Origin of the sequence: Bordetella sp. 02P26C-1 (assembly GCF_009763255.1) — a bacterium.
In the GTDB taxonomy this organism is placed as follows: Bacteria; Pseudomonadota; Gammaproteobacteria; order Burkholderiales; family Burkholderiaceae_B; genus Bordetella_A.
This window is the reverse complement of sequence record NZ_WSJB01000001.1, coordinates 1-115,343: the sequence shown is the minus strand read 5'-3', so window position 1 is coordinate 115,343 and position 115,343 is coordinate 1. Positions and strand designations below refer to the sequence as shown.

The 115,343-nt window shown below is 61.5% G+C and carries 104 protein-coding genes (1 of these 104 running past the window's edge); 54 read left to right on the top strand and 50 right to left on the bottom strand.

The genetic code is table 11. From position 1 onward, the window contains the following. On the bottom strand, positions 1 to 347 hold the 5' portion of the coding sequence (locus tag GOQ28_RS00520) for a tRNA threonylcarbamoyladenosine dehydratase (RefSeq protein ID WP_160355009.1). Its footprint begins 502 nt before the window's first position; 347 of the gene's 849 nt are visible here — the first part of the coding sequence; the start codon lies at positions 345 to 347; its stop codon lies beyond the left edge, outside the window. 236 nt (positions 348 to 583) lie between these two features. On the opposite strand from GOQ28_RS00520, the gene GOQ28_RS00515 reads away from it, so the two are divergent. The 6 genes from GOQ28_RS00515 (at position 584) to purU (ending at position 5,713) form a co-directional block, all read left to right on the top strand. Next, positions 584 to 1,798, top strand: coding sequence for an MFS transporter (locus tag GOQ28_RS00515; protein ID WP_336603712.1), 1,215 nt, complete (start codon positions 584 to 586; stop codon positions 1,796 to 1,798). Next, positions 1,795 to 2,448 (top strand): gamma-glutamylcyclotransferase, encoded by a 654-nt coding sequence (locus tag GOQ28_RS00510; RefSeq protein ID WP_336603711.1) that lies wholly within the window; start codon positions 1,795 to 1,797, stop codon positions 2,446 to 2,448. Before GOQ28_RS00515 ends, GOQ28_RS00510 begins: the two co-directional genes overlap by 4 nt. 64 nt (positions 2,449 to 2,512) lie before the next feature. Further along, the gene (pdxH, locus tag GOQ28_RS00505; protein ID WP_160348566.1) at positions 2,513 to 3,145 is read left to right on the top strand and encodes a pyridoxamine 5'-phosphate oxidase; all 633 of its coding nucleotides are present in this window, start codon (positions 2,513 to 2,515) and stop codon (positions 3,143 to 3,145) included. A gap of 59 nt (positions 3,146 to 3,204) precedes the next feature. Then, positions 3,205 to 3,717, top strand: a complete 513-nt coding sequence (locus GOQ28_RS00500; RefSeq protein ID WP_160355008.1) for a flavin reductase family protein — start codon at positions 3,205 to 3,207, stop codon at positions 3,715 to 3,717. A gap of 13 nt (positions 3,718 to 3,730) precedes the next feature. Next, a complete protein-coding gene (locus GOQ28_RS00495; protein ID WP_160355007.1) occupies positions 3,731 to 4,840 on the top strand; it encodes an NAD(P)/FAD-dependent oxidoreductase in 1,110 nt (369 codons plus the stop codon). Between the two features lie 18 nt (positions 4,841 to 4,858). Next, positions 4,859 to 5,713, top strand: a complete 855-nt coding sequence (gene purU, locus GOQ28_RS00490) for a formyltetrahydrofolate deformylase (protein WP_160355006.1) — start codon at positions 4,859 to 4,861, stop codon at positions 5,711 to 5,713. Here the strand turns inward: purU and GOQ28_RS00485 are convergent. The 9 genes from GOQ28_RS00485 to GOQ28_RS00445 all read right to left on the bottom strand — a co-directional run bounded on the left by GOQ28_RS00485 (position 5,710) and on the right by GOQ28_RS00445 (position 14,650). Beyond that, positions 5,710 to 6,648, bottom strand: coding sequence for a sugar kinase (locus GOQ28_RS00485; RefSeq protein ID WP_160355005.1), 939 nt, complete (start codon positions 6,646 to 6,648; stop codon positions 5,710 to 5,712). The two genes, purU and GOQ28_RS00485, sit on opposite strands and share 4 nt — an antisense overlap. Next, the gene (locus GOQ28_RS00480) at positions 6,632 to 7,273 is read right to left on the bottom strand and encodes a bifunctional 4-hydroxy-2-oxoglutarate aldolase/2-dehydro-3-deoxy-phosphogluconate aldolase (protein ID WP_236844165.1); all 642 of its coding nucleotides are present in this window, start codon (positions 7,271 to 7,273) and stop codon (positions 6,632 to 6,634) included. Before GOQ28_RS00480 ends, GOQ28_RS00485 begins: the two co-directional genes overlap by 17 nt. Positions 7,274 to 7,361: 88 nt before the next feature. Beyond that, positions 7,362 to 8,141, bottom strand: coding sequence for an SDR family oxidoreductase (locus GOQ28_RS00475; protein ID WP_160355003.1), 780 nt, complete (start codon positions 8,139 to 8,141; stop codon positions 7,362 to 7,364). A gap of 16 nt (positions 8,142 to 8,157) precedes the next feature. Continuing rightward, complete coding sequence (locus tag GOQ28_RS00470) at positions 8,158 to 9,180, bottom strand: TRAP transporter substrate-binding protein (RefSeq protein WP_160355002.1); 1,023 nt, start codon at positions 9,178 to 9,180, stop codon at positions 8,158 to 8,160. Between the two features lie 135 nt (positions 9,181 to 9,315). Further along, a complete protein-coding gene (locus GOQ28_RS00465) occupies positions 9,316 to 10,593 on the bottom strand; it encodes a TRAP transporter large permease subunit (protein WP_160355001.1) in 1,278 nt (425 codons plus the stop codon). Then, positions 10,593 to 11,117: a TRAP transporter small permease gene (locus tag GOQ28_RS00460; protein WP_160355000.1), complete on the bottom strand. Its 525-nt coding sequence runs from the start codon at positions 11,115 to 11,117 to the stop codon at positions 10,593 to 10,595. The genes GOQ28_RS00465 and GOQ28_RS00460 overlap by 1 nt, the downstream gene beginning before the upstream one ends. 102 nt (positions 11,118 to 11,219) lie before the next feature. Next, on the bottom strand, positions 11,220 to 12,437 hold the full coding sequence (locus tag GOQ28_RS00455; protein ID WP_236844164.1) for a fumarylacetoacetate hydrolase family protein: 1,218 nt from the start codon (positions 12,435 to 12,437) through the stop codon (positions 11,220 to 11,222). Between the two features lie 2 nt (positions 12,438 to 12,439). Then, entirely contained in the window at positions 12,440 to 13,165 is a 726-nt protein-coding gene (locus GOQ28_RS00450; protein WP_160354999.1) for a FadR/GntR family transcriptional regulator, read from the bottom strand. A gap of 12 nt (positions 13,166 to 13,177) precedes the next feature. Next, positions 13,178 to 14,650, bottom strand: a complete 1,473-nt coding sequence (locus tag GOQ28_RS00445) for an FAD-binding oxidoreductase (RefSeq protein WP_160354998.1) — start codon at positions 14,648 to 14,650, stop codon at positions 13,178 to 13,180. Between the two features lie 171 nt (positions 14,651 to 14,821). On the opposite strand from GOQ28_RS00445, the gene denD (GOQ28_RS00440) reads away from it, so the two are divergent. Then, positions 14,822 to 15,820, top strand: coding sequence for a D-erythronate dehydrogenase (gene denD, locus GOQ28_RS00440; protein ID WP_160354997.1), 999 nt, complete (start codon positions 14,822 to 14,824; stop codon positions 15,818 to 15,820). An 11-nt stretch (positions 15,821 to 15,831) separates the two neighbouring features. Next, positions 15,832 to 17,610 carry an IlvD/Edd family dehydratase gene (locus GOQ28_RS00435; RefSeq protein WP_236844163.1) on the top strand — a complete coding sequence of 593 codons (1,779 nt, stop codon included), beginning with the start codon at positions 15,832 to 15,834 and terminating at the stop codon, positions 17,608 to 17,610. A gap of 29 nt (positions 17,611 to 17,639) precedes the next feature. Here GOQ28_RS00435 and ggt read toward each other — a convergent pair whose 3' ends face one another. Further along, positions 17,640 to 19,430, bottom strand: coding sequence for a gamma-glutamyltransferase (ggt, locus tag GOQ28_RS00430; RefSeq protein ID WP_160354996.1), 1,791 nt, complete (start codon positions 19,428 to 19,430; stop codon positions 17,640 to 17,642). 71 nt (positions 19,431 to 19,501) lie between these two features. Here ggt and GOQ28_RS00425 point away from each other — a divergent pair, with 71 nt between their 5' ends. Both GOQ28_RS00425 and GOQ28_RS00420 read left to right on the top strand, forming a co-directional pair. Next, positions 19,502 to 20,395: a LysR family transcriptional regulator gene (locus GOQ28_RS00425; RefSeq protein WP_160354995.1), complete on the top strand. Its 894-nt coding sequence runs from the start codon at positions 19,502 to 19,504 to the stop codon at positions 20,393 to 20,395. A gap of 228 nt (positions 20,396 to 20,623) precedes the next feature. Then, positions 20,624 to 21,097, top strand: coding sequence for a hypothetical protein (locus tag GOQ28_RS00420; protein ID WP_160354994.1), 474 nt, complete (start codon positions 20,624 to 20,626; stop codon positions 21,095 to 21,097). 63 nt (positions 21,098 to 21,160) lie between these two features. Here GOQ28_RS00420 and GOQ28_RS00415 read toward each other — a convergent pair whose 3' ends face one another. Then, entirely contained in the window at positions 21,161 to 21,376 is a 216-nt protein-coding gene (locus GOQ28_RS00415) for a hypothetical protein (RefSeq protein ID WP_160354993.1), read from the bottom strand. 322 nt (positions 21,377 to 21,698) lie between these two features. Continuing rightward, positions 21,699 to 22,694, bottom strand: a complete 996-nt coding sequence (locus GOQ28_RS00410) for a tripartite tricarboxylate transporter substrate binding protein BugE (protein WP_160354992.1) — start codon at positions 22,692 to 22,694, stop codon at positions 21,699 to 21,701. 215 nt (positions 22,695 to 22,909) lie between these two features. Between GOQ28_RS00410 and GOQ28_RS00405 the strand changes: the two genes are divergently transcribed. Further along, positions 22,910 to 23,806, top strand: coding sequence for an AEC family transporter (locus tag GOQ28_RS00405; protein ID WP_160354991.1), 897 nt, complete (start codon positions 22,910 to 22,912; stop codon positions 23,804 to 23,806). Between the two features lie 69 nt (positions 23,807 to 23,875). Here the strand turns inward: GOQ28_RS00405 and fumC are convergent, their stop codons facing one another. Next, positions 23,876 to 25,267, bottom strand: a complete 1,392-nt coding sequence (fumC, locus tag GOQ28_RS00400) for a class II fumarate hydratase (protein ID WP_160354990.1) — start codon at positions 25,265 to 25,267, stop codon at positions 23,876 to 23,878. 143 nt (positions 25,268 to 25,410) lie between these two features. Between fumC and tsaE the strand changes: the two genes are divergently transcribed. From tsaE to miaA, 4 genes are all read left to right on the top strand, one after another. Then, the gene (gene tsaE / locus GOQ28_RS00395; RefSeq protein ID WP_160354989.1) at positions 25,411 to 25,947 is read left to right on the top strand and encodes a tRNA (adenosine(37)-N6)-threonylcarbamoyltransferase complex ATPase subunit type 1 TsaE; all 537 of its coding nucleotides are present in this window, start codon (positions 25,411 to 25,413) and stop codon (positions 25,945 to 25,947) included. Then, a complete protein-coding gene (locus GOQ28_RS00390) occupies positions 25,878 to 27,290 on the top strand; it encodes an N-acetylmuramoyl-L-alanine amidase (protein WP_160354988.1) in 1,413 nt (470 codons plus the stop codon). The genes tsaE and GOQ28_RS00390 overlap by 70 nt, the downstream gene beginning before the upstream one ends. Positions 27,291 to 27,357: 67 nt before the next feature. After that, entirely contained in the window at positions 27,358 to 29,604 is a 2,247-nt protein-coding gene (gene mutL / locus GOQ28_RS00385; protein ID WP_160354987.1) for a DNA mismatch repair endonuclease MutL, read from the top strand. Between the two features lie 40 nt (positions 29,605 to 29,644). Then, on the top strand, positions 29,645 to 30,610 hold the full coding sequence (gene miaA, locus GOQ28_RS00380) for a tRNA (adenosine(37)-N6)-dimethylallyltransferase MiaA (RefSeq protein WP_160354986.1): 966 nt from the start codon (positions 29,645 to 29,647) through the stop codon (positions 30,608 to 30,610). A gap of 491 nt (positions 30,611 to 31,101) precedes the next feature. On the opposite strand, the gene purM is transcribed toward miaA, so the two are convergent. After that, positions 31,102 to 32,151, bottom strand: a complete 1,050-nt coding sequence (purM, locus tag GOQ28_RS00375) for a phosphoribosylformylglycinamidine cyclo-ligase (protein WP_160354985.1) — start codon at positions 32,149 to 32,151, stop codon at positions 31,102 to 31,104. Positions 32,152 to 32,290: 139 nt separating this feature from the next. On the opposite strand from purM, the gene hda reads away from it, so the two are divergent. From hda to GOQ28_RS00355, 4 genes are read left to right on the top strand one after another with little or no spacing between them, the layout of a single operon-like run. Further along, on the top strand, positions 32,291 to 32,992 hold the full coding sequence (gene hda, locus GOQ28_RS00370; protein ID WP_160348595.1) for a DnaA regulatory inactivator Hda: 702 nt from the start codon (positions 32,291 to 32,293) through the stop codon (positions 32,990 to 32,992). After that, complete coding sequence (locus tag GOQ28_RS00365; RefSeq protein WP_160354984.1) at positions 32,989 to 33,687, top strand: HAD family hydrolase; 699 nt, start codon at positions 32,989 to 32,991, stop codon at positions 33,685 to 33,687. The genes hda and GOQ28_RS00365 overlap by 4 nt, the downstream gene beginning before the upstream one ends. Continuing rightward, entirely contained in the window at positions 33,687 to 35,042 is a 1,356-nt protein-coding gene (pcnB, locus tag GOQ28_RS00360) for a polynucleotide adenylyltransferase PcnB (protein ID WP_160354983.1), read from the top strand. The genes GOQ28_RS00365 and pcnB overlap by 1 nt, the downstream gene beginning before the upstream one ends. Next, the gene (locus GOQ28_RS00355; protein ID WP_160354982.1) at positions 35,039 to 35,521 is read left to right on the top strand and encodes a 2-amino-4-hydroxy-6-hydroxymethyldihydropteridine diphosphokinase; all 483 of its coding nucleotides are present in this window, start codon (positions 35,039 to 35,041) and stop codon (positions 35,519 to 35,521) included. The genes pcnB and GOQ28_RS00355 overlap by 4 nt, the downstream gene beginning before the upstream one ends. Before the next feature lie 24 nt (positions 35,522 to 35,545). Here the strand turns inward: GOQ28_RS00355 and GOQ28_RS00350 are convergent, their stop codons facing one another. The 4 genes from GOQ28_RS00350 to GOQ28_RS00335 all read right to left on the bottom strand — a co-directional run bounded on the left by GOQ28_RS00350 (position 35,546) and on the right by GOQ28_RS00335 (position 40,284). Next, the gene (locus GOQ28_RS00350) at positions 35,546 to 36,745 is read right to left on the bottom strand and encodes a CaiB/BaiF CoA transferase family protein (protein ID WP_160354981.1); all 1,200 of its coding nucleotides are present in this window, start codon (positions 36,743 to 36,745) and stop codon (positions 35,546 to 35,548) included. Further along, positions 36,742 to 37,572 carry an FAS1-like dehydratase domain-containing protein gene (locus GOQ28_RS00345; protein WP_160354980.1) on the bottom strand — a complete coding sequence of 277 codons (831 nt, stop codon included), beginning with the start codon at positions 37,570 to 37,572 and terminating at the stop codon, positions 36,742 to 36,744. Before GOQ28_RS00345 ends, GOQ28_RS00350 begins: the two co-directional genes overlap by 4 nt. 326 nt (positions 37,573 to 37,898) lie before the next feature. After that, positions 37,899 to 39,422: a fumarate hydratase gene (locus tag GOQ28_RS00340; protein WP_160348613.1), complete on the bottom strand. Its 1,524-nt coding sequence runs from the start codon at positions 39,420 to 39,422 to the stop codon at positions 37,899 to 37,901. Positions 39,423 to 39,516: 94 nt separating this feature from the next. Next, the gene (locus GOQ28_RS00335; protein WP_160348614.1) at positions 39,517 to 40,284 is read right to left on the bottom strand and encodes a crotonase/enoyl-CoA hydratase family protein; all 768 of its coding nucleotides are present in this window, start codon (positions 40,282 to 40,284) and stop codon (positions 39,517 to 39,519) included. A 283-nt stretch (positions 40,285 to 40,567) separates the two neighbouring features. Here GOQ28_RS00335 and glyQ point away from each other — a divergent pair, with 283 nt between their 5' ends. The 10 genes from glyQ to def all read left to right on the top strand — a co-directional run bounded on the left by glyQ (position 40,568) and on the right by def (position 50,491). Next, positions 40,568 to 41,476, top strand: a complete 909-nt coding sequence (gene glyQ / locus GOQ28_RS00330; RefSeq protein ID WP_160348787.1) for a glycine--tRNA ligase subunit alpha — start codon at positions 40,568 to 40,570, stop codon at positions 41,474 to 41,476. After that, positions 41,477 to 43,615, top strand: a complete 2,139-nt coding sequence (gene glyS, locus GOQ28_RS00325) for a glycine--tRNA ligase subunit beta (RefSeq protein WP_160354979.1) — start codon at positions 41,477 to 41,479, stop codon at positions 43,613 to 43,615. It begins immediately after the preceding gene. Further along, positions 43,612 to 44,148, top strand: coding sequence for a D-glycero-beta-D-manno-heptose 1,7-bisphosphate 7-phosphatase (gene gmhB / locus GOQ28_RS00320; protein ID WP_160348616.1), 537 nt, complete (start codon positions 43,612 to 43,614; stop codon positions 44,146 to 44,148). Before glyS ends, gmhB begins: the two co-directional genes overlap by 4 nt. A 2-nt stretch (positions 44,149 to 44,150) precedes the next feature. Beyond that, positions 44,151 to 44,888 carry a lysophospholipid acyltransferase family protein gene (locus tag GOQ28_RS00315; protein WP_160348617.1) on the top strand — a complete coding sequence of 246 codons (738 nt, stop codon included), beginning with the start codon at positions 44,151 to 44,153 and terminating at the stop codon, positions 44,886 to 44,888. After that, positions 44,866 to 45,747: a M48 family metallopeptidase gene (locus tag GOQ28_RS00310; protein WP_160354978.1), complete on the top strand. Its 882-nt coding sequence runs from the start codon at positions 44,866 to 44,868 to the stop codon at positions 45,745 to 45,747. The genes GOQ28_RS00315 and GOQ28_RS00310 overlap by 23 nt, the downstream gene beginning before the upstream one ends. Before the next feature lie 8 nt (positions 45,748 to 45,755). Next, positions 45,756 to 46,682 (top strand): LysR family transcriptional regulator, encoded by a 927-nt coding sequence (locus GOQ28_RS00305; protein WP_160354977.1) that lies wholly within the window; start codon positions 45,756 to 45,758, stop codon positions 46,680 to 46,682. Positions 46,683 to 46,761: 79 nt separating this feature from the next. Continuing rightward, a complete protein-coding gene (tcuA, locus tag GOQ28_RS00300; protein WP_160348620.1) occupies positions 46,762 to 48,177 on the top strand; it encodes an FAD-dependent tricarballylate dehydrogenase TcuA in 1,416 nt (471 codons plus the stop codon). Then, a complete protein-coding gene (tcuB, locus tag GOQ28_RS00295; protein WP_336603708.1) occupies positions 48,164 to 49,402 on the top strand; it encodes a tricarballylate utilization 4Fe-4S protein TcuB in 1,239 nt (412 codons plus the stop codon). The genes tcuA and tcuB overlap by 14 nt, the downstream gene beginning before the upstream one ends. A gap of 141 nt (positions 49,403 to 49,543) precedes the next feature. Further along, positions 49,544 to 49,939, top strand: a complete 396-nt coding sequence (gene gloA / locus GOQ28_RS00290) for a lactoylglutathione lyase (protein WP_160348621.1) — start codon at positions 49,544 to 49,546, stop codon at positions 49,937 to 49,939. 18 nt (positions 49,940 to 49,957) lie between these two features. Next, a complete protein-coding gene (def, locus tag GOQ28_RS00285) occupies positions 49,958 to 50,491 on the top strand; it encodes a peptide deformylase (protein WP_160354976.1) in 534 nt (177 codons plus the stop codon). 95 nt (positions 50,492 to 50,586) lie between these two features. On the opposite strand, the gene GOQ28_RS00280 is transcribed toward def, so the two are convergent. The 4 genes from GOQ28_RS00280 to GOQ28_RS00265 all read right to left on the bottom strand — a co-directional run bounded on the left by GOQ28_RS00280 (position 50,587) and on the right by GOQ28_RS00265 (position 56,705). After that, on the bottom strand, positions 50,587 to 51,903 hold the full coding sequence (locus GOQ28_RS00280) for an MFS transporter (RefSeq protein WP_160348623.1): 1,317 nt from the start codon (positions 51,901 to 51,903) through the stop codon (positions 50,587 to 50,589). Positions 51,904 to 51,990: 87 nt separating this feature from the next. Further along, positions 51,991 to 54,981, bottom strand: coding sequence for a c-type cytochrome (locus GOQ28_RS00275; RefSeq protein ID WP_336603706.1), 2,991 nt, complete (start codon positions 54,979 to 54,981; stop codon positions 51,991 to 51,993). After that, on the bottom strand, positions 54,978 to 55,520 hold the full coding sequence (locus GOQ28_RS00270) for a (2Fe-2S)-binding protein (protein ID WP_160354975.1): 543 nt from the start codon (positions 55,518 to 55,520) through the stop codon (positions 54,978 to 54,980). Before GOQ28_RS00270 ends, GOQ28_RS00275 begins: the two co-directional genes overlap by 4 nt. Positions 55,521 to 55,550: 30 nt before the next feature. Beyond that, positions 55,551 to 56,705, bottom strand: a complete 1,155-nt coding sequence (locus GOQ28_RS00265; protein WP_160348625.1) for an FAD-dependent monooxygenase — start codon at positions 56,703 to 56,705, stop codon at positions 55,551 to 55,553. 308 nt (positions 56,706 to 57,013) lie between these two features. On the opposite strand from GOQ28_RS00265, the gene GOQ28_RS00260 reads away from it, so the two are divergent. From GOQ28_RS00260 to GOQ28_RS00240, 5 genes are all read left to right on the top strand, one after another. Next, complete coding sequence (locus tag GOQ28_RS00260) at positions 57,014 to 57,868, top strand: alpha/beta fold hydrolase (RefSeq protein ID WP_160354974.1); 855 nt, start codon at positions 57,014 to 57,016, stop codon at positions 57,866 to 57,868. A gap of 61 nt (positions 57,869 to 57,929) precedes the next feature. Further along, a complete protein-coding gene (locus GOQ28_RS00255; RefSeq protein ID WP_160348627.1) occupies positions 57,930 to 59,015 on the top strand; it encodes a 2,5-dihydroxypyridine 5,6-dioxygenase in 1,086 nt (361 codons plus the stop codon). After that, positions 59,012 to 59,680 (top strand): isochorismatase family protein, encoded by a 669-nt coding sequence (locus GOQ28_RS00250; protein WP_160348628.1) that lies wholly within the window; start codon positions 59,012 to 59,014, stop codon positions 59,678 to 59,680. Before GOQ28_RS00255 ends, GOQ28_RS00250 begins: the two co-directional genes overlap by 4 nt. 14 nt (positions 59,681 to 59,694) lie before the next feature. Next, positions 59,695 to 62,004: a xanthine dehydrogenase family protein molybdopterin-binding subunit gene (locus tag GOQ28_RS00245; protein ID WP_160354973.1), complete on the top strand. Its 2,310-nt coding sequence runs from the start codon at positions 59,695 to 59,697 to the stop codon at positions 62,002 to 62,004. A gap of 162 nt (positions 62,005 to 62,166) precedes the next feature. Next, positions 62,167 to 62,661, top strand: coding sequence for a MarR family winged helix-turn-helix transcriptional regulator (locus GOQ28_RS00240; protein ID WP_336603705.1), 495 nt, complete (start codon positions 62,167 to 62,169; stop codon positions 62,659 to 62,661). A gap of 50 nt (positions 62,662 to 62,711) precedes the next feature. Here the strand turns inward: GOQ28_RS00240 and GOQ28_RS00235 are convergent, their stop codons facing one another. From GOQ28_RS00235 to GOQ28_RS00205, 7 genes are all read right to left on the bottom strand, one after another. Further along, positions 62,712 to 63,677 carry an SMP-30/gluconolactonase/LRE family protein gene (locus tag GOQ28_RS00235; protein WP_160354971.1) on the bottom strand — a complete coding sequence of 322 codons (966 nt, stop codon included), beginning with the start codon at positions 63,675 to 63,677 and terminating at the stop codon, positions 62,712 to 62,714. Next, entirely contained in the window at positions 63,674 to 64,411 is a 738-nt protein-coding gene (locus GOQ28_RS00230; RefSeq protein WP_160354970.1) for an ATP-binding cassette domain-containing protein, read from the bottom strand. The genes GOQ28_RS00235 and GOQ28_RS00230 overlap by 4 nt, the downstream gene beginning before the upstream one ends. Further along, the gene (locus GOQ28_RS00225; protein WP_160354969.1) at positions 64,392 to 66,209 is read right to left on the bottom strand and encodes a branched-chain amino acid ABC transporter ATP-binding protein/permease; all 1,818 of its coding nucleotides are present in this window, start codon (positions 66,207 to 66,209) and stop codon (positions 64,392 to 64,394) included. The genes GOQ28_RS00230 and GOQ28_RS00225 overlap by 20 nt, the downstream gene beginning before the upstream one ends. Then, the gene (locus GOQ28_RS00220; RefSeq protein WP_160354968.1) at positions 66,209 to 67,066 is read right to left on the bottom strand and encodes a branched-chain amino acid ABC transporter permease; all 858 of its coding nucleotides are present in this window, start codon (positions 67,064 to 67,066) and stop codon (positions 66,209 to 66,211) included. The genes GOQ28_RS00225 and GOQ28_RS00220 overlap by 1 nt, the downstream gene beginning before the upstream one ends. Before the next feature lie 18 nt (positions 67,067 to 67,084). Further along, on the bottom strand, positions 67,085 to 68,278 hold the full coding sequence (locus GOQ28_RS00215; RefSeq protein ID WP_160354967.1) for an ABC transporter substrate-binding protein: 1,194 nt from the start codon (positions 68,276 to 68,278) through the stop codon (positions 67,085 to 67,087). Positions 68,279 to 68,360: 82 nt separating this feature from the next. Next, the gene (locus tag GOQ28_RS00210; protein ID WP_160354966.1) at positions 68,361 to 69,452 is read right to left on the bottom strand and encodes a mandelate racemase/muconate lactonizing enzyme family protein; all 1,092 of its coding nucleotides are present in this window, start codon (positions 69,450 to 69,452) and stop codon (positions 68,361 to 68,363) included. Next, positions 69,449 to 70,579 (bottom strand): mandelate racemase/muconate lactonizing enzyme family protein, encoded by a 1,131-nt coding sequence (locus tag GOQ28_RS00205; protein ID WP_160354965.1) that lies wholly within the window; start codon positions 70,577 to 70,579, stop codon positions 69,449 to 69,451. The genes GOQ28_RS00210 and GOQ28_RS00205 overlap by 4 nt, the downstream gene beginning before the upstream one ends. 257 nt (positions 70,580 to 70,836) lie before the next feature. On the opposite strand from GOQ28_RS00205, the gene GOQ28_RS00200 reads away from it, so the two are divergent. Then, on the top strand, positions 70,837 to 71,790 hold the full coding sequence (locus GOQ28_RS00200; protein WP_160354964.1) for a LysR substrate-binding domain-containing protein: 954 nt from the start codon (positions 70,837 to 70,839) through the stop codon (positions 71,788 to 71,790). 23 nt (positions 71,791 to 71,813) lie between these two features. Here the strand turns inward: GOQ28_RS00200 and GOQ28_RS00195 are convergent, their stop codons facing one another. Next, complete coding sequence (locus GOQ28_RS00195; RefSeq protein ID WP_160355066.1) at positions 71,814 to 74,027, bottom strand: acyl-CoA dehydrogenase; 2,214 nt, start codon at positions 74,025 to 74,027, stop codon at positions 71,814 to 71,816. Positions 74,028 to 74,249: 222 nt separating this feature from the next. On the opposite strand from GOQ28_RS00195, the gene GOQ28_RS00190 reads away from it, so the two are divergent. After that, a complete protein-coding gene (locus GOQ28_RS00190) occupies positions 74,250 to 75,479 on the top strand; it encodes a nucleoside recognition domain-containing protein (protein ID WP_160354963.1) in 1,230 nt (409 codons plus the stop codon). Here the strand turns inward: GOQ28_RS00190 and GOQ28_RS00185 are convergent. The 3 genes from GOQ28_RS00185 to pyk all read right to left on the bottom strand — a co-directional run bounded on the left by GOQ28_RS00185 (position 75,461) and on the right by pyk (position 77,875). Then, the gene (locus GOQ28_RS00185) at positions 75,461 to 75,796 is read right to left on the bottom strand and encodes a hypothetical protein (protein WP_160348632.1); all 336 of its coding nucleotides are present in this window, start codon (positions 75,794 to 75,796) and stop codon (positions 75,461 to 75,463) included. The two genes, GOQ28_RS00190 and GOQ28_RS00185, sit on opposite strands and share 19 nt — an antisense overlap. Before the next feature lie 61 nt (positions 75,797 to 75,857). Beyond that, positions 75,858 to 76,163, bottom strand: a complete 306-nt coding sequence (locus tag GOQ28_RS00180; RefSeq protein WP_160348633.1) for a hypothetical protein — start codon at positions 76,161 to 76,163, stop codon at positions 75,858 to 75,860. Between the two features lie 269 nt (positions 76,164 to 76,432). Continuing rightward, positions 76,433 to 77,875 carry a pyruvate kinase gene (gene pyk / locus GOQ28_RS00175; protein ID WP_160354962.1) on the bottom strand — a complete coding sequence of 481 codons (1,443 nt, stop codon included), beginning with the start codon at positions 77,873 to 77,875 and terminating at the stop codon, positions 76,433 to 76,435. Between the two features lie 163 nt (positions 77,876 to 78,038). On the opposite strand from pyk, the gene GOQ28_RS00170 reads away from it, so the two are divergent. Beyond that, positions 78,039 to 79,181 (top strand): glycerate kinase, encoded by a 1,143-nt coding sequence (locus GOQ28_RS00170; RefSeq protein ID WP_160354961.1) that lies wholly within the window; start codon positions 78,039 to 78,041, stop codon positions 79,179 to 79,181. 110 nt (positions 79,182 to 79,291) lie between these two features. Here GOQ28_RS00170 and rsmA read toward each other — a convergent pair whose 3' ends face one another. Genes rsmA through GOQ28_RS00155 form a run of 3 tightly spaced genes read right to left on the bottom strand, consistent with a single transcriptional unit; the run spans position 79,292 to position 84,002 of the window. Next, a complete protein-coding gene (gene rsmA, locus GOQ28_RS00165) occupies positions 79,292 to 80,080 on the bottom strand; it encodes a 16S rRNA (adenine(1518)-N(6)/adenine(1519)-N(6))-dimethyltransferase RsmA (protein ID WP_160348636.1) in 789 nt (262 codons plus the stop codon). 17 nt (positions 80,081 to 80,097) lie between these two features. Next, positions 80,098 to 81,636, bottom strand: coding sequence for a peptidylprolyl isomerase (locus GOQ28_RS00160; RefSeq protein WP_160355065.1), 1,539 nt, complete (start codon positions 81,634 to 81,636; stop codon positions 80,098 to 80,100). Then, positions 81,633 to 84,002, bottom strand: a complete 2,370-nt coding sequence (locus GOQ28_RS00155) for an LPS-assembly protein LptD (protein WP_336603713.1) — start codon at positions 84,000 to 84,002, stop codon at positions 81,633 to 81,635. Before GOQ28_RS00155 ends, GOQ28_RS00160 begins: the two co-directional genes overlap by 4 nt. 199 nt (positions 84,003 to 84,201) lie before the next feature. Here GOQ28_RS00155 and GOQ28_RS00150 point away from each other — a divergent pair, with 199 nt between their 5' ends. The 3 genes from GOQ28_RS00150 (at position 84,202) to GOQ28_RS00140 (ending at position 86,786) form a co-directional block, all read left to right on the top strand. Then, a complete protein-coding gene (locus GOQ28_RS00150) occupies positions 84,202 to 85,242 on the top strand; it encodes an aminoglycoside phosphotransferase family protein (protein ID WP_160348638.1) in 1,041 nt (346 codons plus the stop codon). Then, entirely contained in the window at positions 85,242 to 85,976 is a 735-nt protein-coding gene (murU, locus tag GOQ28_RS00145; RefSeq protein WP_160348639.1) for an N-acetylmuramate alpha-1-phosphate uridylyltransferase MurU, read from the top strand. The genes GOQ28_RS00150 and murU overlap by 1 nt, the downstream gene beginning before the upstream one ends. A 114-nt stretch (positions 85,977 to 86,090) precedes the next feature. Then, positions 86,091 to 86,786, top strand: coding sequence for a DUF6776 family protein (locus GOQ28_RS00140; protein WP_160354959.1), 696 nt, complete (start codon positions 86,091 to 86,093; stop codon positions 86,784 to 86,786). Positions 86,787 to 86,890: 104 nt separating this feature from the next. Here the strand turns inward: GOQ28_RS00140 and GOQ28_RS00135 are convergent, their stop codons facing one another. Then, complete coding sequence (locus GOQ28_RS00135; RefSeq protein WP_160348641.1) at positions 86,891 to 87,535, bottom strand: OmpA family protein; 645 nt, start codon at positions 87,533 to 87,535, stop codon at positions 86,891 to 86,893. 290 nt (positions 87,536 to 87,825) lie between these two features. Further along, the gene (locus GOQ28_RS00130) at positions 87,826 to 88,059 is read right to left on the bottom strand and encodes a hypothetical protein (RefSeq protein ID WP_160354958.1); all 234 of its coding nucleotides are present in this window, start codon (positions 88,057 to 88,059) and stop codon (positions 87,826 to 87,828) included. 456 nt (positions 88,060 to 88,515) lie between these two features. On the opposite strand from GOQ28_RS00130, the gene GOQ28_RS00125 reads away from it, so the two are divergent. The 11 genes from GOQ28_RS00125 to GOQ28_RS00075 all read left to right on the top strand — a co-directional run bounded on the left by GOQ28_RS00125 (position 88,516) and on the right by GOQ28_RS00075 (position 98,935). Further along, complete coding sequence (locus GOQ28_RS00125; protein WP_160354957.1) at positions 88,516 to 89,256, top strand: GntR family transcriptional regulator; 741 nt, start codon at positions 88,516 to 88,518, stop codon at positions 89,254 to 89,256. Further along, positions 89,253 to 90,047, top strand: a complete 795-nt coding sequence (locus GOQ28_RS00120; RefSeq protein WP_160354956.1) for an ABC transporter ATP-binding protein — start codon at positions 89,253 to 89,255, stop codon at positions 90,045 to 90,047. The genes GOQ28_RS00125 and GOQ28_RS00120 overlap by 4 nt, the downstream gene beginning before the upstream one ends. After that, complete coding sequence (locus GOQ28_RS00115; protein ID WP_160348645.1) at positions 90,044 to 90,814, top strand: ABC transporter permease; 771 nt, start codon at positions 90,044 to 90,046, stop codon at positions 90,812 to 90,814. The genes GOQ28_RS00120 and GOQ28_RS00115 overlap by 4 nt, the downstream gene beginning before the upstream one ends. Before the next feature lie 15 nt (positions 90,815 to 90,829). Beyond that, on the top strand, positions 90,830 to 91,816 hold the full coding sequence (locus GOQ28_RS00110; protein ID WP_160348646.1) for an ABC transporter substrate-binding protein: 987 nt from the start codon (positions 90,830 to 90,832) through the stop codon (positions 91,814 to 91,816). Positions 91,817 to 91,851: 35 nt separating this feature from the next. Further along, the gene (locus GOQ28_RS00105) at positions 91,852 to 92,856 is read left to right on the top strand and encodes a zinc-binding dehydrogenase (protein ID WP_202109289.1); all 1,005 of its coding nucleotides are present in this window, start codon (positions 91,852 to 91,854) and stop codon (positions 92,854 to 92,856) included. Positions 92,857 to 92,901: 45 nt separating this feature from the next. Next, a complete protein-coding gene (locus GOQ28_RS00100; RefSeq protein WP_160354955.1) occupies positions 92,902 to 93,324 on the top strand; it encodes a PaaI family thioesterase in 423 nt (140 codons plus the stop codon). A gap of 85 nt (positions 93,325 to 93,409) precedes the next feature. Further along, positions 93,410 to 94,936, top strand: coding sequence for a class I adenylate-forming enzyme family protein (locus tag GOQ28_RS00095; RefSeq protein ID WP_160354954.1), 1,527 nt, complete (start codon positions 93,410 to 93,412; stop codon positions 94,934 to 94,936). A 67-nt stretch (positions 94,937 to 95,003) separates the two neighbouring features. Then, the gene (locus GOQ28_RS00090) at positions 95,004 to 96,080 is read left to right on the top strand and encodes an ABC transporter substrate-binding protein (RefSeq protein WP_160354953.1); all 1,077 of its coding nucleotides are present in this window, start codon (positions 95,004 to 95,006) and stop codon (positions 96,078 to 96,080) included. Further along, on the top strand, positions 96,077 to 97,402 hold the full coding sequence (locus GOQ28_RS00085) for an acyl-CoA thioesterase/bile acid-CoA:amino acid N-acyltransferase family protein (RefSeq protein WP_160354952.1): 1,326 nt from the start codon (positions 96,077 to 96,079) through the stop codon (positions 97,400 to 97,402). The genes GOQ28_RS00090 and GOQ28_RS00085 overlap by 4 nt, the downstream gene beginning before the upstream one ends. Continuing rightward, on the top strand, positions 97,402 to 98,160 hold the full coding sequence (locus GOQ28_RS00080; protein WP_160354951.1) for an ABC transporter ATP-binding protein: 759 nt from the start codon (positions 97,402 to 97,404) through the stop codon (positions 98,158 to 98,160). The genes GOQ28_RS00085 and GOQ28_RS00080 overlap by 1 nt, the downstream gene beginning before the upstream one ends. After that, the gene (locus tag GOQ28_RS00075; RefSeq protein WP_160348653.1) at positions 98,153 to 98,935 is read left to right on the top strand and encodes an ABC transporter permease; all 783 of its coding nucleotides are present in this window, start codon (positions 98,153 to 98,155) and stop codon (positions 98,933 to 98,935) included. Before GOQ28_RS00080 ends, GOQ28_RS00075 begins: the two co-directional genes overlap by 8 nt. A gap of 67 nt (positions 98,936 to 99,002) precedes the next feature. Here GOQ28_RS00075 and GOQ28_RS00070 read toward each other — a convergent pair whose 3' ends face one another. The 10 genes from GOQ28_RS00070 to fmdA form a co-directional block, all read right to left on the bottom strand. Then, positions 99,003 to 99,737, bottom strand: coding sequence for a FadR/GntR family transcriptional regulator (locus GOQ28_RS00070; protein ID WP_160348654.1), 735 nt, complete (start codon positions 99,735 to 99,737; stop codon positions 99,003 to 99,005). A 19-nt stretch (positions 99,738 to 99,756) separates the two neighbouring features. Then, entirely contained in the window at positions 99,757 to 101,037 is a 1,281-nt protein-coding gene (locus tag GOQ28_RS00065; protein ID WP_160354950.1) for a TRAP transporter large permease, read from the bottom strand. Beyond that, on the bottom strand, positions 101,034 to 101,597 hold the full coding sequence (locus GOQ28_RS00060; protein WP_160348656.1) for a TRAP transporter small permease: 564 nt from the start codon (positions 101,595 to 101,597) through the stop codon (positions 101,034 to 101,036). Before GOQ28_RS00060 ends, GOQ28_RS00065 begins: the two co-directional genes overlap by 4 nt. 10 nt (positions 101,598 to 101,607) lie before the next feature. Then, positions 101,608 to 102,588, bottom strand: a complete 981-nt coding sequence (gene denD / locus GOQ28_RS00055) for a D-erythronate dehydrogenase (protein ID WP_160354949.1) — start codon at positions 102,586 to 102,588, stop codon at positions 101,608 to 101,610. A gap of 19 nt (positions 102,589 to 102,607) precedes the next feature. Further along, complete coding sequence (locus tag GOQ28_RS00050) at positions 102,608 to 103,636, bottom strand: TRAP transporter substrate-binding protein (RefSeq protein WP_160354948.1); 1,029 nt, start codon at positions 103,634 to 103,636, stop codon at positions 102,608 to 102,610. Between the two features lie 81 nt (positions 103,637 to 103,717). Then, entirely contained in the window at positions 103,718 to 104,506 is a 789-nt protein-coding gene (locus tag GOQ28_RS00045) for a hydroxypyruvate isomerase family protein (protein WP_160354947.1), read from the bottom strand. A 41-nt stretch (positions 104,507 to 104,547) separates the two neighbouring features. Then, positions 104,548 to 105,201 carry a class II aldolase/adducin family protein gene (locus GOQ28_RS00040; protein ID WP_160348660.1) on the bottom strand — a complete coding sequence of 218 codons (654 nt, stop codon included), beginning with the start codon at positions 105,199 to 105,201 and terminating at the stop codon, positions 104,548 to 104,550. Then, the gene (otnK, locus tag GOQ28_RS00035) at positions 105,198 to 106,481 is read right to left on the bottom strand and encodes a 3-oxo-tetronate kinase (protein WP_160354946.1); all 1,284 of its coding nucleotides are present in this window, start codon (positions 106,479 to 106,481) and stop codon (positions 105,198 to 105,200) included. Before otnK ends, GOQ28_RS00040 begins: the two co-directional genes overlap by 4 nt. 270 nt (positions 106,482 to 106,751) lie before the next feature. Further along, a complete protein-coding gene (locus GOQ28_RS00030) occupies positions 106,752 to 107,084 on the bottom strand; it encodes an FmdB family zinc ribbon protein (protein WP_160354945.1) in 333 nt (110 codons plus the stop codon). A 9-nt stretch (positions 107,085 to 107,093) separates the two neighbouring features. After that, positions 107,094 to 108,323: a formamidase gene (gene fmdA / locus GOQ28_RS00025; protein WP_160348663.1), complete on the bottom strand. Its 1,230-nt coding sequence runs from the start codon at positions 108,321 to 108,323 to the stop codon at positions 107,094 to 107,096. 467 nt (positions 108,324 to 108,790) lie between these two features. Between fmdA and GOQ28_RS00020 the strand changes: the two genes are divergently transcribed. Both GOQ28_RS00020 and GOQ28_RS00015 read left to right on the top strand, forming a co-directional pair. Next, positions 108,791 to 110,881, top strand: a complete 2,091-nt coding sequence (locus tag GOQ28_RS00020; RefSeq protein ID WP_160354944.1) for an ankyrin repeat domain-containing protein — start codon at positions 108,791 to 108,793, stop codon at positions 110,879 to 110,881. 220 nt (positions 110,882 to 111,101) lie between these two features. Then, on the top strand, positions 111,102 to 113,603 hold the full coding sequence (locus GOQ28_RS00015; protein WP_160354943.1) for an ankyrin repeat domain-containing protein: 2,502 nt from the start codon (positions 111,102 to 111,104) through the stop codon (positions 113,601 to 113,603). Positions 113,604 to 113,676: 73 nt separating this feature from the next. Here GOQ28_RS00015 and GOQ28_RS00010 read toward each other — a convergent pair whose 3' ends face one another. After that, on the bottom strand, positions 113,677 to 113,997 hold the full coding sequence (locus tag GOQ28_RS00010; RefSeq protein WP_160354942.1) for a DUF1330 domain-containing protein: 321 nt from the start codon (positions 113,995 to 113,997) through the stop codon (positions 113,677 to 113,679). A 322-nt stretch (positions 113,998 to 114,319) separates the two neighbouring features. Here GOQ28_RS00010 and GOQ28_RS00005 point away from each other — a divergent pair, with 322 nt between their 5' ends. After that, complete coding sequence (locus GOQ28_RS00005; protein ID WP_160354941.1) at positions 114,320 to 115,174, top strand: helix-turn-helix domain-containing protein; 855 nt, start codon at positions 114,320 to 114,322, stop codon at positions 115,172 to 115,174. Positions 115,175 to 115,343: the final 169 nt, after the last annotated feature.

Genomic DNA, 115,343 nt, shown 5'->3' with positions numbered 1-115,343 from the left:
TTGCCAGGCTCGACAAAATCCTCCACCCGGGTCACGGCGCAGGTCGGATTGATCTCGCGGATTCGCGCGGCCAGGGCGTCGACCTTGGCTTGCCCGATGGTCGAACTTAATGCGTGTATCTGCCGGTTGATGTTGGACTCGGCGATATTGTCCAGATCGATCAGCGTCAAGGCCCCCACGCCACAGCGCGCCAGGGCCTCGGCCGCCCAGGACCCGACACCACCCAGCCCCGCCACGGCGACATGCGCCTGTTGCAGGCGCGTGGGCGCCTCGGGACCATATAGCCGCGCGAGACCGCCAAAACGCCGTTCGAGATCCGCGACGTCGAATGAAGTTGAAGATTCCATGCCGGTATTTTCCCACGGCGTTGCAATTAATACACAGCGCACGACACGAGCGTCATCGCGCATATCACTGGTGAACCCTCTAACTTCTGTGATCTATCAACGATCTGTGCCTAGCTACGTCGATCCCGCGCGTTACAACCTACGTTATTACACGGATGGTGCAGGACATAAACGCGGCAGGTGGCTCGACATTAACCGTACATATGGTCAGAATGACAGAAGTTAACGCCGTATCAGTGTCTACCAACGCCCCTTCCCCCTCCTCTACCGCGCCCGCGACGGAATTTACCGGAGCGGGGATGTTGTGCCTGGTCGCTATGTTGAACCATGTCGCACTGACGGGCGGGCGCATAACGGTGTCGCTGACGGCGCTACAACTGGGCCTATCGACATTTATCGTCGGGGGGCTGGTGGCGTTATTTGCCGTTATCCCCATGCTAATGTCGGTGCGCGCCGGCCAATGGATCGATCGGATTGGCGTGCGCCGCCCGCTCAATCTTGGCAACGCCCTCGTGGTGATCGGCACTGTGATCCCGTTCCTCGTGCATGACGAGCTGGCGCTGTTATTTGCGGCTTTTGGCATCGGTATTGGCTTCATGCTGCACCAAGTGGCGACGCAGGACGTGCTCGGTCATGCCGAGCCCACGCGTCGGTTACGCAATTTCTCGTGGCTATCGCTGACTCTGGCCGCCTCTGGCTTTAGCGGACCCCTGATTGCGGGTCTGGCCATCGATCACGTGGGTTCGCGGATGGCCTTTGGCATATTGACCTTGGGGCCGCTACTGGCACTGGCAGGTCTGCGTCGGCTGCAGCCTGCCCTGCGGGCCGTCGATACCGCCATGGAACCGGCCGCCCGTCAGGTGATGCGTCCACGCGCTACCGAGCTGTTGAAGCTGCCGCCCTTGCGGCGCGTGCTGATGGTGAACACCATTCTGTCGGGCGCCTGGGATACGCACCTGTTTGTAGTGCCGCTGTACGGTGTGGCCATCGGCCTGTCCGCCACCACGATCGGGACCATTCTGGCGACTTTTGCGCTGGGGACTTTTTTGATACGGCTGGCATTGCCGGTTATCCAAAAACGGGTGACGTCCTGGACGCTGGTGCGGGTCTCTACGGTGATCGCCGTATTGGTGTTCTTGCTTTACCCCTGGTTCAGCAGCCTGACTGTCCTGATGCCGCTCTCTTTTGTGCTGGGGCTCGCGCTGGGATCGTGCCAACCGAGTATGCTGTCGCTCTTGCACCAACACACGCCGCATGGCCGCGCCGCCGAGGCTGTCGGATTACGGCTCGCGCTGATCAATGCTTCTCAGGTCTCGCTGCCGCTGGCTTTTGGCGCGTTGGGTGCAATCGTGGGCATTGCGCCCCTGTTTTGGGCCTACGCCACCGCGCTGAGCGTGGGAGGCTGGGCAAACCGTAATCCTCCGCAAGACGCTGAACCTCCTTCGCCGTGAATTCGTCGACTTCGACCCCCGCCTTGAACGCCCACTCGATTCCGTTCCGCCTTTGGACTCCCGAGGAACGCCGCGCCTCACTTGAAGAGGCGCTGCGTCACTGGCGCGAAGGCGAAGACGTCTGGGTGTATGCGTATGGGTCGCTGATCTGGCGGCCCGATTTCGAATACCAGGAACGGCGACTGGCGACCCTGCATGGACATCACCGCGCGTTGTGCCTGTGGTCGCGGGTGAACCGCGGCACGCCGGAATGTCCGGGGCTGGTATTCGGTCTGGATCGTGGAGGCTCGTGCCGCGGCATGGTGTACCGGCTGTCGGGCCAGGCGGTACCCGACTATTTCCCGGCATTATGGGATCGGGAAATGTCCACGGGCGCTTATCTGCCGCGCTGGGTCAATTGCGCGACCGATCAGGGGACAGTGCGCGCGCTCGTTTTCATCATGAACCGCGACAACCCCGCCTACATCCGGGCGCTGCCGGAACCGGAGCTGCTGGCGATCATCCGCCGCGCCACGGGCTCGCGTGGCCCTTGCACGGAGTATGTCATTCAAACCGCGCAGGCCCTGCGGGCGGCAGGTATCCGCGACGCCCGCCTGGAACATATCGCCCGCCGCCTGCAAGAGCCGGTGGATCCCTTGCCCGAGAACTGAATCGGATCGGGGGAAGGCGGTAAACTCGGGGTTATCCGATTTTTGTTGCGCCAGGATGTCCCCCATGTCTGTTTCTGATCTGCGCCAAAGTTACGAAAAAAATGTGCTGCTCGAAGAGACCGCCTCGGCGTCTCCGCTTGCGCAGTTCACCCAGTGGTTCGAGGAAGCGCTCACGGCCAAGGTGCCTGAACCCAACGCGATGACACTGGCCACGGTGGATGCCAACGGCCAGCCGTCGGCGCGCACGGTGCTGATCAAGGGCTTTGACGAAAAGGGCTTCACGTTTTTCACGAACTACGACTCGCGTAAGGGTCAGGATCTGAAAAGCAATCCTCGCGCGGCGTTGCTGTTTTTCTGGCAGGCGCTGGAGCGTCAAGTGCGCATCGAAGGCGTGATCGAAAAAGTGTCGCCGGAGGAATCCGACGCCTATTTCCACAGCCGGCCGTTGGGATCGCGTCTGGGCGCCTGGGCATCCGAGCAAAGCAAGCCCATCACGCGCGCCGAACTCGAGGCACGCGAGCTGGCGTTTCGCGAGCGGTATGGCAACGAACCGCCGAGACCGCCACACTGGGGCGGCTATCGCCTGGTGCCGCACGCCTTTGAATTCTGGCAAGGCCGCCCGTCGCGCCTGCATGACCGCCTGCGCTATCTGCCCGACGGGCAAGGCGGCTGGGTCCGCGACCGACTTTCGCCGTAAGCGCGCCTAACCTTTAATCCTACGCCCTGAGTGACGTCGCCACGCCACTCAACCGCTGCATGCCCGATATTGACTCCCCTTTCGACGCGCGCTTTTTCCGCACCGCACTCGGCCGGTTTGCCACCGGCGTCACCGTTTTGACGACCACCGCCGCCGACGGTACACCCATCGGCATGACGGTCAGCTCGTTCAATTCCGTGTCGCTGCAACCGCCGCTGGTGCTGTGGAGTTTGTCGCTCACCTCCAGCTCGCGCGAGGTATTCGAGCAGTGCGAACGCTATGTGGTCAACGTGTTGTCGGCCGAACAAATCGCGCTGGCCCGGCATTTCGCCACGGGCAATTCGCGCGAACGATTCGCCACCGTGCCGCATCGCGCGGCTCCCGGCGGCACGCCCATGCTCGACGAGCAGTGCGCCGCGTGGTTCGAGTGTCGCAACCACAGCCGTTATGTCGAGGGCGATCACATCATCATGGTGGGCGAGGTCGAGCGTTGCGGCCACTCGGCCGAGGCGCCCTTAGTTTTCCATGCCGGCGGCTTCGATCTGACGCCGGCCTCCAAGCATTCTTCCTGATTTCGAGCCGAATATGAGTACTGATATCGACTGCATCGTGGTCGGCGCGGGCGTGGTAGGCCTGGCCGTGGCGCGCGCGTTGGCCCTGCAAGGCCGTGAAGTCTTGGTCGCGGAAGCCACCGAGGGCATCGGCACCGGCACCAGCTCGCGCAATTCAGAGGTCATCCATGCCGGGATTTATTATCCGGCTGGCAGCCTGAAGGCGCAGCTGTGCGTGCGTGGCAAGCACATGCTGTATGACTATTGCGAAGCGCGCGGGGTGCCGTACCAGCGAATGGGCAAGCTGATCGTCGCGACCACCGAGGATGAAGCGCGCTTGCTCGATGGTATCGCCGAGCGCGCGCGCGCGAACGGCGTGGACGATATGCGCAAGCTCTCGGCCGAGGAAGCCATGGCGATGGAGCCTGCACTGCGTTGCACGGCCGCGCTGCTGTCGCCATCGACGGGCATCGTCGATAGCCATGGGCTGATGCTGGCGTATCAAGGCGATGCCGAAAATGCCGGCGCGCAGTGCGTATTCTTTACCCCGATGCTCTCGGCGCGTGTGCGGCCCGAGGGCGGATTCGAGGTGGAGTTCGGCGGTGACGAGGCGATGAGCCTGTCGTGCAATGTGTTGATCAATGCGTCGGGCATTCACGCGCCCACGTTAGCGCGCCGTATTGCCGGTCTGCCGGAGTCCAGCATTCCGAACGAATATCTGTGCAAGGGCAGCTATTTCACGCTGAGCGGTAGAGCCCCGTTCTCGCATCTGATTTATCCCGTGCCGAACCATGCGGGCCTGGGCGTGCATCTGACGCTGGATCTGGGCGGGCAGGCGAAATTCGGACCCGATACCGAGTGGATCCCCGAGGAAGACTACACGCTGGAGCCCAGCCGCGCGGACGTGTTCTACGACGCGGTGCGTACCTACTGGCCCGCGCTGCCCGATGGCGCGCTGGCCCCTGGCTATACTGGCATCCGTCCCAAAATCTCCGGCCCCAATGAACCGGCGGCCGATTTCGTCATCGCCGGCCCCGCCGTGCATGGCGTCGCTGGCCTGGTCAATCTGTTCGGCATCGAATCGCCCGGACTGACCGCCAGCCTGGCGATTGCCGACGAAACGCTGGCTCGCCTGACGCCTTAAGCTATTTTTTATTCGATCATGCCGCAAAACGATCATATTCTGACCCTGTCCTGCCCCGACCGTACGGGCATCGTGTACCGCGTAAGCGGCCTGCTGTTCGAGCTGGGCTGCAACATCCTGGATTCGCAGCAATTCGGCGACGATGAAACCGGTCGGTTCTTCCTACGCGTGCACTTCAATTTGCCGGAGGCGATCAGCGCGGACGAACTGCGTACGCGCTTTACGGCGATGGCCGAGGGCTATGGCATGGACTGGCAGATCCATGATGCGCGCCGTAAACCGCGGTTGTTGATCATGGTCAGCAAGCAAGGCCATTGTCTGAACGACCTGCTGTTCCGCGTGAGCAGCGGACAGTTGCACGCCGAGATCGCGGCGATTGTGTCCAACCATAATGATTTCGCGGGGCTGGCGGCGTCGTATGGCATCCCGTTCCACCATCTGCCCGTGACGCCGGAAACCAAGGCGGAACAGGAACAACAAATCCTGCGTCTGGTTGCGTCCGAGAAGATCGATCTTGTGGTGCTGGCGCGTTATATGCAGATCCTGTCGGCGCAAATGTGCGAGGCGCTAAACGGCCGCGCGATCAATATTCACCACAGTTTCTTGCCGAGCTTCAAGGGCGCGCGCCCCTATCATCAGGCGCACGCGCGGGGCGTGAAGATCATTGGCGCCACGGCGCACTATGTCACCTCGGATCTGGATGAAGGCCCGATCATTGAGCAGGACATCGAGCGCGTGGATCACACGATGACGGCTCAGGATCTGACGCAAGTGGGCAGCGATGTGGAATCGCTGGTGCTGGCGCGCGCGGTGCGCAGCCATGTCGAACACCGTATCTTGCTCAATCGCAACAAGACGGTGGTGTTCCGCTAGACGCCTTGCAGCAACGCCCTGACCGCGTCAGGGCGCGGCAGCGGCGCGACGGCGCCGTAGCCTGTGGTCGACAGTGCGGCCGCGGCGTTGGCATAGCGGCACGCACTCAACCAGTCCTCGCCCGCGCAAAGCCGGGCGAGCAGATTTCCGGCGAAGCAATCGCCTGCGCCAGTCGCATCCACCGCTTGTACCCGGCACGGCGGCACGTGCGTACGCGAAACCTTATCGTCCACGATCACGCCTTTGCTGCCCGCCTTCAGTACAACGATGGCGTCGGGGTTGAGTGCCCTCACCCAGTCGAGAATCGCTTGCGGATCGTCCAACCCCGTCAGCGAACGCATATCATCGACGCCGGGCAAAAACAGATCGCACTGCGAAATGGCCTCGCGCAAGATCGCGCGAGCGCGCGAGACAGGCCATAGCCGCAGGCGCAGATTGGCATCCAGACAGACCTGCGTCCCCGCCGCACGCGCGCGAGTCATGGCGGCGAATACGGTATCGCAGGCCGTCGTGCTGATGGCCAGGCTGATGCCCGACACATGTAGATAACGTGATCGCTCAACGATGCCATGGTCCAGGTCCGCGGGCTGCATGCGTGCAGCGGCGGAATGGCTACGCACATAACTGAACTGATGACCGGACGGCGTGTGCTGCACAAAATACAGGCCGTTATTCGCCTCGTCGTCGCGCAGCACACCGGATACATCGACGCCTTCCGCGCGCCATAGACCGAGTAGTAGCTCGCCGAATTCATCCAACCCGCCATAACGGCTAAGGTACGCCGTACGCGCCCCGGCCCGGGCCGCCGCGATGATGGCGTTAGAGGTATCGCCGCCTATGCCCTGCCGATAAACCGGCGCGGCCGGGTCAGTCTGGTTGAATTCGATTAGCGCCTCGCCCAACCCGACCACATCGAAGTCACGCCGGCTTGCCATGCGCGGCCTCCAGCGTATGGCGGGCAGCTGCGAGCAGGCGATCGGTATCGCGCGCGGCAAAGGCCTGTTTATCAAAGAGCGAAGAACCTATGCCCACCACGTTTGCCCCCGCGCGGAAGTAATCGTGCATATTCTGTGCGGATACGCCACCCGTCGGACAAAATAGCGTGGACGAAAATACGGCGCGTAACGCCGCGAGATGCGTGGGGCCACCAGTATCGGCGGGGAAGACCTTGACGATGTCGGCACGAGCCTGAATAGCGGCCATCACTTCGCTAGGGGTGAAAGCACCGAGCAAGCAAAGCTTTCCCGCTTCATGCGCGGGAGCCACCAAATCGGTGGCGAGTCCTGGAGACACGAGAAAATCCGCGCCCGCATCCAACGCGCGCTGTGCCTGATCCTCCTCCATCAATGTGCCCACCCCCAGCAGCACAGAGGCGCCATGTTGCTGACGCAGATTACGCAACACGTCCAGGACGTTGGGTATCGTCCAGGTCAGTTCGATGCACTCAAAGCCCGCGCGAATAGCAATGTCGGCCGCGTACAAGGCGCTCTCGGCATCGCCGTAGCGCAGCACTGGCACGACGCGCGTCTGGATCAATCGGGTTTGCAAGGAATCGCTCATGAAGAACTCTGCATAAAGCGTCATCCAAGAGGAATGACGTAACACCGTACCGGCAGCGCCAAGATGCTGTGGGCGCTGCCCCGAACCCTCACACGCTGGCCGTCATCCCGCCATCGACATATAGCGTATGCCCATTCACGAATGACGACGCTTCGCTCGCCAAAAACACCGCTGCGCCCACCAGCTCGCGCGGCTCACCCCAGCGGCCGGCCGGTGTGCGCGCAGCGAGCCACTGAGTGAACGCACTGTCTTGTACCAGCGCGCGTGTCAGCTCCGTATTGAAATAGCCGGGCGCGATGGCATTCACCTGCAAGCCATAACGCGCCCAGTCCGTTGCCATCCCGCGCGTGAGATTGCGCACAGCGCCCTTGGTCGCGGTATACGGCGCGATGCCGGGCCGGGCGAGTTCGCTTTGCACCGACGCGATGTTGATGATCTTGCCACGACCTCGCGCGATCATGTGCGCCGCCACCGGCTTGCCGACATAGAACAAACTGCTGACGTTGGTGCGCATCAACGCATCCCACTGCTCTACGGGAAACTGCTCCAGCGGCCCGCGATGCTGCATACCGGCGTTATTAACCAATATGTCTATCGCACCGAACTCGGATTCCGCCCTGGCGACCCCCGCTTCTGCCGCCGCGGCATCCGTCACGTCGAAAGGCAGCGCATGCGCGGATAAGCCTTCCTCTCGCAGAGAGCTTACCGCTGCATGCAAACGCTGCGCATCGCGGGCGTTCATGAGCACCGTGGCGCCGTGCTCCGCCAAGCCGCGCGCCAGCGCGTATCCCAGACCGCGACTGGCGCCCGTAATCAGCGCCAAGCGGCCGGTCAGATCGAAAAGCGCCGATGCGGACTTGACAGGCATGGTCATCGGCGCACGATCACGAGTTGCCTTTGGCGCGCAGATCCGCGAGCTCTTTCTGCACGCGTTCCACCACGTCCGCTCCGATGGTCGCTTTGTGCTTCTCGTACACGGGCTGCACTTTTTCCCGCATGCGTTGCTGCTCCTCGGCGCTGACCTCGTTGACCTGTAGACCGGCCTGCTTGATCTTGGCCAGTGATTCGCCATTCATGGCGCGGATGACGCGACGCTCTTCCTGACCGCCCTTGATGGCGCATTCGCGCAATGCGGCTTTCTCGTCATCGGAATAGCGGTTCCAGATCGGCTTGGAAAATAACACCAGGAACGGCGTATACGCGTGATTCGTGACCGAGATGAATTTCTGCACCTCGAAGAACTTCGACGTATCGATGGTCACGAACGGGTTTTCCTGACCGTCGATGGCGCGCGTCTCGAGGGCGGAAAAGATTTCGCCGAACGCCATCGGCGTGGCATTCGCGCCCATCGTGCGGAACGTATCCAAAAAGATATTGTTCTGCATGACACGCAGCTTCAGATCGCCGAAGTCTTCCCATTTGGAAACGGGATGCTTGGAATTACTCAAGTTGCGAAAGCCATTCTCCCAGTACGCGAGATTGATGACCCCTGCCGCGTCGAGTTTTTCGTTGATGAACTTACCGAACTCGCCGTCCATGACGGCGTCGGCTTCTTTCTCGTTGCTAAACAGGAATGGCAGATCGAATACGCCGAGCGCGGGCACCAGGCCGACCAGTGGCGATGATGAGGTGATAACGGCTTCTTGCGTGCCCGAACGCAGCGCTTGCGTGGCTTGCAAGTCATCGCCCAGCGAGCTGCTCCAGTACGCCGTGATCTTCATCTTGCCGCCGGATTTATCCTGCAGGCATTGGTTGAAGACTTTCACGCCCGCGCCCACCGGGTGATCCTGCGCCAGCCCGTTTGATAGACGAATGTTGCGTGCCTTGAAATCGCCTGCGGCGGATGCGGATAGCGCGGTGCTCAGTCCCAGTGCGGCCGCGATAGCGGCGAGTGCAAACTTTTTCATACTTCTCTCCTCATGATTCGGCAGATGGTGTTTATGTACAGCCTCCCACATACGTGGGACTGGATGAATAGGCGAGTCTCATGCTCGCTAGCGTTCGCCGCCGGTCCCAGTCCGGCGTGCGATGCAACACCGATGCTACGAAAGCCAACGCATCGGCACCGTGATCAACTCAGGGAAGATCACAAACAACAACATCAAGGTGATGTAGGAGAACAAGAACGGCAGCACGCCCGTGACGACACGTCCTAATGGCACGCGCGCCACGCCGCTCACCACATTCAATACCACGCCCACAGGTGGCGTCAGCAAGCCAATACAAGCGTTCATGATGAACATGACACCGAAGTACACCGGATCGATGCCGGCGAGCTGCACCACCGGCATGAGAACAGGCGTCATGATCAAGATGGTGGGCGTCAAATCCAGCGCGGTCCCCACCACCATCAACAACATCATGATGACCAACATCAACAGCTTCGGATCGTCGATCAGGGGTTCGATCAGATTCGTGACCTCGCCAGGGATGTCGGCAGCGGTGATCAGCCACGCGGAGACCATGGCCGCCGCGACCAGGAACATGACAACAGAGGTCGTTTTCGCGGCTCGCAAGAACACGGGGTATATGTCAGCGGGCTTTAGTTCGCGATAAACAAACATACCGACGAACCATGCATAGACCGCAGCCACCACGGCGGCCTCCGTGGGGGTCACCACACCCATGCGGATTCCGCCAAGGATAATAACGGGCATACCCAGCGCCCACACGCCACGACCGGTTGCGCGCAAGCGCTGCGCGGCGCTTTGTTTGGGCAGCGGCTTGACGTCTGACTTACGCACCAACACGAGCCACACGAGTATCAGCGTCAGGCCCATCATCAGGCCCGGTGCAATTCCCGCCATGAACAGTTTGGAAATGGAAACGTTCGCCGCCACACCAAACACGATGAAGGCCATTGACGGGGGGATGACCGGCGCAATCACGCCTCCGGCAGCCATCAATCCCGCCGAGCGCGGGACGTTATAACCCGCCTCGCGCATCATGGGAATCAGAATCGAAGCCAGCGCCGCGGTATCTGCGGCTGCCGATCCAGACAGACTGGCCATAATGACGGCGGCCAAAATGGCCACAATCCCCAACCCCCCCTTGATATGCCCCACGCAAGCCAGCGCGAAATCGATAATACGGCGCGACAAGCCGCCCGCATTCATCAACTCTCCGGCCAGCAAGAAAAACGGAATCGCCAGCAACGTAAACGCATCCGCGCCGGTGACCATGTTCTGTGCGACGATCTGCGCGTTGAACATATCCATGTTCCACATCATCGCGATGCCGCAAAACACCAGCGCGAATGCAATCGGTACACCGACCGCCATGGCGCCTAGCAAAGAAGAGATAAAAATGAGCAGGATCATCAGACGACCTCCGCGACAGGGCCGTCTTCGCCCGCGAACCGGGCGATCTCTTCATCGCTTACTGTACCGGTCAAAACCTGAATCAACCGTATTGCAGCGATAATGAAGCACGCCGCGCCGGTAAATAGCCCGATGCCATACACCCATGCCAATGACAAGCCGGTGACCGGCGCGAACATGGTCGCGTTGATATCGAACTGGGTGACCGCTCCCCAGAAAAAAACGCCAGAGCAGCCCATGATGATGATGTTGCTCACCGCCATGCAGAGCATGCGCCCGCGTCGGCCGAACCGCTGCACCAGGCTTTCGATGCCCATGTGCGAGTGTTCATGAAAGGTCAGCACCGCGCCGACAAAAGTTAGCCAGACAAAGCAATACCGCGACAATTCCTCGGACACCAACAGCCCGGAATTGAATCCATAGCGCAGCACCACATTGCTAAATACCATGGCTACCATGGCTGCCAAAAGCAGCACCATGATTACGCCTAAGAACTTATAGAACAGCTCAATGACTTTCTGCATTCTGTCTCCTCGATGATCGCCCGACACCCGGTGGAGCATGAGCGATGCATTATTCGTTTCAAGCCCGGACATGCGCGCGTCGGCGCACGTTGGCTGCTCGCGTTACGCGCGCGCTCCCAGCATGCTGCGCCGGGCGAGGTTCTCCATCAATGCGCGCACGCCAAACGTCCAGGGTTGGCAAGCATCCGAGGTATCAACCCAATTGATCAGAGCCCCCAATTCAGGCGCAGCTATCCGCACGCGATCACCGACCGCATGCGTGAATCCTTGCCCCGGACCATATCTGTCTTGCGTCGGCGCGAACATGGTGCCCAGGAACAGCACCGCGCCATCCGGGTATTGATGACAAGAGTTCAACAACTGATCGGTCAAATCACGCGGCGACCTGCTGATGGCAGACATCGCACTCATGCCATCCATATGAAATCCGTCCTGCCCGCGCACATCGAGCGAGACTTCGAGATTGCCGACTGCATCGAGCGTGAAGTGGTCATCCAAGAGGCGAATAAAAGGCCCGATCGCGCACGAGGCATTGTTGTCCTTGGCCTTGCTCAACAACAGCGCGGAGCGACCTTCGAAATCGCGTAGATTGACATCATTGCCCAGCGTCGCGCCCACGATGCGACCGTCCGACGCAATCGCCAACACGACCTCGGGCTCCGGGTTATTCCAATGCGATTTGGGATGCAAACCGATCGTCGCCGCGCAGCCCACCGATGACATCGGCTGGGCTTTGGTGAAGATCTCGGCATCGGGACCGATACCGACTTCCAGATACTGCGACCAGCACTGCATGTCCTGCAGCAAAGCTTTGACCTTTGCTGCCTGTTCGGATCCCGCCACAATGCCGCGCAAGTTGTCACCCAGGATCGGCGCGAGCCGCTCGCGGATGGCTTGCGCCTGGGCGGCGTCGCCACGGGCTTGCTCCTCGATCACGCGCTCCAGCATACTGTCGGCAAAGGTCACGCCGGCGGCTTTCACGGCCTGCAGGTCAATGGGAGCCAGCAACTCGCCAGAGGACCCGTCCAGAAAGTCTTGTACGGTGCCCAGCACCGGCAGCTCAGTGCATCGATCGAACTGGGCGATAAGGTCATCACGCTCCAGCAATTCCGAAACGGTGGCGGCGATACGGCTCGCGTCATGCAGCTTGTCTTGGTGGAGAAACACCGGGCATGGTCCGTCCGCGGCGTTCAACCAAACGCGACCCACCAGACGGGCCTGTTTGACAGAGGTGGGCAGAATATCGGTCGCGCGCAACTGCGCCCGTTCTGCTTTAGCGGCAGCGCGTTGGCGGGTAACGTCTGACGTAGTGGCACTCATGCTTAGCTCCTTAATGGCATATCCAATTGCAGATCCAGACGCGATGCCGCGCCCATGATGTGCGCGTGCATGGCCGCTCGCGCGCCCAGCACATCACGCGCGGCGACGGCATCGCGCACGGCGGTATGCTCGGCCAAGGTGATCTGCACGATTTGTTCGAGTTCGGCGCGCGCACGCGCGACCGCGATGGTGTTGGTGATTTTGTCGCCGATAAAACCCACAAACATCGAGTAGTAGGCGTTCTGCGTCCCATCGGCTAATGCGCAGTGAAACTCCAGATCGGCCTCCACGCCCTCGGCCGTCCACCGCGTTTCCATTCCACGCATGATTTCCAATGCTTGGTCCAGTCGTTCCAAATCCTCGGCGGTGTGGTGCAAAGCGGCGAGGCCCGCGGCTTCGACCTCCAAAGGCACACGCAGTTGAAACAGACTGCGGAAACTTTCGCGATTGGCCAACTCATTGCTGTCGATGCGTATCACGTGACGGCGTTGCAGGTCCAACACGAACGCGCCCACGCCCTGACGCGTGTCGATTAGGCCTTCATTGCGCAATTGCGCGATCGCTTCTCGCACGACGGAGCGGCTGACGCCGAAGGTTCGCGCGAGCGCATGCTCGGTAGGCAACTTGTCGCCGGCTTTCAAGCGTCCAGCCGCGATCTCTTGTTCAATCGCGGCGGCGATTTTGGCCGGCAGATGTTCGAGCCGTTGAATTTGAGCGAAGTTGACCATCTTATTTTGGCGTCAGGACGTGGACATCGCGGCACGCGCGGCCTGTCCAGCTTCCTGATCTAGCTGACAATTCGGATTAAGCAGACCATCGGGATCGATAGCCCTTTTGATCGCGCTCAGCAATTGGCGGCGTGGCATGCTGATGCGGGCCTCGAATTCCGCGCGCTTTAAGCGACCTATGCCGTGCTCGGCACTGATGCTGCCCTGGAACGCATCGACCACGGCGTTGATGCAGTCTTTCGCCTCGTGGATCACCTGGCTGCGCGATGCCACGTCCATGCCGGCCGGTGGCAGCACGTTGATATGCACATTGCCATCGCCTACATGGCCATACGTCACGGTCATGCAGTCAGGGAATGCGGATCGCAATGCCGATTCGGCCCGCTCCACGAAGGTCGCAAGCTGCGACAACGACACCGATACATCGGTACGAAGATGCAGCCCGCGCAAGGCTTGGCCCTCGATCATCACCTCTCGAAACTTCCAGATATGGTCGGCCTGCGCACGCGAGGCGGCGACCACCCCGTCGCGCACGAGGCCATCCACCATGACCCCTTCCAGAAATCGATCCAACAGATCGCGAATATCGACCAGCCCCGATCCCGAGAGCTCCACCAACACATAGCCAGGATGATCCATCGCAATCGGCGAGGTCAGGCTAGGCATGGCCTCGCGCGCCAAGGTGAATGCGGCAGGCGGCATGAATTCGAACGCGGTCATCAGATCGCAGCAATCCCGACGCGCACGCCGGTACAGTTCAATGGCGGCTTGCAACGAGTCCACGCCTACTAGCGCCGTTTCCACTTGGGTCGGGCGCGGATAGAGCTTCAACGCGACACCGGTCACCACGCCCAAGATGCCCTCGGCGCCGATGAACAGTTGTTTAACGTCCAGGCCGCGATTGTCCTTGCGCAAGGTACCCAGCGCATCCAGCACGCTACCGTCGGGCAACACGACCTCCAGACCCAGCACCTGATCGCGCGCCATGCCATAGCGCAGCACGTTGATGCCCCCGGCGTTTGTGCTGATATTGCCGCCTATCTGACAGCTGCCCTTGGCACCCAACGACAGTCCGAGGAACATGTCCGCCGCGTCGGCGGCTTCGTGCAGATGCTGCAACACGCACCCCGCGTCCACCATCATGGAAAAATCATCCGCATCGATGCGGCGAACACGATTCATCCGAGACAGGCTTAATACGACCTGCCCGTGCGCATCATCGGGAATCGCGCCCAGCACCAGGCCGGTATTGCCACCCTGCGGCACAATGGCCAAGCCGAGCCGGGCACAGGTTTGCACTGCGCGCGAGACCGCTTCGGTGCAATCCGGCCGCAGGATCGCCACCGCGTCCATGGTGACATCGCCATGCCAATCGCGGCAGTAGTTAGCACGCTCCGCCGCATCGGTAATCACCGAATTGGGGCCAAGCGCGCGCACTAACGCGGATTGCAATTCCGATAGACGTGCCGCATCCGGCGAGGTCATGTTTTGTCTCCGTTATCTGGGTCGGGTGCAGGTTTTCACCAGTAGTCAGCCTGTCAGACAACCCTATAATTGGACAACAGATTACTCAAAAGCGCGCCGCGTGCCTACTAGAGAACAACCCTAGGATGCCGACGGTGGACAAGAACGGCCCACGGGACCGAAGGAGACAAAATGCATATCGCCATCATTGGCGCGGCAGGCATGGTCGGACGTAAATTCACCGAATCGCTGGCGCGTCACCCCCAATTGGGAGATCACACTGTCGATCGCTTGACGCTGTGGGACGTCATCGCCCCGCAACCGCCAGCGGGTTTTGGTGGGCAGGTAGATTCTCGCGCGGCGGATCTGTCGCAGCCCGACGTGGCCGCACAGGTCGTTTCCAGCAGACCCGATCTCATCGTGCATCTGGCCGCCATCGTCTCGGGCGAGGCGGAGCTGGATTTCGACAAGGGCTATCGGATCAACCTGGACGGCACGCGCTATCTGTTTGATGCGATCCGGGCTGCATCGCTGGCAGATGGATGGCGGCCGCGCGTGGTGTTCGCCTCGTCTATCGCCGTGTATGGCGCACCGCTGCCCTACCCGATCCCCGATGATTTCCACCAAACGCCGTTGACCAGCTATGGCACGCAGAAAGCAATCTGCGAGCTGCTGCTGTCGGACTACACACGACGCGGCTTTTTCGACGGGATAGGCATCAGGCTGCCCACGCTATGCGTGCGCCCTGGCAAACCGAATAAGGCGGCATCGGGATTTTTCTCCAGCATTCTGCGCGAGCCGCTCATTGGTCAGGAGGCCGTACTGCCCGTCCCCGAAGATGTGCGCCATTGGCATGCCTCGCCACGATCCGCCGTGGGCTTTTTGCGTCATGCCGCCACCTTGGATCTGCAGCGCCTGGGACCTCGCCGCAATCTGAACATGCCCGGCGTGAGCGCCACCGTAGGCGAACAAATCGCTGCTCTGCAACGCGTAGCGGGCGATCGCGCCGTCGCACTTATTCGTCGCGAGCCCGATGCCGCCATTACGCAAATGGTGCAAGGCTGGGCGCCCGGCTTTACCGCGACACGCGCGCGCGAGTTGGGATTTACCGCGGAGAGCTCTTTCGACGAGATCCTGCAAGCCCACATCGAAGATGAACTCGGCGGCACGCTGCCCCACTGGAGCCACTGATGAGCCAAAACATGAAGAAACCCGTCAAACGCCTTCGTTCGCTAGATTGGTTCGACAACCCCGATCACATCGACATGACGGCGTTATATCTGGAACGCTTCATGAATTACGGCGTCACCCCGGAGGAGTTGCGATCGGGCAAGCCCATCATAGGCATTGCGCAAAGCGGCAGTGATCTGGTGCCGTGCAATCGCGTTCACCTGGAATTGGCGAAACGCGTGCGTGATGGCATTCGCGATGCGGGCGGTATCCCCATCGAATTTCCCACCCATCCGCTCTTTGAAAACTGCAAGCGGCCGACGGCGGCGCTCGATCGCAATCTGGCCTATTTAGGATTGGTCGAGATTCTGTACGGCTATCCCATCGATGGCGTGGTGCTGACCACAGGCTGTGACAAGACGACGCCTTCCGCATTGATGGCTGCCGCCACCGTGGATATCCCCGCGATTGTGCTGTCCGGAGGGCCCATGCTCGATGGCTGGCACGATAACGAGCTGGTCGGATCCGGCACGGTGATCTGGCGATCGCGGCGCAAGCTGGCCGCCGGGCAGATCAATGCGGAAGAGTTCATGCAGGCCGCATTGGATTCCGCGCCATCGGTGGGTCATTGCAACACCATGGGGACCGCCTCCACCATGAACGCGATGGCCGAAGCACTGGGGATGTCGCTGACGGGCTGCGCCGCGATTCCCGCTGCCTACCGCGAACGCGGCCAGATGGCCTACCGTACCGGCCGCCGCGCGGTCGAACTGGTGCTCGAAGACATCAAGCCCTCAGACATTCTGACGCGCGAAGCGTTTATCAACGCGATCAAAGTCAACACGGCGATCGGCGGCTCCACCAACGCACAGCCACACTTGATGGCCATGGCACGGCATGCCGGCGTCGAACTGCCGCTGGAAGACTGGCAGCGCGAAGGCTACGACTTGCCGCTGTTGGCTAACGTGCAGCCTGCGGGCAAATATCTGTGTGAGCGGTTCCATCGCGCGGGCGGCGTGCCTGCCGTGATGTGGGAATTGCTGCAGCAAGGACAGCTCCACGCGGACTGCCCCACAGTCACCGGCAAGACCATCGGCGAAAATCTACAAGGCCGCGAGAGCACGGACCGCGAAGTCATTTATGCCTATGATGCCCCGTTGAAAGAGCGCGCCGGATTCATGGTGCTCCAAGGGAATCTGTTCGACTTCGCCATCATGAAAACGAGCGTGATCTCCGAGGAGTTTCGCCAGCGCTATCTCAGCGAACCGGGTCGCGAAGGCGTGTTCGAATGCCGTGCGATTGTGTTTGATGGATCCGAAGACTATCACCGCCGCATCAATGATCCTGCCTTGAACATCGATGATCGTTGCATGCTCGTCATACGCGGGGCCGGGCCTGTGGGTTGGCCTGGCTCGGCGGAAGTCGTCAACATGCAGCCGCCCGACGCGCTGCTGCGCGCGGGGGTGACCAGTTTGCCCACGCTGGGTGATGGCCGGCAATCGGGCACGGCGGATAGCCCGTCGATCTTGAATGCTTCGCCCGAAAGCGCCGCGGGTGGCGGGTTATCTTGGCTGCGCACGGATGACATCATCCGTGTGGACCTCAATACGGGTCGCTGTGATGCGCTGGTCGATGATGCCGAGATCGCGCGGCGTCGTTCGCAAGACGGCTTGCCGCCAGTGCCGCCGGATGCCACACCGTGGCAGATGATTTATCGCCGAGGCGTTGGGGCATTGTCAGAAGGCGCGGTACTGGAAGACACACTGACGTTCCAAAGAATCGCGCAGCGTATGCCGCGACACAATCACTAAGCTTTCGCGACGAGCGCCGCGCCTGCCTTTCAGGGCGCGGCGGCCGCAACGGGCGGTTCACGAGGCGCCGCCGGCGGTGCGAGCACCAGTCCCTCGCGTCGCGGATCCGCGCCTCCGGTCAGCACACCATCTTCCATCACGATGCCCTGGATACCGCTAGGGAAATCGATGAACTTCACCTCGTGGCCGAGTCCTTGCAGCAGGCGCCCGAGCTCGGTTAGCGCGCTGCCCTTCTCTACCTCCGTGGCTTGATTACGACTGCCGATATTCGGCAGCGCGATGGCCTGCTGAATGTCCAGATCCCAATCCAACACGCCCACCAGCGTTTTCGCGACATAGTTAATGATCGCGCTGCCGCCGGGCGAACCCACCGCCAGATAAGGACGCCCATCGCGAAATACGATGATCGGCGCCATCGAGCTACGTGGCCGTTTGCCAGGCTCCACGCGATTGGCGACCAGTCGCCCTTGCGAATCCTCAGGCGATAACGAGAAATCGGTGAGCTCATTGTTCAACAAAAAGCCGCGCACGAATATTTTGCTGCCAAATGCCGACTCGATCGAGTTGGTCATGGAGAGCACGTTGCCTCGCGCATCGGCCACGACAACATGGGTCGTCGATGGCACCTCCAACGCATCCCCGGCCGCGCGTTTCGATATCAGCTTGCCAGGATCGCCGGGCCGCGCGGTGCCCATGCTGCGGCCCAGCTGAATCAACGAAGCGCGTTGAGCCAGATAGGCCGGGGCTAGCATCTCACTCATCGGCACGTCGACAAAAGCGGGATCGGCAACGTACAAGCCCCGGTCGGCGAAGGCCAAACGCCCCGCCTCCGTGAAATAGTGCCAGGCCTGCGCACTGCGCGGACCCAGCTGCCCCATCGGATAGTGCTCAAGAATTCCCAGCATTTGTAATATGGCAAGTGGCCCGCTGCTAGGCGGCGGCGCACCGCAGATACGATAGGCGCGATAGTCGCCGCACACGGCATCGCGCACCTGCGCGCGATAGGTGGCGAGATCCTCCACGCTCAAGTCACCAGGGCTGGGATGTGCGCGCACGGCAGCGACGATATCGCGCGCGATGTCGCCCGTGTAGAACGCATCGGCCCCTTGGTCCGCTACCCGCGTTAACACCACGGCGTAATCTGGGTTCTTGAGCACGTGGCCCACCGGCCAAGGCTGCCCGTTCTCATCGAGAAAATACCGCGCCGCGGCCGGCTGCGCGGCAAGCGCCTCGCGCGATTGAACGATCTGCGCGTGCAAACGCGGCGAAACCTCGAAGCCCGCCTTTGCCAATTCGATCGCCGGTTGAAACAGCGATCGCCACGGCAGCACGCCATGTTGGCGATGCGCCAGTTCCAGCCCGCGCAACAAGCCGGGCGTGCCGACCGACAATCCGTTATCGACTGCCTGCTCGAAGGGCAAGGGCCGGCCGTCGCGCAAAAACCGGTCAGATCGCGCGGCGGCCGGCGCCGTTTCGCGACTGTCGTACACGCGCAGTTGCCCGTTATCAGCGGCGTAATGAACCAGAAAGCCGCCTCCGCCCACGCCCGAGGACTGCGGTTCGGTCAAACCGAGCACCAGCTGCGCGGCAATGGCCGCATCGACCGCGCTGCCGCCCGCTTGCAGCACCTCGAATCCCGCCTGAGTGGCGAGTGGGTTAGCGGTGGCCACCATATACCCCTGGCCTGTCACGGCCTGCCGGGTGGTAAAGCCCGAGGCAATTTCTGGATTGAGGTTTTCATGCGCAGGCGCCGCAACGCCTGGGGTTGAAACACCGAGCAGTAACGCCATCATCGCGGCGACGCGGGACTTTACCGGCATGAACGCCTCCTTTAATCCGTGGGCCCTAGCTTAACGCAATAGAATGGCTTGTTTTCCCCTTGAATGCCGCCATGCGCCTGCGACACATCGAAATCTTCGAAGCCATACGCCGCACCGGGTCTCTGACCGAAGCGGCCGCCGCGTTGCATATCTCCCAACCCGCCGCCAGCAAGCTGCTCGCGCATGCGGAGGCGCAGCTGGGCTTCAAGCTGTTTGAGCGGGTCAAAGGCCGTCTGGTGGCGACGCGCGAAGCTGAGATTCTCGCGCCCGAGGTCACGCGTTTGAATCAGGACCTCAACAGCGTGCGGCGCCTGGCCGCGAGTTTGCGCGAACATCCTCATGGACATATCCGCCTGGGCTGCGCCCCCGCGCTGGGCCTGGGTCTGCTGCCGCAAGTCGTGCGTGCCAGCCGGGAGGCTCAGCCCGGCATTACCTTCGATATTCATACGCATCACAGCGCGGAATTGGTGCAGGGTCTGTTGAATCGTGAGCTCGACCTGGCGGTCACTTTTGACCGACAGGACTATCCCGGCCTGACGCGTACCCCGCTAGGCGATACCGAACTCGTGCATCTGGGGCGCAAGCCGGGCAGCCAGACCACGACACGCCTGGCGGACCTGATGAATGACACGTTGATCGTGCTGGATTCGCGCGATGCGTCGGGCGCCTTGCTGCAGATGGCGATGGATGCCCAAGGGCTGAATCCCGAGGTGCCGATCCAAGTGCAGACTCACTATGTGGCCTGCGCCCTGGCCGAAGCTGGTTGCGGCGAAGCCATCGTGGATGCCATCACGGCCCGGGCCATGCTGCGCCCTGGGATGGTGGCTCGTCGCCTGGATCCGCCACTGAAGGTGCCGCTAAGCATCTTGACCCGCTCGCATGACCCGCTATCGAACCTGCAGCGCGAGTTCATGGAACGCCTGCGCCTGGCCTGCGATGCGTTAGGGCGAGGCCTGCCCGTTTAGGATAAGTCGGCTCTCCGGGTCGTGAAAGCCTCGGCCGCCGAGTCATGTCTGCGATTTGCGGGAACAGGCGATACGCATCGTTTGAAGCCGTCCGATTTCGTGCGACGCGCCGTCAGAATATGGGACATCTACCGGTCGCATGTTACTCAACGGTCTCGCTGGATGCGCTTCTGGCATCTGGCTTCCATGGAGACATATCGGATGATTCAAGATACACCCCTATACCCTATGAGCAGCATCCTTTCCAGCGAGTTCGTCGCTGCCCGCGAGCAGGCACAATCGGGTAGATCCCCTGCCGCCACGGGCTCCAGCGAAACGTCAGATGCCGGCCTGACTCCATCAAAAGTCAACGACTCCGCGCTGGCAACGACGACACCCCATAGCAAGCTGCAGACCCGCGTTCTATTAGCCGACAACGCCGCCAGGCGCGCCGCGGCGAGTTTTCGCCGCCTGCTCACGGACTCGATGCAAATCGCCATGACGGACTCCCTGATGGAAGCGGAACGGCGCAATCGGGTAAAGAGAGCCGAAGAGCGCCGGACGGAAGTCGCCCGCAAAAATGGTCAGCACGGCGACGCCAAGATCACGCCCGACACGACTCTGAGGATGGCCAACGAAGAGATAGGCGCGCAGAGGCTAGCGACCGACTCATCGAATGGCGAGCCTACAGCAGCTCCGCTGATGGCAGCCGGCGGGTGCTAGCAGCGGTTATCGCGCCTGGCTGAATACCTTGATGCAAGCGCGCGTCACAGATGTCCGCAGCCTTCAGCAGATTCCTGACCTGAGTAGCTTGAACTGCACCACGTTGTTCTGAAACCGCGCCGGTGCGACTGGGCGCGGGGCGATCTTTGCACTCAACAGGCGGATGCCCAGGGTATCCGCCAAATCGGTCAATGCGCTTTCGTAGGAGCCTGCCGTCACCACCAGGCGTTGACCGGCTTTAGTCCGAAAGGTGTAGGTATTCGCATTCGGTGGGCTCATATTATTTCTCCGTGTGGAACGGGTGTCGCGCTGTGCTCAACGTGTGCCGCTGACTGGCTTCATGCGCGACGCTGTACGACGGATACGCAATTTCGGTGCCCAAGCATGCAATCCAGGATTGCTAAGCCTTTACGCCAAGCAGCACGGCATAGGCGCGGATGCCGGTCCGTTCGCTTCAACGGAGGGATGAGGAAAGACGTGCCCTCGAAAGCGCAAAAACAAAACCCTCCGACAATGCGGAGGGTTTTGCGATGCAAGACCTGTCTTGGCGTCCCTGGCGGCCTGTTGTCACACGAGGCCAGAGACACCTTATCAGGGTCGCTTACTGGAGCTTGATATTGCTCTTTTGCACGACGTCCTTGGCCCAGTCGTACTGTTCCTTGATTTCCTTGGCGAACTCTTCCGGGGTGTTGCCCGACGGCGCCGAACCCTGCTGTTCGAGGACTTCGATGACTTTGGGATCCTTCAGAGCCACCACGGCGGCGTCACGCAATTTGTTGACGATCTCCATGGGCGTGCCGGCCGGGGCGAGCAAACCGTACCAGACAGGTTGGTTCACTTGCGGGAAGCCCGCTTCCTTGAACGTCGGCACGTCAGGCAGCGACTTGAGGCGCTCCGGCCAGGCCACGGCCATGGGACGCAGACCGCCGGCTTGGATTTGGCCCATCGAGGAAGGCAGGTTGTCGAAGATCAGTTCGATCTGCCCGCCCACGGCGTCAGCCACGGCGGGGCCCGAACCCTTGTAAGGCACGTGGACGATGTCGGTGCCGGTCGAGTTCTTGAACGACTCGCCCATCAAGTGCAGCACGCCGCAGGTGCCCGAGCTACCGTAGGAATATTTGCCCGGATTCTTCTTCAGTTCTTCCAGGAAGCCGGCGAAATCCTTGGCCGGGAACTTCGGGTTGACCGACACCACGTTAGCCGTGTTGGCGAAGTTCGTGACCGGCTGGAAATCCTTCAACGGGTCGTAGGGCAGATCGTCCGGACGGCAGGCGGAGTTCACCGCCATGGTGGACACGGTGGCAATCGACAAGACATAGCCGTCCGGCTTGGCGCGGGCCGCTTCGGCCGCGCCGATAGCGCCGCCCGCACCGCCCTTGTTCTCGACGACCATGGGCTTGCCCAGTTCCTGAGCCATACGCTGGGTGACCAGACGCGCGATGATGTCGGTCGATCCGCCCGGGGCAAAGGGCACGATGACTCGGATGGGTTTATCCGGATAATTGTCTGCGGCATCGGCTGCCGTCGCGGCCGAGGTGGCCACCATTCCCGTGGCCATGGCAATGGCCGTTACGAGCGTACGAGTTGTGATCTTCATTCTTGTGCTCCCTCCATGTGCGCGCCCCTCCTGTACTGAGGGCCGCTAGTGCAGGCGTCAGTGCGGGCCGGTAGGCCAGCGCTGCAAATCAAAATAGAACGACTTATCTGTAATACAACTTTGCGCGGACAGGTCGATTGGGCGGAGAATAGCAGCAAATCGGCATGTCCGAGTACCTTGAGATTACAACAATTACCAAACTTTCCCGGAAGGTCATGTCGACTGCGCTGTTGGTTTTGCCGGATTTTTTGCTAGTCGCACTCGGATGGGTGCTGCGTCATAAGCTTGGGTTTACGCGTGAATTCTTTGCCGGTACGGAACGCATTGTTTATTTCGTGTTGTTTCCGGCACTGTTGTTTCAGTCCATTCTGCGCACGCCTATCAGCGCGGGCAGCGCGCTCGAATTGCTGCAAGCCACCGTCTGTGTGCTGCTATCGGGGGTGGCGCTTGCGTGGGTGGGTGGCTGGTTGCTGCGCGCGCCCGCAATCGCCTTGGCTTCCGCGGCGCAGTGCGGGTATCGGTTCAACACTTATATCGGGCTGGCATTAGCGGCGAGCCTGGGTGGCGCGCAAGGACAGACCGCGATGGCGCTCATCATCGGGTTCGCCGTGCCCATTGCGAATGTCGCGGCCGTCACGGGGCTGGCGCGTCACGGCAATCAAGGGCTAATCCGTGAACTCGCGCGCAACCCCCTGCTGGTGGCGACGGTATTGGGTCTGATCGGCAATCTGGCTGGCCTGCATCTACCCGGCCCGGTCGATACGGTATTGGGGCGTCTCGGAAACGCGTCGCTCGCACTGGGAATTTTGTGTGTGGGCGCGAGTCTGTCGTGGCAAGGCGGTCGCGGTCACGGTCCGCTGGTGGCGTGGATGGTGGTGGTGAAGCTGCTGTTATTGCCGTTGGCGGCGATGGGCGCGGCGCGCCTGGCGGGTTTGACCGACGTCGATGCGCGCATGCTGCTGCTTTTCGCCGCCTTGCCGACGGCATCGGCGGCCTATGTGCTGGCCATGCGGATGGGCGGCGACGGGCGCCTGGTGGCGCTGATCATTTCGCTGGGCACGCTGTTCTCCGTCGTCACGCTGCCCATGTGGTTGATGATCGCGGGAGGCTAGCCGGACGCGCGGCCAAATCGCCGACGACGGCGCGAGCAAGATTTCGCGCCGTCGTCCGCGCGTGCGCTATCAACGCTTGGCGTTGGTCATCGCGGCGGGCACGACCCATTCCGAAAACTGCGCTTCGGTGACATACCCCAAGGCCAGCGCCGCGTCTTTCAACGACAGGTTTTCCTTGTGGGCCTTCTTGGCAATTTGCGCGGCTTTGTCGTAGCCGATATGCGGGTTCAACGCCGTCACCAGCATCAGCGATCGGTCGACCAGTTCGGCGATACGCTCGCGGTTGGGCTCGATGCCCGAGGCGCAATGCTTGTCGAAACTTGCCATGCCGTCGGCCAACAGACGCACCGATTGCAGGAAGTTGTGAATCACCAGCGGTTTGTAGACGTTGAGTTCGAAATTTCCGCTCGCGCCGCCGATGTTGATGGCCACATCGTTACCCATCACCTGCGCGGCCAGCATGGTCAGCGCCTCGCATTGCGTCGGGTTGACCTTGCCGGGCATGATGGAGCTGCCGGGCTCGTTCTCGGGGATGCTGATTTCGCCCAGACCCGATCGCGGGCCGCTGGACAGCCAGCGCACATCGTTGGCAATTTTCATCAGGCCGGCGGCGAGCGCCTTGAGCGCGCCGTGGGCAAACAGCAAGGCTTCGTGCGAGGCGAGCGCCTGGAACTTGTTGGGGGCCGACACGAACGACAAACCGGTGTCGTGCGCCAGCGCGGCGCTGACCTTCGCGCTGAATTGTGGATGGGCGTTCAAGCCCGTGCCGACCGCCGTGCCGCCGATGGCCAACTGATGCAGACCGGGCAAGGTCGCGCGGATCTGCTGTTCGGCCAGATCCAGCTGTGCCACGTGGCCCGATAGTTCCTGGCCCAGCGTCAGTGGCGTGGCGTCTTGCAAATGCGTGCGGCCGATTTTGACGATGTCGTAGAACGCGGCGCTTTTCTCCGCCAGGGTCGCGCGCAGCGATTTCAACGCGGGTAATAGATGCGTTTCCACCTGCACGGCCGCAGCCACGTGCATGGCGGTCGGGAACGTGTCGTTGGACGATTGGCCGCGATTGACGTGGTCGTTCGGGTGCACCAGACGCGCTTCGCCGCGTTCCCCGCCCAGAATTTCCGAGGCGCGGTTGGCCAGCACCTCGTTCATGTTCATGTTGCTCTGCGTGCCCGAGCCGGTCTGCCAGACGGACAGGGGGAATTCATTGGGCCATTTCTCCGCGATGACCTCGTCGGCCGCCTGCACGATAGCCTCGGCGATCTTGGGGTCCAGCTCGCCTAGTTCGGCATTGACGCGGGCGGCGGCGCGCTTCAGACGCGCCATGGCTGCCACCAGTTGATGCGGCATCTTCTCGGTGGAAATCGAAAAAAAGTGCAGCGACCGCTGCGTCTGCGCGCCCCAAAGGTGATCAGCGGGGACCTCGATAGGGCCGAAAGTATCTTTCTCGATGCGAGTCGTCATGGTGTCAACTTTCCTGGCGAGGCATGGCCGACGGCGGCGCATGCAGAGTCTAAATAAGAATAAAACTCAATTCGATCATAGCAGACCGCTAGCTTTCTATAATTCGTCCACATTCAACCTGTTTTACCACCCGAGCGCCCGCCATGTCCGCCCCCTTGTGCAGCTTGACTTTAAATCTGCCTGACGAAACCGCCACTGATGCACTGGCGCGCCAATTCGCGCCGCTGGTGACTGGAGCGACAGGGCTTGCTCCGGGTGGTCGCATCCACTTGTGTGGCGATTTGGGTGCGGGAAAAACCGCATTTACAAGAGCACTGTTGCGCGAAAGCGGCATAAAAGGCCGGATCAAAAGCCCCAGCTATGCCTTGCTTGAATCCTATAAAGTTTCTAACTTATACTTCTATCACTTTGATTTTTATAGATTTAGCGATTCGCGCGAATGGTTGGATGCGGGATTTCGAGATTTGCTACGTGACGACGCGGTCGTCCTGATCGAATGGCCCGAGCGTGCAGAGGGCCTGCTCCCCCCTCCCGACCTGCAGATTGACCTGGCCTATGCAGACCCAGGCCGTGACGTCACGCTGACCGCCTTTACCGCCCGAGGACAAACATGGTTGAACGCGATTGCTCCTCTATCCCAGAAGCCCTGTCCAACACCGGGGCCCGTCGCCGGCGCCTGATTGCCGCGGCGACTACGCTGCTCGCCTTGCCGGTGATTCCCTCATTGGCGCGGGCCGCTACGATCCTGGCGGTGCGGACCTGGCCGGCCGATGAATACACACGGGTGACGCTGGAGCTCGACCGCGAGCTGAAAGCCGAACACTTCACACTGGACAATCCTCATCGGCTGGTGGTCGATCTGGAGGGTCTGCAGGCCGACGCGGCGCTAAATCAACTCATTTCCAAGGTTCGTCCCGACGATCCTTATATTCGCAGTCTGCGTGTCGCCCAGAACCGCCCTAACGTGGTGCGGCTGGTGTTCGACCTGAAGCAGCCCATCGCGCCGCAGGTCTTTACGCTGAAACCCGTGGCGGATTATCAGTACCGACTGGTGCTCGACCTGTACCCCAAGATCGCGCAAGATCCGCTGATGGCGATGCTGAACAAGCAATCGACCAACCCGGACGTAGACGATCCGCTGGCACGCATTCTCGAAGACATCTCGCGCAACTCGCCGGCCACGACGACCGCATCGCCGGCCCCTGCCCCGGCACCGCAAGCGCCCGGGCAGCAGCCGCCGGCACGCATCGCGTTGCCGCAGCCCGCGCCCGCTCCAGCCACGCCCATGCCTTCCACGCCTTCGCGCCGTAAGCGCATGGTGACCATCGCCCTGGACCCAGGTCATGGCGGGGAGGACCCTGGCGCGATTGGCAAATCGGGCTTACGCGAGAAAGATGTCGTGTTACGGATCGCGCGTCAGCTTAAAACCCTGATCGATAATCAGCCGAACATGCGCGCCTATCTGACGCGCGATGACGATTTTTTTGTTCCGCTGCATGTGCGCGTGCAGAAAGCGCGCCGCGTGCGAGCTGACTTGTTTATCTCGATCCATGCGGACGCCTGGGTCAAACCCACCGCCAACGGTTCGTCCGTCTTTGCGCTGTCCGAGCGAGGCGCTTCCAGCACGCAGGCGCGTTGGCTGGCCGACAAGGAAAACGCGGCGGATTTGATCGGTGGCGTCAACCTGGGTAGTCACGACAAGCACGTGGCCAAAGTGCTGCTGGATTTGTCCACCACCGCCCAGATCAACGATTCGCTCAGGCTCGGCAGCGCCTTTCTGGACGAGATCAAAAAGATCAACCGGTTGCACAAACCACGGGTGGAACAAGCTGGCTTTGCCGTGCTGAAGGCGCCGGACATCCCCTCGATCCTCGTGGAAACCGCGTTCATCAGTAATCCGCGCGAAGAAGAGCTGCTGCGATCCCCAAGCCACCAGCAGAAACTCGCGCAGGCGATGCTGGCGGGAATCCAGCAATATTTTGTCGCCAATCCACCGCTGGCGCATATCGCGGACGCGAGCTGAGATCGAAGTGCGAGCGGCGGTGCCCCCGCCGTCGCGGCTATCGTGCCGCGGAGGCTAAAATCGGCTCATGCCTGAAATCACCGCTACGCCTCCATCCCGCGCTACGTCCGAACGCCGCAGCATTGCCGCGCTGCCAGATCTGCTCATCAGCCAGATCGCCGCCGGCGAAGTGATCGAACGCCCGGCCTCCGTTTTGAAAGAGGTGCTGGAAAACGCTATCGACGCGGGCGCGCGGGCAATCGAAGTGCGGCTGGAAGGCGGTGGCATACGGCGGATTGCCGTCAGCGACGACGGCGTTGGTATCCCGCCCGAGGAACTGCCACTGGCGTTGGCGCGGCATGCGACCAGCAAGATCCGCTCGCTTAGCGAACTGGAATCCGTCGCCTCGATGGGATTTCGGGGCGAGGCGCTGGCATCGATCGCCTCTGTGGCGCAAGTGACCATTATTTCGCGTACGCGCGACGGCGACCACGCGTGGCAGATCGAGGGCGGCAGCCTGCAGGTGACGCCAGCCTCCGGCCCGCCTGGCACCACCATCAATGTCCGTCAGCTGTTTGATTCGGTGCCGGCGCGCCGCAAATTCCTGCGTTCCGAGGCCACCGAGTTTGGCCACTGCGTCGATGCGATGGAACGGATCGCGCTGGCGCATCCGAATATCGCGTTTCGCCTGTTTCACAATGACCGTGCGCAGCGGCAATGGCTGCCCGCCGTCCCAGGTCAGCGAATTCGTGATGTGTTGGGCGCGGAGTTCGCCTCGCATGCGTTACCGGTCGATGTGTCGATGGGCGCGATCAGCTTGTCTGGGATGGTCACCCGACCCACCGCGGCGCGCGCCCGCGCGGATCGGCAATATCTCTACGTCAACGGCCGATTCGTGCGTGATCGCACGGTGAGCCATGCGCTGAAAGCCGCCTATGCGGATGTTCTGCATGGCGATCGTCAGCCTGCCTATGTGCTGTATCTGGATATCGACCCGACCGCCGTGGATGTCAATGTGCACCCGGCGAAAAACGAAGTGCGCTTTCGCGATAGCGGCGCGGTACACCGGTTTGTCAATCAGGTCGTAAGCCAGGCGCTGGCGCAAACGGGCGGCTCCTCGGCGGTGGTGGTGACGCCGGACGGCGAGGTGATCCCGGCTGCCGGTGGGACGGCTCGCACGTCTGAAGACATGCCGAGGACGGCAAATGTCGATGGAGCAGGCGCTGGCGCAGGCATGCCCTCCACGCCCAAGCAAGCGTGGAACGCCGCTGACGATACGATCTCGATTCGGACCGCGCCAGCCTACGCGCCCGGCTATATATCGGATCGTCAGCCGCCCGATGCCGCGACGGGTGCGCCTGCGCTTCCGGGACGACAGATGAACGCGGAGCGCCAGCACAGCAGGGACGCCGCAGCGGCAAACCTGTCAGGCAACGCCGCTGCCCCGGGCCGAGACGCGTTGCCCGGCTCCGCGCGTTTGACGGGATCATGGGCACAGACCGAGTCGTCATCGGCCCATGCTGAACGCCCTTTCCACGCGGCAGGACAGAGTCAGGCAACGCCCCCGCGCCAGCCCATGCGGCCGCACACGCAAATGCCTTTTCGACTGCAAAGCGGCTCGGAAGGCAACCGCGTCTCTGACTGGCAGACGCTTTACCGGCCACTGCCGGAGCAAAGCGCCGCCGACGGCTCATCCTCTGTCGGTGCATCCGCTGCCACCGCCGCGAGTACCACTTTGCCGCAGGACGAAGACCATCCGCTAGGCATGGCACTAGGGCAATTGCACGGCATCTATATCCTCGCGCAGAACCGTCACGGCCTGGTGTTGGTGGACATGCACGCGGCCCATGAGCGCGTGGTCTATGAACAGCTCAAACGCGCGCTCGATGCGCGCGAACTGCCCCGCCAGGAACTACTGGTGCCCGTCGTGTTTCACGCGCAAGAGAAAGACGTGGCGTTAGTGGAAGAGCATCAGGAGCAGTTGGCCGAGCTATGTTTCGATCTGCGCCCTGCTGGCCCCACGTCGATCGCGGTGCGCGCCGTGCCGGCGATTCTAGCGCGCGGCGATATCGAGACCATGGCACGCGCGATTTTGCGCGATCTGGGTGCCGTGGGCGTCTCGCGTCTGTTGACCGAGCAGCGTAACGCCCTGCTCTCGACCATGGCTTGCCATGGCTCGGTGCGCGCCAACCGCCGTCTCACGATAGAAGAAATGAACGCGTTGCTGCGCCAGATGGAAGTCACCGAACGCGCGGATCAGTGCAACCACGGTCGCCCGACATGGGTACAGTGGTCGATGTCCGACCTGGATAAACTCTTTCTGCGCGGACAATAAGCATGTCGTTGATATTGCATAGCGCGATGGATGCCCGGCGATGAACGTGGCCCCTATCATCTGCCTTGCTGGCCCCACGGCTGCCGGCAAAAGCGCCTCTACGTTGGCCGTGGCCGAACGTTGGCCGGTCGAGATCATCAACGTGGACTCGGCCACCATTTATCGCGGCATGGATATTGGCACGGCCAAGCCCTCGCCCAGCGAGCAAGCGCGCGTGCCGCAACACCTGTTGGACATTCGCGACCCCGCGCAATCGTATTCGGCTGCGGAATTTCGCGCCGATACACTGCGTTTGATCGACGAGATACGCGCACGCGGCCGGATGCCCCTGCTGGCGGGCGGCACCATGATGTACTACAAGACGCTGCGCGATGGGCTGGATGATCTGCCCAAGGCAGACCCAGCGTTGCGTGCCGAGCTCGAAGCGCGCGCCGCGGAACTGGGATGGCCCGCGCTGCATGCGGAGCTCGCCGAGCGCGATCCGATCACGGCAGCGCGCCTTGCTCCGAACGATAGTCAGCGTATTCAGCGTGCGCTTGAGATATGCATCTTGAGCGGGCAGTCGATGTCGTCGCTATTGCAACGTGCATCGGAAGCGAAAGCCGAATCCGTATCGCAGAATGCCACGGCATCCTCGCATCGCTACTTGACCATCAGCCTCGAACCCTCGGACCGCGCCGCGCTGCATGCGCGCATCGCGCAGCGTTTCGATGCGATGCTGGATGCCGGTCTATTGGACGAGGTCCGTACGCTGCACGCGCGCGACGATCTGCATGTCGGTTTGCCATCCGTGAGGTGTGTCGGTTACCGGCAGATGTGGAGCCATCTGGATGGCGAGATCGACCTCGACACGGCACGCGAACAAGCCATCGCCGCCACGCGGCAATTAGCCAAACGCCAGCTCACTTGGCTGCGCGCGCAGCCGGAGCGGGTTATCGTGGACTGTCTCGCCGGGGACGCCGTCGGGCGGGTGATCGATGCGGTGGCTGAAGCGGTTGGTGGTTGAAGATTATTGTTGGCGTCCGGATTGGCTCTGGAGCCGGCATGGGCGTTCTATAGCCGTCGGCGTCAGGACTGCGGGATTCCGATGCTCGGTCGGTGCCCTGCGCTTCGGATCCCTCCGCCCTGCCACCGACTCGCAGCATCTGCTCACGGATCAGTCGCAAAACCCTCTGCCGCCGTCGCTCTGTTGTTGGGTTCGTCCTTCAGCACTAGGAGCCGACGCGTGTTGCCAAGTGCGGTGTAATGTCCGAGGCATTAGGCTGACGTGAGCCGAGGACCCCGGAGTCATCCGAAGCGCAGGGCACCGACCGAGCATCGGAATGACGCAGGGCAGCCTCGGCGGCTTAAGAACCAGCAACGCTGCACCTCTCAAACGAACCGGCAAAGCTGCAGATCAAAACCGAATCAGCAACGCTGCAGATCGAAAACGAACCAGCAGCGCCCCACATCACACGCCTCGACAACGCTTCACTACGCAGCCGACCCAGCACCGCCTCACACGACAAACGTCTGCGCCATGCCCTCAGTCTGCTCGACGATCTCGCCCAGCTTGCTGACCGTTTCACCCTGCTCGCGCAGCGTTTCGGCGATGGCGTCGGCCTGGGCCGCATCGACCACGAGCACCATGCCGATGCCGCAGTTGAACACGCGGTACATCTCGGTGTCTTCGACTTGGCCTTGCTCTTGCAGCCATTGGAACAGCTTGGGCATTTCCCAGTTGTCGCGATGCAGCTTGGCCGACAAGCCGGGCTGCAGGATGCGCGGCACGTTGTCCAGCAGGCCGCCGCCGGTGATGTGGGCCAGACCCTTGATGGAAGTGCCGTGCTTGGCCAGGGCGGCCAGGACCTGCTTCACATAGAGGCGCGTGGGGGCCATCACCACGTCAACTAGGGGCTGACCATAGAAATCGTCGGTCGGCTTGGCGCCGGCGCGTTCGATGATCTTGCGGATCAGCGAAAAACCGTTGGAATGCGCGCCGCTGGAGGCCAGGCCCAGCACCACATCGCCCGGTTTGATGGATTTGCCGTCGATGATGTCGGCCTTTTCAACCGCGCCGACCGCGAAACCGGCCAGATCGTATTCGCCATCGGGGTACATGCCGGGCATTTCGGCCGTTTCGCCACCGATGAGGGCGCAGCCGGACAGCTCACATCCCTTGGCGATACCGCCGACCACGGCGGCGGCGGTGTCCACCGAGAGTTTGCCGCAGGCGAAATAATCCAGGAAAAACAAGGGCTCTGCGCCCTGAACCAGGATATCGTTGACGCTCATGGCCACCAGGTCGATACCCACGGTGTCATGCCGATTCCATTCGAAGGCCAGGCGCAGTTTGGTGCCCACGCCGTCGGTGCCGGAGACCAGCACGGGCTCACGGTATTTCCCGGGCACCTGGAACAACGCGCCAAATCCGCCGATACCGGCCAACACGCCGGGACGCATCGTACGGGCCGCCAAGGGCTTGATGCGGTCGACCAGGGCGTCTCCCGCATCGATATCGACACCAGCGTCGCGGTACGTCAGAGGGGCAGAAGGTTGAGTCGTCATGAGAAAAACCGTGGGGTATGTGACAATTGCGGGGTTTACGGGGTGCTGCACCCGCCATTTTACGATGTCGGGGGAAAAGCATCGCGCAAACCGGATTTTGACAATTTGCGCGCCCCTTGCCTTGTCTAGATTGTTACCCATGAATCGCCAGCTGCTGCTCGACGTTCTACCCGCACCTGCTCCTACGCTGCAGAACTTTATCGCCGGTCGTAACGGCGAGGCGTTGGCGGCTGCGCGGGCGCTGGCGCCTGGACGCGCCCTGTATCTATGGGGCGCGGCGGGTTGCGGGCGCAGCCATCTGCTCAAGGGACTGGCGAATACGCCGGACGCGGTTTACATCGATAAGGGGCAGACTGCCCGCGCCCTGCGCCAGCTGGCTAACGCCGACTCGGCGGCGGCCATGCCGCGCGTGATCGCGGTCGATGATGTGCACGAATTAGATGAGCCACGACAGGCGGGACTTTTTGCCCTGTACAATCGCTGGCGCGAGTGCGCGGCCACCAGCCGGGCGTTCGCCTTGGCCGTGGCAGGCGATCGCGCCCCGTTGTCCATGCCGTTGCGCGAGGATTTGCGCACGCGGCTCGGGTGGGATCTGGTCTTTCGGCTCGAGCCTTTGTCCGATGGTGACAAGCTAGCCGCGTTGTCGGCGCAGGCCACCGAACGTGGTTTGCAGCTCGCGCCCGAAGTCATCCAATGGATGCTGACGCATTGCGAACGCGATATCCGTAAATTGACTGTGTTGCTCGATGCGCTGGATCGCTATTCGCTGGCTACCGGCCGCCCCATCACTATTGCCCTGCTGCGCGCTATGCTGGCAGACCCCGATACTCATACAAGATGATGCCCCAAAGACTCGCGCTGTTCGATCTGGATCACACGCTCCTACCGCTGGACAGCGATTACCAATGGGCCGACTTCCTGGCACGCACTGGCCGCGCCGGTGATCCGGACGAGGCGCGTCGCCGCAACGACGACCTGATGAACCGCTATAACCGCGGTGAACTGACGGCTGAACAGGCCGCAGAATTCATGCTGGGCCTGCTGGCCGCGCATCGCCCCTATGAACTGGCGGCGTGGCATGAGGAGTTCATGGCCGAGGTGGTGCGCCCTGCCATCACGGATCGCGCCATTGAATTGGTTGACCAGCACCTGGCCGCCGGCGATCTGTGCGCCCTGGTCACGGCCACCAACGCGTTTGTCACGGCGCCGATTGCGCGCGCGTTCGGCATTTCGCATCTGATCGCCACCGACCCCGAATACCGCAATGGCCGTTACACGGGCCGTATTTCCGGCACGCCCAGCTTCAAGGAAGGCAAGGTCGTGCGGGTGCGCGACTGGTTGGCCGGAATGAATCTGACACTTGCCGATTTCTCCGAATCGGTTTTTTATAGCGATTCGATCAACGACGTGCCCTTGCTTGAGGTCGTCACGCATCCCGTAGCCGCCAATCCCAGCCCGGCGCTGCGCGAGATCGCCCACGCACGCGGCTGGAAAGTGCTCGACTTGTTCGACCACCTGGAAGACGCCAAGTCCTGATGATCACCGACACAATCAAGAAATTCGTCAGCCGTCTGTTTTCTCCGGCGGCCCGTGGGCCCCAGCGGATCGGGCCTGATAAACACGGTATCGATCGCCGCAACGTTTCGCGGCATGCCATCAAGGTCTGTGAAGTCCTGCGCCAGCATGGATACGAGGCCTATATCGTCGGTGGCGCGGTTCGTGACCTGATCGTGGGTCTGGAACCCAAGGATTTCGATGTGGCGACCAACGCCACGCCGGAACAGATTCGCCCCTTGTTCCGCCGCGCGCGCATCATTGGGCGCCGTTTTCAGCTGGTGCATGTGGTGTTCGGGCAGGAGATCATCGAGACGTCGACCTTCCGTGCCCCGGCGTCCGAGAATCAAGAAACCGACGAGCATGGCCGAATTCTGCGCGACAACGTATTTGGGACGCACGAGCAGGATGCGGCGCGGCGCGATTTCACGATGAACGCGCTCTACTACGATCCGCATAACGAAGAGGTGATCGATTTTCACCAAGGCGTCGCGGATTTGAAAAAGCGCCGGGTGCGCATGATCGGCGACCCAGCGGTGCGTTATCGCGAAGATCCGGTCCGCATGCTGCGCGCGGTGCGTTTCGCGGCCAAGCTCAATGGCACGATCGACCCCGCCACGCGCGCGCCGATCGGCACGATGGCATCGCTGATCGAGAACGTGCCGGCATCGCGTCTGTTTGATGAGATGCTCAAGCTCTTGACCTGTGGTCATGCCATGGATTGCCTGCGCCAGCTGCGCGCCGAGGGCCTGGCGCGCGGGCTACTACCTATGCTGGATGTGGTGTTGGAGCAGCCTGGCGGCGAACGCTTTGTCGAGTTGGCGCTGGAACGCACCGATGCACGTGTACGTGCAGGAAAAAGCATCAGCCCGAGTTTCCTGTTCTCGGCGTTGCTATGGCAACAAGTGGATTCGCGCTGGAAGCAATTGCGCGCGCAGGGCGAGCACAACATCCCCGCGCTGGTCCAAGCCGCCGATTCGGTGCTGGACGAGCAAACGGAGAAACTCGCCATCCAGCGGCGATTCACCTCCGACATGCGTGAGATCTGGTTCATGCAGCCGCGTTTCGAGCGACGCCTGGGCAAGACGATTTATCGCATGATCGAACAACCGCGTTTTCGCGCCGCTTGCGATTTCCTGCAGCTGCGCGCGGCCGCTGGCGAGTTCGACAGTGTGCTGGCGCAATGGTGGATGGATCTGGCCAATGGCAATGACGCCATCCGGGCCGAGATGATCGACGAGTTGTCGCGCCAGCCGCAGACGGCCTCCGAGGCCAGCGGGCCGCGCAAGCGCCGCCGAAAAACTCGCCGTCCCAGCGCACCGCGCGCCGAAGCATGAGCCGCGTCGAACGCGCCTATATCGGCCTGGGCGCCAACCTGGGCGACGCGGTCACCACGCTGCATACCGTGTTGAAAGAACTGCGTGGCAGCCCGGGGGTGTTGTATTGCGAGCCCTCGCGCTTTTATCGCACGGCACCGGTGGAGGCCACCGGGCCGGACTATATCAATGCGGTCGCCGCGTTGGATACCAGCCTCGCGCCGCTGGAGCTGCTGGACCTTTTACAAGCGCTGGAGACGCGGCACGGACGACAACGCCCTTATCCCAATGCGCCACGCACGCTGGATCTGGATCTGCTGCTGCATGGCGATACGCAGATGGATTCTCCGCGCCTGATTCTGCCGCATCCGCGCATGCATGAGCGCGCCTTCGTATTGGCGCCCTTGCATGAACTCGCCCCCGATCTGGTGCTGCGCCAAGGCCCCGTATCGCAATTGCTCGCGGGGCTGTCGGATCAGTGGGTGCAGCAGCTGGACTGAATCCAGCGCTGCCGGCACCCGCCTTCACACGACTTGATTTTCTTTGAAATGCGCCACCTCTTCGGGGGTGAAGCCCAGCGACGCCAGGACGGCGTCGGTGTGTTCGCCCACGGCTGGCACCGGGTCCATGCGCGGCGTAAAGGCGTTGCTGGTGGCGGGTGGCACCAGCGCTGGCAAGGTGCCCGCGGGGCTGCCGACTTCGCGCCAGCGATCGCGCGCCTGTAGCTGCGGGTGTGCCCAGACGCCTTTCATCTCGTTCACGCGGGCATTGGCGATCTGGGCGTCTTCCAACCGCTGCGTGACCTCATCGATCGTCATGGCGGCAAAGGCTTGCACGATGAGGGCTCGCAAGGGTTCGCGATTCGCGGTGCGACGCGAGTTGGAAGAAAACCGCTCGTCATCGGCCAGCTCGGGTTGACCCAGCACGCGCTCGCAGAACACGCGCCATTCGCGCTCGTTCTGCAGGCCCAGCATGATGGTGGCGCCATCGCCGACGGGGAATGGACCATAGGGATAGATGGTCGCATGGGCGGCGCCCGCGCGCGGCGGAGGGGTCGCGCCTTCGTAAGCGTAGTAAAGCGGATAGCCCATCCATTCGACCATGCTTTCCAGCATCGATACGTCCAGGCGGCTGCCCTTGCCTGTACGCTGGCGCAGCAATAGCGCGTTCAGGATCGAGGTATACGCATACATGCCGGCGGCGATGTCGGAGATCGAACAACCAGCCTTGGCGGGCGCATCGGGCGAGCCCGTCACGGACACAAAGCCGCTTTCGCTCTGGATCAGCAAGTCGTAGGCCTTTTTGGTCTCGTAGGGACCGCCCTCGCCATAGCCCGAAATATCGCACACGATGAGGCGCGGGTATTTTTCGTGCAGCTGATCGAACGACAGTCCCAAGCGCTCGGCCGCACCGGGTGCGAGGTTTTGCACGAGTACGTCGGCCGATTCGAGCAGACGCTGCATGACGTCGCCCGCCTCGGGATGTTTGAGGTTAAGCGTGAGGCTTTCCTTGGATCGGTTGGTCCAGACGAAATGCGAGGACAGGCCACGCACGCGTTCATCGTAGCCACGGGCGAAATCGCCCACACCGGGCCGCTCGATCTTGATGACGCGCGCACCCATATCGGCCAGCTGGCGCGAGCAGAACGGCGCGGCGATGGCGTGTTCCAGGCTGATGACGGTGATGCCATCGAGGGGACGCGGGTTACTGCCGATATTGCTCATGCGGAAAACCTCAGTTGTGCCTGATGGGCCAGCGTGCCGTCGCATTCGGCCCAGAGTTCTGCCTGACCCGGCTCGACGACGCGGCCGGCCACTTCGAACGGCGTGGGCGCGATCAGCGGACGCAGACCACGGTAGGACAAATGATCCAAGCGCGCGTCGGGATTCGCTTGACGAAAAGCCGCCACCATAAATGTCGCGATCAGCGGCCCGTGCACGACCAGGCCCGGATAGCCCTCGGTTTCAGTGACATAGGGATGATCGTAGTGAATGCGATGACCGTTGAAGGTGACCGCGGAATAGCGAAACAGCAGCAAGGGCGAAGGCTCAATGGTCTCGCACCATTGCGAAGCTGGCGCGGGCTCCGTGCCTGTGAGCTTGGGCGGCGACGGCTGCCGGTAGACGATGTCCTGCTCCTCCTCGATCGTCAGTGCGCCCTCCTGAAGGTAATGATGCCGCACCGTCACGAACAGCAAGGCACCCGTGCGGCCGACTTTTTCGCGTACATCGATCACTGTGGAGTTGCGCTCGGCGGCAACGCCCACGCGCAACGGCGAGTGAAAGGTCACCCGACCGCCTGCCCACATGCGATTGCGATCGTCGGCGGGCGGTAAAAAGCCGCCACGCGCGGGGTGTCCATCTACGCCGATGCCGTCTGCTTGCACCGGCTTGATAAAAAACGCCCATTGCCACAAGGCCGGCAACGCATCACCGACGGCGGGGGCCGGTTGGCCGAGCGTCGCAGCGATACGCGCGGCATGGCCCACGTCGAGGTTATCGGCGACTGACTCGCTGCTGCCAATCCAATCGGCGGGGGTTGTAGACGTCATGTAGTGCTTCCTAGGCTAGGTACGGAGTGGCCCATAGCATGCGCGGGCGTTCGGGTATTGTGAATTCGTATTTATACAAGACCGTGTTCAATGGCCTGGAATTCACTCCAAGGCGATGTTGACTGACGGGTATGGGAGGTTTGACGAGCCGTTTCCCGTAAAGAAGCGCCGGAGCAACATAACGATTACGCGCGATCTGTCGGGGGGAGCACGAGCCAAAAAACGGCCGCACAATCTGTGCGGCCTTGGGCGCGAAGGGAAATCGTGTGGCTAGGGCGACGAGCGTAAGCTCGCCCGCTACGCCCGCCCCACGCTTGAGACGCGGCTTACGCCACAGCGACCGGGATCTTGCCGATACGCGCTTGCCATTCCTTCGGCCCGGTGTTGTGCACCGACGTGCCTTCGGAATCGACCGCCACGGTGACCGGCATGTCCTTGACATCAAACTCGTAGATGGCTTCCATACCCAGGTCTTCAAAGGCCAACACGCGCGCCTCGCGAATCGCCTTGGACACCAGGTAAGCCGCGCCACCCACGGCCATCAAGTAGGCCGACTTGTGCTTGCGGATCGCTTCAATCGCGACCGGGCCGCGCTCGGACTTGCCGATCATCGCGATCAAGCCGGTCTGCGCCAGCATCATCTCGGTGAACTTGTCCATGCGGGTCGCGGTCGTGGGGCCTGCGGGACCGACGACTTCGTCGCGCACGGGGTCCACGGGACCGACGTAGTAGATCACGCGATTCTTGAAGTCCACCGGCAGCGGCTCGCCCTTGGCCAGCATGTCTTGAATGCGCTTGTGCGCGGCATCACGGCCGGTCAACATCTTGCCCGACAACAGCAGCGTCTGGCCGGGCTTCCAGCTGGCGACCTCTTCCGGGGTCAGGGCATCCAGATTGACTTGCTTGGACTTGTTGTAGTCCGGCGCCCAGCGCACTTCGGGCCATTCCGACAGCGCGGGCGGTTCCAGGCGAGCGGGACCGGAGCCATCGAGCTCGAAATGCGCGTGACGGGTAGCCGCGCAGTTGGGGATCATGGCCACGGGCTTGGACGCCGCGTGCGTGGGGAAAGTGTTGATCTTCACGTCCAGCACGGTCGTCAGACCACCCAGGCCCTGCGCGCCAATACCGAGCGCGTTGACCTTTTCGTAAAGCTCGATACGCAGTTCCTCGAGCTTGTTCTGCGGGCCGCGGGCCAGCAGCTCGTACATGTCGATGTCTTCCATCAACGATTGCTTGGCCATCAGCATGGCTTTCTCGGCCGTGCCGCCAACGCCGATCCCCAGCATGCCCGGCGGGCACCAGCCAGCGCCCATCGTGGGCACAGTCTTGAGCACCCAGTCCACCAGCGAATCGCTGGGGTTGAGCATCACGAACTTCGACTTGTTCTCGGAACCGCCGCCCTTGGAAGCAATTTGCACATCGACCTTGTCGCCCGGGACGAGTTCGACATGCAGGATACAGGGCGTGTTGTCGCGCGTGTTCTTGCGCGCGAAGATCGGATCGTCCAGCACGGAAGCGCGCAAGGGGTTGTCCGGGTTCGTGTAGCCACGGCGCACGCCTTCGTCGCACAGCTCTTGCAGCGTGCGGTTCGTCTCGAATCGCACGTTCATGCCCACTTTCAGGAACACGTTGACGATGCCGGTGTCCTGGCACAGCGGACGCTTGCCCTCGGCACACATGCGCGAGTTGGTCAGGATCTGCGCCATCGCGTCGCGCGCGGCCGGGCTTTCCTCGCGCTCATAGGCGCGGGCCAGGTGGCGGATGTAGTCAACGGGATGGTAGTAGCTGATGAACTGAATGCCGTCAGCGATAGACTGTATGAAGTCTTCTTCTTTGATCAGGGTAGACATGAGTGCTTGAGCGAAAACAACGAAAGGGGAACAGGCGGCCACGGTAGCCAGCCGCCCGGATCAATCAGGTATTTTAGGTCCAGCGTTGCCGGCCTTATTTGCCCTGCCAGACGGGCTTGCGTTTTTCGGCGAAGGCGGTGGCGCCTTCCTTGGCGTCGGCCGAGGTAAAGATATGGGAAATCAGCGGGCGCTGGCGATCGAACATGCCTTCCTGGTCCCAATCGACGGCTTGCGCCACCACGCTCTTGGCCGTTTGCACTGCCAACGGACCGTTTTCGACAATGATGCGCGCCAGGGCGAGCGCGCCCTCGAGCGCCTGGCCGGGCTCGGTCAGACGATTGACCAGACCGAAGGCATGGGCACGTTCGGCGGTGAACATATCGCCCGTCAGGATGATTTCCATGGCGATGTGATAGGGCAGGCGGCGCGGCAGACGCAGCAGACCGCCAGCGCCGGCAACCAGCCCACGTTTCACTTCAGGCAGCCCGAACTTCGCGTTGTTGGCCGCGACAATCAGATCCGCCGACAAGGCCATTTCGCAGCCACCGGCCAAAGCGAAACCCTCGATCGCCGCGATCAGAGGCTTGCGCGGCGGACGCTCGGTGATGCCGGCAAATCCACGGCCCGGAATATTCGGACGCTCGCCTTTCTGTGCAAAGGCCTTCAGATCCATGCCAGCGGAAAACACGCCGCCCGCGCCGGTCAGAATACCGATGCGCGCTTCGTCACGGTTATCAAGGTCGTCCAGCGCGGCGGCCAGCGCCTGCGCGGTTTCCAGATTGATGGCGTTTTTCGCCTCTGGACGATTGATGGTCATGACCTGGATACCGTCAATGAGCTCGACCTTGACTAACTCAGACATGCTAGATCCTCTGCTGATGGGCGCGGCGCCCGGAATAGATGGGGAACGACTCCGAATCATACGATTATCCCAGCCTCCGCGAATTTACAAATAGTAATGCTCTTGCACGCGTCTTGCGCGACCAAAGATTCCGGGTATGCTGCGGCCTGCCATCGTCCACTGCGGACGGCTTGCACAGCGCCTTGCCGGCGGGCCAGTTAAAATGGCCGCCTTTCCCGCCAACATGGGGCCTACACTGCCACGGCAGGCCGGGCTGCCCGGCGACCCGAATTCCAAGAATCTTATGCTCACCTTTCAGCAAATCATTCTCACGCTCCAGGATTACTGGGACAAGCAGGGCTGCGCGCTCTTGCAACCGTATGACATGGAGGTCGGCGCGGGCACTTCGCACACGGCGACGTTCCTGCGCGCCATCGGCCCGGAGCCCTGGCGCGCCGCCTACGTGCAGCCCTCGCGCCGTCCTAAGGACGGCCGCTATGGCGAGAACCCCAACCGCCTGCAGCACTACTATCAATATCAGGTGGTGCTGAAACCCGCGCCGCCGGAAATCCTCGACTTGTATATCGGTTCGCTCAAGGCACTGGGCATCGACCCGACCGAGCACGATATCCGTTTCGTCGAAGACGACTGGGAAAACCCCACGCTGGGCGCCTGGGGCCTGGGCTGGGAAGTCTGGCTCAACGGCATGGAAGTGACGCAGTTCACCTATTTCCAGCAGGTCGGCGGCCTGGATTGCAACCCCACGACCGGCGAGATCACGTATGGCCTGGAGCGTCTGGCGATGTATCTGCAGGACGTGCAAAGCGTGTACGACCTGGTCTGGACCGAGGGCGCCAATGGCCGCCGCGTGCTCTATCGCGACGTGTTCCATCAAAACGAAGTGGAGCAGTCCACTTATAACTTCGAGCATTCGTCGGCCGACATGCTGTTCGCGCATTTCAACGACTACGAAGCCGAAGCAAAGCGCCTGATGGACGTGCCGCTCGCCCTGCCCGCCTACGAGGCAGCGCTCAAGGCCGCGCATACGTTCAACATGCTGGATGCGCGCGGCGCCATCAGCGTGACCGAACGCGCCGCCTATATCGGCCGCATCCGCAACCTGTCGCGCGCCGTCGCGCAGGCCTATTACGATTCCCGTGAACGATTGGGCTTTCCGATGCTGGCGAATCGCCGCAACGAGGAGGCTGCCTGAATGACAACGTCTACCCGCCCCCTGCTGGTCGAACTGCTGACCGAAGAACTCCCGCCCAAGGCCCTGCACAAACTGGGCCAGGCTTTTGCCGAAGGCCTGCGCGCCACCTTGGCCAAGCATGCGCTGCTCGATGACGCGAACACCGTCACCGCCTTCGCCACGCCGCGCCGCCTGGCCGTGCGCCTGTCGCATGTGCGTGAACAAGCGCCGGATCAGGCCTACGCCGAAAAGCTGATGCCCGTGAAAGTCGGCCTGGATGCCGAGGGCAAGCCCACGCCCGCGCTGACCAAAAAGCTCGCCGCCAAAGGCCTCGAAAATATCGATCCGGCTACCCTCGCCCGCGAATCCGACGGCAAGCAGGAATACCTGATCGCCCGCGGCACCGCGCCCGGTGCCAAGCTCGCAGTGGGTTTGCAGGAAGGCCTGCAAGCCGCCATTGACGGCCTGCCGATCCCCAAGGTCATGCAATACCAGTTGGCCGATGGCGTGACCACGGTGAAATTCGTGCGCCCTGCGCATCGCCTGATCGCACTGCATGGCGCGGACATCGTGCCGGTCGCCGCGCTGGGCTTGACGGCAGGCCGCAGCACCCAAGGCCATCGCTTTATGTCCAGCGGCGTCATCGATATCGCCGATGCCACCGCCTATGAAACCACGCTGGCCAAACAAGGCCGCGTCGTGGCGTCGTTCGAAGCGCGCCGCGACGATATCCGTGCGCAGCTGCAATCGCACGCGGACAAGCTCGGCGCGACGCTGGGCGATGACCCGGAAGTCCTCGCGCTGCTGGACGAAGTCACCGCGCTGGTGGAACATCCCACGGTTTACGTGGGCCAGTTCGAAGAACAGTTCCTGCAAGTGCCGCAGGAATGCCTGATTCTGACCATGCGTCTGAATCAGAAATACTTCCCGCTATTCGATCCGGCCACGGGCAAGCTGACCCACCGTTTCCTGATCGTCAGCAACATGCAGACGGACAACCCCGTCCACATTGTCGAGGGCAATCAGCGCGTGGTGCGCCCGCGTCTGGCCGATGCGCAGTTCTTCTTCGAGACCGATCGCAAGACGCCGCTGGCCGCGCGGGTCGAACAGCTGGGCAGCATCGTCTATCACAACAAGCTCGGCACCCAGCTCGAACGCGTCGAACGCGTGCGCGCGATTGCGCGTGGCGTGGCCGAGCAACTGGGCAGCGATGTTGCCGCCGCTGATCGTGCCGCCCTGCTGGCCAAGGCCGATCTGGGCACCAACATGGTGGGCGAATTCCCCGAGCTGCAAGGCGTCATGGGCGCTTACTACGCGGCCGGTGACGGCGAATCCCCCACCGTGGTGCAAGCTCTACGCGACCAATACCGTATCCGTCTGGATGCGCCGGTCAATGCCGAGTCGCTGACCGCCGCGATCCTCTTTATCGCCGAACGCGCCGAGACGCTGATCGGTATCTGGGGCATTGGACTGGCGCCTACCGGCGAACGCGATCCCTTTGGCCTGCGCCGCGCCGCGCTCGGTTTGATCAGTGCTTTCGAGCAACTGGCCGCCGGTGGCTGGCTGGCCGCGAGCGCGAACGGCCCCCTCTCGCTGGACGGGCTCCTGACGCTGGCAACGGAAACGTTCCCCGCCGGCAAGATCCCAGCCGACACCCTGGCCGAAGTACGTACCTTCATCTTTGAACGGTATCGCAATCAGCTCGCGAGCGACTTCGACCGTAACGCGGTCGATGCCGTCATCGCGCTGGCGCCGCCGCTGCATCAAGTCGCCGCGCGCGTGCGTGCCGTCACGGCATTCGGACAGTTGCCCGAAGCCGCGAGCCTGGCCGCTGCCAACAAGCGTATCGGCAATCTGTTGAAGAAGGCCGAAGGCGAGATCGGCTCGGTGGACGCCTCGCGTCTGACCGAACCGGCCGAACAGGCCCTGGCCAGCGCCGTGGCGACCCTGCGTCCGCAGGCCGAAGCGCAGCTGCAAGCGGGCGATTTCGCGGGCAGCCTGAGCACGCTGGCCCAGGCGCGCGAGCCGGTCGACGCGTTCTTTGCCGATGTCATGGTCATGGCCGAAGACCCTGCTGTGCGCGCCAACCGGCTCGCATTGCTGGGTCAACTGCATGGTCTGATGAACCAGGTGGCCGATATTTCGAGGCTGGCCCAGTGAAGCTCATCATCCTCGATCGCGACGGCGTCATCAATCAGGACAGCGACGAATTTGTCAAAAGTCCCGAGGAATGGATCCCCCTGCCGGGCAGCATGGCGGCGATCGCCCGGCTGTCGCAGGCGGGCTATACCGTGGCCATCGCCACCAATCAGTCGGGGCTGGCGCGTGGCCTGTTCGATACGGCCACGCTCAACAATATCCACGCCAAGCTGCACGCCGAGGTCGCCCAGGCCGGTGGCATCGTCGATGCCATTTTCATGTGCCCGCATGGCCCGCAGGATGGCTGCGACTGCCGCAAGCCGCTGCCCGGCATGTATCGTGACATCGCGCGCCGCTATGACATCGATCTGACGGGCGTGCCCGCCGTGGGCGACTCGTTGCGCGATCTGCAGGCCGCGGCCGCCGCGGGCTGCCAGCCTTGGCTGGTGTTGACCGGCAATGGCCGGAAAACACAACAAGGCGAGTTGCCGCCGGGCACGCGGGTCGCAGCGGATCTGTCGGCCGTGGTCGATGCGCTGTTGCAGGAAGCTTGAGCATGGCCTGGCTGCGTTCAGCGTTATACATGGCGTTCTTGATCATCACGGTGATTCCGTACGCCTTTGCCTGCCTGCTGTGGTCGCCTGCGCCTTTGCACTGGCGGTATAAGCTCACGATGGGCTGGCCGCGCATGGCCATCTGGGGCGCCCGGTTCTTCTGCGGCATCCGCTGGCGCGTCAAGGGCGCGGAGAATCTGCCAGACGGACCGGCGGTGTTGTTGTCCAAGCATCAATCCGCGTGGGAAACCTTGTTTTTCCCGGCTCACATGCCACGCGAAGTCTGCTTTGTGTACAAGAAAGAATTGCACAAAGTACCCTTTTTCGGCTGGGGTCTGGCGCTGCTGCGCATGATCCCGATCGATCGGGCCAAGGGGCGCGATGCGTTCGAGCAAGTCATCAAACTTGGTCAGCTGCGCATGAACGAAGGCCGCTGGCCACTGCTCTTTCCGGAAGGCACGCGCGTTGCCCCCGGCAAGACGGCGCGGTTCAAGGCCGGTGGCGCGATACTGGCCTCGCGCACGGGCGCGGTGGTGATCCCCATCGCGCATAACGCGGGCGAGTGCTGGCGGCGCAATGCCTTTATCAAGCGCCCCGGTCTGATCACCGTGTCAATCGGCCCCGCCATCGCCTCGCAAGGCCTCAGCCCCGATGAGTTGAACGCGAAAGTGCAAGCGTGGATCGAAGGGGAAATGCGGCAGCTCAATCCCGAAAGGTATGCCTCAGAACGGTCAGCTTGAATTGTTGTTCTCGCCTCCCGCACCTGTGACGCCTGCCGCGCCAGACGTCACAGCGGGACCGGCCGCCGGCACCACCGCCATCATCGTCACGCCTTGCCCTGCCACGCTGCCTGCCGGCGCGCGCTGGCGTGAAGTCAAAACCGAGCAACAAACGATCGGATTCGTGCTGCTGCGTTCGCGCCGCCGCAGCATCGGCTTTGTCATTACCGACGACGGCTTGCGCGTGACCGCGCCCAATTGGGTGACCTTGACCCAGATCGACGAAGCCGTCCGGGAAAAGGCGCGCTGGATACTGTCCAAGCTGCGCGATTGGCATGCGCGCCGCGAACGGCTGGCGATGGCGCAAACGCGCTGGCAGGCCGGCGGCGAATTGCCCTATCTGGGCAAACGCATCGTGCTCGATCTCAGTCCGCAAACACGTCAGGCTCGTTTCTCAGGCGATGTGGAGTCGCCGCAGGATGGCGATGCCTTGATCCTGCCCTTGCCGATGGACGCCGAGGATGCGCGTATTCGTGACACGGCGCAGGCCTGGCTGCAGCAGCGCGCGGGCACCTTGTTCGGCTCGCGCCTTGCGCATTTTCTGCAGATCACCGGTCTGAAAATTCGCCGCTGGCGGCTGTCTTCGGCCGCCACCCGCTGGGGCTCGTGCACCAGCGATGGCAACATCATGCTTAACTGGCGCCTGATTCATTTCGCTCCGTCCATCATCGACTACGTGATCGCCCACGAACTGGCGCATCTGCGCGAGATGAACCATAGTCCGGACTTTTGGGCCGAGGTCGGCCAGATCCTGCCCGGTTTCGAGGAAGCCAAGCGCGTGCTGCGCCAGCATGATCCCGCGACCCTGCCTCAGTTTTAGAGACCGCCATGGAACTGCGCCAGCTACGTTACTTCGTCAAAGTGGCCGAATACGGCAGCATGGGACGCGCGGCCGCTGATCTGGGCGTTGTGACCTCGGCGCTAAGCCAGCAGATCAGCCGGCTGGAAAGCGAGCTATCGACGCGCTTGCTGATTCGCACTTCTAGTGGCGTGGTCCCTACTGATGCGGGGCTCGCTTTTCTGCGGCAAGCCCAGCTCGCGCTGCGGCACGCCGATGGCGCGGCCCGGGCCGCCAAGGCATCGCGACTCAGCGGTGAAGTCAACGTTGGCTTGCCTGCGACGACTGCCTCGGTGCTCGCCGTGCCATTCATGCAGGCCATGCGCGATCGCTACCCCGAGGTACGTGTCCATCTGATCGAAAGTCTGTCGGGGTATCTGACCGCGATGCTCAATTCGCGCCAGCTTGATCTCGCGGTGGTGTTTCGCACCGAGACCGCGCGCCGCTGGAGCACGCTGCCCTTGATCGAGGAACGGCTGTTTCTCATCGCCCCGCAGGACATGCCCGGCTTGCCGCCGGAAGGGCCGGTTCGTTTAAAGGACATTGCCAAACTGCCCTTGCTCATGCCCAGCGCCAGCCATGGCTTGCGGCTGCAGTTCGAGGCCTCGTGCGCCCGGCTGCGTATCGAGCCGAATCTCGCGGCGGAAATCGATGGGTTGGACGTCTTGATGGACCTCGTGCGCAGCGGCTTTGGCGCCACGATTCAACCGGGTGCCGCGACCGTGCGCCTGCGTGGCGAGGCCCTGGCGGTGCGACAGATCACCGACCGGCATCTGCGGCGCTCCAATCTGCTGGCCAGCGTCTCCGATGACGAGCTCTCGCCCGCGGCGCTGGCGGCCCGCGTGCTGCTTGCCCAAACCGTCGAAACTCTGGTGCGCGACGGGGCCTGGCCCGGGGCGACCCTTCACAAATCGTGAACGCCCATTGAGGGAATGGGTCTGGCGTCAGACCCTGCCTGGCCCTATAGTGCGAGCCTGACTTTACAGGCTCATACTCATGATAGACGTACTGGTGATAGGCGGTGGCAATGCCGCACTATGCGCAGCCCTGATGGCGCGCGAGGCGGGAGCCAGTGTCCTGATGCTCGAAGCCGCGCCCAAAGAATGGCGTGGCGGTAACTCCCAACACACGCGCAACCTGCGCTGCATGCACGATGCGCCCCAAGACGTGCTGGTCGATGCCTATCCCGAAGAGGAATACTGGCAAGACTTGCTCAAGGTCACGGGCGGCATTACTAATGAACACCTCGCTCGCCTGGTGATTCGCGCCTCGTCCACCTGTCGGGATTGGATGCGCAAACATGGCGTGAATTTCCAGCCGCCATTGTCCGGCGCGCTGCACGTGGCGCGTACCAACGCGTTCTTCATGGGCGGCGGCAAAGCGCTGGTCAATGCCTACTATCGCAGCGCCGAAGCGCTGGGCGTACAGATTCGCTACGAGTCGCCGGTCGATTCGCTGGAACTGGACAACGGCCGCTTCGTGGCCGCGCGCGTGGGCAACGAACGCATCACGGCGCGCGCCTGTGTGCTGGCCGCGGGCGGATTCGAATCCAACCGCGAGTGGCTGCGCGAGGCATGGGGACAGAACGAGCGCGGCGAATGGCCGGCCGATAACTTCCTCATCCGTGGAACCCGTTTCAACCAAGGCGTGCTGCTGAAGTTCATGATGAATGCGGGTGCTGACATCATCGGCGATCCGTCGCAATCGCACTGCGTGGCGATCGATGCGCGCGCGCCCTTGTATGACGGTGGCATCTGCACGCGTATCGACTGCGTGTCGCTGGGCGTGGTGGTCAATCGCGAAGCCAAGCGCTTTTATGACGAGGGCGAGGACTTCTGGCCCAAGCGTTACGCCATCTGGGGCCGGCTGACCGCGATGCAGCCGGGGCAGATCGCCTACTCGATCATCGATTCCAAGGCCATCGGTCGATTCATGCCGCCCGTCTTCCCGGGGGTGAAGGCAGATACGCTGCCCGAACTCGCGAGCAAGCTCGGTCTGGACGAAGCGCAGTTCATGCAAACCATGAACGAGTACAACGCATCCTGCCGCGTGGGCACGTTCGATCACACCTCGCTGGATGATTGTCACACCGAAGGCGTCACGCCCGCCAAGACGCACTGGGCCCGTCCGATCGACACTGGTCCGTTCTACGGCTACGCGCTGCGCCCGGGCATTACCTTTACCTATCTGGGCCTGAAGGTCGACGAGACCGCCGCGGTTCGATTCAACGACAAACCCAGCGACAACCTGTTTGTCGCCGGTGAAATGATGGCCGGCAACGTGCTGGGCAAAGGCTATACGGCTGGCGTCGGCATGTCGATCGGCACGGCATTTGGCCGCATCGCCGGCACGCGCGCCGCCCAAGCGGCGCTGGCGCAACGCGCCGTAGGAGCACAACGTGAAGCAGCTTGAAGCCCTGACCCAACAGGCCCGTGACGCCGCCGCACCGGCAATGATGCCGCGTTCGGCCAGCGCCGCCGTGACGGAACAACCCGTCCATTTTCACGCCAAGGGTGCGTCCATCACGCCCGCCACGCTGACCGACGACGAGACCGAAGTCGCACGCGTGATGCAGATCTGTAACGCATGCCGGTATTGCGAAGGGTTCTGCGCGGTGTTCCCGGCCATGACGCGCCGGCTGGAATTCGGCAAGGCCGACATCAACTATCTGGCCAACCTGTGCCATAACTGCGGCGCCTGTCTGCACGCGTGCCAATACGCGCCCCCGCATGAATTTGGCGTGAACGTGCCCCAGGCCATGGCCAAGGTTCGCGTTCAGACCTATAGCGACTATGCCTGGCCAGCTGCGCTGGGCAAGCTGTACAAGCGCAATGGTCTGACGGTGTCGATGGCCGCGGCTGCCGCGCTGGCGCTGTTCCTGGTGCTGACCGTCATGATCAATGGCAGCCTGCTGCATGCGCCGTTGGCGGGAAATTTCTATGCGATCTTCCCGCACAACACATTGGCGCTGATGTTTGGCGTGGTGTTTGTGTTCGCGATCATCGCGCTCGGTATCGGGGTAACGCGTTTCTGGCGCGAGGTATCCCCAGGCAGCGCCTCAGGGGCGGCGGTCGCGGAAGCCACGCACAATGTCCTGCGCTTGAAGTATCTGGATGGCGGCCATGGCAAGGGGTGCAACAACGCCGATGACGCGTTCACGCTGCTGCGCCGGCGTTTCCATCACCTGACCTTCTACGGCTTCATGCTGTGCTTTGCCGCCACCTCGGTCGCCACGCTCTACCACTATGCCTTTGGCTGGGAAGCCCCGTACCCGTACTTCAGCCTGCCCGTGATTCTGGGCACGCTGGGCGGCATCGGCCTGCTCATCGGGCCGGCGGGTTTGCTGTGGCTGAACGTGAAGCGCCATCCGCTGCAAGGCGACACCGCGCAACGTCCCATGGATCGCGGATTCATCGCGCTGCTGTTCTTGATCAGCCTGACCGGCCTGCTGCTGCTCGCCCTGCGCGATACGCAGTTCATGGGCCTGCTGCTGGCGATCCACCTGGGCGTGGTGATGGCGCTGTTCCTCACGCTGCCCTACGGCAAGTTCGCTCACGGCATCTATCGCAGCGCATCGCTGTTGAAATGGTCGATCGAAAAACGGCAGCCGGACCCGCTGAAACTGGGTTCTGACTGATCCGTCCCTGACGGCTGCCCCTCGGGGCAGCGCCAGACATCGCGCGGCGTTTTCTGCATTCGCAGGGAACGCCGCGTTTGTTTTGCTACGATGTCGATGTGGGCCACGAGCCTTGTTTTCAATTAGAAAAAGGAATTCCTCATGCGTCTCTTGCATACCATGCTGCGAGTCGGCAATCTGGACAAGTCGATCGACTTCTACACCAACGTACTGGGCATGCGCCTGTTGCGCCGCAAAGACTACCCGGAAGGCAAATTCACCCTGGCTTTTGTCGGGTACCAGGACGAGAGCGAAGCGGCCGCGATCGAGCTGACCTACAACTGGGACACCGATCACTACGATCTGGGCACGGGCTATGGTCATATCGCCATCGAGGTCGATGACGCCTACGACGCCTGTGAAAAGGTCAAGCAACGCGGTGGCAAGGTCACGCGCGAAGCCGGCCCGATGAAGCACAGCACCACCGTCATCGCCTTCGTCGAGGACCCGGACGGTTACAAAATCGAATTCATCCAGAATAAAAACCGCGTCGACTAAGACCCGGCACAGCCCGCCATGATTCATCCCATCCTGAAAATGGGCGATCCGCGCCTGTTGCGCATCGCTCAGCCCGTGCAGGCCTTTGACACGCCGGAACTCGACGCCCTGATCGCGGACATGTTCGAGACAATGGAACACGCGCGCGGGGTCGGCCTGGCCGCGCCGCAGATCGGCGTGGACCTGCAGGTAGCGATCTTCGGGTTCGAGCGCAACGAGCGCTACCCCGATGCGCCGGCGGTACCGCAGACCGTGTTGTGTAACCCGGTCATCACACCGTTATCGGACGAACGTGAAGACGGCTGGGAAGGCTGCTTGTCCGTGCCTGGCATGCGCGGAATGGTGTCGCGTTACCGGCATATCCGATACAGCGGCTACGATCCCAAGGGCGAGCGTATCGAGCGCGAGGCCGAGGGTTTTCATGCGCGCGTGGTGCAGCACGAATGCGACCATTTGATCGGGCGCTTGTATCCGTCGCGCATCGAGGACTTTTCGAAGTTCGGTTTCACCGAAATTCTGTTCCCCGGGATGGATCCAAATCAGGACGACTGAGGCGGCGGTTCAGGCACCGCCATCCGTCATAGCGGCAGAAACGACAAGGGGGCAGACATCCAGCGATGTCTGCCCCCTTGCTCGTCAGGCTCTGGTTAATCCAGCGCGCGGTTGCGCGATTCCACGTCGACCAGCTTGATCGCGATCGCGCCCACCACCAACATGCCCGACAGCACGAACAGCGACAGCGTGAACTGTGTGGCCATGATCGGGGCAATCAGCGCCGGGGCGAACAAGCCGCCCAGACGCGCCATCGCGCCAGCCATGCCCATGCCGCTTGCGCGCAGATCCGTCGGGTAGACCTCGGGCGTGAACGCATAGAGCGCGCCCCACGTACCCAGCAGCGAGAAGCTCATCAACAGCGTCGAACCCACCACCAGCGGTACCGAGGTGCCCAGGCTATACAGCAAGCAACCCACCGCGCTGAGCAACAGGAAACCGATCAAGGTCGGCTTGCGTCCGAAACGCTCGACCGCATAGGCCGACAGCGCAAAGCCCGGCAACTGTGCCAACGCCAGCACGATCAGGAATTCCTGACCACGCATGAAACCCAGCCCTTGGGCCGAGAGTTTGACCGGCAGGTACACGAACACACCGTAGTAGGCGATGGATATCAGCATCCATGCGGCAAGCAACGCAATCGAGCGGCGCGCCAGACCCGGGCTGAACAGCGCGAGCACGGACTTGCGCTCCATGCTTTGCGGCTCCAGCGCGGAGATCGTGACGGGCTTGCCGTTCGTGGCAGCCACGCGCTCAAGCACGCGAGCGGCCTCCGCGCCCTTGCCGGTTTTGTTCAGGTACAGCGGCGACTCAGGCACGTAGAAACGCAACACCACACCCACGATCGCCGGGATGCCGGTGACAAAGAAGATCACGCGCCACGCATCGTCACCATAGGACGCGGCGAACAACGCGAGGATCGCCAGCAGGATGGTGCCCACGGCCCAGAACGACTCCAGCCACACCAACCAACGGCCACGACGTTGCGCCGGCAGGAATTCCGCCATCATCGTGTAGTCCACAGGCAGCGTGCCACCCACCCCGATACCGGTGATAAAGCGCAAGACCAGCAGCCAGGTGAAATCCGGCGCGAATGCCGACGCCACACCCGCGCAGGCATCGATAATGACAGCGAGCATCAGCACGGGACGCCGGCCGATACGGTCAGCCAGCCGCCCGAAGACGAATGCCCCGATCAGCATGCCAACAAAAAACATCGTGCCGGTTTGCAGCGCTTGAGGAATGGTCAGACCGAAGGTCTTGGCAATCGATGGCGCACTGAATCCGATCGACAACACCTGCATCGCGTCGGCCATCCAGACCAACCCGAAAATCACAAACAGCCGGTACTGGAATTTCCCGACCCCTACGCTATTCAACCCTTGTTCAATCGTTATTGTTGATCCTGCCATGGCTACTCCTACGCGGTTTGGCCGTTGCTCGTCTCGCGCTTTCGCGCAGTTAAATAATCAGGCTCAGTAATGCAGTGGCATGCCGCATCAATGGGCTTGATCCCGTATTCGACCGATCAACGCGCGGCTATCGGTCCACTCAGGTTCTTGCGGCGCAAAACGCGCCCTTAAATAACTCAACAGATCCTGCACTTGATCATCGTCCAGACTATCCTTGAATCCAGGCATGTAGCCCAGCTCGTCATTGGCCGGATTTTGAATTCCATGCAGAATCACCTGCACAAGATTGTCTGGTGTTGCAGCGTACAGGTTCGTGTTCGTCGACAACAAAGGCTTGACGCCGAAGAGCGTGGGCCCGGAAGAGGCCTCATGGCAGACCGCGCAAGCGTTTTGATAAATACGTTCGCCATTGGCCCGGCCCGCGAACACGCGCGCGCTCGCGTCGGCGGTCAGCGTCTCAGAGGCTGCGGCAGGCTTGGGGCTGCCAGGCAGATTCAGCAAATACGTCGCGATGGCGCGCACGTCCGATTCGGGCATTTCGGCCAACCCATGTATCACCGGTGCCATCGGCCCCGCGGCCACGCCATGGTTGGCGGAATAACCGGTGCGCAGGTATTGCACCAGCGAATCTTCGGTCCAAGGGCGCGCGCCCGTGGCCAGACGATTCAATGCCGGGGCCTCCCAGCCCTCGGCCTCACCGCCGGCCAGATAATTCTCTATTCCGGTCTTCTCGGCCCCCAACGCGTTGCGCGGCGAGTGGCAAGCCGCGCAGTGACCCGCACCCTGCACAAGATAAGCGCCACGATTCCAGGCGAGCGACTGCGTGGGGTCCGGCTGATACACACCCGAGTCATGGAAAAGCACATTCCATCCCGCCAGCAGCCCGCGCATGTTGTACGGGAACGCCAGCTCGGTCTTGGGCGGTTCGCTGCGCACGGGCGGCTGCACCATCAGATAGGCGTACAAGGCCTGCATATCGGCATCCGTCATTTTGGCGAATGCCGTGTAGGGAAAGGCGGGGTAAAGCTGCCGCCCGTCGCGGTGCACGCCCTCGCGCATGGCGCGTTCGAACGCGCGATACGACCACTGTCCGATGCCGGTCTCGTTATCCGGCGTGATGTTGGTGGTGTAGATGGTGCCAAACGGCGTGTCCAGCGCCAGACCGCCAGCATTCTGCTTCCCGTTGGGCGCGGTATGGCAGACCACGCAGTCGCCGGCGGCGGCCACCAGCCTGCCGCGCTCGATCGCTGCGGCGGAATATAAAGAGACATCGGGGCCTGCGGTAGGGGCGATAGCCGGCTTGAGCGGCCACGCCATGGTCACCAACCCCGCCACGGCGCTTGCCCCGGCGGCGAGCCATACGCCACCGCGCCGTAGCCAGCCGAGTGACGCTGCATCCTTTGCGAGCGGCGAGGTGCCAGCGAGCTCGTCGCGCAGTTTCGCCGCATTGAACGGCACTTCGCGCAGGCGCACACCCGTGGCGTTGAAAATCGCATTGCCAATCGCGGCAGCGGCGGGCAAGGTCATCACGCCATCGAGCGCGAGTTGACCGCTATCGATAGGCCTATCTATCGCCGTCTCGCCTGCCACCTGCAGCGAGGACGACGCCACATCAAAATCTGTTTGTGCGAAACTCGCGCCCGCGCCGGCTGCGCCCCAATCATCAAAGGACGCGGGAGCCTGCAACAAGCGCCGCGCGGCGTTTAATAGCAGCGGGTCCTGTTCGCGAACCGTTGCTTGCTGGGCAGTTTGCAGGGACTGGCTGTCGTGGCCAACCACCAGGCGCGTCACATCGACGCGTCCCGTTTTGGGTTCGACTTCCACTTCGACGACCCAAGCTGCCCAGGTCTCACTGCCGTTCTCGGTCGTTTCAGCGTCACGTACATGCGCGGCGGCAAAGCCTCGTCCGCGCAGTACTGACGTGGCGCCATCGTCATGCCTACGGACCGTCAATGCCGAATCGGCTGCCCCGGCCTCCGGCTTACTGGTTTCTTCATGCGGCAGCCGTGACGCCTCGCGCGGCGCGCCCAACGCAGCCCAGTTCGCTTGCTCGGCCACACGCTGCGTGAGGGTCCGGGCGGGCCCGGGCGGTAACTGCGCCAGCCGATACGCCACCGGATCCGCTTTGGATTGTGCCGCCTGCTCATCCAACCAGGTTTCTTGCGCGAACACCTGCAAGGCCTCAAGCTCGGCGAGCGAGGCGTGCGTTAGGGGTCCGCCCGAATCCAAGCCAGCCGGCGCCTGCACCGGCGAATCCATGACTTGCGGCCAGGCCACGGGATCGGCATGCATGGGCTGGCTGAGCAGACGCGCGAGACTTGGGCGTAGCGCCCAGGGCGTTTCAGATATCCATGCGGCGTCCGTGGCGGACACCGACGGCGAGGTTGCTCCACCGGTGGTATCCGCATGTTGGCGAGATGGCGCCGTCGCCCTACGATGCAATCGGATTTCGGCGCCCTGGCCCACGCTGCGTACCGGCAAGCGTACCGGCCGACCGACCGCGCGCGACAGCAGGCTCGCATCGGCCGCAGCATCCAGTACATCCAGCGGATGCGAGCGGTGTGCCACACCCGACTCAACCAGCGTGATGCGTTCAGGCGCCAGCCCTAAAAGCGCGCCGAGTTCAGCGCGCACGATTTCTTGATATGACGGGGGGCAGGATAGCCACACCGTTGCATGGCTGGACGAAGACCACGCCGTTACCGACGGGTTATCTTGCCCAGCTTGCGGCATTGTGTGCCAGGTATAGGCGGGTGCATCGCCAGCGGTCGCTTCAACCGAAGCGCGATTGGCCGCGATGTCGCGCGATTGCCAGTGCACCCGCAAGGCTTCGGCGGCCTGGCGGGCCTGGACGGCCGAGACGGCCACCACCCCCACGTAGTTCGCCAAGCGCACCACCTGCACGACGCCGGATTGCGACGATCCCGCGTCGATATCGATATCAATGAGCTGCGTGCCCAGATAACGCTGGCCATCCCAGCGCATTTTGGCCGGACGCACCAGCGCGCCATGCAGAACGCCCTCAGGCACAGCTACCGGCTGCGCCTTGCTGACGTCGATGAGATCGGCGCCGCTCACAGCTCTTTATCCTTGGAAGGAGACGCGATAGAAGCTTGCGCACGCAGCACGGCGGCTTCACGCGCGGCCTCCAGAATTTCCAGATGCGTGCCACAACGGCACAGGTTATGACGCAGCTCTTGCCGGATCATCGTTTCGGAGGGATTGGGATGACGCCGCAACAAGGCCTCAACCGTCATGATCATGCCATTGAGACAATAGCCGCACTGCGCAGCCTGACAAGAGATGAAGGCTTGTTGCGTCGGTCCGGGGCAACGGCTGTCGCCCAGCCCCTCCAAGGTCGTGACCTCGCGGCCTACAGCGCCCTTGACCGGGATGACACATGATCGCGCGGCTACGCCATCGATCAGCACGGTGCACGCCCCGCATTCCCCGAGACCGCAGCCGTACTTCGGACCGTTCAGGCCCAAGTCGTTGCGTAGCACCAGCAATAGCGGCGTGGCCGCGTCCGCCACAACCGCACACGCCTGACCGTTGACCGATAACGAAATCGTGTCCGGGTGATCTGCAGCGCTTGAAGCGACGGCGTGGCGGTTCATGACGAGGGCCCTGGATAAAAAGGTGAGAGCTTACGCCGCCTTGGACTTCGGGTCGACGAGCGGCACACTGAACACGTCGTAACCGAAGCACCACGAAGGATCTTCGTTCGTGCGCAGCCAGGTGTTGTCATGCGAGATACGCTGCACCTTGCTGGCGCGCTCGGCACGGTTGGCTTCGTACAAGTCGAAGGCGAGTTCGTAGTTGTTCACGCCCACTTCCTTGAAGCAACGCGCCAGCATGGCGGCGTCTTCGATCGCCATTGCGGCGCCTTGCGCCATGTGCGGCTTCATCGGATGGCATGCGTCACCCAACAGCACCAGACGGCCACGGCTCCACAACGGCAGCGGATCGCGCTCGAGAAGCGACCATTTGGTGACCTCCACCGTGGCCTCGATCAGCGCTTGCACGGTGGGGTGCCAGCCTTGGAAGGCCTCGCGCATTTCGTCCTTGCTGCTGGGCAACCAACGATCTTTCAGGTCCCACTCTTCGACCGGCACGCCGGTCACGTAATAGAGCTCGTCCTGCTTGCCAGTGACGAAGTAGGTCATCATGTGGCGATCGTCGCTCCACCACTTCACGCACGGGTCGAAAGGCAGCATGCCGTCTTTGACTTGCGGGGTCGGGAACACGGCGCGGTGTGCCAGATAGCCGGCGTACTTTGGAGGCTCGGGTCCGAGCAGTTCCTCGCGGATACGCGAGTTCACGCCATCGGCGCCGACGACGAGGTCAGCCTCGGCCATGGAGCCATCGGCAAAGTGCAGATGCACCACATCGCCCTTGTCCTCGACTTTGACCAGATGCTTGTCAAAGCTGATCATGCCATCAGGCAGCGCGTCGATCAGCAAGGCATGGAAATCGCCGCGATGCACGGTGAGGTAGCTCGCGCCATATTCCTTGACCGCATAGTCGCCCAGCGGGATCTGCGCGAGCACGTCGCCCGTCTGCCAGTGACGGCTATACCAGAATTCCGGATGCGAACCCTGCTCGTTCAGCGCGTCCTCGATACCGATACGGCGCAGAATCTTCATCACGTTGGGGCCGACGTGGATGCCGGCGCCCTGACGCGAGAACGACGGCGCCTGCTCATAAACGTGAACGTTATACCCTTGCTGGGCCAGCAGCGAAGCAGCGGCCGCGCCTCCCAGGCCAGCGCCGATGACGGCGATTCGAGGTTGTGCGGACATACAGAAAACTCCTAGCAGTCAAAAATTCGCGCCGACGACCGCAATGTCAGGGGTCGGTTTGAGGATTATCAATACAGCGTATACGCTCTTTTTTTAAAATTTACCGGCACCCAGAATGAAACACAAGAATTCAATGCACAATCTATCTAGGTGTTTTCCCTAGAGTTTTCTGGCCGCTACAGCGCATTGCGGCGCGCTGGCAATTTCTATATATTGAGCGTCTACGCTGTATTTTTTGAATACGCCCACATGGATGCCGCCCGGAGACCGGGACGCTCCGTGCCGACCTCTTTCCTCTGGAGACTCAAGTGCCCACGACGCAAGCGTCCCCCTCCACCTTTCTCTACGGCGCCAACGTGCATGCCAATGGCATCCGTCAACACTACCTGCGCTACGGCGGCCAAGACGGCGCGCGCGCGAATCGTCCCGCCATCGTGCTGATCCCAGGGATCACCAGCCCGGCTGTCACCTGGGGCTTTGTCGCCGAACGGCTGGGTCAGCATTTCGATACCTATGTGCTGGACGTGCGCGGCCGCGGTCTGTCGTCGTCGGGTCCTGGTCTGGACTATGGCCTGGATGCGCAAGCCGCTGACGTACTCGCCCTGACCGAGGCGCTGGGTCTGACGCGCTACGCCTACGTGGGCCACTCAATGGGCGCGCGTATCGCGGTACGTGCTGCGCGCACGCAACCGGCCGGCCTGACGCACCTGGTGGCCGTCGATCCTCCGGTATCCGGCCCCGGCCGTCGCCCCTACCCGGCCAAGTTGCCCTGGTATGTAGATTCGATCCGCCAGGCCACGCACGGCATGGATGCCGAGGCGATGCGCGCGTTCTGCCCGACCTGGACCGAGGCGCAGCTGCGTCTGCGGGCACAATGGTTGCACACCTGCTATGAACCGGCCATCGTGCAGAGTTTCGAGGATTTTGGCCGCGACGATATTCATGCGGATCTGCCGAAAATCCAGACGCCCATGCTGCTCATGACCGCTGAACGCGGCGATGTCGTGCGCGACGAGGACGTGGCGGAATGGCAGAAGCTCGCCGGCCAGACTCAGCATGTGCGCGTGCCGGATGCCGGGCATATGATTCCGTGGGATAACGAGGAAGGTTTCTACGCCGCGTTCGGTGATTTTCTGGGTCAGCGCCTGGACGCTGTACGTTAACGCATCGCCTCACGTTGCTTGCGGGGGCCAGCCCCCCCTCTCTCGCTATTTGGAGCCCGCCATGTCCGTCAGCGATATCGATCTGATCCACGCCTGGAAACAGGTACTTAAACTGTCCAAACTGGAAGCCGGTCAAACCGTCACCGTGCTCACCGGCGCCGATACGCATCCTCAGACCTTGCGCTGCGCAATCGCCGCGGCCAGCGACATGGGCGCGCGCGTCAATCGCCTGGATTTGCCCCCCGTCAATGCCGAGAAGTCGCTGTCTCGTGATTCATTGGCCTATCTGGGCACCACGCCACTGACCGGCAATCCCGCCGCCATCGCCGCGCTGAAGGCCAGCGATCTGGTGCTGGACCTGATGACGCTGTTGTTCTCGCCCGAACAACACGACATCCTGAGCAGCGGCACCAAGATCCTGCTGGCCGTCGAGCCGCCCGAGGTCCTGTGCCGGCTCGTGCCCACCGAGGCCGATCGCGCACGCGTCATCGCCGCGTCCGAGCACATCAAAGCCGCCAAGGAAATGCACATCACGTCCGAGGCTGGCACGGATCTGCGCTGCCAGCTCGGCGAATTCCCCGCCATCTGCGAATATGGCTTTGTGGATGAGCCAGGACGCTGGGACCACTGGCCCAGCGGCTTTGTGCTGACCTGGCCTAACGAAGGCCAAAGCCAGGGTGTCGTCGTGCTGGATCGTGGCGACATCCTGCTGCCGCTCAAGGAATACGTCAACGACCCGATCAAGCTCACGATCCGCGACGGCTATGTCCGCGCGATCGAGGGCGGCTTGCAAGCCGAGATTCTGCGCGAATACATGGCTTCGTACGAGGACCCTGAAGCCTACGCGGTGTCGCACGTGGGCTGGGGCCTGCAGCCGCGCGCGCATTGGTCGATGCTGGCTCACTACGATAAAGAATCGCATATCGGCATGGATGCCCGCGCGTTCGAAGGCAACTTCCTGTGGTCCATGGGTCCCAATAACGAAGCCGGCGGCAATCGCACTACCGCTTGCCACATCGATATCCCGATGCGTAACTGCTCGGTTCGCCTCGACGGCCAGGCTACCGTGATCGATGGCGTGGTTCAGGATAAAGAAGGCCTCGCGCGCGCCGAGCGCCGCAAACAACTCGTTGGAATCGTGCAATGAACACCGTCTCGACTCAAACCATTCCCACCGACGGCGTCAAGGGCGACGTCTCCGCCTATGCCCGCCAGGGCTTTGGCACCCCGCTGCCTTTGAAAGCGCCCTTTGGCCTGTTGATCATCGACTTCGTCAATGGATTCGCCGATCCGGCGGTGTTTGGTGGCGGCAATATCCCCGAAGCCATGGCGCAGACCGAACACCTGCTCGCGCATGCACGCGCGCAGGGCTGGCCAGTGGCGCATAGCCGTATCGTGTTCGCCGACGACGATGCGGACACGAACATCTTCTGCCTGAAAGTGCCCGGCATGCTGACCTTGAAAGAAGACAGCCCCGCGAGCCAAATCGTCCCGCAGCTCGCGCCCGCGCCGGGCGAATACGTGGTACGCAAGAGCACGCCTTCGGCGTTCTTTGGCACCATGCTTGCCCCCTGGCTGGCACAACGCGGCGTGCAGACCTTGCTGGTTGCCGGTTGTGTGACCAGCGGGTGCGTGCGCGCCAGTGTGGTCGACGCCATGCAATCCGGTTTCCGCCCCTTAGTGGTGTCCGATTGCGTGGGCGACCGAGCCATTGGCCCGCACGACGCCAACTTGTTCGACATGGCGCAGAAATACGCCGCGGTCATGCCGCTGGCGCAGGCCATCGCGGACACGCAGGCTGTCTCGCGTTAAGCAATCGCGTTGCCATGAGTCTGCCCTCGCCCAAATCCCTGCACGATGGGTTGTTGAATCAACAGGGCGTCCTGTTGATTGTCCGTGACCCAGTTGCCCCACCCAAGCCCGCGCCCGGGCAACCCGGGGCGCCCACGGATTATGTGCCGAAAACGCCGGAGATATTCATCGCAGTGCTCGATGCACCCGAAGCGCCTGGTGGTTGGCGGGTGCAAGCCTTTAACGGGCATGTGGATCTGGGCACGGGCATACGCACTTCCCTCGCGCAGATTGCGGCCGAGGAAATCGAGGTCCCGTTCGAGCGGCTGGACATGGTGCTCGGCCATACCGAGGCCGCGCCAAACCAAGGCCCCACGATAGCCAGCGCCACAATACAGATCTCGGCAGTACCACTGAGGCGCGCGGCCGCGCAAGCGCGCGAGCATTTGATAAAGCTCGCGGCCGAACATTGGCAGGTGCCTGTGCATGCGTTACAAGCGCGCGCGGGGGCCATCGTATTCAAGGATGCGTCGGACACACGCAGCTTGCACTACGGAAAATTGGTACGCGGCCGGCATGACCGACTGACGCTTGCCGAAGATGTGCCTCTCAAGCCTGCGTCATCCTACGAGATCGTGGGCAAGGCGGCCAACCGCGTCGACATCCCGGCCAAGGCGACCGGGGAACTCACCTTTGTTCATGACGTGCGCGTGCCCGGCATGCGGCATGGCCGTGTCATTCGCCCCCCTTATCCGGGACGCGATGGCGGGGACTTCATCGGGCATAGCTTGATCGCTGTCGATGAGTCGTCTGTCGCGCATCTGCCGGGCAATGTACAGGTCGTGGTCAAAGGCGACTTCGTCGGTGTGGTGGCGGACCGCGAGGAACAAGCCATCGCCGCCATGCGGGCTCTGAAGATCCAGTGGAAACCTGTACCACCCGCACCAGATTTGAGTGATCTGGAGACCGCGCTACGCGCGAACCCCTCCGAGCCGCGCCCGCTCCATCGACAAGGCCAGCCCGATGAAGTGCTAGGCGCGACGCCGCCTGCGCACGCGCGCCACGTCGTGCGCCGCAGCTACGTCTGGCCCTATCACATGCATGGCTCGATCGGCCCGTCATGCGCGGTGGCCGACTATCGAGATGACCGTTTGATCATATGGTCCGGTACGCAGAATCCGCATATGCTGCGCACCGATCTGGACCGGTTGCTGCAGCTGGGCGAAGGCAATATCGAGATCATCCGGTACGAGGCGTCTGGCTGTTATGGCCGCAATTGCGCCGACGATGTGTGTGGCGATGCCGCGCTGCTCGCCATGGCCGTGGGCGCGCCCGTGCGCGTGCAACTGACGCGCGAACAGGAACATCAATGGGAGCCTAAAGGCACCGCCCAGCTGATCGACTTGCAAGCCGCCACAGACGCAGACGGCAATCTGCTCGCCTATGACCTCGGCGTACGATATCCGTCGAACGATGCGCCCCTGCTCGCGCTATTGTTGACCGGCACGATCTCCAATCAGCCGCGCACCTTGCAAATGGGTGATCGCACCGCGATGCCGCCCTATCGTTACCCTAATATGAACATCGTTTGCCATGACACGCCGCCGTTGGTGCGCGCATCATGGCTGCGCGGCGTGTCGGCACTGCCTAATGTGTTCGCGCACGAAAGCATGATCGACGAACTGGCGCATCTGAGCGGCGCCGATCCGCTTGAATATCGGTTGCGGCATCTGGACGACACGCGCGCGCGTGACCTGATTGCCGCCGTCGGCGAACGCGCGCAATGGCGCCCACATACACACGGTAGTCGGGGCGTTGCCGGCGTGGATGGCTTGTTGCGCGGACGCGGCCTGGCCTATGCGCGCTATATCCATAGCAAATTCCCCGGCTTTGGCGCGGCATGGGCCGCCTGGGTGGTGGACATCAACATCGACCCGCTCACCGGTCGTCTACGCGTGGACCGTATCACCGTGGCCCAGGATGCCGGCATGATGGTCAATCCCGCGGGCGTGCGCCATCAAGTGCATGGCAACATCATCCAGGCCTTGAGCCGCACTCTGCTCGAGCAGGTCACCTTCGGCCCGCAAGGTGTCACCAGCCGCGAATGGGGCGCCTACCCGATTATCAACTTCACCGACATACCCGAGGTCGATGTATTGCTGATGCCACGACAGGATGAACCGCCGCTCGGTGTGGGTGAATCGGCATCATTGCCTTGCGCGCCTGCTATCGCGAATGCCATTTTCGATGCAACCGGACTGAGGCTGTGCGCCCCTCCCTATACGGCTGAAAAACTCCGCCAGGCTTTGCAAGCATTGCACAGAGAACCTCATCCGGTCACGTAGCCTGCGTCGTCATAACGCGGCGCCGTTCGGTGAATAATCCTGCTTTAATATCGATCGTTGCTGTAACAACCTAACCCACTGACTGATCCGACTTATCACGCGCCTATGCCGACCACCCCGCCTCGATCGAATGAACCTACGGCAAGCCGCTCGGACAGCAACGTGGCGTCATATCGGTTTTCTTCTCAGGTCGGCCACTTGTTGCGCAGGGCTTATCAGCGGCACACCGCGCTGTTCCAGCAGTTCATCCCAGACTCCAAGTTGACCGTCGCGCAGTTCGTGGTCATGTGCGCGCTGCAAGACGATGGTCCAGCCTCGATCGCCAGTCTCGTTAAATCGACCGTCATTGATCAGGCCACCATCCGCGGGGTGGTGGACCGACTCAAGAACCGGGATCTCATCAGCCTGCAGGCGGATCCCGCCGACCGGCGCAAGGTGATGGTGACCTTGACAGACGCGGGGGTTCAGCTCGTCACCGAAATGCGGCCGTTCGCTCAAGCGATCACTGAAGAAACCTTCGGCCCGCTGAACGAGGCCGAACGCGTGGCTTTGCTGTATCTGCTGAGAAAAATGATTGACGCGGACGGCAACGAGAAGCAGCCGGCGTCCATCGCCTCCGGTGCGGACCTCGTGGCGCCCACAACGCATCACGGCTGAAACAGCACCGACACCAGGCCGCGCAATCCGCAGGACAAGACCACGCTCGATCAGCAACCTCGCGTATTCACATACAAGCTATAGAGTCCTTTCCCGGCCGCCATGAACAACCGATTGCCTTTGGCGCCGCCAAAGCATAAATTCGCACAGCGCTCGGGCAAGTGAATATGGCCGATAGGGGTCCCGTCGGGCGAGAATACCCGTACGCCATCCAGCGATTCATCTCCCATCCCCCACCCGCACCATAGATTGCCGTCAACATCGCAGCGCATGCCGTCGGCGGTACCAGGGCCGCAGTCGATCAGATCATGCCCATCGGATAAGGTGTCGCCCGTCACTCGATACACTCTGATGGTGCGATTCGGTACCGCCCGGGAAGCCACTACATACAACAGGCTTTCGTCCGGGCTGAAACACAATCCGTTGGGGCCGGCGATATCATCGGCCACCATACGGACGGCTCCAGAAGGATCAATACGATACACACGCTCGGGCAACTCCGATTGCGTGCGGTTGCCTTCGTAATCACTGTTCAGACCAAAGGGCGGATCGGTGAACCAGATCGAACCATCCGATTTCACCACCACATCGTTGGGTGAATTCAAGCGTTTGCCCTCGTACCGGTCGGCCAGCACCGTGATGCGTCCGTCATATTCGGTACGCGTGACGCGGCGCGTCTCGTGTTCACAACTGATCAGCCTGCCTTGGCGATCACGCGTATTGCCATTGGCATTGCCCGATGGCTCCCTGAATACGGATATATGGCCCGATGTGTCGTCATAGCGCAGGATGCGATTGTTCGGAATATCGCTGTATAACAAATACCGGCCATCGCCAAACCATACCGGCCCCTCGGCCCAGCGCGTGCCCGCGCCCAACATTTCCACGGCCGCATGAAACAAACGGTACTTATCAAAGCGCGCATCCAGGGATTGAATGCGCGGGTCCGGATACCGGCCACTCACCTGCCATGAAGGGTCAGGCGCGAACAAGGGATGAATGAGATGCACGGTCATGCTGCCACATGGTGGCCAAAATAGGCCTCTTCAAGACGAGTCTGCAGATCCGCTTCCCGAGCATTGGCCTGCAGTACGATTTCCCCATGCGCCATGGCATATACCCGATCCGCCAAGGCCAAGGACTTTTCCACCAACTGTTCGACCAACAACACCGAGGTGCCGCTGTCTCGCAAACGCGCCGCCACTTCGAATACACGATCGACCAGGACGGGCGACAAGCCTGCAGAGGGCTCATCCAGAATCAGCAAGCGCGGCCGTTTTACCAAGCCCTGAGCCACCACCAGCATTTGCTGCTGCCCACCGCTCAAGGCACCGGCGCGTTCTTTGATCTTTGCGGCGATCTCGGGAAAGAATGCCAACGCATCCCGAATACGCGCCTGGCGCTCGGACCCGCCAATGTCATATCCGGCCAAGGCTAGGTTGTCATGTACCGACAGCTGCGTGAAAACATGATGCCCTTCGATCACGTGTACCAGCCCGGCCTGCGCCGCATCTCGTGGCGTCGAGCCCCTGAGGCTTTTCCCGTCAAACCACACATCACCCGACATCCAGGGCAGCAGGCCGGACAACGCCCGCATCAGGGTGCTTTTCCCCGCGCCATTGGGTCCCAGCAGCGCGACAATCTCCCCTGGCCCGACGACCATATCAATATCATGCAGGATCTGAATCTTGCCGTAGCCGGCATTCAGGCCCTGCACCCGCAGCAAACCATCATGCGCCGAGGTATGCACTGACCACCTCCTTATGCGTTCGAATTTCTTGTGGTGTTCCGCTGGCCAGCACCGCCCCAAGGTTCAGGACCGTGACATGGTCACAGATATCAAAAATCAAATCGGCATGGTGCTCCACCAATAGCACAGCAGTCCCGCAGCGGCTGATCTCCTTGATGATCTCGCCCAACCGCTTGATCTCGTCGCCCGTCAAGCCCGCCGCCGGCTCGTCCAACAGGAGGTATTTGGGCTGCAGCATCAGCGCACGTGCCAGTTCGAGAAAGCGCAACTCGCTGTGCTGCAGGCGATCGGCACGCACATGCGCCACTTGCGCCAGTCCGACCGCCCGGACTGCCGCGAATGCCAGATCATGCAGCCTGCGCTCGTCGGCATGATGGCGCCCCAATCGGAATAAGGCTTCCATGAAGGAGCCCTGGGCGCTGGCATAGCCACCGGCCATGACGTTCTTCAGCACTGAGGTATCCCCGACAATACGAGGCGTTTGATAAGTCCGGGCAAAGCCCCGCGCCGCACGATCCAGCGGGCGTCCCAGCGGCAGCCGCTCGCCATGTTCAGTGATGCTGCCCTGCTGGGGCTGGTAATAGCCCGAAATCACGTTAAGTGTCGTCGTCTTGCCACTACCGTTGGGTCCGATGAGGCCATGCACCTCGCCCCCATTGATGCGCATACTCAGCCCATCGATCGCCTTCACGCCGCCAAATGACAGATGCAGGTTATCCAATGAAATCTGCCCATCACGCGGGACCTCCGCCAGGATTTCACGCACCGCATTCAAGTCCGGCTGGATGCGACGATTCCCGGGTAGCGGCCTGCGCCCCTCGAAATCCAACATCGAGGCGATGCCGCCGGGTATCGCCAACACGATCACGAGCAGCAACAACGCATACAAGAAGTTGGACCACGCAGCCAATGGCGCCGCGACCTCGGGCAGGATGGTCAAAATCACGGTACCCAGCAAGGGTCCCAAAATCGAACTGCGCCCTCCAATGAGGATGGAGATAAAGAACAGTACGGACAATTCAAAGGTGAAAGCTTCGGGCGTGATATAGGTCTGTAGCGAACTGAAGAGCCCGCCGGCGATGCCCGCGAGCACACCCGCAAAGACGAATACCGCCGCCAGTAACTTGGCTTTTGATATACCAAAGGCCTCTGCCGCGACCTCCGCATCCCGTATGGTGATCAGCCCGCGCCCGAAGCGGCTATGCGCGATGTTGGCCGTTAACAATGTCGCCAGCGCCGCAAAACCTAAGCATAAGTAATACAGCCCTTGGTCCGAATCGAAGGGTGCCGGCATCGCCGGCCCCGGCACGCCGATGCCGCCGCCCGTCACGGATTCCCAGGCCAACGCGATCTGCGTCACGATGGTCGCGAACCCCAGCGTGGTCATGGCGAAATAGAACGTCCGCAACCGAAGCGCGGGCAGTCCCACCACCAATCCGACCACACCACCCAAAGCACCCGCGGCCGTCAACGCGGCATAGGGCTCCCACGGTTCGGACACATTACCGTTGACCAACACGCTGGCCGTATAGGCGCCCACGGTTAGCAGGGCAACATAACCAATTGCGAGTTGCCCTGCATAGCCGACGATCAGATTCAGGCCAGATACCAGAACCCAGTAAATCGCCGCGCGTGTGGCGATGACGGTCCAGTAGGTATTACCCAACGCGGGTAACGCGACGGCGAGCGCCAAGAGCACCAGGAACGGCAACAAACGCTTGAAGTTGTGCCCTGTGCCCGCCTTCGAGCTCGGCAAGACCGCCGGGGCACTGTCATAGGTTTTAGCGTGTGCGCTCATCAGACCCTCCGTGCCGAGCTAGAGCCAAAGATCCCTTGTGGCACCGCCATCAAGACCACGATAAAGACCACAAACACCGCGACCGAAGAAAAAATTCCGCCCACGGTAAAGTTCGCGGTCTGCTGGAATAAGCCCAGCGCCAGTCCGCCCAATAGCGCACCACGATTATTTCCCAACCCGCCTAACGCCACAGGCACAAAGCCATAGAAGTTCAACAGCGGCCCGTTGGCAAAAAACGCCAGCATCAACTGCCCCGCCGCGAACCCAGCGACACCGCCGATGACGCCCGCCAACGCGTAGCTGATGACACGCAGCCGGCGTTCGGGCAGGCCGATGGAGCGCGCCGCGAAGTTGTCTTCCGCCACCGCGAGGAACGCCAGCCCAATGAGGGTGCGTCGATATAAATACTCCAGGCCCAATACGACAAGCACACAGGCCACCACCGGCAACCAGAACCGTTCATCCATTGGTCCCGATCCCCATGCAAGTAAACGCGGAAACGGCTGCGGCTCGGTGCCCCACTCGATCGCGGTCACCTGTTGGATCATCAGCGCCAACGCCAGCGTCGACAACACGTACAAGTGCTGATCGAGACTCTTGAGCACCGGACGCACCGCGACAAACTCGGTTATCACACCCACCAATGCGCACAGCGCGAGCGTGAGGACGAATGCGACGGGTCCCGGCATCCCGAGGCGCAGCATGAACAGCGAACCGAACACGCCACCCAACATACCCAACTGCCCCGCCGTGAAGCTCATCACGCGGGACGTTGAGTACATGGTGTTGTACGTAATTCCGATCAGGGCATACACCGCTCCGACCGCCAGGCCGGAGCTGATAATTGAAGCCAGCATAACAACACCCTCTCGGTCTTAGATATAACCCGGCGCCAACGCAAAAGTGCCATCGCGCGCGGACTTGGCTTCCGACATGACGACTTCGTCAGTGGGATAACCGTTGTGCTCCGTCGGCGAGTAGGTGTAGGTGCCGAAAAACCCGGGGTACGCCTTCAGCGTGTTCCAGTAGGCGATGATGTCCTCGGATTTCGAGGAACCCGTGGCGCGCACCGCCTTGGCCACCAGCTCAATCGCGTCATACCCGGCCGATACCCACCAGTAAAGCGTGTCCTCCAGGCTAACCTTGCCCTTGACCATGTCAATAAACTCTTGCGAGTGTGCGGGCAGTTTGCCTTGCGCGTCATAGCTGGCGCTTCGGTAACCCACGGCATATACCTTGTCCCAGTTCTCTGGCTTCTCGATCAGGGTGCGCAACTCGCCCGATGCCAATGAGGGATGCCCGACGAAGGCGACGTCCCAACCCATATGGGCGCGCGTGTTGAACAGCCGCGCCTCCATTCCGGTCGATACGCTCCAGACCACAATCACTTCAGCGCCCGCGTCGCGAGCGCGCGTCATATCCGGCGACATATCGGTTTGCGTAGCATCGATATTGGCGGAATAAACAACCTGGGCACCGTCCTTCTTAAAATTCGCCACACATGCCTTGGTGGCGCTCACTCCATAGCCCGTGGTATCACCAATGACGGCGATCTTGGAATACTTGCGCACTTTCAGGCAGTAGTTCCGCACCGCGTCATCCCACTGGCTGTTCGACGGCGCGATACGAAAGGCGTTGGGGTATTTCTCGGTGTTCACCAGGCTATCGATCACGCAAGGATGAATGTTCGCGATCTTGGCACGCGCCATGATGGGGGTGACCGCCAGCGATTCACCGGAGTTGGTGGGCCCCCAGATCGCATGCACTTTGGCAGAGTTGATCATCTCCTGTGCTGCATTCACGGCCTTGGTGGGATCGCCCTGCGTGTCGCGCGTCACGATCACAATCTTGCGACCGTTCACACCGCCCGCCGCATTAATCGTTTGCGCGGCGAGTTCCACCCCTCGGTTAAAGCCCACGCCTGGCGCCGAACTCGGCCCGGTCAATGCGGCAAGCCAGCCAATCTTGAGGTCCTCATTAGCGGCCAATGCCAGTTTTGGTAAACCCAGCGCCGAAGCGCCCCATACGCCTGCGGCGCCCACGATAAAGTTACGGCGAGAAACGGTCATCTTCCTGTCTCCTAAGAAGTGTCTATCGGGAGCCGCGCGGGTTACCCCTGTCTGCGGTCCCGTTCGTTAACCACGGCCAGACTTAACGACTTCGCGCCTCGAGATGCGCGATACGTTCCATATCGAACGTGAATCCCCACCCGGGACGCTGCGGCACGATCGCCATGCCATCCTCGAATTCGAGACGCTCCTGATACAAATCGGAGAACCAAGGCATGTACTCCAGAAACGTCGCGTTCGAGAGCCCACCCAGCACTTGAATGCTCAGTTCCGGAAACAAATGGCTCGACACCGGGATATCGTAGGCGGCGGCCATATTGGCGATGCGCACAAACTCCGACACCCCGCCGGAGCGTTGCAGATCAGGCATCAGAACATCGGCGCTACGCAGTTCAATCATGCGCCGGAATCCATAACGCGCGTATTCGGTTTCACCACTGGCAATAGGCGTATCCAGGGCAGCGGCGACGCGCGCCACCCCCTCCAGGTCCCACGCGGGCAGGGGCTCCTCGAACCAGGCGAGCTGATACTCTTCCAGCATCCGACCCAGTCGGATTGCCTGCGCCTCGTTAAGGCCTTGATTGGCATCGGCCATCAGTTTGACATCGGGACCGATCGCCTCGCGCACGGCGCGCACCCGTCGGATATCCACCATGGGATCGGAAGAGCCCAAGCGCATTTTTACGGCGCGGAATCCTTGCTCGACCATCGTTTGCGCATCGCGCGCCAGCTGGTCAATGCTGCGATGCAGCCACAATCCGCCGCTATGATAGGCCGGCACCCGATCCTGCGCGCCGCCTAGCATCCGGTACAAGGGCAGACCCGCCGCTTTTGCCGCGGCGTCCCATAATGCGCCATCGATCGCCGACATCCCCATGACCGGGATGCCTTTCTGGCCGAAGAAATTCATATCCTTCCAAGCGCGAGCCCAGAATGCCCCGATATGACCCGCATCCTGTCCGACCACCAGATCAGCCAATTCATCCACCATCCGATGCAGTACGGCGGTGCGCCGGTTATTCAAGGTGAACACAAGGTTTTCACCGATCACGCCTTCGCTGGTGTGCAGCCTCACCACCACGACGCCACAAGTCTCGATCGGCCCCAGCGCGCTGATGATGGGCTCTTGCAAAGCGACCTCTATCGGTCGCGTTTCCAGTTTGACGACTTTCATACGTGCACCTCGGCTTCGGTAATCCGGTTAACGTCCCCGACGCGATACCGCGACATCAGCTCGGGATGGGGGTCACAGCCCAAGCCTGGACCTTGGGGCACGCGCAACATGCCATCGACAGCATGTACATAGGGAGCAAAGGGGTTAGCCTCCATGTCCATCCACAGCACTTCGATCAACGGCGAGTGCACGAGCGCGGCGCCAATATGCAGCGTCGCAATAAATCCCGGGCCGAAATACGGTGAATGGGGAATCACACGCACCCCGTGGGCATCGCACAATGCCGCCACCCGCATCGTCTCGCCAATCCCGCCTATCTTGGTGACGCTGGGTTGAGCGATATCAATCGCCCGAGCCTCCAACAAGGCGCGAAAGCCCTGCAGTCCGGCCACGTTTTCGCCGGCGGCAATCGGAATGCCGCAGTCACGCACCCTCGCCAGTCCGCGCGCATCCTCGGGCGGCCAGACAGGCTCTTCAAACCAATACATCTTGTCGCCCTGCATACTGCGCGCCATCTCCAGCGCATCGGGCACGTCCCACGCACAATTGACGTCCATCATGATCTGTACGTCACGCCCCTGCACGGCCTCTTGGGATCGCAACAGCGCCTCGCGCGTTGTTTCATGCAGTTTGACGTAGCGAAATCCCCGGTCCGCGGCCGCCCGCGTATTGCGCGCCGCAATATCGGCGTCGCCGTAAGCCAGCAAGCTGGAGTAAGCCTCCAGCTGCGCGCGGCTGCCGTTGCCCAGCAATCGATGCACCGGCAGTCCGGCCCGCTTGCCCAGCAAATCCCACAACGCAATCTCGATGCCCGACCAGGCGTAGACATAACAACCATTGCGGCCCAGCAGGTGGGTGCTATGCAGCGTGCTGCGTGTCAGCGCCGCGATGTCCCCGGCATGTTTGCCGATCACCAGCGGCGCCACGATGGTGTCCAACGCCGCGCGCGTGGCGGGTATCGCGGCGTGCCCAAACGCCTCGCCCCAACCGACCAACCCGTCCTCTGTCTCCACCCGGACCAGCAATATCTCCAATCGGTCCCATAACTTCCCGGCAAACCGGGCATAGGGGCCGCCCATATCGAATGGCAAAGACACCACTGACGACTCGACCGACACTATCCTCATGCATGCGCTCCTCTTCTTATTTCTGGTGGCGTGGGCGCCGAAGGATCTCGGTTCTGTCGTGTTGATTGGCGCCGCTAAGTGCAATGACTGTATAAGCCGGGCCGTACAAAAACAATCTAAGCAGACTAATTCAAAGATAAGCTAGACTTAAGTCGCATAAGTGCCGCGCTGATGTAGCGACAGTCTCGACGACCGGCAGCACGAGCCGACTGACACGCGCGCGGCTCACATAACGACGGCACCCCGGAGAAGACACAATGCACTTGACTGTTCGTCAGATGGAAGTCATTCGCGCCGTCAGTCGCCACGGCAGTGTGGCCGAAGCTGCCGCCGCGCTAGGCATTTCTCAACCGGCCGTCAGCCTGCTGTTACGAGAGTGCGCGCTGCACGCCGGATTTCCCTTTTTTGTGCGCAAGCGCGGACGACTACAGGCGACCCGCGAAACGATGGAGATCATGGGGGAGCTGAACCGCATCTTCGACGGCATCTCGCGCGTCAACCGACAGGTCGAGGATATGCGGGAGCTGACCGAAGGGGCCATACACATCTCCACCGTCCCGACGATTGCCGAAAACCTCTTGGCCCCGACCAGTGTTCGGTTTCGCGAAGACTGGCCGCAGATTCAGATATCGGTCATCGCCACGGACAATGTCAGCGTTTCCGATAGCGTGTTCCAAGAGCGCGCGGACTTTGGCATCGTCCTGTCACCGCTGAGCCAGGATGGACGCATGATCGAGGGACGCCTCATCGATTTGTGCGAAGCCGAGCTGGTATGTGTCGTGCCCGAAAACTGTCCGCTGGCCAAACTGCCTGTGATCACCCCGCATGACCTGGTGGACTATCCCCTCATATCGTTTGACAAGAATCTGCCGCTGGGCGCTTTGATCGAAGAAAGCTACCGCATCGCCGGCGTCAAAAGAAAAATCGCCCTGGAGGTCACCTTAACCGCCGTCGCGTACTCCCTGGCCAGATCGGGAGCTGGCGTGGCGATCATTGATCCCTTCTACTTGCTCACCGGCCGCAATCAGGGTGTCGCCACCGTCCGTTATGAACCGCGCATGCCGGTCAAGGCTCAGCTGCTTTTACCGAATAACACGCCGCTATCGCGACAAGCGCAACTCTTTGTCGCGGCGCTAAAAAAGACGGCCGTGTCTCTTAAAGACTCCCTGCCTCAAGCCCAGGTGATGCGCGCGACCGCCGCCAGCACTTAGCCCCTCACACCCATGGGACGGGCTTATGAGTCGCGTTCAAACTCGCCCGGCATAAAGTCATCCACCGCGACCACCTGGCTGACCGCGTCTTGCGCGGCTTCGATTTCGCGAGCCTGTTCATCAGTAATCGCCCCCGCCTGATACGCCAGCCGCCAATCCCGCACGCCCTCGCGCTTTAACCGGTCGAGCAGCGGTTGCACCGCATGCACCAACGCGAAGGCGCGCTCGAGTTGTGCGACCGCATCATCGCCCCGGCCCCGCTGCAGATCGGCCACGACACGGGCACGCGTGGGCGATGGCGACAACAACAGCTCGGCACACTCTCGCGTCAACGCATCGCTCGGGCCCCTGTTCAAACGTACCGGCAAGACGATCGCGCGCAGCGCCCATGCCAGGGGACGTTGCGGCAGATTCGCCAGGACCTGATCGAATCGGGTCTCCAGGCGCGCGCAGCCGTCGTCCATGCACCATTGCACCAGGGGCAAGTCCGCCTGACAGCGACCATCGTCTTCCCATCGCTTGAGCACCGCCGACAATAGGTACAGCTCAGCCAGGATATCGCCCAGACGCCCCGACAGCATCTCGCGCCGTTTGAGCGCACCGCCCAACACACCCATGGCGACATCCGCCACCAACGCGAACGCCGACGCATAGCGGCTCAACCGCCGATACTGCCGCGCGATCGGGCCGCTAGAGGGCGCGCGAGTCAGCAGCCCGCCGGTCCATGCCCGCCCCCAGGCACGAAAACCGTTCTTGACGCTATGCGTCAGATGCGTCCAGAACACATCGTGAAAGGTCTGCAGACCGCGCGCTTCATCCTTGTCCCCCAACGCCAGGATTTCGCGCATCAGATATGGATGCGCGCGGATGGCGCCCTGCCCGAAAATGATCAGGCAACGCGTCAGAATGTTCGCGCCCTCTACCGTGATGGCTATGGGCAACGCGCGATACAAGGACCCCAGATAATTCGATGGCCCGTCTATCACCGCCTTGCCGGCGTGCACGTCCATCGCATCATTGACCGACTCGCGCATACGCTCGGTCGCGTGATACTTCATGATCGCTGACACCACAGCGGGTTTATGCCCCTGGTTCAACGCCGCGCAAGTCAATCGGCGCGCCGCCTCGACCATATAGGCATTACCCGCCAGTCGGCCCAGCTTTTCCTGCACGCCTTCAAAGCGCCCGACCGCGATGCCAAACTGCTGACGCACCCGCGCATACATGCCGGTCACATGGGCGCTATAGACGGCGGCAGCGGCCGATAGCGAAGGCAAAGAGATCCCGCGCCCTGCCGCCAGTGCGCTCATCAGCATTTGCCAGCCGTGGCCGGCTTTGCCTGGCCCGCCGATCAGCGCATCCAACGGTACAAAGACGTCTTTGCCTTCGGTTGGGCCGTTCTGAAATACCTGCATAGACGGCAAATGCCGACGGCCGATCGTGACGCCAGCGGAATTGGTCTGCACCAACGCGACAGAGATCCCGATGTCGGTCTTGCCACCTAGCAGACCATCGGGGTCCTGGAGTTTGAACGCCAGACCGAGCACGGTGGCAATCGGACCGAGCGTGATATAGCGCTTGCGCCAATTGAGGCGAATCCCCAGCACTTCTTGCCCATCGACGACCTGGCGGCACACCACGCCGGTATCCGTCATGGAGGCCGCGTCCGAACCCGCCTCGGGGCTCGTCAGGCCAAAACACGGGATCTCCGTGCCGTCGGCCAGACGCGGTAGCCAGTAATCCCGCTGTTCGGGCGTGCCGAACTGCAGCAGCAGCTCGCCTGGGCCGAGCGAGTTAGGCACCATCACCGTCACGCCGGCCGTGACCGAATACGCGGAAATCCGGCGCACGATCTCCGAATGCGCATACGGCGAAAAACCCAGGCCGCCGTAGGAGGTCGGAATAATCATCCCGAAAAAGCGGTGTTCGCGCAGGAACTGCCACACGGCCTCGGGCAGATCGCCGCGACGCCAGGTGATATCCCACTCGTCCAGCATCGCGCACAGCTGCGTGACCGGCCCATCCAGAAACTGCTGCTCGGCCTCCGTCAGCGTGGCGCGAGGTACGGCGAGCAATTTATTCCAGTCCGGATCTCCGGTGAACAAATCGGCGTCCCACCACACATCGCCCGCGTCGATGGCCTCGCGCTCCGTGTCCGACAATCCTGGCATTGCCTTGCGCGCCCAGCGAAAGGCAGGCTCCGAAATGCGCCGACGACGCCATGCGTTGAAGTCCATATGCAACCTTTTATTCACAGTCTCCGCGTATCCCTATCAAGCATACCGAATTGACGCTCCCTGCACATGGGATGAATCCCCTATATCCGGCCAAAACGCACCGTCTGCCCGGCTCGCACCCGAGTTACAGGCGGGCAGAACAGAAATCGGTGCGCGTTGGGGCAAGTCTGCGACAATGAGCGTCGCCATGCACGGCACGTTAACGCTGTCTTCGTCTTCGTCATGCTCAATAAACTCTGGTTGGGATTTTTTCTCGCGGCCGCCGCCGCCGCGCTGCATCGCTGGCTCTATATCGGTGATCCCGAAGTGTTCCGCCAGATCGTCGGCAGCCTGTTTGACATGGCGCGCATCTCGGTCGAGGTCATGGTGCTGCTGTTTGGCACCTTGACACTGTGGCTAGGCTTTCTGCGTATCGCCGAGGCCGCGGGTCTCGTGGAAAAACTCGCGGTGCTGCTGGGACCTTTATTCGCGCGCCTGATGCCCGAGGTCCCGCGTGGCCATCCCGCCATTGGGCTGATTACCCTGAATTTCGCCGCCAACGGTTTAGGCCTGGATAATGCCGCGACGCCGATCGGGTTGCGCGCGATGCGCGAATTGCAGACGCTGAACCCCAGCCCGGAAACCGCCAGCAACGCGCAAATCCTGTTTCTGGTGTTGAACGCATCTTCACTGACGCTATTGCCGATCACGGTGTTTATGTTTCGCGCGCAGCAGGGCGCTGCCGATCCCACCATGGTGTTCCTGCCTATCTTGCTAGCCACCAGCGCGTCCACGGTCGCGGGCTTGCTGTCTGTCGCGCTATGCCAGCGCCTGAAACTCTACGACCCCGTGGTGTTAGCCTGGCTGGGTGGTGCCGCGCTGCTGCTGGGCGGGTTCATGGCGATGCTGGCCGGGATGTCTGCCGTGGCCATCGCCACGCTATCGTCCTTGATGGGCAACCTGATGCTGTTCGGCATTCTGCTGGCCTTTCTGATTATCGGCGCCTACAAGCGTGTCCCCGTCTACGAAACCTTTATCGCGGGCGCGAAGGATGGTTTCGATGTGGCCAAGAGTCTGCTGCCCTATCTCGTGGCCATGCTCTGCGCGGTAGGCGTGCTGCGCGCCTCGGGCGCGCTCGATATCGCGCTGGACGGCATCCGTTGGCTCGCGCACGCCATTGGCTGGGATACACGGTGGGTGGATGCGCTGCCGACGGCCCTGGTGAAGCCGTTTTCCGGCAGCGCCGCACGCGCCATGATGCTAGAGACCATGAGCCATTTCGGTGTGGACAGCTTTCCCGCGCTGCTGGCTTCCGTCATGCAGGGCAGCACCGAAACGACGTTCTACGTGCTCGCCGTGTACTTCGGGTCGGTCGGCATCCTGCGCGCGCGCCATGCAGTGGGGTGCGCGTTGTTGGCCGATCTCGCCGGCGTACTGGCGTCGATCGCGGTGTGTTATTGGTTTTTCGCGTAACTCAATCGTGGCAATTCCACTGCGATGTTGCCCAATCTGAGTTCGTCGAGGGTTGTCATCAGTCCATAGATTGTTCCGACAAATGCGGCGGCCACGGGAGGCGTATACGCAGGGCCATGTGGACTAAAGCGCGCCGTTGCGAACGCCAGACCCGCACCTACAGCGGCTGCAGGTAACGCGCCCCAGTCGCACTTCCCTTGCATCATGGAGCCGGTGGTATGGCCGAGAAAGCCGCCTATACCTCCTAACATCGCCAAATATGCCTCTTCCATACCACCGCCGACGCGCGAAGCGTCGTGTAAAGAAATTGTTTGCATCGTGTTTCTCCAAATGGTTAATGGTTAGGTTGGCGAATCGAGTCGCCGTCTTCGGTAGCGCTCACGCCCTGACAATCGACATGCTGGGAGCGTTGGTGGCTGAGGTGTCGTTATGTACCACCGGCGCGCTTGAAAAGCCGAAATCGATGGCGCTATGCAAAGCGCCAGCCAGTGCGCTGGCAGCGACAGCGTGCCCCGGGGACATGAGGCTGCTCGGGACGCCAGGGACGTAGCTGGCAATGGTGGGTACGACCCATCCTGTGCAGACTTGCTGAATCACCCCCGCGGGCGAGCAGCCCCCCAGAAGCTGCGATCCGAGCACATAGCCGATTGGGGCGCCAAAACTACCGAATAGAACGAGGGACATGCGGTCGATCCCCCCCGAAGCACGCTCCAAATGACATAAAGAGATTTCATGCATCGTTAACTCCAACCTTGATGTTGTACGGGCTTGCGAACTTATCTTGCTAACAATGCGGTGTCCCGCCACGCCAATTCGACGCTGGAGGCACCGCATCACCGGCTTTATAGTTGTGTCAGTTCAGCCCAAGTTCGGAGTTCGCGGTTGATGCGAGAAACCAGACTGCGCGAAGGCTATGCGCAGTCATTACGCTATGCGAAACGCGTAATCCCGCCTTATTCCACAACCAGGATTTTCATCCCGTTGGTCCCACCGCTATCGCGGTAGGAATCGCCCTTGGTCAGGATCACCCAGTCGCCCGGCTGCACACGGCCACGTTTTTTCAGTTCGCCGATCGCCGCGTCGCTCAGTTCCGACGGGTCATATGCCGATGGGTCGAACGGCACCGTATATACCCCCCTGAACATCGCCGCGCGATGTTGCGTGTGGTGATGCGGGCTATAGCAATAGATCGGCACCGCCGAACGGATGCGCGACATAATGAGCGGCGTATGGCCGCTTTCGGTCAAGGCGATGATGGCTTTGACACCGGGGAAATGGTTGGCCGCATACATGGCCGCGAGTGCGATCGTCTCATCGCAGCGCGTAAACGTTTCGCCCAGGCGATGATGCGACTTCATGCTGGTGGGATGCTTTTCCGCGCCCAGGCACACGCGTGCCATCGCCTGCACCGCTTCGACGGGATATTTACCCGATGCGCTTTCAGCGGACAACATGACCGCGTCGGTGTAATCCAGCACCGCATTGGCAACGTCGGATACCTCTGCACGCGTGGGTAATGGACTGGAGATCATCGATTCCATCATCTGCGTGGCGGTGATGACCACTTTGTTCAGCGTGCGCGCGTGCTGAATGATGCGTTTCTGGATGCCCACCAGTTCCGCGTCGCCCACTTCGACCCCCAGGTCGCCACGCGCGACCATGACGCCATCGCTGGCGCGGATCAATGCGTCCAGGGCTTCGTCATCGACGACCGCTTCGGCGCGCTCAATCTTGGCGACAATCCACGCGTCGCTGCCGGCGGCGCGCAGCAATTGGCGCGCTTCGTCGATGTCACTGCCATAACGCGGGAACGAGACGGCCACATATTCCAATTCAAGTTCGGCCGCCACCAGAATATCGGCGCGGTCCTTATCCGTCAGGCTCGGCGCGGACAAGCCCCCACCACGACGATTAATACCCTTGTTGTTCGATAACGGGCCACCGACCGTCACCGTCGTATGCACGGCATCATCGACAATGCGATCCACAACCAGCACCACGCGGCCGTCGTCGAGCAACAGCTCATCGCCAGGCTTGCAGTCCTGCACCAGTTCGGGATAGTCGATTCCGACAATCTCTTTCGTGCCCTGGTCTTTGGGGTGACTATTCGACAGCACGAACTTATCTCCGACATGCAACTCGATCTGCTTATCGGTAAAGCGCGCGATACGGATCTTTGGCCCTTGCAAGTCACCCATGATGGCGACATAGCGACCTTGCTTCTCGGCGGCTTCGCGCACGAGGCGCGCGCGCTCGCGGTGATCGTCGGCCGTGCCATGCGAGAAGTTCAATCGCGCGACGTCGATGCCCGCACGCACCAGGGCTTCCAACTGCTCGGGCGTGGACGTCGCGGGCCCTAGCGTGGCGACAATTTTGGTGCGACGCAATACTGACATGAATCACCTCTCTGACATTGACAACGAACGACCTATGGTACGACACCCTCGCATGATTGATGAGATATGGCGTACAAACCCGGCGGGCTCTGCGGGTATTATTAACGCGTTTCATTGACTGCGCGCGATCCCAACTCCTTTTATCTGACTCTCAACGATCAACGTGAAAATCGTCATCGCTCCCGACTCGTTTAAAGAAAGCCTCTCTGCCCCCGACGCAGCCGCTGCCATCGCGCGGGGTGTCAAGCAAGCGTACCCGGATGCGGAGACGATATGCATCCCGATGGCCGACGGTGGCGAAGGCACGGTAGCCGCGGTGCTGGCGGCAACCGGCGGCCAATGGCGCACGACCCGCGTACGCGGCGCGTTGGGCGAACCCATCGAAGCCTCCTGGGGTTGGCTCGATGACGCCACGGCCGTGATCGAAATGGCCGCGGCGGCGGGTCTGGAGCAAACACCGCCCGACAAACGCGATCCCATGCGCGCCAGCAGCGGTGGCGTAGGGGAGCTCATCCTCGCGGCGCTCGATGCCGGGGCGCAGCGCATTATCCTGGGCTTGGGGGGTTCGAGCACAAATGATGGCGGCGCGGGCCTGCTTGCCGCATTAGGCGTACGTTTCTTGGATAGCAATGGCAGCACCCTGCCCTGCGGCGGTGCCGCGCTGGCAAACCTCGACCGGCTGGATATGTCGAAGCTGGATGCGCGGTTGGCGCAAACCCGGATCGAGATTGCCTCCGATGTCGATAATCCGCTGTGCGGCTCGCAAGGTGCATCGGCGATTTTTGGCCCCCAGAAGGGCGCCACAGCCGAGCAGGTCAAACTGTTGGACGACAGCTTGCGGCGGTTTGCCGATGTCTGCGCGCGCGACCTCGGGCGAGATCTGCGCGATGCGCCCGGCGCGGGTGCGGCGGGCGGTCTGGGGTTTGCCGCGCATGCATTTCTAAACGCGCGCTTTCGCCCCGGCGTCGAGGTAGTGGCCGAACTCGGAAATCTGGCGCAAGCCATGGCGGGCGCGGCGCTCGCCTTCACCGGCGAAGGCCGCATGGATGCGCAGACCTTGCGGGGCAAAACGCCCGCCGGTGTAGCGCGTATCGCCGAACGTGCAGGCGTCCCGGTGGTCGCGCTGGCAGGTTCGTTAGGGGCGGGTTACGAGGAACTGCATGCCGGCGGCATCACGGCCGCGTTCAGCCTGGCGCCCGGGCCCGTGACGCTGGAACACGCCTGCGAAAACGCTGCCCAGTACTTATGCGATCGTGCTCGCGACGTGATGCAGCTGTGGCTGGCCGCTGGGAAACGCAGGCTGTAAACGCGCAGGCTGTAAAGGGCTGGCCGGCACGAGCCGGCTGTCAATGCCTGGCGGGCTATCGCGGGTGATAGGCCGCTGAATATCGTCCACGACGAGGCTGATCCCAACCGTTACGCTGCAACCACTCCCGCTTCCACCAACGCATCGGTCATGCCGATGAACTTCTCGACAGAGACTTCCTCGGCTCGCGCGGTAGGCGCGATATCCAGCACTTCCCAGGGAACCTGCGCGGCCCAATCGCCCAAGGCCCGTCGCAGCATCTTGCGCCGCTGCGCGAACGCGCGCGCAACCACAGTCTCCAGTGCCGAATCGCTGACCGGTCGCAGACGGTCAGCGGGCAATGGCACCATACGCACGACCGCCGACACCACGCGCGGCGGTGGATCGAAGGCTTCCGGCGGCACGTCGAACAGCTTCTCCATGCGGTAGCGCGACTGCAGCATGACCGACAGCCGGCCATAGTCGGCGGTTCCCGGCTGCGCCACCATGCGATCGATCACCTCACGCTGGAGCATGAAATGCTGATCGCGCACGGTATCGGCCGCGCCCATCAGATGGAATAGCAACGGACTGGAGATGTTGTAGGGCAGATTGCCCACCACCCGCAGACCCTCGCCCAGCGCCCCGAAATCCACCGTCAAGGCATCGGCCTCGATCACGGTCAGGCGCTCGGCGGGATGTTGGCGACGCAGCCGCGCCGCCAGATCGCGGTCGATCTCGACCACGGTCAGGTGCTTGAGGCTGCGCAGCAAGGGCTGCGTCAGCGCCGACAAACCCGGGCCGATCTCGACGATGTGATCATCGGCGGCGGGCGCAATGCCCCGCACGATCCCTTCGATCACGCTATCGTCGGTCAGAAAGTGTTGTCCGAAACGCTTGCGCGCCTGGTGCTTGCTCATGAATGCACTCGATACGCTTAGCGGTTGTTCTGCTCGATTTCCGACTGCTTCTCCAGACGGTTATCGATGTAAGCACCATTGCGCAGCTGTTCGAGCCAGTCTTCGAACGCGGGCTCCGCGCGACGCTCGAACAAGATCTGACGCGCCTGCATGCGCTGCAGTTCATCGCTGACATCGTGTTCGCGACGCTCTTCGACCTGGATCAGGTGCCAGCCAAAGGGTGACAGCACCGGCTCGCTGATGCCTCCGACCGGCAACGCATTCATGGCTTGTTCGAACGCGGGCACCATTTCGCCCGGATTTACCCAGCCTAGATCGCCGCCCTGCGGTGCGCTACTGTCTTCGGAATACTGTCGTGCCATGTCAGCGAATTTCGCACCGCCATTGACGACACGCTGGCGAATCTGCTGCAAGCGCTGACGGGCCTGATCGTCGCTCATCACGGCGGAAGTCTTGATCAGGATATGGCGCGCGCGCGTCTGCGTCACCTGCACCGGCCCCTGCTGGGCAGGCATGCCCGCGCCCGGCTGCTGCATCATCGGCGCCTGCTGCGGGGCCGCCGGCTGCGCGGGTGCCGATCTGCCACCGGTACGGTCGAGCACGGCGAGAATGTGAAAACCGTTGCCGCTCTGAATCACCTCACTGACCTGACCGGGCTGCAACGACGACACGGCCTGCACAAACAGATCGGGCCAGCCATCGATCGGCCGCGCGCCCATCACGCCACCCTGCAGAGCCTCAGGTCCGTCAGAAGCCTCGGCCGCCAAACTCGCGAAATCCGCGCCTTGTTTCAGGCGTTGCAAGAGGCCTTCGGCCTTTTTACGCAGCGCGGCCACCTGCTCGGGGCTCGAACCCTCGGGCACACGCACGAGGATTTGACCCAGCGCGATCTGCTCGGGCCCCGCCTGAGTCTGAGCTTGAGGCCGCGCGGCCGGCTGACCTTGCATGACGTTACCGCCAGCACGAGCGGCAGGATTATTCTGCTGATCGCGCAGGAACGCATCGATCTCGGCATCGCTGATCACGATATTGGAATCGACCGCGCGCTGACGCAAGCGATTCAGGCGCAAATCACCAGCCAGAGATTTGCGATATTCCGCCCAACTGACACCGCCTTTTTCGATTTCAGCGCGCATGGCCGGCACCGTGATGCGGTTGCGCGCGGCGATCGATTCAATCGCCTGATCCACTTGCGCATCGTTGATGCGGATGCCAAGTCGGTCTGCCTCTTGCGACTGCACGCGCTCGAGAATCAAGTTCTGCAGCACCTGGCGGCGCAGAATATCCTGCGGCGGCACTTGGATGCCCCGCTGTTTGAGCTCCGCCATGGCGCTTTTGGCGGCCGCGTCGACTTCTCGCAGCGTGATGACGTCCTTGTTGACTACCGCCGCGATGCCATCGACCATCTGTTCGCCCTTGGCGGCAGGCTGTGCGGCGGCGCCGGTCTTGGCCGGTGTCGCGCGTGGCTGGGCATAAGCCGCAGACGCAACCGCGCACGCCGTCAGAACCAGCAGATTACCGGAGAGCCGGCGCATAGTATGCAAGCGACGCATTATTCATACCTTTCAAATTTCGATCCCTGTGCGGGCTGTGGCGACACAGCCTGATAGCCAGGGATGCTCTTGTTCAACAGGTCCATCGGATTCGTTCCGAGCGATCCCAGCCCACTTAGTTCCAACTGGAAGAACACCGTGGAGTTCGACTCGGTCGCCGAGACGGCATAGCGCTGAAATACCACACGGCCCGTCCAGCAGCAATCGCCTTTGTACTCAAGTCCCGCGATGGCCTGGGTCACACGCGGGGACTCATTGGTCGAATCCGCGATCGTCGATTGAGGCACGGAGCGCAAGGAATAATCGATCCGGCCCACGCCATAGAGACGATCCGTGAACGGCCACTGAAACGCGAGACTGATTTGGTTTTGTCCGCGCGGCTGATAGAGCGCACCCACCGGCGAGGGATCACGTTGATAACGATACGACAGCGCGACCGACGTCAGGCGCTGAGGACGCCAGCGCGCACTGACAAGCCCGCGCGACCAATTGTTGTCGTACGGGTCGTATTGCGCGGCCACCTCGGTGCTCAGCGTGTCGGTCAACGCGGCGCTGGCGGCAACCAGAAAATCGGACCGGACGTTACGATCCTTGCGCGGCGTTTCGTCCGGCAAGGTCACGCGCTGGTCTTCGAAATAAAGCCGCTGCCCGCCAGACAGCGAGATGCGCTCGAACCCGGTATCCGCATCCAGCCATCGCGTCGTCAACGCGGCCGTCAGCTGGTTCGCATTCGCGATACGATCCCAGCCGCCCACATAGATGTTTTCCGAGAACGCTTGTTCAAAGCTGAAATCCGCCAGCGTGGTGTCATAAACCGGCAGTTTGCTCTGGTCGCGATACGGCACGCGCAGGTAGTACAGACGCGGCTCCAGAGTCTGGATGGAATCATTGCCGAACAGCTTGGTATCGCGCTCGAACACCATCCCGGCATCCACCGACATGATGGGCAGGGCGCGCGACATATCGCGCGACCGGTTCTGCACGTCGTACCAGTCAGTGTTGTACTGCGTGTAATGGAAGCCGACCTTGGGCACGACGTACCAGCCCGCACGGCGAATAGGCATCGCCGCCGTCAGATATGACTGCAAGCGATCGCCATCCTGACCCACCCGGTCTCCCTTGTAAACGGGGCGCTGAAAGCGCACAGCCGAAGATGTCCACTCCAACTCCAGATTGTTCAGATCGTAGCGCGCGCCCTTTAAGGTCAATTCGGGCATCTTGTTATACGGCGGCGTGACCGGCGCATCCGGATCCTGCAGCGTCTGATACTTATAGACTTGCGCGGTGGCCTGCCAGTATTTGTTGCCCCAGCCGACGAGGCCGCGTTGAGGCAGATACGTGGTCGACGCATCGTTGAGCCCCATCGACGAAAAATCGCGGAAGTAATTGTCGTCGGACACCCGGGCGTAATCCCAGTCCGCGTAGAAGCCGCCACCCAGCGTCTGCTGGTGACGCGAACGGAATAGCCAGCGTTTCTCGCCGGTCTCCCAATCGTCGCCCAGATAGGTACCGAGCAGGCTACCGGAATAACTCTCGCCCAGATAACGGAACTCGCCACCGAGCTGCATGCCACGCTTGCTCAGGTAGCGCGGCTGCAAGGTCGCGTCGTAGTTCGGAGCAAGGTTGAAGTAGTAAGGGACCGACAGATCCAAACCACTTTTGCTGCTGACCCCATACGTCGGGATCAAAAAGCCAGACTTACGTTCTTTTTTGACCGGGAACGTCAGATAAGGCGACGCCAACAACGGCACGCCCTTGAAATACAGCACGCCGTTACGCGCGACGCCTTCGTTCTCGTCGAAGTCCAGATCCACCCGGTCCGCATCGATATACCAGGAGGGTTCCGGACAAGGGCAGCCGGTATATCGCACCTGTGTCAGACGCAGCTGCGATCGGCTGAAGATCTCTGCACGATCCGCGCGCGCCGAGCCGCCACTGGCGCCGATCCAGAAATTCGGCGACTCGATTTCGCCGCTATCCGTATCGATGTTGTATTGCGCGGACGGCCCGGTAATCAGCGTCCCGTCGCGCATCATGCGCACATTGCCCTGCAAATCGGTCTGCCCGGTATCGCTGCGATAGTCGATCCGCTCGCCCTTGACCACGCCATCGATACGACGCACCTCGGCCGCGCCGCTCAACGTGAGATTGGAATCGGGATCACCCTGGATCTGATCGGCCTGCAGGTACGACGCCGCATCGTCCTGGGGCACGTTGCGTACCCTCAACCCCGTCGAGCTGCGCAACTGCAGCGAGCCTTGCGTCGCCGCCGTCCCAGGGGTGGTGCCGGAAGACGACACGGTACCCTGGGCATGCACGGCCCCCGCCAGGGTGACAGCAGAGAGGATCAACCACCGGACCATACGCACCGTAAACGCATACCTTTCGACGAAAACGCCCACCGCGATGAGACCGTCATCAACGGCGAACAGGGCCCGGCCACGACACGCACGCGATCATGCCTGCCAGGGGGAACGACCCGGTATTATAGAGAAGGCGGACGCGAACCTACCGAAGGCTCGCGTCGGCATTGAAACAGAAACTCTACCGCACTGAGAGACGGCCCTCTTGAGCACCGATCACGACTCCCGCCTGAACCAGGTTCGTACTTGGCTCCAATCCCTGCCCGCCGAGCTGGCGCTGGCCCTGGATACCTTGCAACCCGCGTCCAGTGACGCCAGTTTCCGCCGCTATTTCCGCCTGCGCGCGGGCGACCGTACGGTCATCGTCATGGATGCGCCGCCCCCGCACGAGGACGTGCGTCCGTTCTTGCACGTGGGCGACCTGCTGCGCGAAACCGGGCTGAACGTGCCCCAAGTCTTGGCGCAAGACGCCGGGCAAGGCCTGCTGTTATTGTCCGACCTGGGCCGCGACACGTATTACCAGCGCATCCAAGACGGCTTGCCGGATGCCCAGCTGCAAACCCTCTACCGCGAGGCGCTGGCCGCGCTTGTGCGCATGCAGCAGGCGCGAATCGACGGCCTGCCGGCGTATGACAGCGCCCGCCTGTCCGCCGAGCTGACGCTGTTCCCTGAGTGGTATGTCGGCAAGCATCATGGCCTGGAGCTGGATGACAAGACCTCGGCGGCGCTGGCACGGATATTCGACTTGCTTTCTAAGACCTGCGTCACGGACCAACCCGTTCTGGTGCACCGCGATTTTCATTCCCCGAACCTGATGGTGTGCGACGACCCCGCGTATGGGCCGAATCCAGGTGTACTGGACTACCAGGACGCGCTGGCCGGCCCCATCACCTACGACCTGGCGTCGCTCGTGATGGATGCCCGCACGACATGGGAGGAGCCGCAGCAGCTGGATTGGGCCGCGCGCTATTGGGACATGGCGCGCGCCGCCGGCCTGCCCGTAGACAGTGATTTCGCCGCCTTTCACCAGGCCTATGAATGGATGAGCCTGCAACGCAACCTGCGCATCTTAGGCGTATTCGCGCGCCTGCATCATCGCGATGGCAAGTCCTCATATCTGAACCATATCCCGCGTGTGAACGCTTATGTGCGTCAGGTCGCGCAGCGCTATGGCGTCTTTGCACCGCTTTTGCGACTCTTAGACCGGATCGACAATCGCGAAGTCAAAGTGGGGTATACGTTCTGATGCGCGCCATGATCCTGGCGGCCGGACGCGGCGAGCGCATGCGCCCGCTCACCGACCATACGCCCAAACCCCTGTTACCGGTGGCCGGCAAGCCGCTCATCGTCTGGCATCTGGAACGGCTGGCCGCCGCCGGATTCCGGAACATTGTGATCAATCACGCCTGGCTGGGCGAGCAGCTGCCCGCGCAGCTGGGTGATGGCAGCCGGTTTGGCGTGAGCATTCAATACTCGCCCGAGCCCGCCGGCGGCTTGGAGACGGCCGGCGGCATCGCGCAGGCCTTACCATTACTGGGCAAGGAAGCATTCCTGGTGGTCAACGGCGACATCTGGTGCGATTGGGACCCCGCCCATGCCCTCGCGCAGCGAGAGGCGATGGACCGGTCACACGCGGACGCATGGCTGCTGCTCGTGGACAATCCCGAACACCATCCGCAGGGCGATTTCTATCTGGCGCCCAATGGCTGGGTCCAAGCAGAACAAGCATCCGCAGACGTCGCCGGGCTGCCTGATGCGAAGTCGCGATTGCCGCGCCTGACCTTTGCGGGCATTGGGGTGTATCGGCCCGGGCTGTTTACCGCGATTCCCGCCGGGGCGCGCGAGCGCCTGGCGCCCATCCTGCGTGCCGCGATGGCCCGACCCGGCGTATTGGGCAGCCATCACGTTGGCGGCTGGACGGATGTGGGCACGCCCGAGCGCCTCGACGTGCTTGATGCGAGACTGCGCGCGGCGGGGTGAAGTCGCAACTAGATTTGTCTAAAATGCCCGTCTCGCGCTACAACCGTTATCCTCTAGGGTTTTGAATCGGCACCTGGCCGGTTACTCACGCACACAAGGTTTTTCAGAATGGGGATGTTCGGACGCTCACAACGAGCTGTATTCAAACCATCGGTCTACCAACCGGGCAAGCGCCAGCGACGCATGCCGCGCTGGCTGGGCGTGCTGTTGGTGGGAATGGGCCTGGGCGCGGGCGGCGTGCTCTTCCTGCAGGCCAATTACGGCCCGACCCGCCTGACGGCGGAACAATCCGAGCAATTGCAATCTGAACTGAACGCCGCCAATGTGGACCGGCAGCGTTTGCAGACGCAATTGAGCGAAGCGACCGCACAGCGCGACGCCATCGAGTCCACGCGCGACAAAGCCACCACCGAGCTGAATGAGGCGCGGACGCGTCTGCAGCGAGCCGAGCAAGCGCTGGCCATTTTCCAGAACCTGATCCCGCCAGACCCCCGCGGCACTGACATCGGGGTACGCGCCGGATCGTTTAGCCGCGCGCCGGGCAAGCTGAGCTATCAAGTCCTGCTGATGAAAGACAGTAAGGGCAATGAATTCAAGGGCAGCTTGAAACTGGCGGTGCAAGGCACTTACCGCAATGGGCGCTCGGGCACCGTGGAACTCGACCCGATCGAGGTGACCTTGGGGCGCTACCAGGTCGCGCAAGGCACGGCGGAAATGCCAGAGGGCTTTACGCCGAACGCCGTACGCATCCAGGTGGTGGACCCCTCCGACCGTCAGCAGGCCATGCGCCTGTACTACGTACGCGGCTGACCGATAACGCGATGATGTGCGTCGCCCGCCGACCCTCAGGTTGGCGCGCGACGCACATCATCGCGTAGAAGTGTACGGCCGACGTCGAGTCAGCCGAATCCGCTTTACTGCACCGCGTACAGATAGACTTCCACGCGCCGGTTCTGAGCCCGACCCTCGGCTGTCGAATTGTCCGCGATCGGGTCGCGCGCGGCGCGGCCCTCTATGGTCATGCGGTCTTGCGCGATACCTTTGCTCGCCAAGTACGTCGTCACACTACGCGCACGGCTGTCGGAAAGCTTCTGATTGTGTGCTTCCGAGCCGGTGCTATCCGTATGGCCCACCACCTTGGTGCGCAATTCGGGATGCTGCGCGAGCGAACGCGCGACACTATCGAGTACGGGCAGCAACTCGGGTTTCAGCACGGCTTTGTCCGTGTCGAACGAGACGTTACTCGGAATATTGACCTTCAGGCTGCCATCGGGCATTTCCACCACATCAATCCCCAAGGACGACGCGCCGGATTGCTGGACGTCTTGCTTGACGCCGGACCAGTTGTAGCCAACCAGACCACCCGCGACGGCGCCGAGGCCCGCGCCGATGGCTGCTCCCTTGCCGTGTCCAATCAGCGCCCCAATACCCGCGCCAGCCGCGGCGCCCACACCGGTGCCAATCGCGGTGTTCGTGCCTTGTTGCGTGGCGCAGCCCGTGACCAGCATGGCCGCAAGCGCAATGGCGGTGATTCGGGGAAGGTTTGTTTGTATTTTCATAACGATCTCCACTCGCGGGATTCAGTAAATCAGGCGGCTGCGATAGATGCGCGAATAACAGCCTGATATCTACCCTGTGACTCCCGAAGCGCCAACGTCGCGCGGGTTAAGCAGAAGTAGACCGCGAAATCCTAGCAAGTGAGAGACCCACTGTTACGACTGTTTGTAACCATTCCAACGCCAATGCAATTTCGGTTTGCGCGGCGCTAGAGGCCAAATGCATACGATGGGCCCTCCGTGTCCACGCCGTTCCTGCTAGCAAAAGACCGGAGAGCCGGGTCTGCCTTACATCATCGCTCGGCGTACCCTTCCGGCACGTATGTTCCCTGCGCGGACTCGTCCGCTGGCACCTGCGCGAGGCTGCCGCGCACGCCAAGGATGTTGCGGCGCGCATTGTCGAGCAGCGGCCCCGAAATCAGGGACGCCGCCTGTGCAGAGATAGGCGTGGCCACAGCGATGGCGGCCGCCACAACGCAAGCCAGGCGCGAAACTTTGCAACGCAGGAATAGAGGTAAATAAGTCATAACGCACTCTCTCTAGTAAGTACAACCGACACTCGCCGGCACGTTGGATTCTCCGGGCCGGCCGTCTTGCCATGCCCAGAGAGCCTGCAGGCTAGTGAAAATTGGGGGTTAACTCCCATTACAAGCGTGGCGGCACGGACCTCTGCTGCGGGCAAATCCCTCAATAACGCGGGCTATACACGCCCTCATGTCTGCTCGCGCTAAGCCCGCCAGTGGTTGTAAACAGGACTGATCCACGCCTGACGACGGGGCTCCGCGATCCGGCTGCCGGGGAAGCCGCCCCCTCGATAGATCCGCCGGGCCGCTTATGCATGACCATCTATATAGCTTTTACTTATATGTAAAGCGCATATCAGTGTTTCACGGCAAGTTTGTAGGCACCTAGAATGGCTTTGTGTAGGCAGCACTTACACCATTGTGTGAGCTGCTCACACAACATTTTTAGACGCGGCTTCCATGATCATTCCCACTGCACTCTCTGCCTCGGCAATAGAAGGAAACGCCCCGATCAGCTTCGGTGACGACGCATACTCGCGCCTGCGCAGCGACATTATTTCTTGCCGCCTGCCGCCCGGCGCGTTCGTGACCGAGCCCGAGCTGATGCAGCGCTACGGGATTCGTAAAGCCAGCGTGCGCGTTGCACTGGTGCGACTGGCCCACGAAGGCTATATGCAATCGCGCCCTCGCAAGGGATACCAGATCACGCCGATCACCCTGCGCGACGTCGAGGAAGTTTTCACGCTGCGCGTGCAACTCGAGCCGCTGGCGGCTCGATTGGCCGTGGGCCGCGTCGACACCGCGCATTTGCGCGAACTGGAAGCCGCATGCCGCCACCATGACCCGGCGCTGCCGTTGAGCGAACACATCCAGTCGTTCATGCATGCGAATAAAGCATTCCATCTGGCGATCTCGGCCGCCTCTGGCAATGAACGTCTGCATCGCACGCTGGAATCCTTGCTGGACGAAATGTCGCGCCTGGTAGCGTTGGGATTTGGCGTGCAAAAGACCAAGCCCGAAATCAAGCACGATCACAACGCGTTGATTGACGCGTTCGAAGAACAGGACGCCAAGCGAGCCGAAACCATCGCCCGCCGGCACATCGAAACCTTTCAAAGCATGACGATGGAAAAGCTATATGCAAGCCTGGCGCAAACCGGTGCAGCTATCCCGTTTACGGGTGCGGGGAACTGGCGATGAATGTGTTGAGCCCCGACGCCCTGACGTCTGACAGCCGCGCGCGCAGCAATGCGCCCACCGTGCTGGACGTGCGGGCGCTGAACAAATACTACGGCAGCTTGCAGGCGCTGCGGGACGTGTCCTTCGATGTGCGGCGCGGTGAGGTCGTGGCGCTGTTGGGCGCATCGGGCTGCGGCAAAAGCACGCTGCTAAACATCGTGGCGGGGCTGGATACCTTCGATAGCGGCACGCTGGAGATCCAGGGCGTGCCCGCGGCGCAGTTTCAGCAATGGCATCAACTCGCCTACATGTTCCAGGAAGACCGCCTGCTGCCGTGGCGCACCGTCAAAGAAAACGTCGAGTTCGGTCTGGAAGCCATGCATCTGTCCAAACAAGAACGTCATGCACGCGCCGAACGCGCATTGCAGGTCGTGGGGTTGGGAGAATTCGCGCGCTCGTGGCCGCATCAATTATCGGGCGGCATGCGTAGCCGCGTGGCCTTGGCACGCAGTCTGGTCGTGGAACCTTCGATTTTGCTGATGGACGAGCCGTTTTCCAAACTGGACCCGCATACCCGCAGCCAAATGCATCAGGAGCTGCTACGTATTCAGGGCGAAACTGGCGCGACGATCCTGTTTGTCACGCACGATGTAGAAGAAGCTGTCGTATTGGCCGATCGCATTGTGCTGCTCGAACCGCGACCCGGCCGCGTCAAACAGATCGTTGAGGTCGACCTGTCGCGTCCGCGCGTACCGACGGACCGCGATACCGCCGAGCTTACCCGTCAACTCCGTCTGCAGGTCACACCATGAGCAACGGCTCCCAACGTTCCATCTGGGTCGTCGTGGCTCAACGTGTCGCGCTGGCGGCGATCTTCGTGGCCATCTGGGCCTTGGCTGCCTCGCGTATGCCTGCGTTCGTGTTGCCCGGTCCGCTAAAAGTCTGGCATGCGATGCAGTCCTTGTTCGGCACCGCCACCTTTGCCCATGATGTGGGCATGACGCTATATCGCGTAGTGATGGGCTTTCTGCTGGCCACGGTCGTAGGTACGCCGTTGGGGCTGTTGCTCGGGTCGAATCGTACGCTAGCCAGCTTTTTCGAACCGCTCCTGTCGGTCACCAATACCGTATCGTCGGCCATCTGGGCCGTGTTCGCCATCATCTGGTTCGGTATCTCGAATGCGACCACGATCTTCGTGGTGTTCATGACGGCCATGCCGCTGATCTTGACCAACGTATGGCAGGGCTCGAAGAACGTCGATAAACAGCACATCGATCTGGCGCGCAGTTTCCGCATGACGCGCACGCAGATTCTACGAAAGATCTATCTGCCCACCATCTTGCCGTATTTCTTTTCCGGTGCGCGCCTGGCGTTTGGCTTTGGCTGGCGCGTATCGTTGGTGGCCGAAACGTTGGGCTCATCCGATGGCATCGGTTATCGCCTGCGGCAGGCCGCCGATCTGGTACAGACAGACCAAGTGTTCGCCTGGACCTTAATGCTGGTCTTGCTCATGCTGGCGCTCGAAGGCGGCATATTAAAGCCTCTGGAAAGACGCCTGTTCCGCTGGAAACCGCTCTAAATCAAGGAGTTCGACATGAACGGAAAAAAATTGCTTTCGGCCGGGCTCGCTGCGGCGGCCTTGCTGACCAGTGCGTCGGCGTTCGCCGCCGACAAGGTGCGTATTGGTTATTGGAGCAGCGGCGTGAGCCTGGGCTATGGCTCGGTGCTGGAAGCCACTGACTTTCTGAAAAACCAGGACCTCGATGTCGAGTTCGTGCGCTTTCCGGACGTGAATGCACCGCTGCGCGCGCTGGCCTCGAACTCGATTGACTTCGCGTTTGGCGCGCCCGCCGCAGGGGTCTTTAGCAGCGCCGCGGAAGGCGTGCCCGTCAAGGTGGTTGCCGCCACGCAGCCCGCCGATGTGCAATTCGTCGTGCCCGAAGGCTCCCCCATCACCTCGCTGGAACAACTGCGAGGCAAAAAAGTCGGCATGTCGCCCGCAGGCAGCTCAGTGGCCGTGATCGCTGGCGCAGTGCTCGATGGCAACTACGGCATTAAAGCCAACGACTTCTCGTTGGTGGGTGGCAATGAAGCTCGTCTGGCGCAGTTTCTGGCGCAAAAACAGGTCGACGCTTCTGCTTTGCGCTCTGTCACCATTGCCCAACTCAAAGACCTGAAGGTCACGCCACTCGGATCATTCGCCGACGAATGGAAAAAGCTGACCAAGACGGACTCGGTGCCCTATATCGGTATCGGCACCGTGCGCAGCGAGTTCTTGGAAAAGCACCCCGAGGTCGTCGCCCGCGTTCTGGCGGGTCTGCGCAACACGCTGGCCTGGGGCGATAAAAATCGCGATGAAGTCGCAACGATTCTGCAGAAATCGGCCAACCTGCCGGAGGCGGACGCGCGCGTCTATGCCGGGCAATGGTCGCAGATGAACCGCGTGGCTTTCGAGCCAGCCGATATCGACACGCTCAAGCGCGAGCACGAAGTCTTTAAGGCCAGCGGCATGATCAAGGGCGAGCTGCCGGCTGACCTGTTTGTCACCGGCCCGTACGAAAAATCCAAGTCCATTCAATAACGACTACCGAAGAGAGAGTAACCATGAGCAAAACGATGAAAGCCCTGCTATTGAGCGAACACGGTGACCTGGACAAATTGCATGTCGTCACCGACAAACCCGTGCCCACGGCGACGGAAGGCCACGTGGTGATTCGTGTGGGTGCGTCCTCCTTTAACTATCACGACGTGTTCACCGTGCGCGGCATGCCCGGCATCAAAGTGCCGCTGCCCGTGGTGATCGGTCTGGACATGGCCGGCGAGATCGTCGAGGTCGGAGCGGGCGTCGAAGGCTGGAAAGTCGGCGACCGCGTGCTGGTCAACCCGCTGAACCGCTCCAAGGGCCTGATGGGCGAAATGCTCGACGGCGGCATGGCGCAATATTGCCTGGTGTCCGCACCTCAGCTTATCGCCCTGCCGGACGCCGTCAGCTACGAAGACGCAGCCGCCTTGCCGGTGGCCTACGGTACCGCGCACCGCATGCTGATCACGCACAACACCGTCAAGGCCGGCGACCGCGTGCTGATCCTGGGCGCCAGCGGCGGCGTGGGTACTGCCTGCGTCATACTGGCCAAGTTGCTGGGCGCCGAAGTCATCGCTTGCGCAGGCAGCGACGCCAAGGGCGAGCAGCTGCGCAAAGTGGGCGCCGACCACGTCATCAACTACCGCGAAACCGACTTCTCCAAGTGGGCCATCGCGCAATACGGCAAACCGCAACGTCGCACCGACGAAGGCGGTGTGGACGTGGTGATCAACTTTACCGGTGGCGACACCTGGGTGCCTTCGCTCAAGTGCATTAAGCGCGGCGGTACGCTGCTCGTTTGCGGCGCGACGGCCGGCCACGATCCGAAGGAAGATCTGCGCTATGTGTGGAGCTTCGAGATCAACATCAAGGGTTCGAACAGCTTCTACGACGACAACCTGAAGGCACTGCTGGATATGGTTGCCGATGGCAGCGTCAAGCCCGTCATCGACCGCGTCGTGCCGCTGGAGCAAGCCGCCGAAGGTCTCGCGCTGATCCGCGACCGCGAAGTGCTGGGCAAGGTCATTGTCACCCCCTGAGCTGACACGGCGTTCGTATCGTCCAAACTATTTTTGAGAAGCAACATGAGCGAAAACACTCTCCCCAGCAAAGAAGACGTCCAGGCGCGCCTGCGTCGCGGCCCCTATCACCAATGGCTGGGCATCGAAGTCCTGTCGGTCGGCGAAGGCGAAATCGAGCTGTCGGCCAAATGGCGTGAAGAATGGGTCGTGAACCCCGAAGGCGGCTACACCCATGGCGGCATCCTGGCCGCATTGGTTGACCTGACCGCCGACTGGGCACTGGTATCGCAAACGGGTCGTGGTGTGCCCACCATCGACCTGCGCGTGGACTACCACCGCCCCGCCATGCGCGGTGATCTGCGTGCCAAGGGCAAAGTCATCAAGGCTGGCTCCATCTCCATCGCCGAAGCCTACGTGTATGACTCGGAAGGCAAGCTGTTGGCCAGCGGCCGCGGCGCTTACTCCACGCCGAAACCCAAGGCATAAAGCACCTGTGTCCCCTGCTCGCGCGGGGGACGCGCCGCTTCAGGCAAGCTCTTCATTCCGGTTCACTGTCACGCAGTCCCGCATCATGACAACTCTGAAAAATCTGGGCGATCTGATCGATCCGCAAGCCGACCCGCAACAAATCGCCCTCATTGGGCTAGATGGGCGCGTGGGCGCCGCGGCTGTGCCGCGCACCTACACCTACGCCGATGTGGACGACATGGCTCGCGGTGTGGCCCAGGCGCTGCGGCAACAGGGTTATCAGCCCGGTGATCGCATCGCCGTGCTGGCGGCCAACTCCGTGCCGTATATCGCCACCGTGCTGGGCATCATGCGCGCGGGGTTGATTGCCGTGCCGGTGAACTACAAATTTCCGCCCCCCACCATCGAGTATGTGTTGAAAGACTCGGGTGCGCGCTTGGTACTGCATGACATGGCACGTGCCGGCGCGGTGCCGGCTGGCATTCCCAGCCTGGCGCTCGATACGGCAGCGTTTGATGTCTGGCGTGCCGAAGGCAGCGCCCCGTCGTATGCGCCCAGCGCCGACGATACTGCCCTATTTCTGTACACCTCCGGCTCGACCGGCAAGCCCAAAGGCGTGCGTTTGTCGCACGCAGGACAGTGGTGGACCGTGCAGACGCGCGTGCAAGCCACGCCGCTCAATGCGGAACGCGCGCTGATTGCCGCGCCGCTCTATCACATGAATGCGCTTGCGCTGGCCTTTCTATCCCTGGCCAGCCACGCCACCACAGTGCTGCTGCCGCAATTCACAGCGGCCGCCTACATCGATGCCATTGGTACGTATCGCTGCACCTGGCTGACCGCCGTACCGCCGATGATCGCGATGATGCTGCGCGAACGCGAACTGCTTTCGCGTACGGACTTGTCGTCAGTCAAAGTGATCCGCATGGGCTCTGCCCCCGTGAGCGCGAGCCTGCTCAAGCAGATCCATCAGATCTTCCCCGCCGCACGTGTCATCAACGCGTATGGCACCACCGAAGGCGGACCCGTTGTGTTCGGCCCGCACCCGGACGGTCTGCCGGCGCCCACCATGTCGGTCGGTTATCCGCATCCGCTGGTCAGCGTCAAACTCATCCCCGGCCCGCAAGACGGCCCCGATCAAGGCATCCTGGCTGTACGCAGCCCCGGACTGATGCAAGGCTATCACCAACGGCCGGATCTGGCCGCGCCCTTTACCGAAGACGGGCACTACATCACTGGCGACGTATTCCGTCGCGATACCAATGGCTTTTACACCTTCGTCGGCCGGCGCGACGATATGTTCGTCAGCGGCGGCGAAAACATCTACCCCGGTGAAGTGGAGAAGATGCTGGAGCAACATCCCGCGATTCAGCAAGCGGCGGTGGTCCCGGTCGATGACGACATCAAAGGAACCAAGCCGGTGGCGTTCGTGGTCGTGCGCTCCGGACATCAAGTCGATGCAGAAGAAATCAAACAGCACGCACTGGCCAATGCGCCCGCATATCAACATCCGCGGCGCGTTTGGTTCGTCGATGCTCTGCCACTGGCATCCACCAACAAAATCGATCGCCATCAACTGTTAGCCGACGCCGCGCGTCGGCTGGCCCAAGAAGCACAGAGCAAAAGTTAAAAATTGGTGCGAGGCGTCCATTCACAACAGCCTCGCACCCTACTCACAGGACTGAGAAGGAATCATCATGCGCTTTACGCTGCTTACTCTGACCTCCGCGCTGGCCGCGCTCGCCCCCTTGACGGCCGCGCACGCCCTGGACGAAGTTACGGTCGCCCTGGCCATCCCACCGGCCGTGCATGACGGCGCACCCTACGCGGCGGCCGAAGAGCTCGGATTCTTCAAAGACGAAAATCTGAGCGTGAAAACGATCGTGTTTCAAGGCGCGGGCGCGTTGCTGCCACAAGTCGCCAGCAAACGCGTGACCATCGGCTATCCGACCTCGGAACCCGTAATCTCCAGCTATTTCAGCGGCAAGGACGTGCTGCCGCTGCGCTACTTCTATAACGGCGTGCCCACCAACACCATGGAATTCGCCGTCTTGGAGGAATCGCCGATCAAGACCATCACCGATCTGAAAAACAAACAGATCGGCGTGGGCGCCCTGACCTGGGGCACCATCCCGGGTGGCCGCGCCGCGCTGCGCACGGCGGGACTGACCCCCGGTAAAGACGTGGACTATGTGGCTGTGGGCGCCCTGGCAGCCGGTTTTCAAGCCCTCAAGGCTGGCCGCGTCGATGCGCTGAACTTCAACAGCAGCTGGAACGATATGCTCGAAATGTCGGGCACCAAGATCCGCCGCGTCGCGTATCCCGAGGTCTTCAGCGAGACGGCCGGCAACGGCTTTATCACGCACGTCGACAACTTCCGCGACAACCCGGATTTGCTGGCCCGCTTTGGCCGGGCCTACACCAAGGCTCAGATCGCCTGCCAGGCGAACCCGGAATATTGCGTGCAAGCCTTCTGGCGCGCCAACCCGCAGGCCAAACCCGCCGATGTCGCGCCGGAAAAGGCACTGGCCGATGCCGCAACCCTGCTGTCGCGCCGTCTGGACCGGGTGCTGAACAAGCGTGATGGCACGCCGCGCGTACCGGGCCAATACGATTTGACCTCGATCAAGGCGGGCATTCAGGCAATGGCCGATGCCGGTGAGTACCCTTCGGCCAATGTGCCCGTCGAAGACATTTTCTCCAATTCGCTGATCGAGCAGATCAACAATTTCGACGCCAACGCCGTGCGCGAAAAGGCCCGGAGTGCTAAATGAGTCAGCCGAACATTGAGGTCACCCCCGTCGATGCCGCAGTTGACGTCCGCCGCAGCGTGCGCCTGAGCGGATTTACCGCGGGCCCTGTGACGCTCGTTGCGACGTTGTCGCATCCCGATGGCAGTACATGGCACAGCACCGCTCAGTTTGTCCTCGACGAGACTGGCATTGTCGATCTGGATATTCAGGCGCCGCAACAAGGCGACTGGGACACCCCGGACGCGATGGCTACCGTGTGGGCAATGCGTCGCCAGTCGCTGCCCACCGAACTGGAACTCTCCGAGGAAACCAACGCGCTGACGATACAGCTGTCGGCCAGCAATGATCGCGGTGAAAAGGCACAGACGCAATTCATCCAACGCTTTATCGTCGATGGCGTGACGCGCCGCGAGATCGCCGAAGCGCAGATCGTGGGAACCTTGTTCACGCCGGCCACGCCGGGCCCGCACCCTGCCATCATCGTGATGAATGGCTCCGGCGGCGGGATTCCACGCCAACGCGCGGCACTGTATGCCGCTCGGGGCTATCAAGCGCTGGCGCTGGGCTATTTCAAAGCCCCGGGGCTGCCGGACACTATCGGCGATATGCCGCTGGAATATTTCGAACGCGCGCTCGATTGGGTGCACCGGGAGTTGAAACCCGCCGATGGCTTCGTTGCCATCACGGGTCAATCGCGCGGTGGTGAACTATCGTTATTGCTTGCTTCGCGCTTTCCCGAAAAAATCAGCGCCACCATCGCTTATGTGCCCAGCTCGGTTATACACGGCACGCTGCGCGCGGGCTTTGCCGGTCAAGCGCCGGACTCCTCCGTCTGGACATGGCAAGGCAAGCCCTTGCCCAACGTCTGGCAGAACAATCCCGATGTGGACTGGAGCGCTTTTGATCAGCGGCCGGAAGATGGTCGCCCGGTACGTCAGGAGCCTGCTTTCCATACGCCCATGCGCAACGCCGCCGCCGTGGCCGCCGCGCGCATTCCGGTTGAGCAGATCCGCGGCCCGGTCATGCTGATCTCGGGCACGGATGATGGATTCTGGCCGTCCAGCTGGTATAGCGAGCAAATCGAGCAGACCTTGCGCGAGCACCAGCATGCCTGGCCGGTCGAACATGTGCGTTGCGAGGGTGCGGGCCACGCCATCGGCGTACCGAACCTGCCGGCCACGCTGATCGCCAAACCGCACCCGGTAGGCAAGGTCGTATTAAGTGGCGGGGGAACCGCCGCGGCTAACGCCACGGCCAACCGTGTCTCGTGGGCCCGCGTGCATGAATTCCTCGCCCAGGCGCGGCAAGCTCGCCACGAAGCAAGCGGCAACAAGGGACAGTAATGAGCGCCAGTTTGAACCTGCAAGGCGTGGGGTTGACCTACCCCACCCGTAGTGGCGTGATCGAGGCATTGCGCGATATTGATTTGAAGATTGAAGACGGCGAGTTCGTCGCCGTGCTCGGGCCTTCCGGCTGCGGCAAGTCCACCATGCTCAAGCTCGCAGCGGGTTTGCTGCCGGCGACGTCGGGCACGATCGATCTGGGCGGCGAACGCATCACCCGCCCGAGCCGCCGCACCGGTGTTGTGTTTCAAAAGCCCAACCTTTTGCCCTGGAAAACGGTGCTGGACAATGTCTTGCTGCCGGCGACGACGTTAAAGCTTCCAACAGGCCCCGCGCGAGAACGCGCGCGCGCCCTGCTCGAGCTGGTCGGACTCGAAGGCTTTGCCAAGAACTATCCCTATGAACTGTCGGGCGGGATGCAGCAACGTGTTGGGATTGCCCGCATGCTGCTACCCGATCCCGACTTGCTCTTGATGGACGAACCCTTCGCCGCCCTCGATGCACTGAGCCGTGAAGCTCTCACCCTGGAGTTGCAACGTATTTGGAGCACGCAGAAAAAGTCCGTTCTCTTCATCACGCATAGCATTCCCGAAGCGGTCTTTCTGGCCGATCGCGTGTTGGTGATGTCGCCCCGCCCGGGTCGCATCATCGAGGACTATCGCCCAGACCTGCCGCGTCCTCGTACCCTGGAAACGCTGAACGACGCGGACTTCACCGCGGCCTGCCATCATCTGCGCCGCCATTTCACTCATGAATAAACGTTTTGATATCACCGCGCTTGTCTACCCGTTGATCAGCCTGTCGGTGCTGGTGTTGGTGTGGCATTTCGCGATCCAGCTGTTTGCCATTCCCGACTATCTTCTGCCGCCTCCCTCGGCGGTGTTCTCTGCCCTTTATCAAGGCTTTGCCACCGGCTCACTGTGGCCACACATCTGGGCCACCCTGTCCGAAACGCTCAGCGGCTACGCAATAGGCTGCAGCCTGGCTATCGTGATGGGGGCATTGCTGGCGGAATCGCGTACGTTTGAACGGTTTCTCTATCCCTTGTTCATCGGTATTCAAGCGATGCCAAAGGTGGCGCTGGGCCCGATCATTCTGGTGTGGTTTGGCTTTGGCATGGCGTCGAAGGTCGTGCTCGTCGCGCTAGTCTGCTTTTTCCCTCTGTTCGTCAACACGATCAATGGGATCAAACGCACGGACCCGGAATTGTTAGACGCCTGCCGCGCGTTCTCGGCATCGCGCCTGTACATGTTGCTGCACGTCAAGCTACCGGCCGCATCGGGGGAGATCTTCTCGGGCTTGCAGATCGGTGTGTCATTGGCCCTGATTGGCGCCGTGGTGGGCGAATTCCTTTCGGCACAAGAGGGGCTGGGCTACTTGATTGCTTCCGCCTCAGTAAGCATGAGCCTGGCAACGATGTTCTCGGGCGTGTTGCTCCTGGCCGCGATCGGTCTGACCGGCTCCATGATCATGCGCGCGATCCATCGGCGCGTGGTGTTCTGGGAGTCGCGTTCGTCGGGAAAACGCCGGTAAATCGCCCTGCCTGCGCGGCGTGGCGCCGTGGCAGGCAGGCGTGGACGCGCGCACAGCGCCCCCGCGATCAGAGTGCGGGACCTTGCTCGTCGGATTCTGCTGCGATCAAACGCTGAATCGAACTCTGCATATGGTGCAGCGCTGCCCGACGCGCACCCTCTATGTCCCTGCGGGCGATCGCTTGCGCAATTGCCGCGTGTTCTTCATTCACCTGCTGAAAGAAATCCTCGCGACGCGCTTCATGCGTACGCGTGATCGTGATCACATCACGCAGCGCGTGCCCGATAAACTCCAGCAGCGAGGTCAACAACGGGTTCTGGGCAGCCTCGGCAATCGCCGCGTGAAAGGCCATATCCTCGGCCACGCCATCGCCGCCATCGGCCACTGCATCGTCAATCCGCCGCAGGGCGCGTTGAATCCGCGCGATTTGCTCATCCGTGCAGCGCGCGGCGGCAAGCGCCGCCATTTCGCTCTCCAGACCGCAGCGCACCTCTTGCACGGCCCGCGCTTCCAGCTCGCCACCTAGCGCATCGATGCGAAACGTATTGCGCTTGGGATCGAGCACCACGGTGCCGCTGCCCTGGCGCGTTTCCACCATGCCTTCGGACTTCAGGCGGGAAATGGCTTCACGCACCACCGTCCGACTCACGCCAAAGCGCTCGGCGAGCTGAGGCTCGGTCGGCAGCCGCGAATTGACGGGATAGGCCCCGCCCCGCACGAGCTGCATCAACTCTGCCGTCACCCGATCCGCCAATGTACCGCCCACCGGCTTACTGACTTCCCCCACTGGGCGTGCGCACATAGACTGGCTCCTGACGATATCAGCCACTGAACCAGCGCGCCGGAATAATGACCAGCGCCGGGAAAAACACGAGCAGGAACAGCACGATCAGCTCGGCGATCAGAAATGGCCATACGCCGCGCATCACTTGATCGATACGCTGCCTGGTCACCCCTGCCACGACGCTGAGCACGGTGCCCACCGGCGGCGTGATGAGGCTGATGGACATATTAATAATGAACAGAACGCCAAAGTATACGGGATCAATCCCCGCCTGCCGCACCAGGGGCATAAGCACCGGCGTGAGGATCAGGATTGTCGGCGTCATGTCCATCGCCATCCCCACCACGATCACCAGCAACATGATCGCGATAAGCAACATCGTGGGGTTATCCAGGAACGGCTCCATCATGTCGGTAATTGCACCGGGCAAGTCCGCCACAGTTACCAACCAGCCCGCGATCGAGGCCGCCGCGACCAGCAACATGATCACCGCGGTCGTGCGCGCCGCCGTCATGAACACAGCGTATAGCTGCGAGAGCTTGAGTTCGCGATAGATCACCGTGGACACGAACAGCGCGTAGACAGCAGCCACGACGGCGGCCTCCGTAGGCGTGAATACACCCATACGCAGCCCCACGATGATAATGACCGGCAACATCAGCGCCCAGCCAGCATCCAAAGTGGCACGCCAGAGTTCACGCGCACTCGCGCGGGGGCCGGGCTCCAGATCTTCTTTGCGTACGCAGAGCCACCACGTCAACCAGAGCGCCGCGCCGATATAAATTCCGGGCATGATGCCGGCCAGAAATAGCTTGGTGATCGATACGTTGGCCGCGACCCCGAAGATCACGAAGCCGATACTTGGGGGAATCACCGGCCCGATAATCCCCGACGCCGCCACCAAACCGGCCGACCGCGTCTTGGCATGGCCGGCCTTGACCATCATGGGAACCAGCAGCGCCGAGAGTGCCGCCGCGTCCGCCACTGCCGAGCCCGACAATGCCGACAACAAACATGCCGCGACAATCGTGACGTAGCCCAAACCGCCTTTAATATGGCCGACAACGACCATTGCCATATCGACAATCCGGCGCGACAAACCACCGACGTTCATGACCTCGCCGGCCAGCATAAAGAACGGAATTGCCAGTAGGGGGAAGTTATCCGCCCCCGCGATAAAGTTCTGCGCGATGATCTGGGCATCGAAAATGTCCAGATGCCACATCAGCGCTACGGACGATACCAATAGCGCAAAGGCGATGGGCATACCCAGCGCCATCGCGCCCAGCAGTGCCCCGATAAATACGAGCACGGTCATGGCTGTTTCCCCTCTGCCTCGGCGAGTTCGCGCTTCAAATTATCCAGTTCGGCTTTTTCTTCGGATTCGGTCACCATGACCAGCTCGTCGTCGCGCATACGGCCAGACAGCACCCGGTATAAGTCCCACAGCACCATGGCGCCTGCCGACACGCTAAACACAATGCCTACCATGTAGACGATCGCCATCGACCATCCTGTCGCCGGTGCCTCGACATGCAAGTTGATCAGCGTCTGCTCCCAACTGCCCGACAAAAACAACCAGAGCGTGGCGAGCATCAAGAGCTGACTTACAATCAAACAGACTTTCTGCCCCGCGACCGGCAAGCGGCGCACCAGAATTTCCACGCCCAGGTGCTGACGTTCGCGCAGCGCCACCAGCGCGCCCAGGAACACCAGCCAGACGAACAGCCAGCGCGACACCTCCTCTGAACTCGTGATCCCCGAGTTCAAGCCATACCTCAACACCACATTGCCAAACACCAGCACAACCATGCCCACAAGGCACAACACCATCAGCAGGCTCAGCATTCGGAAATAGCCGTCAATCAGCTTTTTCATGTGCGCTCCTTTACGTGGGCGGATTCTGCGCCGCCGTGGACGTCATGCCCATGCGCGCCATGTGGGCACGTACCACCGAGACATAGTCCTCATCCGCGACAAACCCCAATGCACGTGCGCGCACGGTTTCGAAATCGTTAGGCCACGAGGCCACGATACGCTCGACCGCAGGATCCGGTTCGTAACGGATCAGCTTCGTGACGGCATCACCGGCCGCCGTACGCAACGCTTCGATCATGCTGCCCACTGACACCGACAAGCCCGGCAGGTTTACCGTACGGTCATTGCCCAACAGCGCGCCATCGACTTCCAACGCATGCGCCAGATTGTCTATCGCACGATCGGGCGATTGCAGCCACATGCGCAGTTCAGGCGACACCGGGCACACCGCCTCTACGCCTGCCAAGGGCTCGCGAATAATGCCGCTGGCAAAACTCGACGCGGCCTTATTGGGCGCACCCGGGCGCACGGAGATCGTCGGTACACGCAGCGTAATTCCATCGATATAGCCCTTGCGCGTGTAATCGCCCACCAGCAACTCGCCGATGACTTTCTGCACGCCGTAAGAACTCTGAGGCAATGTACGCGTGTCGTCTTGCACCCGCTCGGGCAACGTGCCGCCAAAGGCAGCCACCGAACTGGTAAAGACAAAACGCGGCTTGGTGCCAAGCGCGCGCGCATGTTCCAACAGCGCCCGAGTGGCATCGATGTTCACACGCATGCCCAGATCGAAATCCGCCTCCGCCTGCCCGCTCACCACGGCGGCCAAATGGACGATAGCGTGCGTATCGGTGGTAATCGCGCGGGCGAGCGTATTCGGGTCCGCCACGTCGGAAACGATGCTTTCCACACGTGGGTCTTGAACGGGACACGGCACCAGGTCAATGGTGACGATACGGGTGACCGGTTTCCCGGCCACGCCGCTTTCGAGCAGGCGCCGCACCAGCATCGATGCCAGGAAACCACCTCCGCCGGTAATGGCGATCTGCATAATTGACTCCGATACTGACTTAGTTGGAAGAACCGCGAACTTTGTTGATCTCGACCATCATCTCGGCACCGAGGTCGCCGCCCAGATCCTTGGAGAACTTGTCGATCACCGGCTGCAGCTTCTCGCGCATGCGCTTGGCTTCTTCAGCCGACAACTCGTTGACTTCCATGCCGCGCTCCTTCAGCTCCGCCAGAAAGCGCGCTTCGCTTTCGCGCGAAATCTTGCGTTGATACTCGGACGCTTCGGCAGCGGTTTCCTTCAACAGCTTTTGCTCGTCGGGCGTGAGCTTGTCCCACACGCGCTTGCTGACCACCACGACATACGGCGTATAGGTATGACGGGTCAGGCTCAGGTACTTTTGCACCTCGTTGAACTTGGACGTGTTGATCGTGCCCAGCGGGTTTTCCTGACCATCCACGGCGCGCGATTCCAGCGCGGTGTAGACCTCGGGGAACGGCATCGGCACGGCATTGGCGCCCAGCGTATTGAACGTCTCGATGTAAACCGGGTTTTGCAACACGCGGACCTTCAGGCCTTGCATGTCTTCGAACTTGGTGATCGGACGACGGCTGTTGGTGATGCTGCGGAAACCGTTTTCCATCCAGCCCACGACTACCATGCCGTTGGCGTTCATCTTCTCGGCGATTGCATCGCCAACTTTACCCGCCAGAACGGCATCGACTTCTTGTGCCGTATTGAAGGTGAACGGCAGGTCCAACAGGCCGATTTCACGGACCACGCTGGCGATCGGCGACGAGGTGATGATGCCCAGCTCCTGCACACCGCCTTGTACGGCGGAGGTCATCTGCGTATCACCGCCGATGCTGCCGTTGCCATGGATACGCACCTTGATCTTGCCGCCGCTGCGTTCGGCCAACAGTTCCTGCCAGCGCTTGGCGCCCAGGGCGGCCGGGTGATCGTCAGCAATCACGTGGCCGAGCTTGAATGTGCGTTGCTTATAGTCGGGCGAATCAGCAGCGATCGCGCCGGCGGCGAAACATGCGGCGATCAAGCCCAGCGTATAGCGGCTCATTTTTTGACGGGACATAGCGAATTTCATGTGGGGTCTCCTAGGTGCTTATGGTTCGTGATGTCGTAGGTGCTGCGGGGTAAAACAGGTGACGCGGAATCAGGCGGCAATACCTGCCCGGCGCAAGTCAGCCAGCCAACCGAAGCTGTCGGCCGAGGCGCCCGTGGGCTTGTACTCGGCGCCGACATAGCCTTGCCAGCCCAGACGGTCCAGTTCGCGCAGTATCTCGACGTAGTTCAGTTCGCCCTGATCCGGCTCTCCGCGCGCCGGCGCGCCCGCGATCTGTACGTGACCGATCCTGTCGAAATGACGGCGCATGCGCATGATCACATCGCCTTCCTGAACTTGGATGTGATAGCAATCGAACATGATGCGCAGATCGCTCAAGCCTTGATGATCGATGATGTCCGCGGCCTGATCCACGCTATGCAGGAAGTACCCCGGCCGGTCGCGGCCATTCAGGGGTTCGATCACCAAAGTGGATCCGCTGCCCTCGGCCCAACGCAACGCCCGCTGCAGATTGTTGAGGTAGCAACGACGCGCGTCTGACGGCGACACGTGGCCGGCCAATCCGGCCATGACATGAATGGCCGGGCCGCCTACGGCATGCGCGAACTCCAACGTATCGCGCATGGATTTTTCAAACGCATCCTCGAAGCCCGGCAACGCCGCCAGTCCCCATTGAGCGCCTTCGCCCCACGGGGTGTTGATCCCGACCATCTTCAACCGATGCTCGGTCAACCAGGCGCTGATTTCGGCAGCGGAACCGTGTTCGTAGGGAAACCAGCACTCGACCGCATCAAAGCCAGCTTGTTTCGCGGCGGCAAATCGTTGCGCAAAAGGAAGCTCAGTAAAGAGGATCGAAAGGTTTGCGGAAAACTTCAGCATGATGTCCTGACTAAGGGCGAATTGGGGGAGATGCCGCGCGTTTACCAGCGTGCACCGAACGCTGTGCGCAGCTCGTCGATCTGTGCTTGCGACAGCGCGCTGGCATCAGTCATCAACCAGAGACGTGCGGTTTCCTCGAGCTCTTCGAGCACGGCCATCGCGGCCGCAGGACTGTCGTGCCAGACATTGGGACCCAATCGGTCCAGCATCACGGCGCGCAACGGCGCACCGGCGCGCTGCCCCTGGGCAATCGCATCGGCCACCAGATCGCCCACCTGTGCGTCACCCGGGCGGCGATACGGAATCAAAGGCACATGACCGACCTTCATCACGAAGTAAGGCGTAATGGGCGGGACGATATCCGACTCCCGCCACACACCTTTCAAGGTCAGCGCCACCAGGTGCGTGCTATGCGTGTGAATCACGCAACGCGCAGTCGGCTCGGCCGCATAAATCCTGCGGTGCAGGACGATCGTCTTGCTCGGGCGCGCGCCTGCGGGAGCATTGCCCTCCGCATCCACGCGCACCAGATCAGCCGGCTTCAGGCGTCCCAGACAAGCGTCGGTGGGCGTGATCAACACACTGCCATCTTCGAGTAGCGCGCTGATGTTCCCCGCCGTCGCGTGCACATAGCCGCGCTCGAAAAGCGAGCGCCCAACAAAACAGATTTCCTCGCGCAGGGCTGCCTCGCTCATACCGCCGCCTCGTTGTTCAACATCTTGAATGCCTTGATGAAAAAGTCGTCGCTGCCGAAATTGCCGGATTTCAGCGTCAGATGCAGCCCTTCGCCCGAGGCCGCCGGGCTATGCGCGTAGCACCATGGCACGCCGGGATCGATCTGAGGCCCGATCTGCATCCGATCGATATCAAGCGCCTGCACGCAGGCGCCAGAGGTCTCGCCACCCGCGACAATCAGCTGACGCACGCCGAGTCTGACTAAGCCTTGCGCCACGGCGCCCAACGTACGCTCGACCAATTCGCCGGCTTCTTGTGTGCCCAGACGCGCTTGAACGGCCTTGACGGATTCCGCGTCCGCGGTCGAATACACCATGACGCGCTCGCCCTGGTTCACGCGCGGCTGCGCCCAGGCCAATATGTCGGCAACCGGGTTCTCTGCCTGCGCGAGTTGCAAGGGATCTAATGGCAGCGCAGCGCCCCCCGCGTCGATGAACGCGCGCGTCTGCCGCTGCGTCGCCGCCGAACAACTGCCTGCCAATATCGCCTGCGCGCCCACCGCTTGCGGCAAACGCTGCGCGCTGGCGTTGGGTTCAAAACCCCACTGCGCCGGCAGACCCATGGCCAATCCCGACCCGGCTGTGACCAAAGCCATATCGGCCGTGGCCGCGCCCAGTGTCAACAAATCCTCGTTATCGATCGCATCGACAACCGCCATGCCGATGCCCTCTTGCTCAAGCTGCTGGAAACGCTGCTTGATCGCGAGCGCGCCCTGGCGCACAACACGATGGTCCACCAAGCCCACGCGCCGGCGGGACTGCGCTTGCAACACACGCACCAGATTCGCGTCGGTCATCGGCGTCAAGGGATGATGACGCATGCTGGAGTCGCTGAGCAGCACGTCTCCAACGAACAAGTGGCCCTTGAACACCGAACGCCCATTGTCTGGAAACGCGGGCGTCGCGATGGTGAACGACGATCCCACGGCATCCATCAGTGCCTCGGTCACGGGACCGATGTTGCCTTCGGGCGTGCTATCGAACGTGGAACAGTATTTGAAATAAATCTGCGCGGTAGGGTTCAGACCACGCAACCATTCGCACGCCCGCACCGACTCGGCGATCGCATCGGTGGCCGGCGTGGTGCGCGACTTCAGCGCCACGACGATAGCGTCGGCATCGACCTCGCCCGCGTCTTTCGGCACCCCTATCGTCTGAACCACGCGCATACCCGCGCGCACGAGGTTGTTCGCCACGTCCGTAGCGCCGGTGAAGTCATCGGCAATGCATCCGAGTCGCATTATGTCCCCTATTATTGAAATTCTGAGGAAGTGATAATACGTATTCGTATGATGATTTAGAAACTAGGGATTACCCTGGGTGCCATGATGCACAGTTTTACGCCGACCGCCTCACTTGTTTGAACGGGACCACGAACCGGTCCCGCTCCGAGGAAAAAGTGCGGGCGCCTCTACACCGTCAACAAGGCTCTCGTCTCGATAAAATCGCCAAGACGATTTAGGCCCGCACTGGACTTCATCGCACTCGCCACGCAGCGATACATAGCGCGGCTAATGGCTGATCATCCACGGACGGCTATTGGCGAATGTCTTGCTGCCATCGGCGGCCACCCGTGTCTTACCAGACCGCTTCGCGCCGCCACAACAGCCGCAGTTCATGCCGTGGCCAGACCGGGTACTGCGCGGCTCGTTGGCGCTGGCCTCATTGCGAGCCCTGGCGCGATTGATGGCCGAGGACAAGGCACCCAGCGCCGGTGCACCGCCCAAAATGCGCGGCGACGCCTCGCCACACGTCGGGCAGGCGGCGGGGGCTTGCCACTGCGCGAGCGGGCGCAGCGCCGAAAACTCACCACATGCGCGGCAGGCATAGTCATAGGTAGGCATGACGTCTCCTTACAGATCTGGCGAAACAGGCATATCAACGTCGCCGCTGATGAACTTGGTCGGGCCACTGGCCGAGGGCATGATGTCGAAGTCGAAAATCTCCGTTGGCAACCACAAGGTCGCGCACGCATTGGGAATATCGACCACCCCGCTTACATGCCCCTGCACCGGCGCGGTGCCCAGAATCGAATAAGCCTGCGCACCGGAATAGCCGAACTTTTTCAGGTATTCGATCGCGTTCAAGCAAGCCTGGCGATATGCCACCGTCATATCCAAGTATTTCTGGTTGCCCTGTTCATCGACGGAAATTCCCTCGAAGATCAGATAGTCCTTGTAGTTCGGCGTAATCGGACTGGGCTTAAAGATGGGGTTCTTGATCCCATACTTGTCCATGCCTCCCTTGATCACATTGACTCGCATGTGAATCCAGCCCGCCATCTCGATCGCGCCGCAAAACGTAATCTCGCCGTCGCCTTGCGAGAAATGCAGATCGCCCACAGACAAGCCACCGCCCTTGACGTAGACCGGAAAAAACACCCGGGACCCCCGCGACAAATCCTTGATATCGCAGTTCCCCCCATGCTCGCGCGGCGGCACCGTACGAGCCCCTTCGGCCGCGGCCTTCTCGAACGCATCGCCTTTTAGACGGCCCATATGCGCCGTCTTGGGCGCGGGCGGATTCGCCAACGGCGGCACACGGGTGGGATTCGTATCGATCAAACCCTGCTCACGCTTGTTCCACATATCCAGCATCGCCTGATCCGGCAAACATCCGATCAAGCCTGGGTGGATGAGGCCGGCAAACTGCACGCCCGGAATGTGGCGCGACCGGGTGAACATACCCTCGAAATCCCAGATCGACTTCTGGGCCAGAGGGAAATGCTCGTCTAGAAAACCTCCGCCATTCTTTTTGCTGAAGAAGCCATTGAACCCCCACAAGCTGTCCGGCTTGGCCCCTATATCCAGGAAATCCACCACCAGCAGATCACCGGGCTCGGCCCCCTCTACGCCCACCGGCCCAGACAGAAAGTGCACTGTCGTCAGGTCTACATCACGCACATCATCGGCGCTGTCATCGTTCTTGATTGCGCCACCGGTCCAGTCATAAGTTTCCAGCACGAAATCGTCGCCTGGCTTAACCCATACCGCGATGGGGATATCGGGGTGCCAACGATTATGGATATTTTCGTTCTCATAAGGCGATTGCTTCAGGTCGACTTCAATCAGGGTCTTAGGCATGACGATCTCCTCGGTGTCGCGGTATGCGAATACAGGTGGGTCAAACAGACAGATAGGCACTGATGGTTTTTTCGTCGACGTCCTCGCGCAAGTTCTCGTTCCGAGGGTTTGGCCGGGGGGACATCCAACACCGGGGCGGGCTTGGAATCAAGGCCAGCGCAAGGCGCCTGGAGATCGCCGGTAGAGACGCGATCCATAGAACTTCGCGCCTTGCGCGAGAACCTTGGCTTGATGTACTGATCATACAGCCCAACCAGCCCATTTGGGAATGCCATCACCACCGCAATGAAGAGCAAGCTAATCAAGAGCTGCCCCAGACCCGGGAAACTTTGAAGGGCGGCTGAAGAGATCCATCGACAGGTGTTCATCGATCCGATTTCTCAAAGCGTTGCCATTCGGTGGCGTTGAACATGGTTTATTTGGAGCCCGGTAAGAACCTCCAATCAACCCTTTCCCGCGGAGCCCATATGCGCGCCCCTGCCGTTAATGTCTCAAGCCAAGCCGCGTCCTTCCTTGACAACGTGAATGCCGACCCGGAACACCGTCCAACCAAGGGCTTAATCCTGGCCGCTATTATCGGAGACGAGGTACCTGACTTGACCGCCTTGATCGAAAGGCACTCCGATGACTTAGCTCAAATACGCTACGAAAGAGGCCTGACCGTACTGCATGTCGCGACCGATCACGGCAGCAACTCGATCACCAAGCATCTCCTCAGCGAACACCCGGATACGGTGAAAGAACTGATCAACGCCAGAGATGACACGGGGCGCACACCGCTAGTGTGCGCACTTTTAAATCCCGAAAATGACCCGGACTTGCTTCCCCTGCTACAGCTTGATGAAGCACAAAATTGCTATGCCCTGGCCAGAGTGCTGCAGCAAGACGACGTCTCAGAGGAAATTAAAGGCCACGCCGTGCAGCGGTTGACCAAATCGGGCGTCAATATTACTCAAGCCCTTGACGTTGCGGTCGAACATCAATGGCGTACCGCGATACGTTTGCTGACGGTTCTAGGCGCCCCGAGCTCTGAAGTGCTCAGTGCAGCGGCCATCGCCGGCGATAGAAAAAAAGTCCAGGCTCTCTCCTCTGAACCTTCAATAGTGGCGGCCGCCCTCGTCAAGCTAGCTAGCGCTAACCAGTCCGACGGCTTGACTCTTCTTTGCGCGCCCGACATTGGACCAGCGCATGCCCGAGTAGTAGCCCATGCGTTTTGCCATATTGCCGAAGACTTCAGGTCGGACGCTCCATCCACAATGCCAGGCACAATGGCGAAGCTCGTGCAGTGCATAACACCCACAATGTACCCAGAGTTCGCACGAATTGCCGCGCTTGGCAATATTGATGCGATAAAAATATTGGCCGAAGCCAAGGCGTTATTCGCCCTCAAAATAGAGAAAATAATCTGCGACGGGAACCTCGCGGCTATGCGGACACTGGTCGCGGCAGGGGCAACCGTCCCTATCGAAACCCAGGAAAAATTGTTTGCGCTTTTCACCAATGCGCTTCCGGGAACCCCACAGCTGAGGGCCGCCTGGCAAAATTACAAGCTGCTCTATGCTGTGGAAGCGGATATCAGCAACATGCCTCAACATGTTCGCGAGAAGATATCGAGGGAAATCGCCACACTCCGTGCTCATCCCTCGGCGCAGCTAGACAAGGCCCTCATCAACGTTATTAATCTGAAAGAGGTCGCACAAGTCAAAACGCTGATCGACCGAGGAGCGAAATGGGAAAATGCACTAACGGCACTGAACTCCGGCGATATGACTGGGGTACAGGTACTCCTTCATGCCGGCGTAGACGCCACCCAAGCGCTTTGTTATGCGGTTAGAAACCGGCTCATGGCTGTGGCAACCGCTCTGATTGAGGCAGACGCACGCTACGTACGCCATTTGGGCGCCGCCCCATGTGTTTCGCACCCTATCGTCGCCAGGGTCATCATAGATCTTATTCAGGAAAAGGATGACGCCTTTATGCAGTGGTTTATCCCGACGTTGAGCAATGGGACAAATGAACTGGTCTATGCTGCCCGGATGAAACATGTGCCATTGGCACAGACCCTGATCAACCTCCGGGTAAACGGGTCCGCCGCTCTGATCCACGCATTAGCGACCGGCGAATACGAGGCTGCGGGCCAATTGATTTCATGGGGATACGCAGATGTGGATACGGCACTCATGCTGAGCTTCCGCTTGGAGCAGCCTCAGATCCAGGCTCCGGTTCAGCGCATTTTGCAATCCCTCGGTGGCCGCTTATCACTCGCTCTGTTGCGGGCGGCCGAATCATGGCGTATCGATGCAGCAAAGAACCTGATTGCCCGTCACCCCGAGATAGGCCGATCCGCCCTGATGGACTTAAGCGGGGACGATAGTAACGTAGTGAAGTTATTGCGCCTCAGAGTCGTCGTGCAGTCTGGCGCCGATACGAAAACCGTCATTGCCGATCTGATACGCAACGGTTTGACCGTGAGCAGCAAGCGTAGGCTCCAGAGACTCGCCGATGTGGGGGTCACTGAAGCACAGGAAGCACTGGCGGGTCATGTTGTGACGCCTTAAGTCGCCTTCGGGGCGTACCCGAACGACAGTCTTCTTTCCCCGTCGCGCGCGGCGATGCGCGCGTCAATACAACACCGCGAGGAGTCGCGGTGTTTGTCTATATACGCCAGTTGAATCCGAAACTTATGAAATTCATCGAACTTTCGTAGGCTGGCTGTTACTCAATGCAGGTTTGCCCCCTGCGCCGGCGCGTTTACCACCCTACCTGAGGAAGCGGTCTATGTACAACCAACCCTATTCCCGTTCGTCGCCATCGTCGCCAACAGACAGTTTGTCTGCCAATTCAAGGACCGCCACGGACGATATCTCGCAGGCTATACGTGACGACAATTTGCAGGCCTTCACGAACCTGTTGCCCGCGACCAGGGAAAAGCGCCGGGAACACCTCGACCAAGTAGGCCTGGATTATCTCAGCACGGCTTTTCTGACAAGCAGCGATAGGATCGCCCTGGATCTTCTCGTCTATCATGAGTGGGACAGCGATCTACTCGATCGCAGAGATTCCTGCGGCAACACCTTCATCATGGATGCAGCCCGAAAAAATAACCTCATTTTGCTCGATGCCTTGATCAAGGCCGGAGCCCGGGAGGGCCTGCCGGAGGCGCTAGCGCATGCAGCGGACTTCGATCAAATGGAGGAGGTATACGAGGCATTGATCGACCTTAACAAGAAATATAACCCTTCCCTAGCGCTAAGGTTTACCGCGAAAAGCGATCAGCATCTCGAAGTATTCAAGCGGTTGCTCGAGGCCGGCGCGTCCGTGGAAAAACTGATAAGAACAACCCCTGCCGACATCATCGAACCGTTGATCAAGGTCGGCACCAAGGCGATCAAGTCCGAAGCGCTGACTTATGCGGTGGAGTGTGGTCATACAGACATAGCCAAGAAGTTGATCAACGCAGGCGGTACGGCATACCTACCGAAAGCGTTGGACATCGCGGCAGCACATGGTCATGCGGAAATAGTTCAGTCATTGCTTCGCACCGGTACTAAAACCGACCTGTCCCCAGCAGTGATAGGGGCAGCAACAAACGGCCATGCGGACGTGGTCAAAGCGTTGCTCGAAGCCGGCGCAACAGGTTACCTGCCTAGGGCCCTGGAGTACGCTGCCCAGGGCGGTCATACGAACGTAATCAAGGTGTTTCTCGAGGCCAAGGCGACGACAGGCCTCTCCAGGGCACTAAGAGAGGCGGTAATACATCGTCATACGGAAACTGCCAAGCTGTTGATCGATGCCGGCGCCGTCCCCTACAGGACGCTGGCAATCATCGCGGCATACAAGGACGACCCATCGCTAAAAGCTCGAGCCCTGCAGTTCATAACGGCGCAAAACGCCGACGCTTCGGACGCACTCGGTTTTGCAGCGGATGCATTTGATCCCGATGATTTAGTCATTGCATTCGCGCCATTGCTTTTGCTGGGCGCTCAAAGAGACAGGGCGTATGCTTTTCCAGAAATATTTACCGAGATTTCCGCACAAATACATAAAAAACATCCTTTGGATGTCGTGATGCGGGGAGCGGAGATCACGCCAGCGTTGCTGAGTTTAGTGAAAAGCGTCGGTGAAGCGACCATTAGAACGCATTCGCGCTTCACACTTTTCGAAGATATGACCGCGGCTGACATTTTTGTTAGAGAGGTTGCGGATACGACAGCTTTGTTGAAACTGGCCGAAAAGGAAGATACGGCATGCCTGAAGGAAATAATCGCGCTAAGCGCCGAGAAAGACCATTTGCACGACGGCTGGGAGACGCTGGCAACAAGAGGCTATATCGACACCATAAAATTACTGATCTCTACGAGTCCGTCACAGGCGGAACAACTCCTATACCGGTGCGCCAAAAACGGTAATCTGGCGGCGGCGAAGACTTTGATGGCGGCCGGTGTGCGCACCTCATATGCGCTGGACACCACCCTGAGCCAGTTGTACGGCCGCGATCACAATGCAGAACTGGCTGCGTTAAAGCTATTAATTGCGGCAGGTGCGGATTCGTCGACGCTGCCCGAAGAGATAAGCGCCAAGCTAGCCGAGGAAAACACCAGCAGGCAGGTTCTCTCAACAGATCATTCGGTCCTCCAGACCCTCTTAACGGCAGCGATTAAAGGGGACGCGATTGAGGTCGCCTCGATGCTCCCCAATGTCACCCCGCTTGTCGTTTTAAGATCGCTGCACAGCCAATCAAAGGCGAAGGAAGGCCTGCGCACCTTGATCAACGCCGGCTTGGATGTCCCCAAAGCACTGCTAGATTGCGTAAGGGCGGGGGATCGACTCCTGGCCCGCTTGTTAGCCAACAACGATGACGCTTCCGCGCGGACGCTCGTGCATCTGCTCAAAAGCACGGACGAACGCGATGAGGAAACCGCACGCGCGCTCATTCCCGCCGTGACGGACGGCGTAGGCGCATTGATTCAGGCGGCTCGAAGCAACGATCAAGATTTGCTAATGAAGCTGCTCGAGATGAAAGCAAACGGACCCAAAGCACTGCTGACATTATTGTCGGAACACCGTTACGAAGCGGCGGGGCGTTTGATCCAGTTGGACGTAGACGTTCACACGGCGCTGATGCTGACCTACCAGCTCAGCGATGATGAGCGGCCCAGCGACATTCGAACGAACCTGGAACTAATGGGAGCCAAATTCGATACCGCGCTCCAACGGGCCTTCGATCTCAAGGACACCAGAACCGCCGCAGCGATGACTCGTGAACTCTACCGAGATTGAGCCCACGTCAAACCGGCATTGACTTATCAAGACCCTGAGCGAGGATGAGCTGGGGCACATCGTGCTCCAGCGATCAAGCAAGGATATCCATAGCGCGGTGGTCGGTCGGCACGCCCCGGACAAGAAACACTATCCCATCGCTGCTTGCCGTCCTTAACGGTTTTATCGCCTGGTAGGCTGGTGAGTCATACCAGCGTGATGCATGCTCCATATCGGGAAACTGGATGACAATCAAGTCTGCTGTCGGCTCGCCCTCCAACGAAATATATGGCCCCCCATGAATAATGAATTGCCCTGCATACGGTTGTAGTGTCGAGTCGATTCGCTCGAGATAGGCGCGGATCTCGTTGTTCAGGTGCGTTTCGGAAAGGATGGCGACGGCATAAGCTGGCATGAAAGACTCCCGAGATAACGGCACTGACAGGTGCGCAACGCGCGATGCATTGCGGCGATGTGATGCCATTGTCGACCGCGCGATCCTCTGCGTCGATGACGTCGGAGGTAATCGCGTTGTATGTCATCCGCTGGCGTAATTCCAATCGCGCAGTGACCGGGATACCCATTGCCGGTCCCGCCGGCGCCGTGCCCCGGTGGCTGGCACCGAGAACACCCTTCTGGCGCCGCGCGGTCGCATCAAACGGATCAGCGGTCTCCTTGGCAAGATGCTATCTTGAAGGTAAACGTGTCGCGTGGCAGTTAGTCAGCATGGAGACAACATGGACCAACAAGATCCGGTCCGGCCGAGTGCGCGCGGCAGCCGCCACTTTGCCGATTTCGCCACGGCATTGCGCTACTGGCGTGACAAGCGTGGCTATACCCAGCTTCGGTTGTCGAGCGAGAGCGGTATCTCGCAGCGTCACATCAGCTTCCTCGAAAGCGGGCGCTCGCAGCCGAGCCGCGAGATGGTTCTGAAACTTGGAATCGTCCTCGACATCCCGCTGCGCGAGCGCAACGTGATGCTGTTGGCGGCAGGCTACGCGCCAGCCTATCGGGAAGGCCGGCTGTCGGACCCGGAACTGGCCGCCGTGAAACAGGCCTTGGATTTCATGCTGACCCAGCACGCTCCCTATCCAGCGTTGGTGGTCGACCGGCTGTGGAATCTCGTGATGGCCAATGCGCCGGCGACAATGATGATGCGCTGGCTGCTCGACATGCCGAACGACACCCCGCTGCCACGCGAGGGTGTCAATGTGCTGAAACTGATGCTCGATCCGAATGGTGTTCGCCAGCACCTGCTGAACTGGAAAGACGTCTGCGCTGACCTGCTGCATTGGATCCAGCGTGAAGCGATGAGCGACGGCCTCGGGAGCGAGGCGGCGAGCCTGCTTGATGAACTGATCGCATTGCCGGAGATCGGCGAAACGACCCGCTTGCCCAACCTCGATGCGCGCGCGCTACCCTTCTTACCGATGCAGATTCGAAAGGATGGAGTGGCGCTGAACTTGTTCACTTCCATTGCCACCATGGGCACGCCGCACGATGTGACTGTGCACGAGCTACGGATCGAATCGTTCTTTCCGGCTGACGATGGCACGGCGCGCTGGTTCCGTGAGCACGCCGCGGGCGCGTAGGACCGGGTTGCGCCTGGTTTCGACGCGGTACTGTCATACGAACATCGGTTACGCGCCGTCTAGAACCAGGCTCTACATCATAAACGGGGGACGACCAGCATTCATTAGACTTGTTTTTGCGAAGAACCTGTCTAAAGGAAACAATGCTGATGTCCCCAATCGATTCTAT

Excerpts from the sequence above, each read along its gene's own strand:
- pdxH (WP_160348566.1), top strand. The coding sequence starts at position 2,513 with ATGTCTGTTTCTGATCTGCGCCAAAGTTACGAAAAAAATGTGCTGCTC.
- GOQ28_RS00500 (WP_160355008.1), top strand. The coding sequence starts at position 3,205 with ATGCCCGATATTGACTCCCCTTTCGACGCGCGCTTTTTCCGCACCGCA.
- GOQ28_RS00495 (WP_160355007.1), top strand. The coding sequence starts at position 3,731 with ATGAGTACTGATATCGACTGCATCGTGGTCGGCGCGGGCGTGGTAGGC.
- purU (WP_160355006.1), top strand. The coding sequence starts at position 4,859 with ATGCCGCAAAACGATCATATTCTGACCCTGTCCTGCCCCGACCGTACG.
- GOQ28_RS00485 (WP_160355005.1), bottom strand. The coding sequence starts at position 6,648 with ATGGCAAGCCGGCGTGACTTCGATGTGGTCGGGTTGGGCGAGGCGCTA.
- GOQ28_RS00480 (WP_236844165.1), bottom strand. The coding sequence starts at position 7,273 with ATGAGCGATTCCTTGCAAACCCGATTGATCCAGACGCGCGTCGTGCCA.
- GOQ28_RS00475 (WP_160355003.1), bottom strand. The coding sequence starts at position 8,141 with ATGCCTGTCAAGTCCGCATCGGCGCTTTTCGATCTGACCGGCCGCTTG.
- GOQ28_RS00470 (WP_160355002.1), bottom strand. The coding sequence starts at position 9,180 with ATGAAAAAGTTTGCACTCGCCGCTATCGCGGCCGCACTGGGACTGAGC.
- GOQ28_RS00465 (WP_160355001.1), bottom strand. The coding sequence starts at position 10,593 with ATGATCCTGCTCATTTTTATCTCTTCTTTGCTAGGCGCCATGGCGGTC.
- GOQ28_RS00460 (WP_160355000.1), bottom strand. The coding sequence starts at position 11,117 with ATGCAGAAAGTCATTGAGCTGTTCTATAAGTTCTTAGGCGTAATCATG.
- GOQ28_RS00455 (WP_236844164.1), bottom strand. The coding sequence starts at position 12,437 with ATGAGTGCCACTACGTCAGACGTTACCCGCCAACGCGCTGCCGCTAAA.
- GOQ28_RS00450 (WP_160354999.1), bottom strand. The coding sequence starts at position 13,165 with ATGGTCAACTTCGCTCAAATTCAACGGCTCGAACATCTGCCGGCCAAA.
- GOQ28_RS00445 (WP_160354998.1), bottom strand. The coding sequence starts at position 14,650 with ATGACCTCGCCGGATGCGGCACGTCTATCGGAATTGCAATCCGCGTTA.
- denD (WP_160354997.1), top strand. The coding sequence starts at position 14,822 with ATGCATATCGCCATCATTGGCGCGGCAGGCATGGTCGGACGTAAATTC.
- GOQ28_RS00435 (WP_236844163.1), top strand. The coding sequence starts at position 15,832 with ATGAAGAAACCCGTCAAACGCCTTCGTTCGCTAGATTGGTTCGACAAC.
- ggt (WP_160354996.1), bottom strand. The coding sequence starts at position 19,430 with ATGCCGGTAAAGTCCCGCGTCGCCGCGATGATGGCGTTACTGCTCGGT.
- GOQ28_RS00425 (WP_160354995.1), top strand. The coding sequence starts at position 19,502 with ATGCGCCTGCGACACATCGAAATCTTCGAAGCCATACGCCGCACCGGG.
- GOQ28_RS00420 (WP_160354994.1), top strand. The coding sequence starts at position 20,624 with ATGAGCAGCATCCTTTCCAGCGAGTTCGTCGCTGCCCGCGAGCAGGCA.
- GOQ28_RS00415 (WP_160354993.1), bottom strand. The coding sequence starts at position 21,376 with ATGAGCCCACCGAATGCGAATACCTACACCTTTCGGACTAAAGCCGGT.
- GOQ28_RS00410 (WP_160354992.1), bottom strand. The coding sequence starts at position 22,694 with ATGAAGATCACAACTCGTACGCTCGTAACGGCCATTGCCATGGCCACG.
- GOQ28_RS00405 (WP_160354991.1), top strand. The coding sequence starts at position 22,910 with ATGTCGACTGCGCTGTTGGTTTTGCCGGATTTTTTGCTAGTCGCACTC.
- fumC (WP_160354990.1), bottom strand. The coding sequence starts at position 25,267 with ATGACGACTCGCATCGAGAAAGATACTTTCGGCCCTATCGAGGTCCCC.
- tsaE (WP_160354989.1), top strand. The coding sequence starts at position 25,411 with ATGTCCGCCCCCTTGTGCAGCTTGACTTTAAATCTGCCTGACGAAACC.
- GOQ28_RS00390 (WP_160354988.1), top strand. The coding sequence starts at position 25,878 with ATGGTTGAACGCGATTGCTCCTCTATCCCAGAAGCCCTGTCCAACACC.
- mutL (WP_160354987.1), top strand. The coding sequence starts at position 27,358 with ATGCCTGAAATCACCGCTACGCCTCCATCCCGCGCTACGTCCGAACGC.
- miaA (WP_160354986.1), top strand. The coding sequence starts at position 29,645 with ATGAACGTGGCCCCTATCATCTGCCTTGCTGGCCCCACGGCTGCCGGC.
- purM (WP_160354985.1), bottom strand. The coding sequence starts at position 32,151 with ATGACGACTCAACCTTCTGCCCCTCTGACGTACCGCGACGCTGGTGTC.
- hda (WP_160348595.1), top strand. The coding sequence starts at position 32,291 with ATGAATCGCCAGCTGCTGCTCGACGTTCTACCCGCACCTGCTCCTACG.
- GOQ28_RS00365 (WP_160354984.1), top strand. The coding sequence starts at position 32,989 with ATGATGCCCCAAAGACTCGCGCTGTTCGATCTGGATCACACGCTCCTA.
- pcnB (WP_160354983.1), top strand. The coding sequence starts at position 33,687 with ATGATCACCGACACAATCAAGAAATTCGTCAGCCGTCTGTTTTCTCCG.
- GOQ28_RS00355 (WP_160354982.1), top strand. The coding sequence starts at position 35,039 with ATGAGCCGCGTCGAACGCGCCTATATCGGCCTGGGCGCCAACCTGGGC.
- GOQ28_RS00350 (WP_160354981.1), bottom strand. The coding sequence starts at position 36,745 with ATGAGCAATATCGGCAGTAACCCGCGTCCCCTCGATGGCATCACCGTC.
- GOQ28_RS00345 (WP_160354980.1), bottom strand. The coding sequence starts at position 37,572 with ATGACGTCTACAACCCCCGCCGATTGGATTGGCAGCAGCGAGTCAGTC.
- GOQ28_RS00340 (WP_160348613.1), bottom strand. The coding sequence starts at position 39,422 with ATGTCTACCCTGATCAAAGAAGAAGACTTCATACAGTCTATCGCTGAC.
- GOQ28_RS00335 (WP_160348614.1), bottom strand. The coding sequence starts at position 40,284 with ATGTCTGAGTTAGTCAAGGTCGAGCTCATTGACGGTATCCAGGTCATG.
- glyQ (WP_160348787.1), top strand. The coding sequence starts at position 40,568 with ATGCTCACCTTTCAGCAAATCATTCTCACGCTCCAGGATTACTGGGAC.
- glyS (WP_160354979.1), top strand. The coding sequence starts at position 41,477 with ATGACAACGTCTACCCGCCCCCTGCTGGTCGAACTGCTGACCGAAGAA.
- GOQ28_RS00315 (WP_160348617.1), top strand. The coding sequence starts at position 44,151 with ATGGCCTGGCTGCGTTCAGCGTTATACATGGCGTTCTTGATCATCACG.
- GOQ28_RS00310 (WP_160354978.1), top strand. The coding sequence starts at position 44,866 with ATGCCTCAGAACGGTCAGCTTGAATTGTTGTTCTCGCCTCCCGCACCT.
- GOQ28_RS00305 (WP_160354977.1), top strand. The coding sequence starts at position 45,756 with ATGGAACTGCGCCAGCTACGTTACTTCGTCAAAGTGGCCGAATACGGC.
- tcuA (WP_160348620.1), top strand. The coding sequence starts at position 46,762 with ATGATAGACGTACTGGTGATAGGCGGTGGCAATGCCGCACTATGCGCA.
- gloA (WP_160348621.1), top strand. The coding sequence starts at position 49,544 with ATGCGTCTCTTGCATACCATGCTGCGAGTCGGCAATCTGGACAAGTCG.
- def (WP_160354976.1), top strand. The coding sequence starts at position 49,958 with ATGATTCATCCCATCCTGAAAATGGGCGATCCGCGCCTGTTGCGCATC.
- GOQ28_RS00280 (WP_160348623.1), bottom strand. The coding sequence starts at position 51,903 with ATGGCAGGATCAACAATAACGATTGAACAAGGGTTGAATAGCGTAGGG.
- GOQ28_RS00270 (WP_160354975.1), bottom strand. The coding sequence starts at position 55,520 with ATGAACCGCCACGCCGTCGCTTCAAGCGCTGCAGATCACCCGGACACG.
- GOQ28_RS00265 (WP_160348625.1), bottom strand. The coding sequence starts at position 56,705 with ATGTCCGCACAACCTCGAATCGCCGTCATCGGCGCTGGCCTGGGAGGC.
- GOQ28_RS00255 (WP_160348627.1), top strand. The coding sequence starts at position 57,930 with ATGTCCGTCAGCGATATCGATCTGATCCACGCCTGGAAACAGGTACTT.
- GOQ28_RS00250 (WP_160348628.1), top strand. The coding sequence starts at position 59,012 with ATGAACACCGTCTCGACTCAAACCATTCCCACCGACGGCGTCAAGGGC.
- GOQ28_RS00245 (WP_160354973.1), top strand. The coding sequence starts at position 59,695 with ATGAGTCTGCCCTCGCCCAAATCCCTGCACGATGGGTTGTTGAATCAA.
- GOQ28_RS00235 (WP_160354971.1), bottom strand. The coding sequence starts at position 63,677 with ATGACCGTGCATCTCATTCATCCCTTGTTCGCGCCTGACCCTTCATGG.
- GOQ28_RS00225 (WP_160354969.1), bottom strand. The coding sequence starts at position 66,209 with ATGAGCGCACACGCTAAAACCTATGACAGTGCCCCGGCGGTCTTGCCG.
- GOQ28_RS00220 (WP_160354968.1), bottom strand. The coding sequence starts at position 67,066 with ATGCTGGCTTCAATTATCAGCTCCGGCCTGGCGGTCGGAGCGGTGTAT.
- GOQ28_RS00215 (WP_160354967.1), bottom strand. The coding sequence starts at position 68,278 with ATGACCGTTTCTCGCCGTAACTTTATCGTGGGCGCCGCAGGCGTATGG.
- GOQ28_RS00210 (WP_160354966.1), bottom strand. The coding sequence starts at position 69,452 with ATGAAAGTCGTCAAACTGGAAACGCGACCGATAGAGGTCGCTTTGCAA.
- GOQ28_RS00205 (WP_160354965.1), bottom strand. The coding sequence starts at position 70,579 with ATGAGGATAGTGTCGGTCGAGTCGTCAGTGGTGTCTTTGCCATTCGAT.
- GOQ28_RS00200 (WP_160354964.1), top strand. The coding sequence starts at position 70,837 with ATGCACTTGACTGTTCGTCAGATGGAAGTCATTCGCGCCGTCAGTCGC.
- GOQ28_RS00195 (WP_160355066.1), bottom strand. The coding sequence starts at position 74,027 with ATGGACTTCAACGCATGGCGTCGTCGGCGCATTTCGGAGCCTGCCTTT.
- GOQ28_RS00190 (WP_160354963.1), top strand. The coding sequence starts at position 74,250 with ATGCTCAATAAACTCTGGTTGGGATTTTTTCTCGCGGCCGCCGCCGCC.
- GOQ28_RS00185 (WP_160348632.1), bottom strand. The coding sequence starts at position 75,796 with ATGCAAACAATTTCTTTACACGACGCTTCGCGCGTCGGCGGTGGTATG.
- GOQ28_RS00180 (WP_160348633.1), bottom strand. The coding sequence starts at position 76,163 with ATGTCCCTCGTTCTATTCGGTAGTTTTGGCGCCCCAATCGGCTATGTG.
- pyk (WP_160354962.1), bottom strand. The coding sequence starts at position 77,875 with ATGTCAGTATTGCGTCGCACCAAAATTGTCGCCACGCTAGGGCCCGCG.
- rsmA (WP_160348636.1), bottom strand. The coding sequence starts at position 80,080 with ATGAGCAAGCACCAGGCGCGCAAGCGTTTCGGACAACACTTTCTGACC.
- murU (WP_160348639.1), top strand. The coding sequence starts at position 85,242 with ATGCGCGCCATGATCCTGGCGGCCGGACGCGGCGAGCGCATGCGCCCG.
- GOQ28_RS00140 (WP_160354959.1), top strand. The coding sequence starts at position 86,091 with ATGTTCGGACGCTCACAACGAGCTGTATTCAAACCATCGGTCTACCAA.
- GOQ28_RS00135 (WP_160348641.1), bottom strand. The coding sequence starts at position 87,535 with ATGAAAATACAAACAAACCTTCCCCGAATCACCGCCATTGCGCTTGCG.
- GOQ28_RS00130 (WP_160354958.1), bottom strand. The coding sequence starts at position 88,059 with ATGACTTATTTACCTCTATTCCTGCGTTGCAAAGTTTCGCGCCTGGCT.
- GOQ28_RS00125 (WP_160354957.1), top strand. The coding sequence starts at position 88,516 with ATGATCATTCCCACTGCACTCTCTGCCTCGGCAATAGAAGGAAACGCC.
- GOQ28_RS00120 (WP_160354956.1), top strand. The coding sequence starts at position 89,253 with ATGAATGTGTTGAGCCCCGACGCCCTGACGTCTGACAGCCGCGCGCGC.
- GOQ28_RS00115 (WP_160348645.1), top strand. The coding sequence starts at position 90,044 with ATGAGCAACGGCTCCCAACGTTCCATCTGGGTCGTCGTGGCTCAACGT.
- GOQ28_RS00110 (WP_160348646.1), top strand. The coding sequence starts at position 90,830 with ATGAACGGAAAAAAATTGCTTTCGGCCGGGCTCGCTGCGGCGGCCTTG.
- GOQ28_RS00105 (WP_202109289.1), top strand. The coding sequence starts at position 91,852 with ATGAAAGCCCTGCTATTGAGCGAACACGGTGACCTGGACAAATTGCAT.
- GOQ28_RS00100 (WP_160354955.1), top strand. The coding sequence starts at position 92,902 with ATGAGCGAAAACACTCTCCCCAGCAAAGAAGACGTCCAGGCGCGCCTG.
- GOQ28_RS00095 (WP_160354954.1), top strand. The coding sequence starts at position 93,410 with ATGACAACTCTGAAAAATCTGGGCGATCTGATCGATCCGCAAGCCGAC.
- GOQ28_RS00090 (WP_160354953.1), top strand. The coding sequence starts at position 95,004 with ATGCGCTTTACGCTGCTTACTCTGACCTCCGCGCTGGCCGCGCTCGCC.
- GOQ28_RS00085 (WP_160354952.1), top strand. The coding sequence starts at position 96,077 with ATGAGTCAGCCGAACATTGAGGTCACCCCCGTCGATGCCGCAGTTGAC.
- GOQ28_RS00080 (WP_160354951.1), top strand. The coding sequence starts at position 97,402 with ATGAGCGCCAGTTTGAACCTGCAAGGCGTGGGGTTGACCTACCCCACC.
- GOQ28_RS00075 (WP_160348653.1), top strand. The coding sequence starts at position 98,153 with ATGAATAAACGTTTTGATATCACCGCGCTTGTCTACCCGTTGATCAGC.
- GOQ28_RS00070 (WP_160348654.1), bottom strand. The coding sequence starts at position 99,737 with ATGTGCGCACGCCCAGTGGGGGAAGTCAGTAAGCCGGTGGGCGGTACA.
- GOQ28_RS00065 (WP_160354950.1), bottom strand. The coding sequence starts at position 101,037 with ATGACCGTGCTCGTATTTATCGGGGCACTGCTGGGCGCGATGGCGCTG.
- GOQ28_RS00060 (WP_160348656.1), bottom strand. The coding sequence starts at position 101,597 with ATGAAAAAGCTGATTGACGGCTATTTCCGAATGCTGAGCCTGCTGATG.
- denD (WP_160354949.1), bottom strand. The coding sequence starts at position 102,588 with ATGCAGATCGCCATTACCGGCGGAGGTGGTTTCCTGGCATCGATGCTG.
- GOQ28_RS00050 (WP_160354948.1), bottom strand. The coding sequence starts at position 103,636 with ATGTCCCGTCAAAAAATGAGCCGCTATACGCTGGGCTTGATCGCCGCA.
- GOQ28_RS00045 (WP_160354947.1), bottom strand. The coding sequence starts at position 104,506 with ATGCTGAAGTTTTCCGCAAACCTTTCGATCCTCTTTACTGAGCTTCCT.
- GOQ28_RS00040 (WP_160348660.1), bottom strand. The coding sequence starts at position 105,201 with ATGAGCGAGGCAGCCCTGCGCGAGGAAATCTGTTTTGTTGGGCGCTCG.
- otnK (WP_160354946.1), bottom strand. The coding sequence starts at position 106,481 with ATGCGACTCGGATGCATTGCCGATGACTTCACCGGCGCTACGGACGTG.
- GOQ28_RS00030 (WP_160354945.1), bottom strand. The coding sequence starts at position 107,084 with ATGCCTACCTATGACTATGCCTGCCGCGCATGTGGTGAGTTTTCGGCG.
- fmdA (WP_160348663.1), bottom strand. The coding sequence starts at position 108,323 with ATGCCTAAGACCCTGATTGAAGTCGACCTGAAGCAATCGCCTTATGAG.
- GOQ28_RS00020 (WP_160354944.1), top strand. The coding sequence starts at position 108,791 with ATGCGCGCCCCTGCCGTTAATGTCTCAAGCCAAGCCGCGTCCTTCCTT.
- GOQ28_RS00015 (WP_160354943.1), top strand. The coding sequence starts at position 111,102 with ATGTACAACCAACCCTATTCCCGTTCGTCGCCATCGTCGCCAACAGAC.
- GOQ28_RS00010 (WP_160354942.1), bottom strand. The coding sequence starts at position 113,997 with ATGCCAGCTTATGCCGTCGCCATCCTTTCCGAAACGCACCTGAACAAC.
- GOQ28_RS00005 (WP_160354941.1), top strand. The coding sequence starts at position 114,320 with ATGGACCAACAAGATCCGGTCCGGCCGAGTGCGCGCGGCAGCCGCCAC.